This is a genomic window from Micromonospora sp. NPDC051543 (genome assembly GCF_044454415.1).
Taxonomy (GTDB): Bacteria; Actinomycetota; Actinomycetes; order Mycobacteriales; family Micromonosporaceae; genus Micromonospora.
Map to the genome: position 1 here is coordinate 332,520 of NZ_JBITDT010000002.1, position 113,411 is coordinate 445,930.

A 113,411-nucleotide genomic window follows, 5' to 3' on the forward strand; every position below is an offset into this window, starting at 1 on the left:
CGCCGGCCCCGGGGGCCCGGGGGCCCCCCCCCCGGGGGGGGGGCGGCGCCCGGCTCCCCCCCGGGGCGCCCGCCCCCCCCCGGGACCCCACGGGGTCCCGGCGCGGTTCTCGCCGTGACGCCGCCGACTCCGAGTCGCGCACGGGTGAGTCGGGGATCGGTGGCATCTCCGGCGCTCGGGCGTACACCCCGAGGGGGCGGACGGTCCGCGAGGAGCGCGGCACGCCCGCGCGCGGCGGGAACGCCGAGCAGCGGCGTACCCCTCGGGGCAGCACCCGGTCCGGCGACCCGTTCCGGCCGGCGTTGCAGGTGCTCGACGGCGGCCGGGCCGCCGCCCGCGCCGGCCGGCGGGACGCTCCGGCGGCTGGCCGCAGCGGCGTCGTGCGCACCGTCGCGCCCCGGACCCCGCGCGGCGCCCCCGGCGACGTCCCGCCGCCGCGTCGCCGCACCACGCCGCGCGCGCCCGGTCGCGGCGACCGTCCGACGGCCCGCCGGCCGTCCCGCAAGCCGCCCCGGCCGCCGAAGCTCGCCGACCCGCGGCTGCGGCTGCGCCTGGGCACCGTGCTCACCCTGGCGCTCTTCGTCGCCATCGGGGTGCGGTTGATCTTCCTGCAGGCGGTCGACACCCCCGCCTACGCCGGTGGTGGCGTCGCCGACCGGACGCGCACGGTCGAGCTGCCCGCGCCGCGCGGCGCGATCTACGACTTCCGGGGCGAGCCGCTGGCGCACAGCGTCGAGGCGCGGTACGTGTTCGCCGACCCGACGCTGATCGAAGACCGGTCCAGCCCCGGGTGGGTCGGCGCGGACGCCACCGCCAAGGCGCTCTCTCCGCTGCTCGGCATTCCCGCGTCGAAGCTGACCGAGCTGATGAAGCCCCGCAAGCTGGAGAACGGCAACGCGTCGCGTTTCGAGTACCTGGCCCGGGGGGTGGAGATCCCGACGGCCAAGCAGGTGCTGGCGCTGGACCTGCCCGGCATCGGCGTGCACCGCGACGAGCGCCGGGAGGTGCCCGGCGGCGACCTGGCGGCCAACCTCATCGGCTTCACCAGCCAGGACATGGACGGCCTGGAGGGACTGGAAGCCCGCTACGACGACCTGCTCTCCGGGCAGGATGGCCGGCGGGTGTACGAGGCCGGCCTCGGTGACCTGGCCGCGCCGATCCCCGGCGGGTACAGCAAGACGACTCCGGCCAAGCCGGGCAGCTCGATCGCGCTCACCATCGACCGGGACCTCCAGTTCCGTTGCCAGCAGATCCTCAGCGCGGGGATGGCGGGGCAGAAGGGCGCGACCGCCGCAGCCGTGATCATCGACGTCGCCACCGGCGAGGTGCGGGCGCAGGCCAGTGACCCCACCTACAACGCCGCCAAGCCGAACCCGAGCGACCCGGTCGCCCGGGAGGACGCCGCGACCAGCTTCGTGGTCGAGCCGGGCTCGGTGCACAAGGCCATCACCTACGCCGCCGCGCTCCAGGAGGGGGTGATCACCCCGGACACCACGCTGCCGATCGCGAACAGCATCAAGATGGGTGACACCTGGTTCTCGGACACCCACCCCGCCAACGGCAAGAAGATGAGCATTCCGGGGATGCTCGCCTTCTCGTCGAACGTCGGCGCCATCACCGTCGCCGACAAGCTCGGCAAGGACCGGCTGATCGACTACCAGAAGCGGTTCGGGCTGGGGCAGCCCACCCGCGAGGGCCTGCCCGGCGAGGCCAGCGGCCGGCTGCTGCCGGCCGACGAGTGGAGCGACTCGTCGTACGGCTCGGTGCCGATCGGGCACAGCGTCGACGCCACGCCGTTGCAGATGGCCGCCGCGTACGCCGCGATCGCCAACGACGGCACGTACGTGCAGCCGCACCTGGTCAAGGAGACGATCGGCCCGGACGGCAAGCGGACCCCCGCGCCCGCGCCGGTCACCCGCTCCGTGCTCAGTCCGCAGAACGCGGCGGCGCTGCGCACCATGCTGGAGGCGGTCACCACCGTCGAGGGCGCCACCGGCACCACGGCCGCGGTCTCCGGCTACCGGGTCGCCGGCAAGACCGGCACCGGGTGGCGTCGGGTCGACGGCAAGAGGCAGCCGGGCGAGGTGTCCTCGTTCATCGGCATGGCCCCCGCCGAGAAGCCCCGGTACGTGATCGCGGTGTTCGTGTACGCCCCCGGTGGTGGTGGCGCGGCGATCGCCAACCCGGCGTTCCGGGAGATGATGCAGTTCACGCTGCGTCACTACCGGGTGCCGCCGTCCCCGAGTGGTTCCGCACCGAAGTTCGTGGTCTATCCGCGCTGAGCGGCGTGGGCGCGACATCATCGGTGAGTGCCGACGAACCACCGGGGCGGCTGTGCGGCCGGAACCGGACGACCGGGTAGGGTCTGACGCCGTGCCCGGCAATCCACGTCCACGTACCGTGACCGGCGTCCGGCTCGGTGATCTCGCCGCCCGGCTCGCCGTCGACCTTCCGGCGGACGCCGCCGACGTGGTCGTCACGGGTGCCACCCACGCGAGCCAGGAGGTCCGCCCCGGCGACCTGTACGCGGCCCTGCCCGGTGCCCGCCGCCACGGCGCGGAGTTCGCCGTCGGCGCGGCCGAGGCCGGCGCGGTGGCCCTGCTGACCGACCCGGCCGGCGCGGAGCTGGCGGCGGCGAGCGGCCTGCCCGCCCTGGTGGTCCCCGACCCGCGCGCGGTACTCGGCGAACTCGCGTCGGCCGTGTACGGCGACCCGACCGCCGACCTGACCGTCATCGGCATCACCGGCACGGCCGGAAAGACGTCCACGGCCTATCTGGTGGAGTCGGGGCTGCGCGCCGCCGGACACACCACCGGACTGATCGGCACCGTGGAGACCCGCCTCGGCGATCTCGTGATCGACAGCGTGCGGACCACCCCGGAGGCGACCGACCTGCACGCGATGCTGGCCACCGCCCGCGAGCGTGGGGTCACCGCCGTCGTCATGGAGGTCTCCAGCCACGCGCTGGCCATGGGCCGGGTCGGTGGGGTGCGCTTCACCGTGGGTGGCTACACGAACTTCGGCTCCGACCACCTGGACTTCCACGCCGACAGCGCCGACTACTTCGCCGCCAAGGCGCAGCTCTTCGACGGCCGGTGCGCGGTCGAGGTGCTCAACCGCGACGATCCGGCCCTCGCGCCGCTCTACAAGCCGGCGACGGTCAGCTACTCGGCGGCCGGCGACCCCACCGCGACGTGGTGGGCCGACGGCGTCGACGGCGAGGGGTACGCGCAGCGGTTCACCGCCCACGGCCCGGACGGCGTGGTCGTGTCCGCCGGGGTGGCGCTGCCCGGCCGGCACAACGTGGCCAACGCGTTGCTGGCCATCGCCGCGCTGGTGGGCGCCGGGGTGGACCCGCGCACCGCCGCCGACGGGGTGGCCGCCTGCGGTGGCGTGCCCGGTCGCCTGCAACTCGTCGACGTCGCCGGGCCGGTGCGTGGGGTCGTCGACTACGCGCACAAGGCGGACGCGATCGTGGCGGCGCTGGCCGCGCTGCGGGAGCTGAGTGTCGGACGCCTGATCTGCGTGATCGGCGCCGGTGGGGACCGTGACCGGGGCAAGCGGCCGGTGATGGGCGCCGCGGCCGCCGAGGGGGCCGACGTGGTGCTGGTGACCGACGACAACCCGCGCACCGAGGACCCGGCCGAGATCCGCGCCGAGGTGCTCGCCGGGGCGTACCGGGCCGACACCGCCGCCCGGATCATCGAGGTGGCCGGTCGACGGGACGCGATCGACGAGGCGGTCCGACTGGCCGAGCCGGGCGACGTCATCGCTCTGCTCGGCAAGGGCCACGAGCGGGGCCAGGAGGTGGCGGGCGAGGTGTTCCCGTTCGACGACAGCACCGAGCTGGCCGACGCGCTGCGGGCCCGCTTCGCGGACCGGGCGGGTCAGCGGTGATCGCCCTGACCCTGGCCGAGGTGGCCACGGCCGTCGACGGGCGGCTCGTCGCCGCCGACCCGGCCGCCACCGTCACCGGCTCGGTCGAGTTCGACTCGCGCAAGGTCGGGCCCGGTTCGCTCTTCGTGGCGTTCCCGGGGGAGAAGGTCGACGGGCACGACTATGCGACGACGGCCATCGAGGCCGGCGCGGTGGCCGTGCTCGGCACCCGTGCGGTGCCCGGGGTGCCGATGGTGCTGGTCGACGACGCCCTGACCGCGATGGGTCGGCTGGCCCGCGCGGCGGTGGACCGGCTGCCCGAGCTGACCGTGGTCGGGGTGACCGGCTCGTCCGGCAAGACCACCACGAAGGACCTGATCGGTCAGCTCACCGCCCGGCTCGGCGCCACGGTCGCGCCGCCCGGCTCGTTCAACAACGAGCTGGGTCACCCGTACACGGCTCTGCTGGCCGGGCCGGACACCCGCTACCTGGTCATGGAGAAGGGTGCGCGGGGCATCGGGCACGTGCGCTACCTGTGTGAGCTGGTGCCGCCGCGGATCTCGGTGGTGCTCAACGTCGGCACGTCGCACATCGGTGAGTTCGGCTCACAGGAGGCGATCGCCCAGGCCAAGGGTGAGCTGGTCGAGGCGCTGCCGGCCGACGGTCTGGCCGTGCTGAACGCCGACGACCCCCGCGTGGACGCCATGGCGAGCCGTACGCGGGCCCGGGTTGTCCGCTACGGCGAGGCGCCGGACGCCGACCTGCGCGCCGAGGACGTCACGCTCGATGAGCGGGGGCACCCGTCGTACACCCTGGTCACGCCGGAGGGGCGCGCGGCCGTGCGGCTCGCGCTGACCGGCCGGCACCAGGTCGGCAACACGCTCGCCGCCGCCGCGGTCGCCCGGGAGCTGGGCATGCCGCTGGCCGAGCTGGCCACGGCGCTCGGCGAGCTGGGGCTGAAGTCCACCCGACGGATGGACGTCTTCGACCGGCCCGACGGGGTGACGGTCATCGACGACTCGTACAACGCCAACCCGGCCTCGATGGCGGTCGCGCTCCGGGCGCTTGGCAGCCTCGGACGTGAGAGGCGTACCGTCGCGGTGCTCGGTTACATGGCCGAGTTGGGCCCGTTCGAGCGCGACGGCCACGCCGAGGTCGGCCGGCTCGCGGCCGAGCTGGGTGTCGACCGGCTGCTCGTGGTGGGCGAGCCGGCCGCGCCGATCCACGAAGGCGCGACAACGGTAGCGAACTGGGGAGGAGAGTCGGTGCTGCTCACCGATCAGGCGGCGGCCGTCGAGGTGCTGCGGGGCGAGCTACGGCCGGGCGACGTCGTCCTGGTCAAGGGCTCCCGGTACCGGACCTGGGAGGTGGCCGACGCCCTGCGCGCCGACGCCGCCGAGGAGGCCAGTCGATGAGGGCCATCATCGTCGCCATCGGGGTGGCATTCGTCGTCTCGCTGTTCTGCACCCCGATCGCGATCAAGGTGTTCACCCGGCTCAAGGCCGGCCAGCCGATCCGGTCCGACGGCCCGGCCATGCACCAGGGCAAGAAGGGCACGCCGACGATGGGCGGCGTGGTCTTCATCCTGGCCACGGTGATCGCGTACGTGGCCGGCCACCTGGCCCTGACCACGCTGCCGGACGCGCAGATCGCGCAGGTGGAGCCGACCATCACGGCGCTGGTGTTGCTGGGGCTGATGGTGTTCTCCGGCGCGGTGGGCTTCCTCGACGACTTCCTCAAGGTGCGCAAGCGCAACAGCGCCGGCCTCAACAAGCGCGGCAAGCTGCTCGGTCAGATCCTGGTCGGCGCGGTCTTCGGCGTGATCGCGCTGTGGTTCCCGAGCACGATGACCGACGCGACGGGCAGGGCCACCAACACCCAGACCGTGGGCAGCACCACGCTGAGCTTCATCCGGGACATCGACTTCCTGGAGGTCAGCAAGGTCGGCGCGGTGATCATCTTCATCTTCGTGGTGATGGCCGCGACGAACGGCGTCAACCTCACGGACGGCCTGGACGGTCTGGCGACCGGCGCCTCGGTGATGGTGCTCGCCGCGTACGCGCTGATCGCGTTCTGGCAGTACCGCCACTGGTGTGCCGACCCGAGCTACACCCAGCCGTACTGCTACGAGGTCCGGGACCCGTTGGAGATCGCGCTGATAGCCGGGGCCGCCGCCGGGGCGTGTGTGGGCTTCCTGTGGTGGAACACGTCCCCGGCGCGGATCTTCATGGGTGACACCGGGGCGCTGGGGCTGGGCGGCCTGATCGCCGGTATGGCGATGTCCACCCGGACGATCCTGCTGCTGCCGATCATCGGCGGGCTCTTCGTGATCATCACGATGTCCGTGGTGATCCAGATCATCTCCTTCCGGACCACCGGTAAACGTGTGTTCCGGATGTCACCGCTGCAGCACCACTTCGAGTTGGCCGGCTGGAGCGAGGTCAACATCGTGGTCCGGTTCTGGATCATCGCCGGTATCGGCGTGGCCATCGCCCTGGGCCTGTTCTACAGCGAGTTCCTCGCCAACATGACCTGACGCCCCCGCCCCAGCCCCAGCCCAAGCTCCGCCCCGACCTCGCCCTGGCCCGCCCAGGCGCAGGCCGGGGCGGGCGCGTTGCTGGGCAGGGGTTGGGACAGGGGCTGGGTGGCCGAGTGGTCGGAACGTCCTTTGCTCTGCTTCAACGGAGGCGACACTCCGGCGACCGAACTGTTGCCTGGGTTGAAGCAGAGCAAAGGACGCGGTGGAGATGGCCGCCCCCCCGGGGCCCCCGGCTCCCGCACTGCCCGACACGCCCGGTGCGGCGTTGTGGGCCTGTCGGGCGCGCCGAGCGGTGATGATGTCCGAGTGGGGGAGGAACGAGAAACCGAGGACAGGACAGTCGGCCGGCCGCGCCGCCCGTCGAACGTGGGAGCGGGACGCGGCACGGAGGTAGGCAAGCAGCCGGACGAGACCCGCGGCGCGGAGCCGGGTGCGGTACGGCGGGACGTGGCAGCGGAGACGCCGGCGCCGCTGCGCGGGCTGGACGCGGCCGGTGGACTGGCCGCGCTGCGGGGCCTGCTGGACCGGCCGCTGGCCTCCTACTACCTACTACTGTCCAGCGCCGGACTGCTGCTGCTCATCGGGTTGACCATGGTCTTCTCGGCGACCAGCGTGAAGGACTACGCCGAGGACGGCAACGCGTCGGCCTCGTTGACCAAGCAGGCCATCTTCGCGGTGATCGGCATCGGGGCGTTCTGGGCGTGCCAGCGGCTGCCCGCCAGCACCTACCGCTCCCTCGGCCGGCCGCTGCTGTTCACCGCGGTGGCACTGCTGCTGGTGCTCAATGTGCTGGTCGCGTACGGCCGGCTCGCCAACCTGAAGTCGGTCACGTTCGGGCCGATCGAGGCGCGGCTGAACTGGCTGTTCGTCGGCGGGATCCAGCTCCAGCCATCCGAGTTGGCCAAGTTCGCGCTGGTCCTCTGGGGCGCGCACGTGATCGCCCGCAAAGGGGCCGCCCTGGGCTGGTTGCGGGAGCTGGCCACCCCGCTCTTCCCGGTGATGGGCCTGCTCTTCGTGCTGGTCGGCTACAACGACACCGGCACGATGCTCTGCCTGCTGGCCCTGGTGGTCGGCCTGCTCTGGGCCGCCGGCGTGCGGATGCGGATCTTCGGCGCGCTGACCGTGGCCGGTCTGCTCGGCGTCGGCCTGCTCATCGCGGTCGCCTCGCTGGGCGCCGGTTCCGGCGAGCGCGGCGCGGACAACTACCGGCTGGCGCGGCTGACGTCGTTCATCAACCCGCCCGACCCGCAGGAGTGCAAGCTCGACGGCTGCCTCCAGCTCTACCAGGGCCGGCTGGCCATCGAGCACGGTGGCTGGTTCGGAGTCGGGCTGGGCAAGGGCAGCGTCAAGTGGGACTGGCTGCCCGAGGCCCACAACGACTTCATCTTCGCGATCATCGCCGAGGAGTTGGGCGTGATCGGCTGTGCCGTGCTGCTCGCCCTGTTCGCCGTGCTCGCGTACACCGGTCTGCGGATCGCCCGGCGGGTCGACGACCCGTTCCGGAGGCTCGCCGCCGCCGCCGTCACGACCTGGCTGGTGAGCCAGGCGGTGATCAACATTGGCGGCGTGGTCGGGCTGCTGCCGATCACCGGTCTGCCGCTGCCGTTCATCTCCGACGGCGGAAGTGCCCTGGTCGTGACGTTGGCGGCGATCGGGATGCTGGCGTCCTTCGCCCGCGCCGAACCCGATGCGGCCAGAGCACTGCATGCCCGTCCGCCGGCCCGGTGGGTCCGACTACTCTGGGCCCCGTTGCCGCCGCTTCCCGGCCGGCGTCGCCGGCCGGCGACGCCACCGGCGGCCCGAGGGCCAGTGCCCCGGGCGCGGGAGCGGCGGAAGGACGATCAGGCCGCACCGCGCGGTGTCCGGCAGGGCCGGAGCCGCCAGGGTACGGCGAGCGAGAGGAGACGCTGATGGGTCCGCTGCGTTCGGTGGTGCTCGCGGGAGGTGGCACCGGGGGGCACATCTACCCGCTGCTCGCCTTCGCCGACTGCCTGCGCCGACACGACCCGGGCGTCCGGATCACCTGTCTCGGCACACCCAAGGGCATGGAGAACGAGCTGATCCCGCCGCAGGGCTACGACCTGCGGCAGATCCCGGCGTACCAGCTGCCCCGGTCGGTCAACATGAACCTGGTCCGTACCCCGGGCCGGATGTGGACCGCCGCCCGCGCGGCGGGCAAGGTGATCGACGAGGTGCGCGCCGACGCCGTGGTCGGCTTCGGCGGGTACGTCTCGGTGCCGGCCTACCTGGCCGCGTGGCGGCGCGAGCTGCCGATGGTGATCCACGAGGTGAACGTGCCGCCGGGCGTCGCCAACCGCCTCGGCATGAAGTTCACCAAGAACGTGGCGGTCGGTTTCCCGCACCAGCCGAGTCAGGCCGAGTCGCTGCGGGACGCCACCGTGGTCGGTGTGCCGCTGCGCCGCAGCATCGCCTCGCTGGACCGGTACGCGATGCGCAACGCCGCCCGCGCCCGGTTCGGCCTCCGCCCGGATCTGCCGGTGCTCTTCGTGGCCGGCGGTTCGTCCGGCGCCCGCTCGGTCAACCTGGCGGTCTCCGGCGCGGCCAAGGAGCTGGCCCGCAACGGCGTGCAGGTGCTGCACGTGATGGGCGCCCGCAACGAGCCGGTGCCGATCCCCACCGACCTGCCGGTACCGTACGTGACGCTGCCGTACCTGTCCGAGATGGAGCTGGGCTACGCCGCCGCCGACCTGATGCTGGCCCGGGGCGGGGCGATGACGGTCGCCGAGGTGGCCGCGATCGGCCTGCCCACGATCTTCGTGCCGTACCCGCACAGCAACCAGGAGCAGAGGCGCAACGCCCTGCCCGTGGTCGAGGCCGGCGGCGGTCTGCTCGTCGACGACGCGGAGCTGACCCCGGACTGGCTGGAGCGGGCGGTCATCCCGCTGATCCGTGACCCGCAGCGGCTGTACGCGATGGGCGCGGCGGCGTCCGCGTACGGGCGGCGCGACGGTGACGAGGCGCTGCGCTCGTTCGTCCTCGAGGCGGTGGCCCGATGACCGCGCAGTTCACCCCGGCCGGCACGCTGACCGCCGAGGACCTGGGCGCCGTGCACCTGATCGGCGTGGGCGGGGTGGGCATGCTCGGTGTGGCCCGGCTGCTGCTCACCCGGGGCATCCAGGTCTCCGGTAGCGACCTGCGCGAGTGGCCGTCGCTCGCGGGCCTGCGGGCGCTCGGCGGCACCATCTACCTCAGCCACGAGGCGTCCAACCTGGACGGGGTGGACACGGTCGTCTACTCCTCGGCCATTCCGAAGGACCACCTGGAACTGGTCGAGGCCCGTCGCCGTGGCCTGCGGGTGCTGCACCGCTCGGAGGCCCTCGCGGCGGCGATGACCGGCCGCCGGGCGATCGCGGTCGCCGGTACGCACGGCAAGACGAGCACCACGTCGATGGTGACGATGGTGCTCCAGCAGGCCGGTGTGGACCCGTCCTTCGTGATCGGTGGGGAGATCTCCGAGGTCGGCTCGGGCGCCCACCACGGCACCGGCGAGCACTTCGTGGTCGAGGCCGACGAGAGCGACCGCTCGTTCCTCATCTACCGCCCGTACGTCTCGATCGTCACCAACGTCGAGCCGGACCACCTGAACACCTACGGCGACCTCGCGACGCTGGAGGCGGCGTTCGCGGAGTTCGCGCGGCTCACCGACCCGAGCGGGTTCATCATCACCTGCGCCGACGACCCGGGCGGTCGGCGGCTGGCCGAGACCCTGCGCGCCGAGGGGCGGCGGGTGTTCACCTACGGCGCGGCCGAGGACGCCGACCTGCGGATGACCGACATCGCCTCGTCCGCGCGCGGTGTGCGCTACCTGGCCGCGATCGACGGACGGTCGCTGGGCGAGTTCCGGCTGCCGGTGCCGGGGCGGCACATGGGGCTCAACAGCGCCGCGGCGGTGCTGACGGCGTACCTGCTCGAACTGCCCCTGGAGGCGGCGGAGGCCGCGCTCGCGGTCTTCCCCGGCGTGCGGCGGCGCTTCGAGCGCAAGGGCGTCGCGGACGGTGTGCTGGTCTACGACGAGTACGCCTACCACCCGACCTCCATCATGCTGGCGTTGCAGACGCTGCGCGAGGTGGCCGGGGACGGACGGTTGATCGTCGTCTTCCAGCCGTACCGGCTGTACCGCACCCGCGACAACCAGGCGGAGATCGCCGAGGCGCTGGCCATCGCCGACGAGGTGGTGCTGCTGGAGGTCTTCGGGCCGGGCGAGCTGCGCCAACCCGGCGAGGGCTCCGCGGCGCTGATCGCGGCGGTGGACCTGCCGGCCGACCGTAAGGTGTTCGTCGACTCGTGGGAGGCCGTGCCGGGCGAGGTGGCCCGGCGGGCCCGTACGGGCGACGTCGTGGTCACCATGGGCGCTCCACCGATCTCGCTGATGGGTGACGAGCTGCTGGCGGCGTTGGGGGCGCGTACCGCCGGCTCCTCGGCGACCGCGGCCGTCGATCCGCTGGCGACGACCCCGGCGATCGGCCAGCCGGTGCCGGGCGGATCCACGGCGGGTGGCGACGGGGCGGCCCTCGGCGCCGCCGCACCGGACGGCTCGACGCCCGCGGCCGGATGAGCCCCGGCCCCGCCCGCGGGCGGACCAGCCCTCCCGACGGCGGCTCTGCGCGGCGCGGTCCGGTGCGGCGTTGGCAGCTGGTCCGGGCCAGCAGCGACGCGGTGCCGGCGTCGACCCGCCGGTTCATGGCCCGCGCCCGACAGCGCCGGATGCGGGCGGCGATGCCGTGGGCGGTGGCCGCCGGCGTGCTGGCGCTGCTCGGGCTGATCGCCTGGACGGTGCTCGGCACCGGACTGTTCGGTGTCCGGTCGGTCACCGTCAAGGGCGCCGAGCTGGTCACGGACGTGCAGGTACGCGACGCGGTGGGGGTTGCCGACGGGGTGCCGCTGGCGCGGGTGGACCTCGCGGCCGCCGCGCGTCGGGTCGGTGGGTTGGCGCCGGTGGAGCGGGCCACGGTGTCGCGGGACTGGCCGGGCACGCTGGTGGTGAAGGTGACCGAGCGGACGCCGGTGGCGGTGGTGCCGCAGGCGGACGCGTTCGCTGTGATCGACCGCAGCGGTGTGGCGTTCCAGACGGTGGTCCGCCGCCCGGCTGGGCTGCCGCTGGTGCGGGTGGTCCGACCCGCCGCCGCCGACCCGGACACCCGGGCCGCGCTGGAGGTGCTCGGCGCGCTCACCCCGCAGCTGCGTGCCGAGCTGGTGGACGTGAGCGTGGAGGGTCTGGCCCGGATCAGCCTGAAGTTGCGGGGGAACCGCACGGTGGTCTGGGGAGACGCCACGCGGAGCGCGGACAAGGCCCGGGTGGCCACCGCGCTGCTCGGGGAGGACAGCGAGCGGATCGACGTGAGCGCGCCGGACGTGGTGACCTTCCGCTGACCGACTGAGCGGGCCGTTGGACGTGACGAGTCGCGCTCCGGCCGGCGACACGCCGACCGGGTCCTTGGCTCATGGCGCGGCGGCGCTTACGTTGCCCCGAAGAGGATCAGTGGTTGACATAACTGTAAGCCTCTAGTAGAGGGTGAGGGTTCACCTCTGATCCTCGCTGGTGGCGCTGTCGTCGGCCGCTGGGCTGGCCACGCCGTACCCGGTCGGCCGAAGCCAATCTCGAAGGGAAAGGACCGGAGATGACACCTCCGCACAACTACCTGGCGGTCATCAAGGTCGTCGGCATCGGGGGTGGCGGCGTCAACGCCGTCAACCGGATGATCGAGGTTGGGCTCAAGGGCGTCGAGTTCATCGCGATCAACACCGATGCCCAGGCGCTGCTGATGAGTGACGCCGACGTCAAGCTCGACGTCGGCCGCGAGCTGACCCGCGGGCTGGGCGCGGGCGCCAACCCGGACGTCGGCAAGAACGCCGCCGAGGACCACCGCGACGAGATCGAGGAGGTGCTCAAGGGCGCCGACATGGTCTTCGTGACCTGCGGCGAGGGCGGCGGCACCGGCACCGGCGGCGCGCCCGTGGTGGCCAACATCGCCCGCAAGCTCGGCGCGCTGACCATCGGCGTGGTGACCCGGCCGTTCTCGTTCGAGGGCAAGCGCCGGCAGGTGCAGGCCGAGTCCGGAATAGACGAACTGCGTAACCAGTGCGACACCCTGATCGTCATCCCGAACGACCGGCTGCTGGCGCTCGGCGACCGCAACATCAGCATGATGGACGCGTTCCGCACCGCCGACCAGGTGCTGCTCTCCGGTGTGCAGGGCATCACCGACCTGATCACGACCCCGGGTCTGATCAACCTGGACTTCGCCGACGTCAAGAGCGTCATGAGCGGCGCGGGCAGCGCGTTGATGGGTATCGGCAGCGCCCGCGGGGAGAACCGCGCGGTCGAGGCGGCCGAGGCGGCCATCTCGAGCCCGCTGCTGGAGCAGAGCATGGACGGCGCGCGCGGCGTGCTGCTCTCCATCGCCGGCGGCTCCGACCTGGGCCTCTTCGAGATCAACGACGCGGCGCAGCTGGTCACCGACGCGGCCCACCCGGACGCCAACATCATCTTCGGCGCGGTCATCGACGACGCGCTCGGTGACGAGGTACGGGTGACGGTCATCGCGGCGGGCTTCGACGGCGGCACGCCGGCCTACAAGGCGGCCGAGCCGACCCGCAAGACCAACACCAACCAGCCGGCGCCGCAGACCACCCCGGTGCCGCCGCCGGCCACCCTGCCGGCCCCGACGCAGTCGCCCCGCCGGGTGCTCTTCGACGACGTGGACGTGCCCGACTTTCTCAAGAACGGTTCCTGAGCGCCGCCGATGACCGACAGCTCAGCCACGCTACGACCGGACCGCCGCGCCGAACTCGCGGCCGGTCTGGCGACGGTACGGGCCCGGATCGCCGATGCCTGCGCCCAGGCGGCCCGGGACCCCGCCGACATCACCATGATCGCCGTGACCAAGACGTACCCGGCCGGGGACGTGGTGGCGTTGGCCGGGCTCGGGGTGACCGACATGGGGGAGAACCGCGACCAGGAGGCCGCCGGCAAGGCAGCCGAGGTGGCCGCCGCCGGGGTACGTCCACGCTGGCACTTCATCGGGCAGTTGCAGCGCAACAAGGCCCGTTCGGTGGTCCGTTACGCCGACGTCGTGCACTCGGTGAACAGCGTACGGCTGGCGCGGGCTCTGGACGGCGCGGCGGCGCAGCGGGAACGGCCGCTGGACGCCCTGGTGCAGGTGAGCATCGACGGCGACCCGGCGCGGGGCGGCGCTCTGCCCGGGTCGGCCGACCCGGAGTCCGGCCTGGACAGGGTCGCCGCGGCGGTCGCCGAGTCGTCGGCGCTGCGCCTGGCCGGCCTCATGGCGGTCGCGCCGTTGGGCTGGCCGCCGGACCGCGCGTTCGCCCGGTTGGCCGAGATCGCCGAGGCGTTCCGATCGGTCCATCCGGGAGCGACAGCGTTGTCGGCCGGGATGAGCGGCGACCTGGAAATCGCGATCCGTTACGGCGCGACACATGTCCGCGTCGGTAGCGCGTTGCTCGGAATGCGTCCCACGCTGCGGTAGCCTGACCGCGAGACAGGCAAATTACATCAGTGTTGTTTCAGGGACGGCCGATCCTGTGGGGGTCGTGACACGCGACGCGAATCGCATGTCACGGGATTGCCGTCCTGGTCCGATGGGCATGGTTGTCCACTCGCGACGGGCGACATGGCACGGGGGCGAGTGCCGCACGGCGGACGGAAGGGCGCGGGATGGGTGCACTGCGCAAGGCGGGGGTCTGGCTCGGTCTCGTCGAGGAAGACGACGAGCGGGCCTACGACGACGGTGACTACGACAAGGGTGGTTACCGTGACTCGCGCTACCGGCAGAGCCGGTACGCCGAGGAGTTCGCCGACGAGGACGACGACGACACCGAGGAGCCGCCGGCTCCTCGGGCGCGCGTGGGTGAGCGGGGCCGGCTCTCCGAGCGGTCGGCCGGGCGGCTCGCCGACTCCGACCGCGGCGACTCCGACCGGGCTGAGCGGGCCGAGCGGGCTGAGCGCTCCGAGCGGGCCGAGCGGGCCGAGCGCTCCAGCGTACGGTCGATCACGCGGTCCTCGGCGAGCGAGACGTCGGGCGCGCTGACCTACCACACCCGCGACAATCTGGCCCTCGCGCCGCAGGCCGTGACGCGGGAGCGCGTGGTCGTGCCCGAGGAGGAGCAGCGCTACCAGATCACCACCCTGCACCCGACCACCTACCGGGAGGCGCGCACCATCGGTGAGCACTTCCGCGACGGCGTACCGGTGATCATCAACCTCACCGAGATGGACGAGGCCGACGCCCGCCGTCTGGTTGACTTCGCGGCCGGCCTGGCGTTCGGGCTGCGCGGTACGATCGAGCGCGTGACCAATCGGGTGTTCCTGCTCTCACCGGCCAATGTCCAGGTCACCGCTGAGGACAAGGCCAAGATCGCTGAGGGCGGTTTTTTCAGCCTGAGTTGACCCCGCCCGACCCGAGGGACGTCGCTGACCGTGTTGTCGATCTTGCTGCAAGTGTTGTACCTGGTCCTTTATGTCTTCCTGCTTCTTCTTCTGTCCCGGTTCGTGTTGAGCGCCGTCCTGCAGTACGGCCGCCGGTGGCAGCCGGGGCGTGGAGCGGCGGCAGGACTGGAATCCGTGTGGAGCGTCACTGATCCCCCTCTCAACGCGTTGAGGCGTGTGATCCCTCCGCTGCGAATTGGTACCGTGAGCATCGACCTGGCCTCCCTTGTGCTCCTGGTTATCCTGTTCGTGCTGATGGAGTTCGTGTTAGGGCCGTCGATCAGGGCATCTGCCTGATGACCGACGCGCTTTCGCGGCCGCAACTGACCCGAGGAGTTTCGATGCCGCTGACCCCGGCCGACGTACACAACGTCGCCTTCAAAAAGCCGCCGATCGGCAAGCGGGGGTATGACGAGGAGGAGGTCGACGCCTTCCTGGACGAGGTCGAGCGCGAGCTCGCCCGTCTCATCGAGGAGAACAACGAGCTGCGCGCCCAGGTGGAGCGCGGCGGCCGTGGCGGTGCCCCCGCCGGCCCCGGCGGCGACGCCCGACTGGCGGCGGAGCTCAACGACGTCAAGGCCCAGCTCGACCGGGTCCAGCGCGACAAGTCCGCCGCCGAGCAGGCCGCCCGCGCCATGCAGGCCGAGCTGGAGCAGGTCCGCGCGACCGGCGGCCCGGCCGGCGTCACCGGTGACGGTGAGCAGCAGGCGCTGCGGGTGCTGATGATGGCCCAGCGCACCGCCGACGACCACGTGTCCGACGCGCGCCGCGAGGCCGACTCGCTGCTGTCCGAGGCGCGGAGCAAGGCCGAGGAGGTGACCCGCGAGGCTCGCGCGAAGGCCGACGCCCTGGAGCGGGACGCCCGCCAGCGGCACCAGGAGGCCATGGGCGGCCTGGACGCCAAGCGCACGGCCCTGCAGAAGCACATCGAGGAGCTCAAGCAGTTCGAGCGCGAGTACCGCACCCGGCTCAAGGCGTACCTGGAGAGCCAGCTGCGGGACCTCGACGGTCGCGGCCAGGGCCTCGAAGCCGAGATGACCCGCTCCGAGGCAGGCCGGGTCGCCGGCGGCAACGGGCTGGCCGCGGCGGGCCTCGCCGGTTCGTACGGCGGCGGGCGCTCCGGCGCCCTCGAAGCCGGACGCTGAGCACCGGCCGGCGATCGTTCTCCGCAGATGGTGACGGTCGCCGGCCCCGCCTGGACGGTACGACGCGGCAGGGGTGAGCCGTGATAGTCGCGAGTCTCCTGCTCATTCTCGTCGCCGTGGTGCTGCTGGTGTTCGGCCTGGCCGGTGGCTCCAGCACTCTGTTGACCATCTCCATCGCGGCCAGCCTGCTGGCCGCCGTGGCGTTGGTGGTGGGCGCCCGCCAGGCAGCCGCCAACCGCGCCTCGGCGGACCCCGGCCGGGTCGGCCCGCGAGACCGCGGGGCATTCCGCACGGCCAGCCGGGCCGAGCCGGGTGCCGCGTACGGGCCACCGCTGGCCGAGCCGGATGTGCCGGTCCAGCACGTACCTTCGACGGTCGGCGACGGCGGCACCGGGTGGCGGCAACCACCCGAGCCGCCGTCCGACCCCGAGCCGGCGTACGACGTGGCCTCGCCGTACGAGCCCGCCCCGGCGGCCGACGGCGGTGCACGCACCTCGCCCGTCAGTCCGGCGTCACCGTTCGTGGCCCGTGTCGACGAGGCGTACCGGGCCGACACCGGGGCTGCCGACCCGCTGGCCGACGACCCGTTGGCCGATGAGCCCGCGGAGCAACCGGTCACCCCCGCCGAGGCGGCCCGGATCTCCCGGCTGCCCGACTCCGTCGAGGTGGTGGACGGACGGCCCCGCTACCACCTGGCCGCGTGCCCGCACCTGATCGGCCGGACCCCCGAGACGCTCCCCGTCGCCGAGGCCGTCGAGCTCGGCTTCACGCCGTGCGCGGCGTGCGCGCCGGCCACCGCCCTGCTCATCGACGCCCGGCCGTTCTGAAAGCGGTGCCGGTGCCCCCGCAGGACGCGCTCACCGTGGCGGTACGCGTGAAGCCGGGCGCCTCCCGCGACGCCGTCGGCGGTCGCTTCGACGGCCCGCACGGCCCCTCCCTGGTGATCGCCGTCCACGCCCCGGCGGTGGACGGTCGGGCGACCGAGGCGGCCCGCCGCGCCCTCGCCGCCGCGCTGGGCGTCCGGCCGGCGGCGGTGTCGCTGCGGACCGGCGCGACCAGCCGGGACAAGCTCTTCCTCGTCGACCGGCCCACCCCCGAGCTGCCCGACGTGCTGCGCCGACTGCGCGACGGAGCCGCGGGGTGAGGACCGCCCGGGCCCGGCGACCGTGACGCCCGGGCTGGACATCGCGCTGTTGCTGGGCGCGGCCGTGCTGCTGGTGGCGGTTGGCGCGGTCCGGCTCTCGACCCGCCTCGGGGTGCCCAGCCTGTTGGTCTACCTGGCGCTCGGCGTGGCCATCGGCGAGGCCGGGCTCGGTATCCGCTTCGACGACGTCGACCTGACCCGGACCCTCGGCTTCTGCGCGCTGATCGTGATCATCGCCGAGGGCGGCCTCACCGCGCGGTGGAGCACGCTGCGTCCGGTGCTCGCGTTGGCGTCGGCGCTCTCCACGGTCGGCGTGGTCGTGAGCATCGTGGTGGTCGGCGTCGCCGTACACCTGCTGTTGGGTCTGGACTGGCGGTTGGCGCTGCTCTACGGCGCGGTGCTCTCCTCCACCGACGCGGCGGCGGTGTTCGCCACCCTGCGGCGGCTGCGGTTGCCACCGCGGCTGGTGGCCACCCTGGAGGCCGAGTCGGGCATGAACGATGCCCCGGTGGTGCTGCTGGTGGTGCTGCTGTCGCACCGGGGCCTGTCGCATCCGTGGTGGTACGAGGTCGCGTTGCTCTGTTACGAGCTGGGCGTCGGCGCGGCGGTGGGCGTGGGTGTGGGCCTCGGCGGCACCTGGGCGCTGCGCCGGGCGGCGCTGCCCTCGGCCGGCCTGTACCCGATCGCGGCGGTGGGGATCACCGTCCTGGCGTACGCCGCCGGCGCCGTGCTGCACGCCTCGGGCTTCCTCGCCGTCTACGTGGCGGGGGTGCTGCTGGGCAACGCCCGCCTGCCGCACCGACAGGCGATCCTCGGCTTCGCCGACGGGCTGGCCTGGCTCGCGCAGATCGGCCTGTTCGTGCTGCTCGGCCTGCTGGCCGCGCCCGGCCGGTTGGACGCCGCGGTGCTGCCGGCGGTGGTCGCCGGTCTGGCGCTGGTGCTGCTGGCCCGGCCGCTGTCGGTGGCGGTCTCGGCGTTGCCGTTCCGGGTGGGCCTGCGGGAGCAGGCGTTCCTGTCCTGGGCCGGGCTGCGCGGGGCGGTGCCGATCGTGCTGGCCACCATCCCGCTCTCGCAACACGTGCCGGGCGCGGAACGCCTCTTCGACGCGGTCTTCGTGCTGGTGGTGATCTTCACGCTGGTGCAGACGAGCACGCTCGGTCCGTTCGCCCGTCGGCTGGGGACCACCGCGCCGGCGGAGGCCGCCGAGATCCACGTGGAGACGGCGCCGCTCGAGCGGATGCGCGCCGACCTGTTGCAACTGGAGGTGCCGCCGGGCTCCCGGCTGGCCGGCGTGCACGTCGACGAGCTGCGGCTGCCGCTGGGCGCCTCGGTGACCCTGGTGCTGCGCGACGGGGTGGGTTTCGTGCCCGGCCCGGACACCCGGCTGAAGACCGGCGACAGCCTGTTGATCGTTGCCACCGGTGGGGTACGCGACGCCGCCGAACGGCGGCTGCGGGCCGTCAGCCGACGGGGTCGGCTGGCCCGATGGTTTGGCGAGTACGGAGATGAAGCGGTCGGTTGATCTGCTAGCGTTCCCTTTGCCCCAGTTAGGCAGGGCTCGGGGCGGTTGAGCGGTGCGACGGTGCGCCACGTTGTCGGACGCCTGTACGTTCCGTATTCTTGCCAACCTCGGGAGTGCGCGGCCATTGTCGCCGTGCGCCCCTTTTCGTACTCAGGGGACGCCTTCGTCGGCGCCCCCTGACCAGGTGCCGCGACCGCGCGGCTCCCCGGCCGAGGGAGCGACCCATGGCGAAGCCAGCCGACACCAGGACCGCCGGCCGCAAGCCGGTGGCCAAGGCCACCCGCAGCGCGGCGGAGACCGAGAAGATCCGGGCGGCGCTGGCGGCGCGGCGGGACGAGCTTCGCGCCGAGTACGATCAGACGCTGAGCGAGATCACCGAGCTGCAGCGCGAGCGGTTGACGGACTCGGCCGGGGACGACCAGGCCGACACCGGCACCAAGACCTTCGAGCGGGAGCAGGAGATCTCTCTCGCCAACAGCATTCTGGAACGGATCACGCAGGTCGAGCGCGCCCTGGAGCGCCTCGACGAGGGTGGTTACGGCTGGTGCGAGCGGTGCGGCAACCCGATCCCGGTGGAGCGCCTCGCCGCCTTCCCGTCGGCCACCCTGTGTGTGACGTGCAAGCAGTTGGAGGAGCGGCGCTGAAGGCCCGGTCCCCGTCTGCGACGAGACGGTGAGCGATCACCGCCGAGACACCTCGATGGGGAGCGCATGACCGCAGCACCGCCCGCCGAACCCGGCCGCACCGACCCGGGCGGCGGCAAAGCCCGCCCCCGGGCTGTCGCGATCCTCGCCGGAGTGGCCCTGGTGGCCCTGCTGGCCGACCTGGTGACCAAGCACCTCGCACTGGCGGGCCTCACCGACCGCGAGCCGGTCCGGATCCTGGGCGGGCTGGTCTACCTGAGCCTGACCCGCAACAGCGGCGCCGCGTGGAGCATCGGGGCGAACTACACCTGGGTGTTCCCGCTGATCACCATCGGTGTGGTCGGCTGGATCGTCTGGATGGCGCTGCGGCTGCGCTCGCTGCCGTGGGCGATCTCCCTCGGCCTGGTGCTCGGCGGCGCGCTGGGCAACCTCATGGACCGGATCTTCCGGGCGCCCGCGCCCTTCCACGGGCACGTGGTCGACATGATCAGCGTCTTCGGGCCGTACGGCGAGTACTTCCCGGTGTTCAACCTGGCGGACAGCTCGCTCGTCTGTGGCGTGGTGCTGGCCGTACTGCTGGAGCTGACCGGTCGGCAGCGCGACGGCCGGCGGGCCGGTGGTGACGGCGCCAGCGGCGACGCGAACGCCACCGCCGACGCCGAACAGCGGGAGCGGGCATGACCTCCGCCTTCGCCGCCGGCGGCGACCACCGTTCCCTGCCCGTACCCGACGGTCTCGACGGCATGCGCCTGGACCAGGCGGTGTCCCGGCTGTTCGGTCTCTCCCGGACGGCCGCGGCCGCCCTCGTCGACGCGGGCGACGCCCTCGTGGACGGCGCCGCCCGCCCCAACTCCCACAAGGTCAAGGCCGGCTCCTGGCTGGACGTCACGCTGCCCGCGCCGGTCGCGCCGCCGACCGTGGTGCCGCAGGCGGTACCGGGCCTGCGCGTCGTCTACGCCGACGACGACATCGTCGTGGTGGACAAGCCCGTCGGGGTGGCCGCGCATCCCAGCCCGGGATGGACCGGCCCGACGGTGATCGGCGCGCTCGCCGCGATCGGCCACCGCATCTCCACCAGCGGCGCCGCCGAGCGTCAGGGCGTGGTGCACCGCCTCGACGTGGGCACCACCGGCATCATGGTGGTGGCCAAGAGCGAGCAGGCGTACACCGCGTTGAAGCGGGCCTTCAAGTACCGCGAGGTCGACAAGGGCTACCACGCCGTGGTGCAGGGCCACCTGGACCCGCTGCGCGGCACCGTCGACGCGCCGATCGACCGGCACCCGACCCACGACTACCGCTGGGCCGTGGTGTCCGGCGGCAAGCCGAGCATCACCCACTACGACACCCTCGAGGCGTTCCCGGCCGCCAGCCTGGTCGACGTCCGGTTGGAGACCGGCCGGACCCACCAGATCCGGGTGCACTTCTCCACCCTGCGACACCCCTGCGTCGGTGACCTCACGTACGGCGCCGACCCCACCCTCTCGGCCCGTCTCGGCCTGGCCCGTCAGTGGCTGCACGCCCGCGAACTGAGCTTCTTGCATCCCCGTTCGGGGGACGAGGTCCGGTTCGTCAGCGACTACCCTGACGATCTGGAACGTGCGCTTGAGATCCTGCGTGACTGAGCGGCGACCACCCGACATCGATCCGACGAGGGGATTTCGCCCGTGCGCGCCGGCGACCTGCTGCGGCAGCTGGACCAACGGCTGCTGCCGCCGTTGACCCGGGCGGTGGTCCGTCTCGGTGATCGTCCGACGCGGTCCGGCGTGCTCTCCTGGGTCGCCGTGCTCTCGGCGGCGGCGGTGCTGGGCACCGCGGTCTGGGCCGTCGACGACGCACCGGTCAGCGACCCGACGGTGGGCGAGGTGACCCGCGTCGGGGTGGCCGACGGCGACTCCGTGCCGGGCTACCTCAGCTCCGCCGCGGCCGACCTGGCCGCGTTGGGCCCGACCGCTCCGGCCGCCGTGGACGGCACGTACGCGCTGGTGACGCTCGACGCGTACGTGCCACCGCAGCGACTGGCGACGGTGCTCGGCGACGTCCCGGTCTCGACGGTCTTCGGGCGGGTGCCACTGCCGGGTCGGCAGACCGAGATCGTCCGGATGCCCGCCCTGCGGGTGCCCGACGACGTGGTCGCGCAGATGGAACGCGTGGCCGCCCGCAAGGACGGCGAGGCCGCCGACTACCGGGCACGGGCCGCTGCGGTGAGCGGCGACGGCGTCGCCGAGCGCGAGCTGCGCGAGCGGTACGTCGTCGGTGCCGACGTGGCGAGCGCCGAGGCGCGGGCGTACCGGGCCGGGTGCGCCTGCGTGTACGCGGCGGTGGTGCGCGCCGCGCCGGAGGCGCTGCGCCGGGTGGCCGCCCACCCGGACGTGCGGGCCGTCGATCCGGCACCCGAGGTGCACCGGCTCGACCGTACGGTCTTCACGCCGCCACTGCCGGAGCAGAGCGACGTGGTCCGGCCGCCGGTCGACACCGGGCCGAGTCCGACGCCGACGCCGCGCCCGAGCGACGGGTCGACGTCGAGCACGCCGAGGCCGCCGGTGCCGATGGGCGAATCGTCGGAACCCGCACCGCTCGTAACGATTGCGTCACCCGAGCCGACCCCGGCGCAGTCCACCGAGCCGGCCCCGCCGGCACTCACCACCTCCCCGGACGCGACGGATACCGGGTTGCTGGCAACCTCCCCGCCGTGATCTACGCCGGGCGGCGTGCGTCCGCAGGAGTGGTCCGAATAGGGTTTGGTTCGTAGCCTGTCAGGCAGAGATCGATGGCGCTGGGAGGGCGGGCCGTGGAGGGCAGTGAGACCGGCTGGGGCCGGCCGGCCGAACCAGCGCCGAGGTGGCGGGCGTTGCTCGACCGTGCCCGGCTGGGCGGTCGGGCGGCGGAGCAGCCCGAGCCCGAGCGCCGTGCCGACGAGGCGGCCCCGGACCCACTGCCGCGACGCGCGGCCCCCAACGGCTACGCGGGGCGCGCGTCGGCCATCGGGCATCCGGCCGATCTGTCGTACGGCCAGGAGCCCGGTTACCGGGCCGAGGGGACGTACCGGGTCGACCCCGCCTACCGTGCCGAACCGGGATACGGCTCGGAGCCGGACTACCGTGCCGAACCGGCGTACCGCTCGGAGCCGGACTACCGTGCCGAGCCGGCGTACCGGTCCGAGCCGGACTACCGTGCCGAGCCCGCGTACCGCGCGGAACCCGGGTACCGGTCCGAGCCGGACTACCGCGCCGAGCCGACGTACCGCTCCGAGCCGACGTACCGCGCCGAGCCCGGCTACCGGGCCGAGCCGACGTACCGGGCCGAGCCGGGTTACCCGGCCGAGCCCGAGCCGCCGCGCCGCGCCGAGCCGGAGTCGCGCTACGCCATCCTGGACAACGGCTACCGGCCGGGCAATCCCGTCGGCGAATCCCGGTACGCGCTGCTGGAGACCGGTTACCAGCCGGAGACCGGCTACCCGGCGCCCCCGCCGCCGGTGACACCCGCCCCTGCCATCGCGCCACCGCCGGTCGTTCCACCACCCGCCCCGCCGGTCGCGCCGCCACCGGTCGCGGTGGTCACCCCGCCCGGCTCGGCCCTCGCCGAGCGCGGCTACCCGGCCCGCGTCGAGTGGCGCCCGCAGGGCGTCGACCAGGAGACCGAGCGCGCCACCGGGGTGCTCCGCCGAGAACTGGGCACACCCCGGGTGTTCGCGTTCGCCAACCCCAAGGGCGGGGTGCACAAGACCACCGCCACCGTGCTCGCCGCCGCCACCGTCGGCAGCGTGCGGGGGCGGGGCGTACTGGCCTGGGACGACAACGAACTGCGGGGCACCCTCGGGTTGCGAGCCGGCAGCGCCCGGCACGCCCGCACCATCCGACACCTGGTCAGCGACCTCGCCCAGATCGAGATCCTGGAGGGCGCGACGCTGCTGGAGCGGCTGGACGACTACCTGCGGCACGCCTCCGACGGCTCGTACGACGTGCTGGCCGGCGAGGAGAGCCCCCGTTTCGCCCAGCGGCTCGACCAGTTCACCGTCAAGCGGGTGCTCGAGCTGCTACGGCGTACGCACGACGTGATCTGCGTGGACACCGGCAACAACGTGGAGAGCCCCAACTGGCGCACCGTGATGCACGCCGCCGACCAACTGGTGGTCACCACCGTGCCCCGCGAGGACGCGGCGTTCAGCGCCGACTGGATGCTCGACCTGTTGCACGAGGAGGGGATGGGCGAGCTGGCCGACAACGCGATCACCCTCATCTCCTGCCCTACTGCCGGCCGCTCGGCACTACAGGACGACCTGGAACGGCACTTCGCCACGCGTACCCGCGCGGTGGCCGTGGTGCCGTACGACCCGGCGTTGGAGACCGGCTCGTCGATCGAGTACCACCAGCTCCAGCCGGAGACCCGCCAGGCGTGGCTGCGCGCCGCCGCGGCCATGGCGGAGCCGTTCGCCCGGTGAGTTGGTTCGCCGCCACCGGCGCCCCGGTCCGTGGCGGGGCCTGAGAGGATCATCGGGTGAGCCCGGACAACCCCGACCCTGAGCGGCACGCGGACATCTCCGACGACCGCCCCGCGCCACCCCGACCGGCGGCCGTGCCGCCGCCGAGCGAGTCCGCCCCGCCCACCGGGTCGGCGGTGCCGCCGCCGTCCGCGACGAACGAGTCGACCGCGTCCGGCTCGGCCGCGCCGGCCGCGCCGAGTGCGTCGAGCGCGCCCGGGTGGACGGGTGCGCCCAGCGAGTCCGCCGGGCCGCCGTTCGGGTCGGTTCCCGACGGGAGTGCCGCCGTGACGGCGTACCCGAGCGGGGCGGAGCTGACCCCCGACGAGCCGCGCCGGCCGTTGCGGACGGTGGCGACGGTGCTCGGCGCGGCGCTCGCCCTGGCCGTGCTGGGCGCACCGCTCGGGCTGCTCTGGGCGGCGTTCGCGCCGGACACCCCGGTGCTCAAGACCGCCGAGGGGGCGATCTACGCCGAGCCCCAGCCGGAGCAGCCGATCGCCGCCGACGGCTGGTTCAGCCTGCTCGGGCTGGCGTTCGGCGTGCTCGCCGCGCTGGCCCTGTGGTTCCTGCTGCGTCGGCGACGCGGCCCCGTCGGACTGCTCGGCGCGGTGCTGGGCGCGCTCGCCGCGGCCCCGGTGGCCTGGCAGGTGGGGCGTCGGGTCGGGCTGGCGACGTTCGACCGGCTGTTGCAGAGCGCCCCGGCGGGGCAGGCCTTCACCAAACCCGCCGACCTGCGGGCCGGCGGGATCGACTGGCTCGGGCACGTGCTGCCGGTGCCGCACGGCAACCTGCTGCTGCCGGCCTTCGGTGCCGCCGTCACGTACACCCTGCTGGCCGGCTGGTCGCGGTGGCCGTCGCTGCGCCCGGAGCCCGACCCGGCGTCGTTCAGTTGGGTGTCGGCGGGGACGCCAGCTCCGACAACGGCACCGGAACCGCCCGCACCTGGCGCAGCAGAGCCGCCTCGCGGTTGAGCAGCCGCAGCTCGGCGCGCAGCCGGGCGGCGGTGTCGTCGATGGCGAGCAGCCGCTGCCGGTCGTCGACGGTCAGGGCGGCGGTGGCCGCCACCAGGTGCGACAACACCGTCGGATCCTCCGGAAGCTGCTCGGAGATCTCCTCCGGGTCGGGCCGGATCAGGCTCAGGTACTGCCGGAACACCGCGATCACGCGGGCGGCCAGCAGGTCGGCGACCTCGTCCGGCCCGCTGGCCTCGGGCAGCCACTCCACGGCGGCCGTCAGGTACGGCGCGGTGGCGTCGTCGACGTCGGCGATCCGGAATCGACGTCGGCCGACCGTGACGATGTCGAAGCCGCCGTCGGCCAGCTCGGTGACCTGGCGCAACTCGGCGGTGCAGCCCACCTCGTGCAGGGTGACGTCGCCGACCCCGTTGCCGGCGCGAGCGCCGGGCCCGGTGGGGGCCACCTCCCAGCCGGCCTGGATGGCGACCACGCCGAACTCGCGCGGCGCGCCCTCGGGCAGGTCGACGAGATGCCGGACCAGGGCCCGGTAGCGCTCCTCGAAGATGTGCAGTGGCAGCACCAACCCGGGAAAGAGCACCGTTGCGAGCGGGAACACCGGCAGCCGTGCGGTCACGCCGTCGAGCCTAACCAATCCCGTCCGCGACGGCGTGGCCCGGCTCACCGTCCCGCCGACCGGACGGCTCGGGTGGGCGACGGACGGGCCGCCTAGACTCGCAAGGGTGCTGAATCGGATCGACCTGCGCGACGGTCTCGGTGACCCGCGCCGCCTGCTGCCCCGTGCCCAGCTCGACGTGTCCGTTGCCGTCGAGCGGATCCGCCCGCTGGTGGAGGCGGTCCGCGAGCATGGGTACCCGGCGATCCGGGAGGCCAGCGAGCGGTTCGACGGCATCTCGCCGGAGGTGCTGCGGGTGCCCGTCGAGGCGATCGCCGAGGCCGAGGGGGTGCTCGACCCGGCGGTGCGCGAGGCGCTGCTGGAGTCGATCAGTCGGGCCCGCCGGGTGCACGCCGACCAGCGGCGTACCGACCACGTCACCCAGGTGGTGCCCGGCGGCACGGTCACCGAACGGTGGCTGCCCGTCGACCGCGTCGGCCTCTACGTCCCCGGCGGCCTGGCCATGTACCCGTCGACGGTGGTGATGAACGTGGTGCCGGCCCAGGCGGCCGGAGTGCGTTCGCTGGTGGTGGTCAGCCCGCCGCAGAAGGACAACGGCGGCCTGCCCGACGCCCGGGTTCTCGCCGCGTGCGCGCTGCTCGGCGTCGACGAGGTGTACGCGGTCGGCGGCGCCCAGGCGGTCGCGATGCTGGCGTACGGCTCCGCCGTCGACCCGGCCGGTGAGCTGCGCTGCGAGCCCGTCGACCTGGTCACCGGCCCGGGCAACATCTGGGTGACGGCCGCCAAGCGGCTGCTGCGCGGTGTGGTCGGCATCGACGCCGAGGCCGGTCCGACCGAGATCGCCATCCTGGCCGACGACACCGCCGACCCGGCGCACGTCGCCGCCGACCTGATCAGCCAGGCCGAGCACGACCCGCTCGCGGCGAGCGTGCTCGTCACCCCGTCGCTGGCGCTGGTCGACGCGGTCGAGGCCGAGCTGGCCCGGCAGGTGCCGGCCACCAAGCACGCCGAGCGGGTGACCACGGCGTTGACCGGCGAGCAGAGCGGCGTGGTCCTGGTCGACGACCTCGAGGCCGGGCTGCGGGTGGTCGACGCGTACGCGGCCGAGCACCTGGAGATCCAGACGGTCGACGCGCGGGAGTGGGCGCTACGCGTCCGCAACGCCGGGGCGATCTTCGTGGGCGCCTGGTCGCCGGTGTCGCTCGGCGACTACTGCGCCGGTTCCAACCACGTGCTGCCCACCGGCGGCTGCGCCCGGCACTCCTCGGGGCTGTCGGTGCAGTCCTTCCTGCGCGGGGTGCACCTGATCGAGTACACCGAGGCCGCGCTGCGTGACGTGGCGCCGCACGTGGTGACCCTGGCGACCGTGGAGGACCTGCCGGCGCACGGCCAGGCCGTCCAGGCCCGGTTTCTCAAGGAGTCGGCGTGAGCGGCCTCGACGATCTGCCGATCCGCGACGACCTGCGGGGCCTGTCGCCGTACGGGGCGCCCCAGCTCGACGTGGCGGTGCGGCTCAACACCAACGAGAACTCCTACCCGGTGCCCGAGTCGGTGGTGGACGCGATCGGCAAGGCGCTCGCCGCCGAGCTGCGGGACCTGAACCGCTACCCGGACCGGGACGCGGTGGCGCTTCGCGCCGACCTGGCCGCATATCTGGGGCACGGGCTCACCGTCGAGCAGGTCTGGGCGGCGAACGGCTCCAACGAGATCCAGCAGCAGCTCCTGCAGGCGTTCGGTGGGCCGGGGCGCAGCGCGCTGGGCTTCGTCCCGTCGTACTCGATGCACCCGCTGCTGGCCCTCGGCACCGGCACCCGGTGGGTGCCGGCGCGGCGCGGCGTCGACTTCGGGCTGACCGCCGACGAGGCGGTCGGCCAGATCCGCGAGCACCGACCCGACGTGGTCTTCCTCTGCTCACCCAACAACCCGACCGGCACCGCCCTCGACCCGGCGGTCGTCGCCGCCGTGCTCGACGTCGCCCCCGGCATGGTGGTCGTCGACGAGGCGTACGCCGAGTTCGCCCGGCCCGGCACGGTCAGCGCCCTCGCGGTGCTGCCCGGCCACCCGCGGCTCGTGGTGACCCGCACGATGAGCAAGGCCTTCGGCTTCGCCGGGGGCCGGCTGGGATACCTGGCCGCCGACCCGGCCGTGGTGGAGGCGGTGCAGCTCGTCCGCCTGCCCTACCACCTGTCCGCGCTGACCCAGGCCGCCGCCCGCGCGGCGCTGACCCACCGCGACGCGCTGCTCGGTACGGTGGCCGCCGTGATGGCACAGCGGGACCGGATCGTGGCGACGCTGCGCGCTCGCGGGCTGCGGGTGGCCGACAGTGACGCCAACTTCGTGCTGTTCGAGGTCGGCGGCGACCAGGCCACCGTCTGGCACGCCCTGCTGGAGCAGGGGGTGCTGGTCCGTGACGTCGGCCTGCCCGGCTGGCTACGGGTGACCGCCGGCACGCCCGCCGAGACTGACGCTTTTCTGACTGCTATGGAGACTGTGCAATGGGTGCGCGAGGAGTGAGCTTGCGAGCCCCGCAGTCGCGACCGAAAGGTAAGCAATGAGCCGGACCGCCCGGGTGGAGCGGATCACCAAGGAGACCAAGGTCCTCGTCGAGATCGACCTCGACGGCACCGGCGCCGCCGAGATCAGCACCGGCGTGGGCTTCTACGACCACATGCTCCACCAGATCGCCCGGCACGGCGGCTACGACCTGACCGTCCGCACGGTGGGTGACCTGGAGATCGACGCGCACCACACCATGGAGGACACGGCCCTCGCGCTGGGCGCCGCGTTCGACCAGGCGCTGGGCGACAAGGCCGGCATCCGGCGGTACGGGTCGGCGACCGTCCCGATGGACGAGGTGCTGGTCCGGGCCGCGGTGGACCTGTCCGGCCGCCCGTACGTGGTGCACGACGAGCCGCTGCTCGCGCCGTACATCGGGCCGGTCTACGCGACGAGCATGACCCGGCACATCTGGGAGTCGTTCGGCCAGGCGGCCCGGGTGACCCTGCACGTCGACGTGCTGCGGGCGGCGCGTCCCGGTGGGCACCCGGACGCGCACCACGTGGTGGAGGCCCAGTTCAAGGCGGTCTCCCGGGCGCTGCGCGAGGCCACGGCGATCGACCCGCGCGCGGCGGGCGCGATCCCGAGCACGAAGGGTGCTCTCTGATGGGTGCCGCGTTGCCGACTCTGTTGCTGATCCTCGCCGGGGTGCTGGTGGGTGGGGCGTGGTCGCTGCACCGGCAGGGCGCTCCGCGTGGCGCGGTCGTGGTGACCGCGCTGCTGGCGCTGCTCGCCACGGCCGCCGGGGTGCTGCGGCTGATCCCGGAGTCGGGGTCGTGACCGCCGACGTGGTGGTGCTCGACTACGGCTCGGGCAACCTGCGCTCGGCGGAGCGGGCCCTCGAAGCGGCCGGCGCGACCGTCCGGGTGACCGACGACCTGGTCGCGGCGGCCGCCGCGGACGGTCTCGTGGTGCCGGGCGTCGGGGCGTACGCCGCCTGCATGGCGGGTATCGAGGCGCTCGGCGCGGGCCCGGTGATCGCGGAGCGGGTGGCGGCGGGCCGGCCGGTGCTCGGCATCTGCGTGGGCATGCAGGTGCTCTTCGAGTACGGCGAGGAGCACGGGGTCGTGACGAAGGGCCTCGGGCTGCTGCCCGGCGGGGTGACCCGGTTGGCGGCGCACCGTCTGCCGCACATGGGCTGGAACACGGTCCGCGCGCCCCGGGGTTCGGTGCTGTTCGCCGGGTTGCCGGCCGAGAGCCGCTTCTACTTCGTGCACTCGTACGCGATGGGCGACCCGGCGGCGTTGGCGGGCGCGGGCGCGCTGGTGACCACGGCCCACCACGACACCGACTTCGTGGCGGCCGTGGAGCGTGGACCGCTGTCGGCGGCGCAGTTCCACCCGGAGAAGTCCGCCGACACCGGTGCCGCGCTGCTGCGCAACTGGCTCGCCACCCTGCCCTCCGGTGACTGAGCGTCGACACCGCCCGGCGTCCGCCCCACGGGCGTCGCGGTGAGTCGCGAACGGGCCCGCCGTCGGGCGGAACGTGAGGCGGAGTTGGCGCGGGAGCGGGCGGTCCGGCAGCGCCGGGTGGCCCGTCGGCAGCGCCGCCGTGCGGTTCTGCGTCGGTTGACGCCGCAGGTACGGCGGGGTCGTTCGGGCCGGCTGGCCCGACACTCGCGGGGCGAGCGCGCGGCGATCGTGCTGCTCACCGGCGCGGCGATGATCCTGATCTGGACGTTCGTCGACGATCTGGCGCTTCGTGTCGCGTTGATCGTGTTGTTGCTGCTCGTACTGCCGGCGATCGTGGTGATCGCCCTGGACCGTCGTACCTGATCGAGGAGAAGACGTTGAGCCTGACCCTTTTACCCGCCGTGGACGTCGCCGACGGCCGGGCCGTCCGGCTCGTGCAGGGCGCCGCCGGCAGCGAGAGCGTCTACGGCGACCCGCTGGACGCGGCGCTGGCGTGGCAGCGCGACGGCGCCCAGTGGATCCACCTGGTCGACCTGGACGCGGCATTCGGTCGGGGCACCAACGCGCACCTGCTCGCCGAGGTGGTGCGCCAGTTGGACGTGCAGGTGGAGTTGTCGGGTGGGATCCGCGACGACGAGTCGCTGCGCGCCGCGCTGGGCACCGGGGCGGCCCGGGTGAACATCGGTACCGCAGCCCTGGAGAACCCCCAGTGGTGCGACCGGGTGGTGGGTGAGTACGGCGACCGGGTCGCCATCGGGCTGGACGTCCGGGGTCAGACGCTGTCCGCGCGGGGGTGGACCCGCGACGGCGGTGACCTGTACGAGGTGCTGGAGCGCCTGGACAAGGCGGGGGCCACGCGGTACGTGGTCACCGACATCACCAAGGACGGCACGATGCGCGGGCCGAACCTGGATCTGCTGCGGGACGTGTGCGCCCGTACCGACCGGCCGGTGATCGCCTCCGGCGGCGTGTCCACCCTGGACGACCTGCGGGCGCTGGCCACGCTGGAGCCGCTGGGTGTGGAGGGCGTGATCGCCGGCAAGGCGCTGTACGCGGGCGCGTTCACGGTGGCCGAGGCGCTGCGCACCCTGGCCGAGGCGTGACGGTCACCCGGCTGGGCTCGGGCGGCCCGTGGGAACAGACCTACGGCTACTCGCGGGTGGTCCGCGCCGGTGACCTGGCCCTGACGGCCGGCTGCACGGCCACCGTGGACGGTCGGGTGGTGCACGTCGGGGACGCCGCCGCGCAGACCGCGCAGGCGTTGCGGATCGGGTTGGCCGCGCTCGCCGAGGTGGGCGCGGAGCCGGGTGACGTGATCCGGACCCGGATGTACGTGACCGACCGGCTGCACGCCGACGAGGTGGGTCGGGCGCACAACGCCGTCTTCGGCGCGGTGCGGCCGGTGGCGACGCTCGTGGTGGTGGCCGGTCTGCTCGATCCGGAGCACCTGGTCGAGGTGGAGTTGGAGGCGTACGTAGGGGACCGCTGACCGTTTCGGTGGCGGTCGTCACGGCCCCGCTCCGCACCTATCGGTTGTGCACAACTTAATTGCGGTCTACGGTTCAACGGTGACCGATGACCTGGTGCTGCGCCGGCAGGTGTGCTTCGCGCTCTACGCCGCGTCGCGCGCCCTCACCGACGTGTACCGGCCGATCCTCGACGAGGTCGGGCTGACCTACCCGCAGTACCTGGTGCTGCTGGTCCTCTGGGAACGCCCCGACGACCCGCCCGCCGTGTCCGAGCTGGGCGCCGAGCTGCGACTCGACTCCGGCACCCTCTCCCCGCTGCTCAAACGGCTGGAGAGCGCGGGCCTGGTGGTGCGCCGACGCGCGGCGCGCGACGAGCGGCGGGTCGAGGTCAGCCTCACCGAGCAGGGTCGGGCGTTGCGCGAGCGGCTCTCCGACGTTCCGCTGCGGATCGCCCAGGCCACCGGCCTGGGCATCGACGAGCTCGTCGCGTTGCGCGACACCCTCACCCGGGTCACCGAGACCGTCCATCGACAGAAGGAGCAGTGACCATCATGAAGGTTCTCTACACCGCATCAGCGACCGCCACCGGTGACGGCCGGGACGGCCACGTCGAGACCTCCGACGGCACCTTCGCCATGGACCTGGCGTCGCCGAAGGAGCTGGGTGGCGAGGGCGGCGCCACCAACCCCGAGCAGCTCTTCGCCGCCGGCTACGCCGCCTGCTTCCACAGCGCCCTGCGCATCGTCGGCCGCCGCGCCAAGGCCGACGTGACCGGCTCCGTCGTCTCCGCCGAGGTCGGCATCGGCCCGAACGGCAGCGGTGGCTTCGGGCTCACCGCCCAGCTCATCGTGGACCTGCCGGCCGTCCCCCGGGAGACCGCCGAGCAGCTCGTCGAGCAGGCCCACCAGGTCTGCCCGTACTCGAACGCCACCCGCGGCAACATCGACGTCGCGCTGACCGTCCGCGAGACCCTGACCGCCTGACCGTCGCGGCCCCGGACCCCACCCGCGTACGAGAGGACGCCCCCCTGATGACCAGCAACCGCGAGATCCATCTGGCCCGCCGCCCCGAGGGCTGGCCCACCGAGGACACCTTCCGGCTCGTCGAGACCGACGTCCCGACGCCCGGACCGGGCCAGATCGTGGTCCGCAACCAGTACGTCTCCGTCGACCCGTACATGCGGGGACGGATGAACGACGTCAAGTCGTACGTGCCGCCGTTCGCGCTCGATGCCCCGCTGGACGGGGCCGCCGTCGGCGAGGTGGTGGCCAGCGAGTCACCCGACATCGCCGTGGGCGAGACCGTCCTGCACGGGCTCGGCTGGCGGGAGTACGCGCTGCTCGACGCCGGTCGCGCCCGTACCGTCGACGCGAGCATCGCCCCGGCCAGCGCGTACCTGAGCGTGCTCGGCATGCCCGGGCTCACCGCGTACGCCGGTCTGTTGGAGGTCGCCGCCATGAAGCCCGGCGAGACGGTCTTCGTCTCCGCCGCGGCCGGCTCGGTCGGCAGCCTGGTGGGTCAGATCGCCAAGCTCAAGGGCGCGGGCCGGGTCATCGGCAGCGCCGGGTCGGCCGCCAAGGTCGAGCGGCTCCGGGCACTCGGGTTCGACGCCGCGTTCGACTACCACGACGGGCCGGTCCGCGACTCGTTGCGCGCCGCCGCCCCGGACGGCATCGACGTCTACTTCGACAACGTCGGTGGCGACCACCTGGAGGCGGCGATCTCGGCCCTGAACCTGCACGGCCGGGTCGCCATCTGCGGCATGATCGCCCAGTACAACGCCACCGAGCCGCCGGCCGCGCCGCGCAACCTGGCGCTGGTCATCGGCAAGCGGCTCACCCTGCGCGGGTTCCTGGTCAACGACCACAACAACGTGCGCGCGACGTTCGTCCAGGACGTCGCCGGCTGGCTGCGCGAGGGCAAACTCTCCTACGACGAGACCGTCGTCGACGGCATCGAGAACGCCCCGGCGGCGTTCCTGGGCCTGCTGCGCGGCGAGAACCTGGGCAAGATGCTCGTCCGGGTGTGACGTGCACGTCCGGCACGGCGGTCGGCCCCCTCGGGTCGGCCGCCGCGCCGTGCGCGGAGGATAGGCTGACGGCATGACGGTGGCGGTACGGGTGATCCCCTGTCTCGACGTGGACGCCGGGCGGGTGGTCAAGGGGGTCAACTTCCTCGACCTGCGCGACGCCGGCGACCCGGTGGAGCTGGCCGCCGCGTACGACCGGGCCGGCGCCGACGAGCTGACCTTCCTCGACGTCACCGCGTCGTCGAGTGACCGGGGCACCATGCTCGACGTGGTACGCCGCACCGCCGAGTCGGTCTTCATCCCGCTGACCGTCGGCGGCGGGGTCCGGCAGGTCGGCGACGTCGACACGCTGCTGCGCGCCGGGGCCGACAAGGTCGGCGTGAACACCGCCGCCATCGCGCGGCCGGAGCTGATCGCCGAGATCGCCGACCGGTTCGGCCGGCAGGTGCTCGTGCTCTCCCTCGACGTACGCCGCGCGCCCACGGGCGACACGCCCAGCGGGTTCGAGGTCACCACCCACGGTGGCCGGCGCGGCACCGGCATCGACGCGGTGGACTGGGCCCGGCGGGTCGCCGAGCTGGGCGCGGGGGAGATCCTGCTCAACTCGATGGACGCCGACGGCACCAAGGCGGGCTTCGACCTGGAACTGATCGGCGCGGTGCGGGCCGTGGTGGACGTGCCGGTCGTCGCCAGCGGAGGGGCCGGCGAGGTGGCGCACTTCCCGCCCGCGATCGGGGCCGGGGCCGACGCGGTCCTCGCGGCCAGTGTCTTCCACTTCGGCGAGCTGACGGTGGGCGAGGTCAAGGACGCCCTGCGCCGCAGCGGCCACCCGGTGCGCTAGCAGCTCATGCGAAGGAGGACCAGATGGACCGTGCCTTTTTGACCAGCGCCACCTGGCGCAAGAGCAGCCGTAGCCTGAACGAAAATGCGCAGTGCGTCGAAGTTGCTCTGGCGTCGCACGCGGTCGGCATCCGTGACTCCAAGGACCCGTGCGGCCCGTCCCTGGTCGTGACCGTGGCGGCGTGGACGGCATTCATCGACGAGGTCAAGCACGCCAGCCCGCGGCCCTGACCCACGCGACTCGAACACCGACGCCGCTGATCCGCTGCGGCTGCCCCGCGGTGTCGATGTGCTGTTGAGCGGTATGCCTCAGAGGCATCAAGATGACTCTCAGGTATCACGCTCGCGACCGTATCCGCCCCCACGGCGGTGACCGTCGGTCACCGCCGACCGTCGGCGCAGGGTGACGGCGGCCCCAGATGGTACGCGTCGTGCGCGACCAGATCCGCGAATGCTCCCGCCCATGCCCAGCACCGCGCACGGGTGCCGCAGACCGGGCATCGCCCGTGTCGCGGCTCGTGCTCGACCAGAATCCGCCACCAGCGGGCCAGTTGCTCGGCGGCGGGCGCTCTCACCGCGCTCCACTCATGTTCGCGCGGATCGCCGCGACCGAAATCCGTGCGTCAAAGCACCACCCGCCCGCACAGTCCGGTACGGGGCCAGCACACGTGTGTCCCCGCAGCCGCACCATGCCGCCGACCGGTTGGTTGTCTACCACCACCGTCCACACCAGTTCGTCGCGGTTAGTGGGATTGGGGCTGATTTCCCATGCCAGCAGGTGCAGCAGGGTGCCCGCAGGCACCTGAAAGCTTTCGTTCATGCTCGGCTCCGAGGGCAAGAGATGTGGGTACCACCCGAACGGCAGAGACAGTTCCGCCGCTCCCGCCGGAAGCGTCTCTGTCAGCGGGGGTGACACGTCGAGCCTGGCCGATAAGCTGCCCATACGGCAGGCGTGCGCGGTGTGCACACGCTCCTGCACATGCTGGGAGCCGACTATGGACGCTTTCGGAAAGTTGCTCAGGCAGCATCGAGAGAGCGCCGGACTGTCCCTGCGACAGCTCGGTGCCATCATCCATTTCCAGTACAGCCACATCTCCCAGGTGGAACGCGGTGCACGCCGCCCCACCGAAGTGCTGGCCACGGCCTGCGACCGGGCATTGGACGCCGACGGCGCGCTCGTCGAGGCGTACCGGAGGGAGCGGGCAGGTACCGCCGACCTGCACCGACGCACGATGCTGCGGGCCATGACGGCCTTGGCCGCCGCCCCAGCCGTCGCGCCCCTGGCGGGGTTGGAAGCTCTTCGCCACGGCCTCGGCGACGCGGTGACCCCCGAGCACGACGAGTGGGAGCAGATTGCGGTCGACTACGGCCACTGCTACTACCAGCAACCCGGCCCCGCGATGATGGCCCATCTGAGTGCTGACCTGACCGTGTTGCAGCACCAGATCGCCGCTGACGCCGGCGCGCGCCGCCCTGGTCTCCTGCGGGCTGCCGCGCGACTATCTGTCATCGTCGCTTTGAGCCTCGTCGCGTCGGGCCAGGTCGTAATGGGTCGTCGATGGTGGCAGACCGCCCATCGGGTTGCCGACGAATCCGGCGACGCCGATACCCAGGTGTTGGTACGGGCGTGGGATGTGGTGAACGGCTGCTACGACGGACGTCCACCGTCGACAGTCATCGCCCTCTCGGACGAGGTGGTGCCGCTGCTGGGCCGGCAAGCCACGTCAGCGGCTTGCGGGCTGCTCGCCGGCCGGGCGCAAGCCCTGTCGTTGGCGGGGCGGCATACGGAGGCGGTGGCAACGGTGCGGCAACTCGCCGACCTCACCCAGCGGTTGCCGGCCGCGACCGCGAGGGACGTGGAGTCGCTGTGGGGGTGGCCGGAACATCGGGTCCACCACACCGAGTCGTGGGTGTACACCCACGCCGGCCGGCTGGCCGACGCCGAGATCGCGCAGGATCTGGCCCTCCACCTGTATCCGGCATCGCAGGCGCGGCTACGTGCCCAGGTGCAACTGCATGAGGCTGCCCGGCTGATTCGGGGCGGGTACATTCCCGACGGGTTGCGGCACGCGGCAGAAACTCTTGACGCGCTCCCGGTCCACCTGCACAACAACTCGCTGCGCTCGGTGGCCGCTCAGGTCGCGGATGCGGTACCCGCAGTGGAACGATCCCGGACCGCGTTCACTGATCTCGCCGACCGGATCCGGGCCTAGGCTCTGCTGCCATGCCCGTCACATACACCATGCATGACAGCGAATCGGCCACGGCCGTGCTCCCGGCGCTCGTGGGTCTCTACGCGGTCGTCTACGCGGAGCCGCCGTACGTCGAGGGACCGGATCAGGTGGCCTCGTTCGCCGCCGCCCTGCCTGGTGAGACGAGGCGCCCTGGTTTCGCCCTCGTGGTGGCATACGACGCGGGCGAACTGGTCGGTGCGGCGTACGGGTCGACGATGGCCGCCGGGCGTTGGTGGACGCGTGCCGCCGCCGAGCCGCCCGCCGATCTCCGCGCCGTCGACAAGTTCGCGGTCATGGAATGGATCGTGCGTCCCGGCCGGCGGGGTGAGGGCATCGGCGCGCAACTCATGAACCGGATCCTCGACGGGCGGGTCGAGCGGTGGGCGACCCTCGCGTCCAACCCGGCCGCACCGGCCCGCGCCATCTACCAGCGCGCGGGTTGGCGGCAGGTCGGCGATTCGGCGATGCCCGACGGCACACCCACGCACCTGCTGGTCCTGCCGCTACCCGCTGTGCCGGTCCGCTGTCGTTGACCCCCGGCCACATCTGCCGCGCTGAACATCGCCACGACAGAGGTCAGTGGCCGCCGGAGTGGCCCTCGGGGGAGCGGCGGGGCGTGGGGATCGAGCGGACCGCGTACTCCTGCACGGCCGCCGCGTGGTCGGCCTCCTCCAGGATCCAGTCGGCGCTGCCGGGCGCGTGCCGGCGGCTCAGGACCCCCTGCACGGTGTCCACCATCGTGGCGACGCCGGCCCGGGGCCGGCTGCGCCAGAGCTGCTCACCCTCGGCGGTGATGCGGAACCACCCGTCGGCGACGGTGACCAGGCCCGCGCCGACCAGCCGCTGGACCGCGGCCTCCACCTCGTGTCGTTCGGGAATCGCGTGGTTGAGGTGGTCGGCGGTGGACAGCACGTCGGTCAGACGTACGCCCTCCGGGCGGCGGCTGGTCGCGGACCGTCGGTGCCGTCCGGCGCCGCTCGCGATGACCAACGACACGAAGATCCATGCGTCGCTCCAGCGCCAACCGTTCTCCCCCATGCAGTGATGATGACGGCGAGCGACGCGGAAGGGAACACCCACCCTCCAACGAGCCCACTTCCACCAGCGCGGCGTGCCGGTCCGTGAACGGTCGGTGAACGTTCAGGCGGCCGGGGCGCGCGACGGGTCACCGGCAGTGACCGCCGACTCGTCTTGAGCGTCGGCTGCGGCCGGGGGCACCGCGACGAGCGGGATGAAGAACTGCGCCAGCGGACCGATGGCCAGCGCGTACGCGACGGTACCCACGCCGACCGTGCCGCCGAGCAGCCAGCCCAGCGCGAGCACGGTGACCTCGATGGCGGTACGCACCAGTCGCACCGAGAAGCGGGGATGACGGGCGACGAAGCCGGTCATCAGCCCGTCGCGTGGGCCCGGACCCAGGCGGGCGCCGAGATAGAGCGCGGTGGCGGCGCCGTTGGCGACGATCCCGGTGATCAACAGGGCGATGCGGACGCCGAGGGGACCACCGGCGGGCAGCAGGGCCAGAGTGGCGTCCACCACGAGGCCGACCACCACCACGTTGCTGACGGTGCCGAGGCCGGGCCGCTGTCGCAGCGGAATCCACAGCAGCAGCACCAGGGCCCCGACAACGATGGTGACCGTGCCGAAGGAGAGCCCGGTCAGCTCGGACAGCCCCTGGTGGAAGACGTCCCAGGGGTCCAGGCCCAGGTGGGAGCGGACCATCAGGGCCATGCTGATTCCGTAGAGGGCGAGCCCGGCGTAGAGCTGGCTGAGCCGTCGTACCGGCCGCTCCCGGAGATTGCCAATCAGTGCCATGCATGCCACCCTAGGTGCCAATCCTCCCGGAGGAAGAGGCCAATATCCGAGGAGTGGTCATGACGGGTCAGGTGCGAGGGGTCCAATTAGCGCGGCTGCTGGGGCAGTGGCACGCCCTGCCGGGCCGTCGCCGCAGCCCCGACTACGCGGCGCTCGCCGGTGCGGTACGCGGGCTGCTCGCGGACGCGCGGCTTCCCCTGGGCGTGCGGCTGCCGGCGGAACGTGAGCTGGCCGAGGCGCTGCGGATCAGCCGTACCACGGTCACCGCCGCGTACCGGGAGCTGCGCGAGACCGGCCACCTCGCCAGCCGACGGGGCGCCGGCAGTTGGACGATGCTGCCGGGCAACCACCGGGTCGCCAGCACCGGCCTGTGGACCCCGCTGGACGACCGGGACATGATCGACCTCGGCGTCGCCGCGTTGGCGGCGCCGCCGCAACTGCTCGGGGCTTCCCGGGCCGCCGTCGAGGACCTGCCCCGCTACCTGGGCGGCGCCGGCTACCACCCGACCGGCATCGGTGAGCTGCGCGAGGCGGTGGCCGCCGGCTACACCGCGCGAGGGCTACCCACCTCGGCCGACCAGATCATGGTCACCAGCGGCACCCAGCACGCCCTGGACCTGGTGCTGCGCCTCGCCCTGGCCCCCGGCGGGAACGTGCTGGTCGAGTCACCGACCTACCCCAACGCGCTCGCCGCGCTGGCCGGCCGGCGGGCCCGGATCGCCACGCACGGTCTGTCCGCGGACGCCGGCGGCTGGGAGCCCGACCTGTTGCTGGGCAGCCTGCGGCAGACCCGCCCCAAGTTGGCGTACCTGATCCCGGAGTTCCAGAACCCGACCGGCCACCTGATGCCCGCCGCGTTGCGCGAGCGGGTGGTCGCCGCAGCCCATGCCGTGGGTACCGACCTCATCGTCGACGAGTCCTTCGTGGACCTCCCGCTGGACGGCGTCGAGCTGCCCCCGCCCACGGCCACGTTCGACCGGCACTCCCGGGTGGTCAGCATCGGAGGGATGAGCAAGCCGTACTGGGGTGGTCTGCGGATCGGCTGGGTCCGCGCCTCCGCGCCGCAGGTGCAGCGGCTGGCGGCGGTCCGGGTCGGCGTCGACATGTCCAGCCCGGTGCTCGACCAGTTGGTGGCGGTGCGCCTGCTCGCCGACGCGGCGGCCATCGTCGCCGACCGTCGGGCGCAGCTCGCCGCTCAGCGCGACGCGTTGCTCGGCGCGCTGGCGCACCGACTACCGGACTGGCGGGTGACCGTGCCGCGCGGCGGCGTGACCCTCTGGGCCGAGCTGGACGGCCCGGTCTCCAGCGCGCTCGCGCGGGCCGCCGAGGAGGTCGGCGTACGGCTCGCGCCCGGGCCACGGTTCGGTCTGGACGGCACCCTGGAACGCTTCCTGCGGTTGCCGTTCACCCTGCCGGCCGCCGAGCTGGTGGAGGCCGTCGAGCGGATCGCCACGGTCCGCTACGACCTGGACCGCAGCGGCCGGCAGCGGTGGCCGGAGCCGTCGGTCATCGCCTGAGCGGCCCCGGAAGACGCCGGTGGCCCCACACCCGGGCGGGTGCGGGGCCACGACGGTCCGTTGCTACAGCTCGGCGAGGGAGCCGGCGTACATCTTGTCGATCTCGGCGGCGAAGTTGCCCTCCACGCCCCGGCGCTTGATCTTCAACGACGGGGTGACCTCGCCGTCCTCGATGGTCAGGTCACGCGGCAGGATCGCTACCTTCTTGATCGTCTCCCAGCGGTTCAGCTTGGCGTTGAGCTGGGCGACGTACTCCTCGACCATCGCCTGCGCCTCCGGCGAGGCGACGATCTCGCTGTAGTCGCGACCCTCCAGCGGGCCGCCGGCCACCCAGCCCCGGATGGCGTCCGCGTCGAGCGTGACGAGCATCGTGCAGAAGTTGCGGGCCTGCCCGATCACGACCGCCTGCGAGGTGTACGGGCAGATGGCCTTGAACATGCCCTCGATGTGCGACGGCGCGATGTACTTGCCGCCCGAGGTCTTGACCAGGTCCTTCTTGCGGTCGGTGATCCGCAGGTAGCCCTGCTCGTCGAGCGTGCCGATGTCGCCGGTACGGAAGAAGCCGTCCTCGGTGAACGCGGCGGCGGTCTCCTCGGGCAGGTTGTGGTAGCCGCGCATCACCGGGCGACCCCGGACGAGGATCTCGCCGTCGGTGTCGATCCGGCACTCCAGGTCGCCCATCGCCCTGCCGACCGTGCCGATGCGGAGCCCGTCCGGTGGGTTGACGAAGTTGCCGGCGCTGGTCTCGGTGAGGCCGTAGCCCTCCGAGATCGGCAGGTTGGCCGCGGCGAAGAAGGTGGCGATCTCCGGGCTGAGCGGCGCGGCGCCGGAGACCAGCACCCGCATCCGGCCGCCCAGGCGGGCCTGGAGCTTGCTGAACACCAGCTTCTCGGCCAGCCCGTAGCGCAGCTTGAGCCCGGCCGGCACCGGCTCGCCGGCCTGCTCCAGCGCGATCTTCTCCTTACCGACCTGGACACCCCAGGCGAAGATCTTCGCCTTCGCGCCGCCGGCGCCCTGCGCGGTGGTCACCGCCCGGTTGTAGACCTTCTCGAAGACCCGGGGAGCGCCACACATCAGCGTCGGGCGGATCACCGCGAGCAGGTCGACCAGCTTCTCCACCCGCCCATCCACGTACGTTGGCAGGCCGACGTGGATCGCGCCGCAGAGCAGCGTCTTGCCGAACGAGTGCGCCAGCGGCAGCCACAGGTACTGCAGGTCGTCGTCGCGCAGCAGCCCGACGTCGGCCTGGGCCACCGCCTCCCAGCACCACCCACCGTGCAAAAGTTCGACACCCTTGGGTTGGCCCGTGGTGCCGGAGGTGTAGATCAGGGTGGCCAGGTGGTCGGGGCCGATGCCGGCCACGAGCATGTCGATCAGATCGGGCTCGGCGGCCAACGCCCGGCTGCCCCGCTCTTCCAGCTCGGTGAGGGTGAGCTGGGGGATCGTGGCGTCCGGGTCGGGGGTTCCGTCGAAGAGCACCACGTGGGTCAGCGCCGGCAGCTCCGCTCCGGCGATCTTGGCCGCCTGCGCCGGGTTCTCCGCGAAGAGGACCCGCGAGCCGGAGTCGGCGATGATGTACGTCGCGTCCGCCGGCTCGGTGGTCGGGTAGACGGTGGTGGTCGCCCCGCCGGCGCACATGATGCCCAGGTCGGCGACCACCCAGTCCAGCCGCGTGTTGGCGAGGATCGCGACCGGATTCTCCGGGCCGACGCCGAGCGCGTGCAGGCCGGCGGCGACGGCCTTTGCGCGCTGGCCGACCTGCTCCCAGGTCAACCAGGCGGGCCCCGAGTCGTCAGGGGTCGGGGACGCGAACGCGTGCCGGTCGGGGGTGGCCGCCACGCGCTTGAGGAACATGTCCGGGATGGAACGGTACGGTACATCGAGAGCCATCGCTGTAGCCGCCTTCGGGGGTGGCGACGTGACGGTCGTCACGTCATAGTGGTTACCGAAGAGTATTGCCTGATACCGGGCATCGGCTAGTGCCGGTGATCGCCCGGCGACCCTGCCGCGCCGACCGGTGCCCTCAATCAGGCGTAGCGGGCAGCCACGACCGACCAGTCGTAGGTGGCCCGGACCCAGTTGCGCCGCGCGGCCAACGGCGAGTGGAACCCCTCGACGCCGCTGGCCAGCAATCCCTCCTCCTTCGCCTGGTACGCCGCCAACCCCCGGTTGAAGCGGTCCGCGGCGGCCCGTAACGCGCCCGCCTCGTCGAGGCCGCTCTCCTGGGCGATGACCGTCACCAGGTTGTGCGCGTCCGGGTCGGACCGGCTCTCCTTGCCGTACGAGAAGAGGTCGTTGCACCAGCACACCAGGTCCACCGCCAGCAGGTCCAGGGCGGTCAGCGCCGCGTCGGCACGCCCGACCGGCCCGAGTGGCTGCTCCGACGCGAGGTCGGTCAGGGTGAGGCAGGGGTGTACGCCGCCGATGTGCCGACGCAGTTGGACGTACTCCGTGACACCCGGCACCCGACGGCGCTCCCGGTTGCTGGCCTCCCACAGGAGCGCCAGCAGGTACTGGCGGACCTGGCTGACGAACCGCAGCAGCATCGGCGCCCGGCCCTCGGCCCGGGTCCGGCGGCAGAGGTCGTGCAGCGCGGCGCCCAGCGGGCCGGTCTCCGGCGGTGGCGCGGCGCCCGGGTCGCCGGCCCGGTCCAGCACGTTGAGCAGGGCGGCGATGACCGGTGCCAGCCGGCTCGGATCGGCCCCGAGGCCGTCCTCGTCGCAGGTGTCGTCCATGACGAACAGCCAGGAGATCAGATCGGTGAGGAGGCGCAGCCCCCGCACCGGTCCGTCCGGGCAGGCTCGGCCCGCCAGACCGGCGGCGTCCGCCCGTTGCAGTCGATGAATTTGACCGGAGTTGACCAGGCCGAAAGCGCGCGCCCACTCGACGCTCTCGTTGGCCACCCGATCTGTGGACTTGTGGCGCCCCGCCGTGAAGGAGGGTTCCCGTAGCGCCGAGATTGCGAAACTTCGCATCGTGTGCCCCCACATCGTGCCGCCCTGGCGCGGAACGGCGCGGTGAAGCGTACGGGAGGAGGTATCGGTACGCATCGTTGGGACTGCGGCATTCGTCCGACGTTGCTGTGACCGATTAGGCGCAGAAAGTCACATGCCCAGGCTGGCGTTGCGCAGTTGCCGCGCGGACGACGCCGGGCCGTCCAACTGGACCCGGGCCACCCGCTGTCGTCCGGACAGGAACAGGGCCAACTCGGCCGGGGCGCCCACCAGACGCAGTCGTTCGCCGCCCCGGCCGACGGAGACCTCGCCGTACCCGGGCGCCTGCACGTAGAGGTCCGCCGGAAAGCGCCGCAGCGTCAGCCGGGCCATCGGTGCGGCCCGCTTCCACAGCGTGGCCTGCAGGCCACGCGGCAACTCACGCGGCTGCCATCCCCCGACGGCCCGCCGTACGTCCTCGTGGTGGATGAAGAACTCCATGGTGTTGACCAGCTCGTCGGTCAGCGGGTTGCTGACCGGGCTCCACACCGGTGGCCGGCGTACCTTCGCCACCAGCTCCGGGTAGGACCCGGCGGCGAGCTGGCGGCGGACCCGTTCGGCGTACCCCCGCAGTGGCGGCAGCAGGATCCCGCCGGCCGCGTCCAGACGGCGCTCGCGCAGCACCAGGTGCGCGGCGAGGTCGCGCGTCGCCCAGCCCTCGTTGATCGTCGGCGCGTCGGGCCCGAGGGCCAGGAGGAGATCGGCCAGCGTCTCGCGCTCGGCTCGGGCGTACCGCGACATGGGCCGATCGTAGGCCCGGACCCGGGCGGCCGCGCGGCGAGCGGGGCCTGGTCGTACCGCCGGCGAGGGCGTGGGGTACGTGACGGTCGACATATCCCGTCCGGGTCGGCGGCGCAGGCCCGCACCGGTAAGGATGAGGTAGATAATTGTGGCTTACGGCGGGGGAGAGTGTGGCGAGCAGGACAAGCCGGGACGTGCTCGGCAGAGGGCTGGGGGTTCTGCGGCAGGCGATTCGGGAGCAGCCGCGGATCTTCACGGTCGCCGTGGTCGGCAGCGTGCTGTTCGGCTCGATGGTCATCGTCAGCGCGTACGTGGTGGGCGCGGTGGTCGGCGACGTGGTGGTGCCGGCGATCGCCCGGGGCGAGGTCGGCGTCGGCGCGCTGACGCTGGCGGCGGTGGCCCTCTTCGGGATCAGCGTGCTGCGGGTGGTCGGCATCTTCGGCCGTCGGCTCGGCGCCGGTTACATGCAGTACCGACTCCAGGCCGCCTACCGCCGCCGGGTCACCCGCCGCTACCTGGACCTGCCGCTGTCCTGGCACCACCGCAACGCCACCGGCACGTTGCTGTCCAACGCCAACTCCGACGTGGAGGCGGCCTGGTATCCCATCGCTCCGCTGCCCTTCGCGGTGGGCACGCTGGTGATGCTGGTCGGCGCGATCGTCTCGCTGTTCGCCACCGACTGGGCCCTGGCCCTGGTCGGCCTCGCGGTGTTTCCCGCGCTGTTCGCGCTCAACGTGGTCTACTCCCGGCGGATGGCGCCCCGCCAGGCCCGCGCGCAGCGGTTGCGCGCCGAGGTCAGCGGCATCGCGCACGAGAGCTTCGACGGCGCGCTGGTGGTCAAGACCATGGGCCGCGAGGCGCAGGAGACCGCCCGGTTCGCCGGCCGCGCCGGTGAGCTGCGCGACGCCCTCATCGCGGTCGGCCGGCTGCGGGGCGTCTTCGACCCGCTGCTGGAGACCCTGCCCAGCCTCGGCACCCTGGCCGTCCTGGTGGTCGGGGCGTTCCGGCTGCGCCAGGGCGCGATCAGCGTCACCGAGCTGGTCAGCGTCGCCTTCCTCTTCACCGTGCTGGCCTTCCCGGTACGGGCCATCGGCTGGGTGCTGGCCGAGCTGCCGCGCAGCGTCGCGGGCTGGGACCGGGTGCGCCGGGTCCTCGACGCCACCGGCGAGATGCCGTACGGAGAGCGGGTGCTCGACCCGGCCACCCCGGGCCCGGCCAGCCTCACCTTCACCGACGTGCACTTCTCCTACCCGCCGGCCGAGGCTCACCAGCCCGGCGCGCAGGTGCTCGGCGAGGTTGGCTTCACCGTTCCGGCCGGCCGCACGGTCGCCCTGGTCGGGCCGACCGGCGCGGGCAAGTCCACCATCGCGTCGTTGGCCGTACGCCTGGTCGACCCGGACTCGGGCACCGTCGCCCTGGACGACGTGGACACGCGCGACCTGACCGCCGCGTCGCTGGCCAGCACGGTCGCGCTCGTGGCGCAGGTGCCGTTCGTCTTCGACGACACCGTACGGGCCAACATCGCCCTGGACCGGCCGGGCATCGACGACGAGGTCGTGTGGGCGGCGCTGCGACTGGCCGAGGCGGACGGTTTCGTCGCGGCGCTGCCCGACGGGCTGGACACGATGGTCGGCGAGCGGGGCACCTCGCTCTCCGGCGGGCAGCGGCAGCGGCTCACGCTGGCCCGCGCCCTCGCCGGGCGGCCACGCCTGCTGGTGCTCGACGACGCGACGAGCGCAGTCGACCCGCGCGTGGAGGCGGCCATCCTCGCCGGCCTGCGCTCCGCGGCCGGCGAGCCGGGGGTTCCCGCCGCGTCGATCCTCGTCGTGGCGTACCGCCGGGCCACCATCGCCCTCGCTGACGAGGTCATCTACGTCGAGCAGGGGCGGGTGATCGCGCGGGGCACGCACATCGAGTTGCTGGCCACCGTGCCCGGGTACGTGGACCTGGTCACCGCCTACGAGCAGGCGGAGGTCGACCGCGCGCAGGAGCGCGCGTACGACGACGAGGTGGCGCCGTTGCCGTCGGGCCTGGAGATCGAGGTGGACCATTGAGTACGACGTCGACGACGGTGACGACCGAGCAGCGGGACGAGCGGCCGGAGACGACCTGGCGGACGCTGCGGCGGGGGCTGGCCCTCTCGCCCGAGCTGCGGACCGGGCTGGCCGCCACCCTGGCCCTGGCGCTGGTCTACATGGTGGGCCGGGTGGCCGTTCCGGTGGCGGTGCAGCAGGGCATCGACCGGGGCATCGTCGGCGGTCTGCGGCTGGACGTCGTCTGGTCGGTGGTGGCGGTCACCGCGGCGATCCTCGTGGTCACCACGGCCTGCGGCTACCTGATGATGCGCCGGCTGTTCACGGTCAGCGAGACCGCGTTGGCGAACGTGCGGACGCGGGCGTTCCGGCACGTGCACGACCTGTCGATGCTGCACCAGCAGTCGGAGCGCCGCGGCTCGCTGGTCTCGCGGGTGACCAGCGACGTCGACCAGATCACCCAGTTCCTCCAGTGGGGCGGGGTGATCCTGCTGGTCAACCTGGGTCAGCTCGTGGTGACGACGGCCGTCATGCTGGCGTACTCCTGGCAGTTGACCCTGGTGGTGCTGGCGGCGTTCCTGCCGGCGGTGCTCGTCATCCGGCAGTTGCAGCGCCGGCTCGGCGCGGCGTACGCGACGGTGCGTCAGCGCACCGGCGCGCTGCTGGGCGCGATCGGCGAGAGCGTCGTGGGCGCGCCGGTGATCCGGGCGTACGGCATCGCGGGGCGTACCGAGCGGCGGCTGGACGAGGCAATCGACTCGCAGCGCATGGCGCAGCAGCGGGCCATCCGGATCAGCATCGTGGGCAGCTCGGTCGGCGAGTTGGCGGCCGGGTTGGCGCTGGCCGGCGTGGTGGTGCTCGGTGTGACGCTGGGCGTGGACGGCACGCTGTCGATCGGCCAGCTGACCGCGTTCCTCTTCCTGGTGACGCTGTTCATCCAGCCGGTGCAGATCGCCACCGAGGTGCTCAACGAGGCGCAGAACGCGATCGCCGGCTGGCGGCGCGTGCTGGACGTGCTCGACGTCGCCCCGGACGTCGCGGACCCCGGGGAGCAGGGCCGGAACCTGCCGATCGGTCCGTTGGACATTCGGTTCTCGGGGGTGCGGTTCGCCTATCCCGGCGGGCCGCCGGTGCTGCACGACATCGACCTGGAGATCCCGGCGAAGAGCCGGGTGGCGGTGGTCGGCGAGACGGGCAGCGGCAAGACGACCTTCGCGAAGCTGCTGACCCGACTGATGGATCCGTCGGCGGGGGCGGTGCTGCTGTCCGGGGTGCCGCTGGCGCAGGTGCGCTTCGACTCGCTGCGCTCGCGGGTGGTGATGGTGCCGCAGGACGGGTTCCTCTTCGACGCGACGGTCGGCGACAATGTGCGGTTCGCCCGGCCCGAGCTGACCGACGAGGAGCTGGGGGCCGCCTTCACGGAGTTGGGCCTGGCCGACTGGTTGGACGGTCTGCCCGCTGGCCTCGACACCCCGGTCGGGGAGCGCGGCGAGGCGCTGAGCGTGGGGGAGCGGCAGCTCGTCGCGCTGGCCCGGGCGTACGTGGCCGACCCCGATCTGCTGGTGCTGGACGAGGCGACCAGCGCGGTGGATCCGGCGACCGAGGTGCGTCTGCAGCGCACGCTGGACGCCGTCACGCGGGGGCGCACGACCCTCGCCATCGCGCACCGGCTCTCCACCGCCCAGGCCGCCGACGAGGTCATCGTGGTGGACCGGGGGCGCATCGTGCAGCGTGGCCCGCACGACGAGTTGGTGCGCGACGCCGACTCGGTCTACGGGCTGCTGTACGCCTCCTGGCTGGAGCAGACCAGGTAACGGGTCGGTGTTCCCTGGCGTCGGCTGGTGGACGCGGTGGTGCTGGTGCTCTACGCTCCGGTTAGGTAAGGCTAACCTTTTAAGGAGTTGCGCCATGCGGCCCAGCCCCGCCGAGATCGTCCGCACCCTCGTCGCCGGTCGCCTGCCCGGCCTCGTCCACCTGGCTCGCCGCCCGGGTCCGCACCACGCCCGGCACGTGACCGACCCCGACGGCCGGGTGTTGCTGCTGGTGCCGGTGGCCAGCCACCTGGGCGCCGCGCTCCAGCCCGTCGCCGGGGGCGACGACGTCGCGGTGGTCCTGGACGTCCTCGACCTGCCGCCGGCGGCCGGCGCTCCCGGGCTCGGGCGGGCCTGGGTCTCCGGCTGGGCCGCCGAACTGCACGACGACGAGGCACGCCGCGCCGCGGTCGACTTCGCGGCCGTCGAGCCGACCGGCGACCTGCTCGACGTCGGCGTCCGGTTCCGGCTGTTCCGCTTCGAGGTGGCCGAGGTCCGCTGGGAGCGGGCCGGCGTCGTGCACCGGATCGACCCGGGGGAGTACGCCGAGGCGGAGCCGGATCCGGTGCACCCCTTCGAGGCCCTGCTGCTCGCCGACTTCGCCCAGCGCGAGCCCGCCGCCGTCACCGACTACCTGCGGCGGCAGCTCGGGCTGACCGAGGAGGCCCCGGACGGCCCGCCGCGCGTGGTGCGTGTCGACCGCTACGGGCTGGTGGTCGCTCTCGGACGGCCCGGCGCACGACGGCGCGTCCGGCTGGCGTTCCCGTGCCCGCTCACCGGCCCCGACGAGCTGGGCCGGCTGCTTCCGCCGCTGCGCCGCCCCGCCGACGTGCACCCGCCCCGCTGACCGCGCCGCACGTCTGCCGCTGACCGTGCCCGGCGTCTGCCGCTGACCGCGCCCCGCGTCTGCCGCTAGATCGGCAGCGACCCGGTGAGGTACCGCTGGACGCTGGGGCCGATGGTGGCGACCAGAAGCTCCGGATCGGCCGACGCGACCGGCTCCAGCCGTACCACGTGCCGGATCATGGCGAGGCCGATGAGCTGGGTGGCGACCAACGAGCCGCGCATCGGCACCTCGGCCGGGTCGACGTCGAGCTGGTCGAGCACCCGGCGCAGCACCTGCGTGGTGACGAACTCCCGCAGCAGGCGCGCGGTCCACTCGCTGCTGAGCACCGAGCGCACCAGCGCCACCCCGGCGCTGCCGGCCGGTGAGTCCCAGATGCCGATGAAGGTCCGGACCAGCCGCTCGCCGACGCCGTCCTGGTCACCGGCCAGCACCGCCGGCAGCAGCTCGGCCGGGTCCACGGGGAAGTTCATCGCGGCCCGGAAGAGCTGGTCCTTCGTACCGAAGTAGTGGTGCACCAGAGCCGGGTCCACCCCGGCGGTGGCGGCGATGGCGCGGATCGGCGCGGCGTCGAAACCCCGTTCGGCGAACGTCGCCCGCGCCGCGTCGAGGATCGCCTCCCGGGTGTCCGGGTTGCCAGGTCGTCGGCCGGTACGCCGCGTCATCGCCGCCCCTCGTTCGTCCGCTGACGCCACCGGTCTCCCGGCGGCGGGTGGCGACCCGCCCCGCGCGGGTCGCCGCCGGTCGGTCAGCCGGTGCGCCGACGCAGGGTCGCCGCCGCGAGCACCAGCGCCAACACCACCGCGCCGAACACCACAGCAACGTCCCGCCACATGGTCGCGGTCGGGTCGGCGTGGGCGCCGACCTCCTGCAACGCCTCGATGGCGTACGTCAGAGGCAGGGCGTCACTGAGCCCCTGGAGCCAGCCGGCCATCTCGTCCCGGGCCACGAACAGCCCACACAGCAGGAGCTGCGGGATCACCACGACCGGGAGGAACTGTACTGCCTGGAACTCGGTGCGGGCGAAGGCGCTGCACAGCAGGCCGAGGGCGACCCCGAGCACCGCGTCGAGCACCGCGATCCCGATCACGAGACCGCTGCTGCCGAGAGTTCGCAGGTCGAAGACCCAGTACGCCAGGCCGGCCGCCAACGCGGCCTGCACGGCGGCGGCCAGCCCGAACGCGATGCCGTACCCGAAGAGCAGGTCGAGCTTGCCCAGCGGGGTGGTGAGCAGCCGTTCGAGGGTGCCGGACGTGCGCTCGCGCAGCATCGCGATGCTGGTCACCAGAAACATGATCACGAAGGGGAAGGTTCCCAGCATCACCAGCGCGACCCGGTCGAACACCGACTGCTGTCCCGGCGGTGTCGGCTTGTCGGCGTACATGTAGTAGACCAGCGTGAGCAGGACGGTCGGCACCACCACGAGCAGTGCGATCGTCCGCCGGTCGTGCCGGAGCTGGCGCAGGACGCGGCCGATGGTGGCCGCCAGGATCCGCACGTTCATGAGTTCTCCCGTCCGGCTGACGCCTTCGTCTCGCCGGCCCGGATGAGCCGCAGGAACGCCTCGTCGAGGTCGTCCACGCCGGCGGCGGCGCGGATCGCGTCCGGGCTGTCGTCGGCGATCAGCCGGCCCTCGCGGATCAGCAGCAGCCGGTCGCAGCGGGCCGCCTCGTCCATCACGTGACTGGACACCAGCAGGGTGGTGCCGGCGGCGGCCATGGCGTGGAACCGGGCCCACAGGTCGGCCCGCAGCACCGGGTCCTGACCGACGGTCGGCTCGTCGAGGATGACCAGCTCCGGGTCACCGACCAGGGCGCAGGCCAGCGAGGCCCGACTGCGCTGGCCGCCGGAGAGGGTGGCGACCAGCTGACCGGCCGCCTGGGCCAGCCCGACGGCGCTCACCGCCTCGTCCGCCTCGGCCCGACCGCGCCCGTACAGGGCCGCGAAGTAGCGGGCGTTCTCCCGCACGGTCAGGTCGGCGTAGACGCTCGGCGCCTGCGTGAGGTAGCCCACCCGGTGCCGCAGCGCCGGGGCGCCCGCCGGCTGGCCCAGCACGGTCACCGTCCCCGAGGTGACCACCTGCACGCCGACCACGGCGCGCATGAACGTGGTCTTGCCGCTGCCACTGGGCCCCAGCAGTCCGGTGACGGCGCCCCGCGGAACGGCGCAGGTGATGCCGTCCAGCACCCGCCGCCCGCCTCGATCGACCACCAGGTCGTGGACGCCTATCGCGTCGTCCATCGCGCACCTCCAAGAAACTCATCGTTCGTTGAATTCCACGCTAGAGGGGAGTGCACGGCCCGCCTGTCCTCTGATGCCCGCCCTCGCGCCCAGCGTGACAACGGGCAGTAGGCTCCGGACCGGACAGCAGGTCCGGCAACGGGCATTGCGCGCCGATCGGACGTACGGCACGATGGCGCCGTGGGTCACGCTCCGTTACCGCACAGCGGATTTCTCGAGGACTGGGCCGCGCGGTTGCGGGACGCCGCCGAACGGCCGGTCGTCGGCATCCTGCTGCGCGGCAGTCACGCCCGGCGGGCGGCCACCGCGCACAGCGACGTCGACCTCGACGTGCTGGTCGGTGGCTCGCCGTACGCCGCCCGCCGCGCGTACCTGGCCGAAAGCGCCGGCCGGGTCACCCACGTCTCGGTGGCGGCACGGGACGTCCGCTCCTGGGTGCACCGGCTCGGCGAGCCGGCCGACTGGGCGTTCGGACTACCGGTCACCGCGCCGGCCCGGCTGCTCTGGGCGGACCCGCACTGGCGGCGCCGGATCGACCTGCCGGTGCTCTGCCAGCCCGCCGAGCCGCCCCGGCTGGAGGAGCTGATCGCCCTGCTCGGCAAGGCCGCTGCCGCCCGCGCCGCCGCCGACCGTCTCGGGGTCCGGCTCGCCGTGGCGGACCTGGCCCGGCTCTGCCCGTCGGTGCTGCGCCCGGCGAACCCGTCGGTGCGGGTGTCGTCCCGCCGCGCGGCGTTCGCGGCGGCCCTGGAGCTGCCGGTCGCGCCGGTCGGCTACCGCGAGGACATGCTCCTCTGCCTCGGCCTGCGCCCGGGCGCCACCGGCCAGCTCTGGGCCGCCGCCGTGCGGCTGGTCGCCGGCACCGTGGCGCTGATCCGCCCGTACGCCGGGGAGATCGCCGAATCCTGCGGTACCGACCTGGCCGAGGCCCTGGTCGACGGCCGCCTCGACCGTTACGTGGCCCAGCTCGCGCGGCCCGTGGTCGACCGGCCGAATCCTCGGCGGGAGCCGTCGCCGGTGCCCACGCCACGTGCGGGACAATGGGAAACTGTGCCCGTACCTGACGCGCCGGTGACCGGCGTACCCAGCGAACCGAACGGCCCGGTGGCCTCGACGCCGGTCCGTCCGTCCCGGCTCGATCCGGCCATCGCGGCCCAGCTGCGCCGCAACGCCGACGGCCTGGTCGCCGCCGTGGTACGCGCACACGACTCCGGCGAGGTGCTGATGGTCGCCTGGATGGACGACGAGGCGTTGCACCGCACCCTCACCACCGGCCGGGCCACCTACTGGTCGCGCAGCCGGCGCGAATACTGGGTCAAGGGCGCCACTTCCGGGCACCACCAGTACGTGCGCTCGGTGGCCCTGGACTGTGACGGCGACGCCCTTCTGGTCAGCGTCGACCAGGTCGGGGCGGCCTGCCACACCGGGCACCGGACGTGCTTCTACACCGAGCTGCCGGTCACCGCGCCGGACGCCCGGTGAGCACGGTTCGGCGGAGCCCCGCCGTGAACGAGAGGCGGGTCGGCGCATGACCGACGGCGCGGTGAGCCCCGACGTGGCCACCTTCACCGAGCTGGCCGCCCGCTGGCGTGTCGTACCGGTCACCCGACGGCTGCTGGCCGACGCCGAGACTCCGGTGGGGGTCTACCGCAAGCTCGCCGGCGGGCCCGGCACCTTCCTGCTCGAATCGGCCGAGCAGGGGGTCGGCTCGGCGGGCACGGCCTGGTCGCGGTACTCGTTCATCGGCGTACGGAGCAGCGCGACCCTCGTCGAGCGCGACGGCGTGGCGACCTGGCTCGGGCAACCCCCGGCCGGGCTGCCCACCGACGGCGACCCGGTGCGGGTTCTGCGGGACACCGTGGCGGCGCTCGCCGGGCCGCCGCCCGGCCCGGGCGACGGCCTGCCACCGCTGACCGGGGGCATGGTCGGCTACCTCGGGTACGACCTCGTCCGCCGCTTCGAGCGGCTGCCCGAGCTGACCGAGTCCGACCTCGGCGTGCCGGAGCTGGGCATGATGCTCGCGACCGACCTGGTGGTGCTCGACCATTACGACGGCTCCGCGATCCTGGTCGCCAACGCGGTACTGCCACCGGTGGACGCGGCGGACCGCGACGCGCACGTCACCGCCGCGTACCACCACGCGGTGGGTCGCCTCGACGCGATGACCACCGCGCTGTCCCGACCCATCCCGCCGATGATCTCGACGGTCGCGCGCCCACCGGCCGGCGAGGTCGTCTGTCGTACGCCCGAGGGCGGCTACGTCAAGGCCGTGGAGGCGGCCAAGGAGGCGATCCGGGCCGGCGAGTGCTTCCAGATCGTGCTGTCCCAGCGGTTCGAGCGGGCCACGCACGCCGACCCGCTGGACGTCTACCGGGTGCTGCGCACCAGCAACCCCAGCCCGTACATGTACCTGCTGCGCTTCGACGGGTTCGACATCGTCGGCTCGTCGCCGGAGGCGCACCTGAAGGTCACCGCCGGCGCGGACGGGCGGCGGCGGGCGCTGCTGCACCCGATCGCCGGCACCCGCCCGCGCGGCGGCACCCCGGCTGCCGACGCGGGCCTCGCCGCCGAGCTGCTCGCCGATCCCAAGGAGCGCGCCGAGCACGTCATGCTGGTCGACCTGGGCCGCAACGACCTGGGCCGGGTCTGCGAGCCGGGCAGCGTCCAGGTGCCCGAGTTCGCGACCATCGAGCGGTACAGCCACGTGATGCACATCGTCTCCACCGTGACCGGCACGCTGCGTGACGACCGCTCGGCGTTCGACGCGCTCGCCGCGACCTTCCCGGCCGGGACGCTCTCCGGCGCGCCGAAGGTGCGCGCCATGGAGATCATCGAGGAGCTGGAGCCGGTACGCCGTGGCGTCTACGGAGGCACGGTCGGCTACTTCGGCTTCGGCGGCGATCTGGACATGGCGATCGCCATCCGGACCGCGCTGATCCGTGCCGGCCGCGCCTACGTGCAGGCCGGGGCCGGAGTGGTCGCCGACTCGGATCCGGCCGCCGAGGAGCAGGAGACCCGCGACAAGGCCGCCGCCGTGCTGGCCGCGATCGCCGCCGCCGAAACGCTGCGGGCGGCCCGATGACGCACCAGGGCCGCCCGGCCGCGACCGGTCGGCGCGAGCTGACGTACGCGGTGCTGCTCTGTCTCGCCGGCGCGGGCCTGGCGCTGTGGATGGCGACCCGGGGTTGGTCGGTCGAGCTGACCGCGCGGCCGGCGCCGCTGCCGCCGGTGCGCGAGGCCCGCAGCGGGGCCGCCCTGCTGCCGTGGCTGCCGGCGCTGGCCGTGGTGGCGTTGGCCGGTGGTGGCGCGGTGCTGGCCACCCGGGGTCGGGTACGTCGGCTGCTGGGCGTGCTGCTCGGCGCGCTGGGCCTGGCGGTCTCGGCCGGTGCCGGTTACGGACTGGTCGCCGACCTCGACGGTGTGGTGAGTCGGCAGTGGCCGGCGCTCTGCCTGGTCGGCGGTCTGCTCGTCGCCGTGGGTGGGGGGTGGACGGCGGTGCGGGGCGGCGGGTGGCCGGCGATGGGCGCCCGGTACGAGCGGCCGAAGCGGACCGTCACGGAGAGTAATCCGACGACGGCTGCCACCCCGGGCCCGATGGCCGGTCGGCGGACCACCGAGGCGTGGGACGCGTTGGACCGGGGCGAGGACCCCACGGCCGGCTGATCAGCCGACCGGCTGACGGTCCCGCTCCCGGACGACCGGCTGACGCTCCCGCTGCGGGCGGGCGGCGGCGCGGGTGGCGGTCAGCTCGGCCACCAGGCGGTCCAGCTCGGCGCGCCGGTCGGCGCGGGCCCGGTCGGCGCAGACCGCCTCCCAGGCGTTACCGCGGGCCGTGCGCATCCGGCCCTCGCCGACGACGGCCCGCTCCAGGGTGTGCACCACCCCGACGGCGAACGACGCCATGGTCCGCGAGATGGTGGTCAGTCCGATGCTGGGATTCGACTCGGCAGTGTTCATGGCTCACTCCACACGAGGAGTCGGCGACGGTCGGGCAGGCGCGTCATCGAGTCTGCCCGAGGACGATGCTCACCGGCCGACGTTTCGTCCGGGTGACCACCCCGTCAACTGTCCCGCCACGCCCGCGACCTGGGAGGGGCCGTTCGGCCTTGAGCTTGCTCACAACATCGACTGCGGTCGCTGTCGCCGGGCGGCGATCGGCGGTGGATGGCATGATCGATGGGTCGGCCCGGTTCGACCGGAGCCGCCGGGCTCTCGTCGTGTGACGGTGGTCGATACGGAGGTGGCGCTGCGTGACATCCCCTTCACGGCAAGTCGGCCATTATGCCGCAGGCCTTTTCGTGAGCAGCGCCATACCCCCGGCTCCCGGCCTCGGTCGGGTGCCCCTAGCATCGGCCCATGACACCCGGAGAGGGGAGTCCGTTGGTGACTGCTGAGCATGCGCACGCGGAGGGGGACGAGGCCGGTCAGGCAGCGTCCGTAAGCGTGCTCGACGAGATTCTGGCTGGCGTGCGCGAGGACGTCGCCCGTCGCCAGGAGCAGGTTCCGTTGGAACGGATCCGCGAACTGGCCGCGGCGGCGCCGCCGCCGCTGGACGCGTACGCCGCGCTGCGCAAGCCCGGTGTGGCGGTCATCGCCGAGGTCAAGCGCTCCTCGCCGTCCAAGGGCCGGCTGGCCGAGATCGCCGATCCGGCCGACCTCGCCGTCGACTACGCGGCGGGCGGCGCGCGGGCCATCAGCGTGCTGACCGAGGGGCGCTGGTTCGGCGGTTCGCTGGACGACCTCGCCGCCGTCCGGGCCGCGGTCACCGTCCCGGTGCTGCGCAAGGACTTCGTGGTCTCCAGCTACCAGGTGCACGAGGCGCGCGCGCACGGCGCCGACCTGGTGCTGCTGATCGTGGCCGCCCTCGAGCAGAACGTGCTGATGGGCCTGCTGGAGCGGATCGAGTCGCTGGGCATGACCGCGCTCGTCGAGGTCCATGACGAGGAGGAGGCCGACCGGGCCCTGGAGGCCGGCGCGCAGGTGATCGGGGTCAACGCCCGTGACCTGCGTACCCTTCAGGTGGACCGCTCGGTGTTCGAGCGGATCGCGCCGGGCCTGCCGAGCAGCGTGGTCAAGATCGCCGAGTCCGGCGTCCGCGGCCCGCACGACCTGATCCGGTACGCCTCCGCCGGCGCCGACGCGGTCCTGGTCGGCGAAGGCCTGGTCACCCAGAAGAGCCCACGCGAGGCGGTGGCCGAGTTGGTCAACGCCGGCAACCACCCGGCGACGCCCCGGCCGGTGCGCTGACCGCGCCGGTGTGCCGCCCCACCGAGAGGATTGTCCGATGAGCGCCGACGCGCTGGCCCCGGTGGCCGGTTCGCAGCCCGACTCCGCCGGTCACTTCGGTCGCTTCGGCGGTCGGTTCGTGCCCGAGGCCCTGGTGGCCGCGCTGGACGAGCTCGACGGGGCGTGGCGTACGGCGATCGCGGACGAGTCCTTCCGGGCCGAGTTCGGCGCGCTGCTGCGCGACTACGCCGGCACACCGTCGCTGCTCTACGAGGCCCGCCGGTTCTCCGCGAAGGTCGGCGCCCGGGTGCTGCTCAAGCGCGAGGACCTCAACCACACCGGCGCGCACAAGGTCCGCAACGTGCTCGGCCAGGCGCTGCTCACCAAGCGGATGGGCAAGACCCGGGTGATCGCCGAGACCGGGGCGGGCCAGCACGGCGTCGCCACCGCGACCGCCGCCGCCCTGTTCGACCTCGAATGCGTGGTCTACATGGGCGAGGTCGACACCGAGCGGCAGGCGCTCAACGTGGCCCGGATGCGAATGCTCGGCGCCACCGTCGTACCGGTCACCACCGGCTCGCGCACCCTCAAGGACGCGATGAACGAGGCGATGCGCGACTGGGTGGCGAACGTCGACGAGACCCATTACCTGATCGGCACCGCCGCCGGGCCGCACCCGTTCCCGGCCATGGTGCGTGATTTCGTCCGGGGGATCGGTGACGAGGCCCGGCAGCAGTGCCTCGACCTGACCGGCGCGCTGCCGGACGCGGTCACCGCCTGCGTCGGCGGTGGTTCCAACGCGCTGGGCATCTTCCACGCCTTCGTGGGCGACGAGACCGTCCGGCTGTACGGCTTCGAGGCCGGCGGGGACGGGGTGGCCACCGGCCGGCACGCGGCCAGCATCACCGGCGGGTCGGCGGGTGTGCTGCACGGCACCCGCACGTACGTCCTGCAGGACGCCGACGGGCAGACGTTGGAGTCGCACTCGATCTCCGCCGGCCTGGACTACCCGGGCGTCGGGCCCGAGCACGCCTGGCTGCACGACACCGGCCGGGCCAGCTACCTGCCCGTCACCGACGAGGAGGCGATGGCCGCCTTCGAGCTGCTCTGCCGCACCGAGGGCATCATCCCGGCGATCGAGAGCTCGCACGCGCTCGCCGGCACCGTGACGCTGGCCCCGAAGCTCGCCGCCGAGCTGGGCCGGGAGCCCACCATCGTGGTGAACCTCTCCGGCCGGGGTGACAAGGACGTGCACACCGCCGGGGACTACTTCGGCATCCTCGACAAGGAGCGCTGAGGTGAGTCGCATCGGGGTGGCCTTCGACAAGGCCCGGGCCGACGGACGGGCCCTGCTGGTGGGCTGTATGCCGGCCGGATTCCCGACCGTCGAGGGCAGCATCGCGGCCATGACGGCGATGGTCGAGGCCGGCGTCGACGTCATCGAGGTGGAGATCCCGTACTCCGATCCGGTGATGGACGGGCCGGTCATCCAGAAGGCCAGCGACATCGCGCTGGCCGGCGGGGTCCGGACGGCCGACACGATGCGCATCATCGAGGCCGTCGCGGCGACCGGCGCGCCGGTCGTCACGATGACCTACTGGAACCCGGTCGAGCGGTACGGCGTGGACGTGTTCGCCCGTGACCTGGCCGCCGCCGGTGGCACCGGCCTGATCACGCCGGACCTGATTCCCGACGAGGCGGCGGAGTGGCTGGCCGCCTCGGAGGCCCACGGGCTGGACCGCACCTTCCTGGTGTCGCCGTCGTCCACCGACGCGCGGCTCGCGATGACCGTCGATCACTGCCGGGGCTTCGTCTACGCCACGGCGGTTATGGGGGTGACCGGCGCGCGGGCGCGTACCTCCGACGCCGCTCCGACGCTCGTCTCCCGGGTGCGCGGGGTCACCGACCTGCCCGTCGGGGTCGGCCTGGGTGTGGGCACGGGCGCGCAGGCCAGCACGGTCGCCGGGTACGCCGACGGGGTGATCGTGGGCAGCGCGCTGGTGCGGTGCGTCCTGGACGCCTCCTCCAAGGCCGAAGGGCTGGCCGCGCTGCGTGCCCTGAGCGCCGAACTCGCCGAGGGCGTCCGCAACCCGGCCCGCTGAGCGCCGCTGCGGGCCGACCCGGTCCGCGTCCCTCGCTCGCCGCTCTCGCGGTACGGGTGCGACACCTCTGATGCCTGTGCGTCATCGTGATGACGCACAGGCATCACGCTCGAACGGGTGCTGCCCGGCCTTCCAGGCGGCCCCGGCGGCACGAACCAGACGTCATTCCGACCGCGGTGCGGCGGCCCGGGGTGCCGCTGCGGGGGTGCGCAGCGGTAGCGTGTGCACCCGTGACCATCGCCTCGCTATCCCCCCAGGCGGCCCTGCCCAGCCCCAGCACCGCCGTCTGGCAGCTCGGGCCGTTCCCGCTGCGGGCGTACGCGCTGTGCATCATCGCCGGCATCGTGCTGGCCTGCTGGGTGACCGAGCGCCGACTGCGCCAGCGGGGCGTCGCGCCCGGGGCGGTGCTCGACATCGCCGTCTGGGCGGTGCCCGCCGGCATCATCGGCGCCCGGATCTACCACGTGATCACCTCGCCGGAGAAGTACTTCGGCGCCGGCGGCGAGCCGCTGAAGGCGTTCTACATCTGGGAGGGCGGCCTCGGCATCTGGGGCGCCGTCGCGGGCGGCGCGGTCGGCGCCTGGATCGCGGCCCGGCAGCTCGGCATCCCGTTCGGTGTGGTGGCCGACGCGCTGGCCCCCGGTCTGCCGCTGGCCCAGGCGGTCGGCCGGTTGGGCAACTGGTTCAACAACGAGCTGTTCGGCGGCCGGACGACCCTGCCGTGGGGTCTGGAGATCCACCGGATGGATCCGGACAGCCCGGGGCACGCCCTGCGCGACGACGCCGGCCAGCCGATTCTCGAGCCGGGTCTCTACCACCCGACGTTCCTCTACGAGCTGGTCTGGAACCTCGGGGTGGCGGGGTTGGTCCTCGTCCTGGACCGGCGGTTGAAGCTCGGGCGGGGCCGGGCGTTCGCGCTGTACGTCATGGGTTACACCGCCGGCCGGTTCTGGATCGAGCTGATGCGCACCGACGAGGCGAACCAGATCTTCGGCGTACGACTCAACGTGTGGACCGCGGCCCTGGTCTTCCTCGGCGCGTTGGCCTACTTCGTGCGGGTCCGTGGCCCCCGGGAGTTCCTGATCCCGATCGGCGCGGCGGCCACCCCCACGCCGCCCACGGATTCCGACCTGTCGCAGGTCGACATCTCCGCACGCGAGACCGGCGCGCGCGCCGCCGCCCCCGAGGGTTACCGGGTGGTCAGCGAGGAGCAGTACGACACCTGGCGGGACACCGGTGTAGCGCCACCGGAGCCGGCCGACGACGCGCTCCCGGAGGGCGCCGAGTCATCCGCAGACGAGGTGGCCGACCGGAACCGCGCCGCCGAGTCGACGGACGGGACGCCCGAGGGGCGCGACGGGGCCCGGGCCGACGCCACCGGGGTACGCCCCGCCGACCGGGACAGCTGAGCGGGGGCGGTCCGATGCGAAGCGCGGTGGTGGTCGGCGCCGGGGTCGGGGGCCTCGCGGTCGCCGGCGCGCTGGCCCGGTCCGGGTGGCAGGTCACCCTGCTGGACCGTGCCGAGCGGGTCCGACCCGAGCCGACCGCCGTGGTGCTCTGGCCCAACGGTGTGCGCGCCCTGCAGGCCCTCGGCCTGGGCGCCGGCCTGGCCGCCATCGCCACCCCGCTGCCCGATGGCGGGGTACGCCGTCCGGACGGGCACTGGCTCGTGCAGCCCCGGCCGACGCCGGCCGACCGGATGCCGGTGGTGGTGCACCGCGAGGACCTGCACGACGCCCTGATCGCCGGCCTCGGCGACCGGGTCGAGCTGCGAACCGGCGTGACCGTACGCCACGTCCGTGTCGATCCGGGCGAACGACCGGGTGTGAACGACGGACGGCACACCATCGAAGCCGACCTGGTGGTCGCGGCGGACGGCACGGACAGCGTCATCCGCCGCCAACTGGCCCCCGAGTCCCGGGTGGTCAGCTCCGGCTGCGCCGCCTGGCGTGCCGTCATCCCCTGGTACCGGGCGCCCCGGCTGCCCGCCGACCAGCCGATCGCCGGCGAGGTGCTGGGCGCGGGCTACCGCTTCGTGGCCGCCTCGCTGGGCGAGCGGGGCTCCTCGGGTGGCTCCACGCGCGGTGGCATCTACTGGGTGGCCACGGCGGCCGGCGCTCCCCGCCCGGAGCCGCCGGAGACCCAGCTCGCTCTCCTGCGCCGCTGGTACGCCGGCTGGCCCGCACCGATCGGCGCGCTGCTCGACGCCACCGACCCGAGCGACCTCGTCCAGCAGGAGGTGCGCGAGCTCCGTCCGCTGCCGCGCGCGTACGGCTTCGGGGCCGGGCCGGGCGGGGTGGTGCTGCTCGGCGACGCGGCGCACGCCATGCCGCCGCACCTCGGGCAGGGCGCCTGCCTCGCGTTCGAGGACGCCGCCACCCTCGCCTCCCTGCTGCGCGAGGCCCGGCTACCCGATGCCGTGCAGACGTACGACCGGGTGCGCCGTCCCCGGGCGGCGACCGTGGTCCGGCAGACCCGGCGGATGTCCGCGGTGCTGCAGACCCGGGGCCGGTTGGCGCTGCGTGCCCGGGACGCCGCGCTCGGCACGATCAACTCGCGGCTGCTCTCCAGCGCCGCCGCCTCCGCGGCCCAGTGGCGTCCGCCGGCCTGACCGATTCGCGCTGGCTTGACCGACTCGCGCTGGCGCGGCCGGTTTGGCGCCGGCCGGGCGGCTCAGGGAATCAGGGCGGCGGGTTCGGCGATGCAGGCGGTGCCGATGCGGCGGAACCCGACCCGCAGGTAGACCCGGGCGATCTCCTCGCTGCCGGCGGAGAGGAAGACGAGCCCGGTCCCGGCGGCGAGCAGTTCCCGGGCGAGGGTGGCGGTCAGCGCCGCGCCCATCCCGCGCCGGCGGGCGGCCGGCAGGGTGGCCACTCCGGCGATCTCGGCGACGTCGTCCACGCGCATCGCCATGCCGCTGGCCAGCGCGCCCTCGGTCGGCGTGCCGGCCAGCGCGGAGATCCGTCGACCGTCGGCGATGCGAGCCCGCTCCTCGTCGAGCGCGGCCACCTCCAGCTCGGTGACGGCCGCGTCCCGCTCCGCCGGTCCGGCCCCGCCGGGTGCGGTGCCGGGGACGCCGAACGCCACGGCCGCCACGGCCCGCCGGGCCGCCACGTCCGCGGCGAAGTCGGGCGAGTCCGCCGCCAGCACCCGCACGGGTACGTCGGAGAGCGTCGCCGGGTCGGGCAGGGCGGCCGGGTCGAGGACCATCAGCGGGGCCTCCAGCACGGACAGCCCGGCCGAGCGGGCCACCGCGAGGAGCTCCGGGGTCGTCTCGTGCACCCACTCGAACGCCTCTGGCAGGCCCAGCTCGCGCTGGCGTGCCCGGACAGCTGTCACGTCGGCCAGCGAGGGCGTCTCGGTGGCGTCGATCCGGGGGCGGGCGTAGAACGGCCATCCGGCGGCACCACGGACGAACAGCACCAGAGCGCCGTGCTCCTCGACACCGGCGACGTCCCGGGGCACCGCGTCGTAGAAACGTTCCAACCGGTCGAAGATGTCCTTGCGCACCGAATCCACCGCGCGAGACTACACGTCCCAGACTCTGGACGGTGTGATCAATCTTGAGTGGCCTTGTGCCCCCAGCCCTAACGTAGACTCAATAGACCCACGGGCCGACGTCGTCCCCACCATGATCCAACCTGAGTGACGACAGGAGGCCCGGTGGCTCAGCCGTACGCGGATTCGACACAGCCGCACCCGCACAGCCCGCAGGCGTCCCCGACGCCCGGCCCCCGCCCCGAGGCCCAGGGCCTCTACGACCCGGCGCAGGAGCACGACGCCTGCGGGGTGGCCTTCGTGGCGGACCTGTACGGCCGACGGTCCCATTCCGTCGTCGCCAACGGGCTGGTCGCGCTCTGCCGCCTGGACCACCGGGGTGCCCGGGGCGCGGAGCCCAACACCGGCGACGGCGCCGGCATCATGATCCAGGTGCCGGACGCGTTCCTGCGCGCCGTCGCCGAAGTACCGCTGCCGCCGGCCGGCGAGTACGCCACCGGCCTGGTCTTCCTGCCCGACGACGACGCCGCCGAGGCGCGCGCCCGTCGGGTGGTCGAGAAGTACGCGCTGGTCGAGGGCGCGGACCTGCTCGGCTGGCGGGATGTGCCGATCGAGCCGGACGGGCTCGGCGACACCGCCCTGGCGGCCATGCCCCGGGTCCGGCAGGTCTTCGTGGCCGCGCACCGCCTCACCGACTCGCCCGCCGGACCGGCCGGCTCCCCGCTGCGCGGCATCGAGCTGGACCGGGTGGCGTTCTGCCTCCGTAAGCAGGCTGAGCGCGAGACCGCCGAGCGGGGCGTGCCGGCGTACTTCCCGTCGCTGTCCAGCCGCACCATGGTCTACAAGGGCATGCTCACGCCCGACCAGCTGCCGGCGTTCTATCCGGATCTGCGCGACGAGAGGGTCGACAGCGCGATCGCGCTGGTGCACTCCCGCTTCTCCACGAACACGTTCCCCTCGTGGCCGCTGGCGCACCCGTACCGGTTCATCGCCCACAACGGCGAGATCAACACGATCCGTGGCAACCGGAACTGGATGCAGGCCCGCGAGGCGCTGCTGCGCTCGCCGAACGTGCCGGGCAACATCCGGCGCGTCTTCCCGGTCTGCACTCCCGCCGCCTCGGACTCGGCGAACTTCGACGAGGTGCTGGAGCTGCTGCACCTGGCCGGTCGGAGCCTGCCGCACGCGGTGCTGATGATGATCCCGGAGGCGTGGGAGAACGACCCCGGCATGCAGCCGGACAAGCGGGCGTTCTACCGCTTCCACGCGAGCCTCATGGAGCCGTGGGACGGCCCGGCGTCGGTCGCCTTCACCGACGGCGAGATCGTCGGCGCGGTGCTGGACCGCAACGGGCTGCGCCCGGGGCGCTGGTGGCAGACCGACGACGGTCTCGTGGTGCTGGGCTCCGAGGCGGGCGTGCTCGACCTCGACCCCGCCCACGTGGTGGCCAAGGGTCGGCTCCAGCCGGGCCGGATGTTCCTGGTCGACACCGTGGCCGGCCGGATCGTGCACGACGACGAGATCAAGTCCGAGTTGGCCGCCGCCGAGCCGTACGCCGAGTGGCTGCACGCCGGGCTGATCGAGCTGGACGACCTGCCGGCCCGCGAGCACACCGTCTACACCCACGACTCGGTGCGTCGCCGCCAGCAGACCTTCGGCTACACGCAGGAGGAGCTGAAGGTCCTGCTCGCGCCCATGGCGCGTACCGGGGCGGAGCCGCTGGGCTCGATGGGCACGGACACCCCGATCGCGCCGCTGTCGACGCGGCCGCGACTGCTCTACGACTACTTCCACCAGCTCTTCGCGCAGGTCACCAACCCGCCGCTGGACGCCATCCGCGAGGAGCTGGTGACCAGCCTGGCGTCGACCATCGGGCCGGAGGGCAACCTGCTCGACCCGAACGCGGCGAGCTGCCGGCAGATCGTGCTGCCGCACCCGATCATCGACAACGACGAGCTGGCGAAGATCCTCTCCATCGACGAGGACGGTGACCTGCCCGGCTTCAAGGCGGTTCGGGTCTCCGGCCTGTACCGCCTGCGCGACGGCGCGGCCGGGATCAAGGCGCGGCTGATCGAGATCTGCCGGCACGTCTCCGAGGCCATCGAGGACGGCGTGCGCATCCTGGTGCTCTCCGACCGGGACTCCAACGCCGACCTCGCGCCGATCCCGTCGCTGCTGCTCACCGCCGCCGTGCACCAGCACCTGGTCCGCGAGCAGACGCGTACGCAGGCGGCGCTGATCGTGGAGTCCGGCGACTGCCGCGAGGTGCACCACGCGGCGGTCCTGATCGGGTACGGCGCGGCGGCGGTCAACCCGTACCTGGCGTTCGAGTCCGTGGAGGACATGATCACCACGGGCGCGCTCGCCGGGGTCGAGCCCGCAGCGGCAGTGCGCAACTACGCCAAGGCGCTCGGCAAGGGCGTCCTCAAGATCATGTCCAAGATGGGCATCTCGACGGTCTCGTCGTACTGCGGCGCGCAGGTCTTCGAGGCGGTCGGCCTGGACAGCCGGCTCATCGACAGGTACTTCCGGGGCACCCCGAGCCGGATCGGCGGCGTCGGGCTGGCCGGTGTGCACGCCGAGGTGGCCGCCCGGCACGCGCTGGCCTGGCCGCCGGCGGGCACCGCCGACTCGGACCGGCTGGAGGTCGGTGGCGAGTACCAGTGGCGTCGCGAGGGTGAGCTGCACCTGTTCAACCCGGAGACGGTCTTCCTGCTGCAACACGCCACGCGCAGCCGGCAGTACGACGTCTTCCGCCAGTACACGTCCAAGGTGGACGCGCTCGCCGCGCAGGCCGGCTCGCTGCGGGGCCTGTTCACCCTGCGCACCGGGGTCCGTCCGCCGGTGCCGATCGAGGAGGTCGAGCCGGCCACCGAGATCGTCAAGCGGTTCGCCACCGGCGCCATGTCGTACGGCTCGATCTCGGCCGAGGCCCACGAGACGCTCGCCATCGCGATGAACCGCCTCGGCGGCAAGTCCAACACCGGTGAGGGCGGCGAGGACGTCGACCGGCTGCACGACCCGCTGCGCCGCTCCTCGGTCAAGCAGATCGCCAGCGGCCGGTTCGGCGTGACCAGCGAATACCTGGTCAACGCCGACGACCTGCAGATCAAGATGGCCCAGGGCGCGAAGCCCGGTGAGGGCGGCCAGCTCCCCGGCAACAAGGTCTGGCCGTGGATCGCCCGTACCCGGCACGCCACCCCCGGCGTCGGCCTCATCTCGCCGCCGCCGCACCACGACATCTACTCGATCGAGGACCTGGCGCAGCTCGTGCACGACCTCAAGTGCGTCAACCCGGCGGCCCGGGTGCACGTCAAGCTGGTCAGCGAGGTGGGTGTCGGCACCGTCGCCGCGGGCGTGGCCAAGCTCAAGGCCGACGTCATCCTGATCTCCGGTCACGACGGTGGCACGGGCGCGTCGCCGATGAACTCGCTCAAGCACGCCGGCACCCCGTGGGAGCTGGGCCTGGCCGAGGCGCAGCAGACGCTGCTGCTCAACAAGCTGCGTGACCGGGTCACCGTGCAGGTCGACGGCCAGCTCAAGACCGGCCGGGACGTCCTGGTCGCGGCGCTGCTCGGGGCCGAGGAGTTCGGCTTCGCGACCGCGCCGCTGATCGTCTCGGGCTGCGTGATGATGCGGGTCTGTCACCTGGACACCTGCCCGGTCGGCATCGCCACCCAGAACCCGGTGTTGCGCGAGCGGTACACGGGCACCCCGGAGTTCGTCGAGAACTTCTTCCTGTTCCTCGCCGAGGAGGTCCGGGGATACCTGGCCGAGCTGGGCCTGCGGTCCATCGAGGAGGCGATCGGGCAGAGCGAGCTGCTCGACGTGGCCCCGGCGCTGTCGCACTGGAAGGCCCACGGGCTCGACCTGGCCCCCGTCCTGCACCTGCCGGAGCTGCCCGCCGACACCGTCCGACGCGGGATCCGCGCCCAGGACCACGGCCTGGAGCACGCCCTGGACAACGAGTTGATCGCGCTGGCCGCCCCGGCGTTCTCCGAGGGCGCGCCGGTGCGGGTCGAGGTGGCGGTGCGCAACGAGCACCGCAGCGTCGGCGCGATGCTCGGCGGCGAGGTGACCCGCCGCTTCGGCGGCGACGGCCTGCCCGAGGACACCATCGAGTTCGTGCTGCACGGCACCGCCGGCCAGTCGTTCGGCGCCTTCCTGCCGAGGGGCGTCACGCTGCGGCTGCACGGCGACGCCAACGACTACGTGGGCAAGGGTCTCTCCGGCGGACGCATCGTCGTCCGTCCGGACGCCGCCGCGCCGTTCCTCGACCCCGACGCCGAGCCCGGGCAGCGCGCGGAGGACCAGATCATCGCCGGCAACACCATCCTGTACGGCGCGACGGCGGGCGAGGTCTTCCTGCGCGGCCGGGTAGGGGAGCGGTTCGCGGTGCGCAACTCCGGCGCGGTCGCCGTCGTCGAGGGCGTCGGCGACCACGGCTGTGAGTACATGACCGGCGGCACGGTGGTGGTGCTCGGCGCGACCGGCCGCAACTTCGCCGCCGGCATGTCGGGCGGAACCGCGTTCGTGCACCGGTTGGACCGGTCCCGGGTCAACGCGGAGCTGGTCGACCTGGCGCCGCTGCGCGAGCAGGAGCAGACGCTGCTGCACGAGCTGGTCCAGCGGCACGTCGCCGAGACCGGTTCGGGGGTCGCCGAGGAGCTGCTCAAGCGCTGGCCGGAGGCGGTGGCCGAGTTCACCGCCGTGGTGCCCCGCGACTACCGCCGGGTGCTGGAGATCATGAAGGCCGCCGAAGCTGCCGGCCACGACGTCGACGACGCGGTGATGAGCGCGCTCAGCGCGCCGGCCGCGTCCGTGCCGCCCGCGCCGCGGGCGGCCACCCCGGAGGTGGCCCGTGCCTGACCCGAACGGTTTCCTGCGTTACGACCGGCGTCTGCCGGCCCGCCGTCCGGTGCCGGTGCGGATCAGCGACTGGCGGGAGGTCTACCCGCCGGCCGGTGAGGAGCTGGTCCGCGAGCAGGCCACCCGGTGCATGGACTGCGGCATCCCGTTCTGCCACGACGGCTGCCCGCTGGGCAACCGCATCCCGGACTGGAACGACCTGGTGCGGACCGGTAACTGGGACGCCGCCGTGGAGTCGCTGCACGCCACCAACAACTTCCCGGAGTTCACCGGGCGGCTCTGCCCGGCGCCCTGCGAGGCGGCGTGCGTGCTCGGCATCGCCGGCGGCCAGCCGGTGACGATCAAGCAGGTCGAGGTGGAGATCGCCGACGCGGCGGCCGCCCGCGGGTTCACCCCGCGCCCGATCCCGACGCCGTCGGGCCGCTCGGTGGCCGTGGTCGGCTCCGGGCCCGCCGGTCTCGCCGCCGCCCAGCAGCTCGCCCGCGCCGGTCACGCCGTGACGGTGTACGAGCGCGACGACGCGATCGGTGGCCTGCTCCGGTACGGCATCCCCGACTTCAAGTTGGAGAAGCGGCACATCGACGCCCGGTTGGCCCAGCTCACCGCCGAGGGGGTGCGCTTTCGCACCGGCGTGCACGTCGGCGTCGACGTCACCGCCGAGCAGTTGCGCGCCGAGCACGACGCCGTACTGCTGGCCTGCGGGGCGTTGCAGGGCCGGGACACTCCGGAGACGCCGGGTCGGGCGCTTCGGGGCGTACACCAGGCGATGGCGCACCTGGTCGCGGCGAACCGGGCGGTCGCGACCGCGACCACCGAGGAGGCCGCCGAGCGTCGGTTGGCGCCGGCGGTGCTGCCCGACGGCACCCCGATCGACGCGGCCGGCAAGCACGTGGTGATCATCGGTGGCGGTGACACGGCGGCGGACTGCCTCGGCGTCGCGCACCGGCAGGGCGCCGCCGGTGTGCACCAGCTCGACCTGTACCCGCAGCCGCCGACCGAGCGCGACGAGGCCCGGGACCCGTGGCCGACCTGGCCGTGGCTCCTGCGCAACTACCCGGCGCACGAGGAGGGCGGAGAGCGGGTCTTCGCCGTGGCGGTGCAGGAGTTCGTGGACGACGGCACCGGTCAGGTGCGGGCGGTACGGATCGCCGAGGTGACGGTCGAGAAGGTGGACGGTCGGCGGGTGCTGACCGTGGTGCCGGGCTCCGAGCGGGAGTTGCCCGCCGACCTGGTGCTGCTGGCGATCGGGTTCGAGGGCACCGAGCAGCAGCCGCTGTTGGAGCAGTTCGGGGTGACCCGCAACGTCCGGGGCGCCATCGACGCCCGGGACGACTGGCAGACCGAGTCGGACGGCGTGTTCGTGGCCGGGGACATGCACCGGGGTGCCTCGCTGATCGTCTGGGCCATCGCGGAGGGGCGTGCGGCGGCCGCCGCGATCCATGGTTACCTCGGTGGTGTCGGCGCGCTGCCCGCGCCGGTCGGGCCGGCCGCGCAGCCGCTGGCCGCCCGTTGAGCTGAGGGGGGTCCGGTCGGCGCGGCGGCGAGTCGCCGTGCCGGCCGGACATTCCCCGAGGTGAGACCCTTCACAAATCTGGGCAAGAAGGTTTAGGTCGGCAAGACTTGTCGGCTGCCGAACCGCGCCGCGATCGGCTCGCCGTCATGTCGTCGATCGCTGGAGGTTCGTCGTGGCCACGGGTGCCACCTTCGCCGCGCTGCGCCACCGTAACTACCGGATCTGGGCGCTCGCCGGTTTCGTCTCCGTCATCGGAACCTGGATGCAGGTGCTCGGAGTCAACTGGTACGTGCTGAAGGAGACCGGCTCGGCGACCTCGATGGGCATCGCCGTGCTGCTCCAGGCGGCCCCCACGCTGCTGTTGAGCGTCTGGGGCGGGGTGCTGGCCGATCGACTTCCCGCCCGTCCGCTGCTGATCGCCGCCCAGGTGGCCCACGCCGCGTTCGCCGCGGGCCTCGCGGCGGTCGCCCTGACCGGGGTCGGCGGCCTCCCGCTGATCTTCGCGATCTCGCTGGCGAGCGGCGCTGTCTCGGCGATCGAGGGGCCGGTCATGGGTCGCTGGTCCTCGACGCTTGTGGATCGCGAGACGTTGGGCAACGCGCTGGCGCTCGGTTCGCTCACCAACTCCGCCGGACGCATCCTCGGCATGAGCCTCGGGGCCGTCGGCGTCGCCGTCGTCGGCCCGGCGCTGCTCTTCGGCATCAACGCGGCGAGCTTCGCCGCCGTGGTGGTGGCGCTGTTCGCCGTACGGCCGGGGGCGGTGGCCGGCGCGGTGGCTGCCGGTGGCCCGACCCGCCACGGTGTCCGCGCCGGGTTCTCCTACCTGCGTGGACAACCGGTCCTGCTGCTCGCGCTCGCCCTGTCGTTCGTGCTGGGCAGCCTCGGTCGCAACTACCAGGTGACGATGGCGGCGATGAGCGACGGACCGCTGGCCGCCGGCGCCTCCGGCTACGGCCTGCTGTCCACGGTGTTCGCGGTCGGGACGGTGGTGGGCGCGCTCGCCGCCGCACGCCGGCGGTCGCTGAGCTACGGGACCCTGGTCGGTGCCGGCCTGCTGGCCAGCGGTCTGCAGATCGTCGCGGGTCTCGTCCCGGGCGTCTGGAGCTTCGCCGCGGTGATCCTCCCGATCGCCGCCGCCGCGGTCGTCATCGACACCACCGTGGGCACCCGCGCCCAACTCGACACCGATGGCGCGATGCGCGGCCGGGTGCTCGCGGCGCTCGCGGTCACCGGCTCGGTCTCCGCCGCGGTCGGCGCCCCGCTGCTGGGCTGGCTGGCCGAGCACGCCGGTCCACGGCAGACGCTCGTCCTGGCCGGCTCGGTCGCCGCGATCGCCACCACGGCGGCGGCGGTCGCCCTGGACCGGCAACACGGCCGCGCCGCCCCCCTCACGCTGGTCGTGCCACGGCCGCGCCATCCGGTACGTCGAGCGGCGTGGCGGGCGGCCCGCGTCGTACGGCCCGCTGGCGCGGTGTGCGTCGTCGCCACCGGTGGCACCGCCCCGCGTCCGCTCCGACTGGGCGAGCTGGCCCTCGCGGGCGAGACCGCGCGGCACTGAGACAGCCGTCACCGCTTCCGGGACCGGGCGACACGAAGATCATCGTTACGCTGCGATCATGGACAACGAGGAGCGGTTGCGGCGTACCCGCCGGTGGCTGTGGATCGTGCTGATCGGCCTCTTCCTGAGCGGGGCCACCGCGTTTCCACTGGAGATCGAGGTGCGCTGGCTGCTGCGCGCGCTGGACCCGCTCGCCGGGCAGTTCCCCGCGCTCGTCGCCTGGATCGAACGGGTCCACACCGGTCTGGTGACGGCGGACCGGGACTACCCGTTCCTGCTCTACGGCACCGACTGGCTGGCCTTCGCCCACCTGGTGCTGGCGGTGGCGTTCTGGGGGCCGCTGCGTGACCCGGTGCGCAACGTCTGGGTGGTGCAGGTCGGCATGATCGCCTGCGCGGGGATCATCCCGTTGGCGCTGATCTGCGGCCCGATCCGGGACATCCCGTGGTTCTGGACGCTCGTCGACCTGTCCTTCGCGGTCGGGGCGTTCCCACCGCTCTGGTTCGCCTACCGACACATCCGCGCCGTCGAGGCGAATCCTGTCGAGGCGACAGGCGTGCCAGCGACCGTGTGATCGGTCGCCCACGGACGCCGCCGGGCAGGTGAGCACTACCTGTGCGGTGCCTGTCGAGCTGCCCCGAATGTGGGGCAGTGGGCCGGGACGGCTGCTCTCCGCACGGCGGTCGGGCTGTGCCCGTGCCCGTGCCCGTGCCCGTGCGGTGCGTGTCGAGCTGCCCCGAATGTGGGGCAATGGCCGGGACGGCTGCTCTCCGCACGGCGGTCGCGCTGTGTCCGTGCCCGTGCCCGTGCCCGTCCCCGTACCCGCGCCTGTGCCTTTGCCTTTGCCTCTGCCCGTGCGGGTGGGGTCGAGCTGTGCGCTGCGGTCGTTCCATGCGCGCTCGTGGTGTCGGTGCCGCCGTCTGCCCCACAAACGGGGCAGCTCGACAGGCACTCAGCACACCCCGCCCGACCGCGAGAGGCCGGGAGGCCCGCCACACGACGGGCCTCCCGGCCCCAGACCCTAGTGCGACAGCAGCTCGTGGGACTCGCGGATCTTGGCCCAGGACTTCGGCTCAGCCGGCGGCGTGGCCTTGCGCGCGGCACTGGCCACGTCGGGACGGCCGGCGGTGAACAGCCAGGTGGTGAAGAAATTGTCCAGGTCCAGACCGGAGATCCGTTCGGCCAGGGCCTGGAACTGCTCGATGGTGCCGTTGCCGTACCGGTGTTCGGCCGTCCACGCCGGCAGGATCGCGAAGAACGCGTCGTCGCCGACGGCCAGCCGGAGCTGGTGCAGCGTCATCGCGCCCCGGTCGTAGACCGCGTCGTCGAAGATCCGGTCGGCGCCCGGGTCACCGGGCAGCACCTGCCAGAACTCGTCGTCGGCGGGGTAGCTCTCGTAGACGAAGTCGAAGACCTCCTGCGCGGTGCCCTCGCCCTGCTCCTCCGACCAGAGCCACTCGGCGTACGAGGCGAAGCCCTCGTTGAGCCAGATGTTGCGCCACTCGGCCACCGAGACCGAGTCGCCGAACCACTGGTGGGCGTTCTCGTGGGCCACCACGTACGTGTTGGCGCCGCGCCGCCAGAAGCCCGGCCCGTACACCGGGCGGGTCTGCGTCTCGAGGGCGAAGCCGATGCCGTCCACCGGCCCGGCCACGCCACCCTGCGCCTCGAACGGGTACGGGCCGAAGATCCCGCTCTCCCAGTCGACGATCTCACCGGTGCGCTCGATGCTGGCCCGGGCGGCTGGCCCGAGCGCCCCCAGCGACGTGCTGTACGCGTTGATCACCGGCTGGCCGCTCGGGGTGGTGTCGGTGACGATGTCGTACTGGCCGATGGCCATGAACGCCAGGTACGTGGCGGTGGGGGAGGTGGTCCGCCAGATCCAGCGGGTGCGGTTGCCGGCCTCGGCCGCGGGCGGCCTCGGCTGCACGCCGTTGCTGATCACCTCGACGCCGGTGGGCACCGACACGGAGATGTCGAAGGTCGCCTTGTCCAGCGGGTGGTCGTTGCTCGGGAACCACCACCAGGCCGACTCGGGCTCGTTGACCGCGAGCGCCCCGTCGTCGGTGCGTGTCCAGCCGGTGTAGCCGCCGACCAGGGTCTCCGACGGCACACCGCCGTAGCGCACCACGATGGTGAGCTGCTGCCCCCGGCTGATGGTGCGGGCCGGGGTGACGACCAGCTCGTGCGTGCCCGCGGTGCTGGCGTCGGCCTCCCAGCCGTTGACCCTCACCGACTCGACGTCGAGCAGGAAGTCCAGGTTGAACGTCGAGAGGTCCTGCGTCGCGGTGGCGAGGATCGTGGTGGTGCCGGTGAGTCGGTCGGTGGCCGGCTCGTAGCGCAGCCGGACGTCGTAGTGCGAGACGTCGTAGCCACCGTTGCCGTAGTCGGGGTAGTAGGTGTCGCCCAGGCCGGCCGCTCCGGGTTGCGGCGCGGCGGTGACGACCGGTCGGCCCCAGGCCGTCGGGGCGGCGGCGGCGGGCGCGCCGGTGAGCATGGTGCCGGCGGTGGTGAGGGTCAGGGCGGCGGTGGCCGCCGTGAGGACTCGACGCACGAGGTGCACTCCCTCCATCGGGTTTACGCATCGCCAACCTAATCGACAACTGTGAACGTCGCTGGCCTGCCGCGCGGGGGAGGCCTCGTCGCCACGATCCGAAAGCGGGGGTCGGTTACTGTCCCGGCGTCACCGCTGTCCGTTAGGGTTTGCGCGAACCGGACGGCCGTGGCGTGGGAGGCGATGCGTGGGCAGGCTCGCGTCGGCGTACGGGCAGGCGGTCACCGCCCACCGGGCGGCCCGTACCCATCTGGACGCGGCCCGGGCCGTGCTCGGCGCGGCGCCGCCGCCGACGCCCCGCGCCGGTGGGGCCGACCTCGTCGCCCGGCTCGCGCGCCTCGGCGGCGCGCTGGCCACACCGACTCCCGGCGTCGCCACCCTGACCGACGACCCGGTCGCGGTGCGCGTCGGCGAGGCGTCCACCGAGGACGGCGGCTTCGCGGTGCTCGTGCCACTCGGCGGCGGCCACCACCTGGCACTGGACACCGACGCCCGCGACGGGCGGGTCGCCGCGCTGCTGCGGGCGTTGGTGCTGCGGCTCGTGGCCACCGCGCCGCCCGGTCGGGTCCGGGTCGTCGGCATCGACACCGCCGCGCTGGGCGCGACCTTCGGCCCGCTGCGCCCGCTGCTCGACGCCGGGGTGCTCGACCCGCCGGCCACCAGCGAGGCCGAGGTGACCGCCCTGCTGGATGCCGCCGAACGGCACGCCCGCGCCGCCCAGCACGCCGACGCCGCCACCCGGCAGCTGCTGCTGGTGGTCGCCACCGCCGCCCCCGCGCCACGGGAGCTGGCCCGACTCGCCGCGCTCACCCACGCCGGCCCGGCCGCCGCCGTCTGCGTGCTCCTCGCCGGCCATCCGTCCCGGCTGCCCGGCGAGACGTCGCCGCCGCTGGGCAGCACCACCACCATCCGGCTCAGCGACGGGTACGCGCACGTCGGCGACCCGCCCGGCACCCCGTTTAGCGCCGACGGCAGCGGACTCGCCGCCCCCGTGCTGCTCGACGGCGACCCGCCGCCGGCCTCGGTCCGCGCGCTCGCCGAGCACGTCGGCGCCGCCGCCCGCCGCGCCGACGCGCTGCCCTTCGCCGCGCTGCTGCCCGAGCGGCGCTGGGCCGAGTCCTCGGCCAACGGCCTGCGCACCGTCGTCGGCCGGACCGGCGACACGCCGCTGACCGTCGCCTTCGATGACGTCACCCCGCACTGGCTGGTCGGCGGGCGGACCGGCGCGGGCAAGACGGTCTTCCTCCTCGACGTCCTGTACGGGCTGGCCGCGCGGTACCCGCCCGCCGAGTTGCAGCTCTACCTGCTCGACTTCAAGGAGGGCGTGAGCTTCAGCGAGTTCGTACCCAGCGGTCGCGACCCGTCCTGGCTGCCGCACGCCCGCGCGGTCGGCATCGAGTCCGATCGCGAGTACGGCCTGGCGGTGCTGCGGGAGTTGCGCCGCGAGGCACAGCGGCGGGCCACCGCGTTGAAGCGGCACGGCGTCACCAAGCTCGCCGACCTGCCACGAGACAGCCCGTTGCCGCGCATCGTGGCCGTCATCGACGAGTTCCACGTGCTCCTGGCCGGCAACGACGCCCTGGCCCGCGAATCGGTCGACCTGCTGGAGGAGCTGGCCCGCAAGGGCCGCTCGTACGGCATCCACCTGGTGCTGGCCAGCCAGAGCATGACCGGGATCGAGGCGCTCTACGGTCGGGCCGAAGCGATCTTCGGGCAGTTCGCCCTGCGGGTGGCGTTGCCCGGCGGTGGCGGCGTCCTCGACCAGCTCAACGATGCCGCCGCGGCCCTGCCCATCGGCGCCGCCGTCATCAACACCGCCGCCGGCGCCGTCGGCGCGGACACCGTGCTGCGCTTCCCGGACGCGCACGCCGCCGCCGGGGACCTCGCCGCGCTGCGCCACGAGCTGTGGCAGGCCCGCCCGCCGGGCTCGCGGGCGCCGGCGGTCTTCAAGGGGTACGAGGCGGCCCGGGTCGAGGACGATCCCACCTTCGCCGGGCTGCGTCCCGGTGGCCGACGCCCCATGGCGCTGGTCGGCCGGACCGTCGACGTGCACGGCACCACCGCGCTGTTCCTCATGGACACCACCCCCGGCCGGCACCTCGCCGTCGTCGGAACCGCACCCGCCGGCGCGGACGTGCTGCGCGCCGCCGCACTGAGCCTGGCCCGTCAACACAACCCCGGCGACGTCCGGTTCCAGGTGGCCTCCCTGGTCACCGCCGCCGACCCGGTCGCCGCCGAGACCGAGGCCACGCTGCGGGCCGCCGGTCATCCCGTGCACCGCCTCGACGTGGCCGGGCTGCGCGACCGGATCGCCGCGCTGGCCGCCGAGCCGGCCGGGCGGGAATACCTGGTGGTGTTCGGGATGGACGCCGCCGCGCCGGTACTCGGCGCGGCCGACCCGGTGACGTTCCGCTCCGGCCTGGACGACCTACGTGCCGTGCTGCGCCAGGGGCCCGCCCAGGGTGTGCACCTGCTGGGCTGGTGGCGTGGCCTGCGCCGGCTCTCCGACGACCTCGGCGGCACCCAGAACCGCGACGACGTCGCCTGCCTCGTCGCGCTCAACGTGCCGGGCGCGGAGCTGGCCCTGCACCTCGGGGTGCACGACCTCGCGTACACGCCCCGCGCCGACCGGGCGCTGCTGGTCGACCGGCACGACCAGCGGACCAGGCTGATCGTGCCGTTCGCCCGCGACGGGCACGAGCTGGACGGGGAGCGCTGACGGTGTCCTTCGAGGAGTACGCGGCGCTGGCCCGACAGCTCGCCGAGCACCGCCGCGCCGGTGAGCGGGACGCCGCCGCCGAGTCCGCGCGCCGCCGCGACCTGCACGCCGCCGCCGACTACCTGCACCAGCGGCTGACCGCCCAGGGGCAGCGTCTCGACCAGCTCGGTCGCGCGATCGGCGTCGACCAGCCGCCGACGCCCGAGCCCTCCGCTGCCCCATCCAGCCCGTCGGTCCTGCCAGGCCCGCCGACCCCGCCGAGCAGCCCTTGGGCTCCGCCCGGCCCATCGGCTCCGCCCGGCCCGTCGGCCCCGTCGAGCCCGTGGGCCGCGACCGGCTCGTCGGCTGCGACCGGCTCGTCGGCTGCGACCGGCTCGTCGGCCGCGCCCGGATCGGGGGACGGGGATTCCGCCGGCGCAGCCGGCGTGCCGGGGCGGTCGGGTGTCGGGGCGTACCCCGAACTGCCGGCGGGTCAGGCGCGGCTGGCGCTGCCGACGGCCATGAGCCCGGCGGGCGGCGGGGTGCCGACGCAGCGCGCGGCGGCGGTCGATCCGGTGGTGGAGCTGGAGTTGGCCCGGCGGATGGCCGACGAGGCCGACCGGCACGGGCAGCAGGCCGAGCTGCTGGCCCAGCGGCCGGCGCTGCTGCCGACGTGGTCGCCGCTCGCGCGGGCCGTCGCCGTCTACGCGGCCTGCGGGGCGGCGGCCGGGGTGTTCGTGTTGACGCTGGTGCTCGCGTCCGGGATCGGCCTGGTCGACGGCTTCACCCTCGGCGCGTGGATCTGCGCGGGCCTGCCGGCGCTGGCGTTCTTCGCGGGCTATCTGGTGTTGGGGCGGTGGGGGAGGCCCGCCATGGTCGCCGGCACGCCGCCGCGTTACCTGCCGCTCGGGTTCGCGATCTGCTTCCTGCTGGTGCCGCTGGGCTACTGCGCCTACCTGGTGCTGTTCCGCGCCCTGCGCTGAACCCCGTCCCGCCGCAGCTCGGTCAGCTCGTGGTCCAGCAGGTCGGCCAGTCGCGCGAACCGGTCCGGCCGATTCTGGCGGGTGATTCCCCGGCTGGGCATCTCGACCGTCATCAACAGGTACAGGTGCAGGCGGTAGAGGCTGAGCCGACGCAGCGCGGCCTCGTCGAAGACCACCGGATCGGTAGCGGCGGCCCGGTAGCCCCGCAGGAACGGGTTGTCCGGTTCGTCCTCCACCCGCCGGAAGATCAGGGGCGACACCAGGTCCATCAGCGGGTCGCCGAAGAGGAACCGTTCACCGTCGACGATCCCGCGCAGGCGCAGGGCTGGTGGTCCGGCATCACGGCCGGTTTCGGGCTCGGCCCCCGGTTCGGCGAGCACGTTGCCGTCCCAGCCGTCGAAGTGCAGCAGCGCCGGCCGGCGTACCTCGTCCAGAATCGACGCGTACCGCTCGGGAAGCTCCCGGATCTCCTCCGGCGAGGTGGGCAGCGGGACGTCCCAGTCCGCCGCGTCGGCCAGCAGCCCGTCGAGCATGGCGGTGAACGCCTCGCGCCACGTCGCGCCGCTCGCCCGGCCTCCGTCGTACCCGTAGCGGTCGCCGCCGACCCGGTGCAGCGCGGCGATCGCGGCTCCGAACTCGTACCGGGCCGGAGCGTCGTCGAGGTGCTGTTCCGACTCTGCCCACTCCCGCAGCGAACGGCCGGGAACGCGGCCACTGACCAGCCACTCGCCGAGTTCCGGATCGTCGCCGTGGTGCAGCAAGGGCGGCACGGGCACCTGCGGCGCGCGCGTGGACACGAGGCGGAAGTACCGCGCCTCGGCCGCGCACAGGCCCCGCTCGTAGCGCAGCAGCGGTACGTCGGGCCGGGGCGCCACCTTCAGCACCACCTCGCGCCCGTCGTCGAGCGCCACCCACCACACCGTCGCGAAGCCGCCACCCGTGATCGGCCCACAGTCCGCCATCGCGTGGCCCGCGCCGAAGGACGCCTGCACGTAGCGACGCACCTGATCGTGGTCCAGTGGCCGCTGCGTGCGACTCAGCGCTTCCACCCCGGCGTACCTTCCTCCCCGTCGTACCTTTCTCGCCGTCGTGACGCCCGCCAGAGTGCCAGATTCGTTGGATAGTCACCGTCCTGGTGCGCCGCTGTCGTCCCCGCCCTGCGCGGCGTTGTCGGCGAGCTGTGCCGCCGCCGCGAGGACGCCGTCCCGTTCCTGCTCGGTGCACCCCTCGTCCTCCAGCAGCCCGAGCAGCAACACCGTTCGGGCCACGATCGCCGAAGCGTCGTCGGGCACCGGAGGCCGTTCGCCGAGCGCCGCCCACACCAACCCCTCGGCCAGCGCCGGATCGACGTCCGACCCGGTGACGTCGTAACGTTCCCGCGCCGACGCCACGAACCGGATCACCGGGGCCCGGTCCTGCCCGGCGGCGAACCGCCGTCGCACGGCCACCAGCAGCGCCCCGGCGAGCAGGTCCGCGTACCGCCGCCAGTCCGTCTCGCTGAACCGGCGCAGCCGCCGCTCGTGCCCGCGCAGTCGTCCGGCCAGCAGGCCGCGCAGCGCAGCGTGCGGGTCGGTCACCATCGTCTCCTCCTGATCATGGTGGCTGGCTTCCTTCGGGCCGCTAGGCTCACCGCCACCCGACAGCCATGCGCGATCTCTTCGCTGCTGGCGGTGCTTCTCGGCACGGACGGCGCGAGGTCCGCGCCCACGCCGGTCAGCACCGCCACCGAGCGGTCGATGCGGCAACCGCCGACCGCGAGCCGCGTGCCGACGATGTCCAACCGGGTGATGGCCGCCGCGAACCGCCGGGCCGCGACGATGTCCGCCGCGACGTGGGTACGCCGCAACCGGTCCTCGGTCGCACCCAACCGCCATCGGGTACGGGCGGCCAGCGCGGCAGCCCGGTCGGCGTCGACCCGAGCTGTCCGCAGCCCGGCGAGCAGCTCACCCGCCGTCGCGGTCACCGGCGATGTGCGATCGGCGGCCAGCCCGGCGTAGACCAGACTGAGCGCCCGCAAGCACTCGGTGACCGCGCCCTGCCAGGGCAATCGTCGGCCGGGTGGCCCCGCACCATGCAGGTGCGCGCCGGCCCGGTCGGCGGCGGCGATCGTGGCCAGCCACGCGTCGCGCAGGTCGTCCACCGCGTCGTCGTGGGGCGTCCGCGCGGCCCGCTGCTTGTCGCACGGGTTCGGTGGTTCCCCCTTCACTGTTCCGCCTCGGCGGTGGCCTTGACCAGGCGGGCGAAGAGGACGTCGCTGCATGGATAGTCCATGCCGCACTCGCAGACCCACCTGCGGACCACGCGCGGCGGATGGGCGAAAAGGGTGTCGTCGGCGTCCTCGACGTCCTGCTCGGACACGAGCCGCCGGGCTGGCGGGGGTGCGGAGTGTGGTGGGTCGGTGGGCTGGTCGTCGGGTCGATCGGGCATCGGGTGCTCCCGTCCGGTCGTCTTCTCGCTGGTCGCGCCCGGCCGGACGGGGGGACCGGCCGACCGGGCGCTCCACCTGTGCGGTGGGGAAGAACCGTCTCCGGGTGTGCAGACCAAGGAGCCGGCAGCACCGAACTTTGCCACACTAGTATGTACAAGTCAATGACAGGACTAGTCCGTTCTTGTCCTGCCTAGTGGGGTGTGATCAAATGGCGGTGCAGACCAGGGAGACAAGATGCCCGCCAAGCCCAAGTGGGCGCAGCTCGCGGACCACATCCGAGAGCAGATCGCGTCCGGTCAACTCGCCCCAGGGGACAAGCTTCCGTCCACCGCCCAGCTTCGTGCTGAACATGGAGTTTCGGCTGGGGTGGTGCGGCAAGCGATTCTTGTCCTGCAAACCCAAGGCCTTGTAGAAGGCGTGCACGGCCTCGGCGTGTTCGTTGCCGAGCGCTGACCGCTCGACGCCTCCAGTCCTGGCGAATACTTCGAGTTCTTGGACAGTTTCGTCCTGAGCTAACAGGAAGTGTCCAAGGTCTGGTTAAGCCGGCCGGATTCTCTTGATCACTTGATGCGTGCCAGTTGTCAAGGCTCTGCTCTGAATGGTCAGCATCAAGTGATCTTCGCGAACGGTGTCCCGCAGGTCACGACTGGGCGATCGAGCGGTCGCGCTCCGTGCGCGGATCTCGTACGCTCCCTTGTGGTCTCCGCCGGTGCGGTGGTGGAGGCGATGGTCGACCATGGGGAGGGTGCGCGTGAGCGCAGCACAGATCATCGCGAGGTTGGCGGCGGCGTCGCAGAAGCTCGACGAGGCGAAGGCCAAGACGGCAGCGGCGGCCCAGGACGCGGCCGAGGCGCGGAGCCTCGTGGCCGGTGCGCTGGAGGGCGTCGCGGCCGGGCCATTGGTCGGCATGATCGACGCCTACCGCCAGGCGTTGGCGCAGGCGTCCCAGGGCGGCGAGCCGGCCAAGCAGCACGTCCAGGAGACGATCGCCAAGGTCCGTGCGCTGGGAAACTGAGCACGGGTGGTAGCACGACCCACCGCGAGCACACCGGTAACCGTCAGCGGGTGACGCGGACCTCGCCCTCGAAGCGCGGCGAGTAGTCGCAGTCGACCGGGGTGCACAGCGACACATTCCCGGTGGCGAGCGCGATGCCCCGGTTGAAGGCGAAGCCACCGCTCTCCGCGTAGACCCGGCCGATCACGGCCTGCGGGACGCCGGTGCAGGTGAACATCGTCCCGCCGCTGCCGTACGCGACGTTGTCGCCCGAGCGTTGACGCAGACTGAATTCCGCACCGCCGTCTCGACCGGACTCGCAGGTCACGGTGAGGGTGATGTCGACGGCGACGCCGCGTGCGACCAGTTTCGCCGAGGTGACCTCGACGGTGGTGGCCGCGCTCGCCGGGGTCGGTACGAGCAGCGCGCACAGGGACAGTCCGAGTAGGGCGGCGGCGGTGGTGGTGACACGGCGCACGGCGGGCCTCCTCAATGGAGTGGCTGCGTTTCCACGGTCACGGTAGCCATCGTCGGCAATCGCCACCATCGATTGATCGTGCGGGTGTGAGGTGGCCGTGGGGTGGGGGCGGTTGGCCGGGTGAGCGTGATGCCTGTGAGTCATCTTGATGACTCACAGGCATCAGAGACTCAGGGAACATCGCTCCCCGGGAGCCGCGCAACGGCCCGGCAGCGCTCAGGCCCGACAGCGGTCAGGCCCGACAGCGGTCAGGCGCGCGAGCGGGGCAGGCAGCACTTCTTGTACTTGGTGCCCGATCCGCACCAGCAGGCGTCGTTGCGGCCCGGCGGCCACGAGGTGATGCCCGCGTCGTCGAGGCTGTCGGCGTACTCGTCGAGGGTCTCCTCGTCGATGGGGTCGGCGCCGGCGAAGGTCGCCAGACCCTCGACGCTGCCCGCCACGATGCCCAGGTCGCCGCCGCCGAGCCCGGACGCGTCGACGAGGGCGCGCTCGATCTGGGCGCGGTGCTCGTCCCAGGTGCTCGGATAGCTGTCGGCCAGGGCCGGCCAGCGCGCCAGCAGCGCGTCGAACTCCGGCTTCGGCCAGAACAGCAGCGTCGCCGGACCGTCGTCGAGCGCGTCGGCGGCGTGGCTGGCCGCGTCGCGCAGCCGGTCGGCCAGGACGTCGTGCTCGTCGTGCGGCAGGCCCAACTCCTCGCGCAGGTCGTGCCGCCGCTGGGCCAACCCGAAGATCATGGCGGCGGCCGTGTCCTGGGCGTCCTCGGACTCGTGCTGGTGGGTGCGGCTGCGGTCCACCAACGCGTCGAGCGCCGCGGTGAGCCACTCGACCGCCGTCTCGGCGTGGCCGGTTTCGATCAGCTTGTCGACCAGGTGGATGGCGTCGGGGTCGGTCTCCAGCAGCGGACGCAACTCGGACAGCTCCGCCAGGCCCTCGTCAACTCGGCCGAGTCTTCCGGGTCCCGGGGAGCCGATCTCATCGAACCGCTCGGTGGTCAACATCTCGGGCATGGGCACATCCTGAGCGACGACGGGTGACGACCGGCCAGCGTACTCCGACACACAGCGCAGCCCGGGCGGCGAACCGCCCGGGCTGCGACGCGGACCTTCAGCGGGTGGCCGGCATGGTGGCGAACTCGCCGGCTAGCTCGGACTCGACGATCGTCGTGGCGGACGGCCGGCGACCGGCCGACGCCCGCCGGGCGGACGGGACGGCGAGGGCCGCGAGCGCGGCGGCGAGGGCGATCGCGGTGAGGAGGAGAAACCCCGCCGTGAAGCCGGCCTCCCGGGGCAGGCCGCTGGCCTGCGGGTGGGCGGTGATCACGCCGCTGACCACGGCCGCGCCGATCGCGCCGCCGATGGTACGGATGTTGGCGTTCATGCCGGTCGCCACGCCGGTCTGGCTGGCGGGCACGCTGGCGACGATGAGGTTGGCCATCGACGCGAAGGCCAGGCCGATGCCGAGGCCGACCAGGCCACCGGCGACGGCGACCTCCCAGCGGGTGGCGTGCGCGGCGGCGAGCATGCCGGACGCCGCCACGTTGAACGCCGCGCCGGTGGCGAGCTGCGCCTTGGCGCTGAACACGGCCTGCAGCCGGCCGGCGAGGATGCCCGCGACGAACATCGCGACCAGCATCGGCAGCATGAGCAGACCGGCCTGGCTGATGCTGGCGCCGAAGCCGTAGCCGGCCGCGGTCGGGGTCTGCACGAACTGGGGCAGGAACGCGTACACGGAGAACATCGATCCGCCGTAGAGCAGGGCGACCAGGTTGGTGGTCCAGACGCCGGGCAGGCGCATCATCCGCATGTCGATCAGTGGGTTGGCCGAGCGCAGTTCGGCGGTCAGCCAGCCGGCCAGCAGCACCACGGCGAGGGCGAGCAGGCCGAGCACGCGGGTGCTGGTCCAGCCCCAGGCCGCGCCCTGGCTGATCGGCAGGAGCAGCGCGACCAACCAGCCGGAGAGCAGCAGGGTGGCCCGCCAGTCGATCCGGCCCGGGGTACGCACCGGGGACTCGGGGATGAACAGGTACGCGGCGACGGCGGTCAGCCCCACCACGACCAGCGGGATCCAGAACAGCCACCGGTAGTCCAGCGCGGTGACGATCGGGCCGGCCAGTACGACGCCCAGTCCACCGCCGGCGGCGACGATCGCCGAGATGGCGGCAACCGCGCCGGAGACCCGCGCGGCGGGGAACTCGTCGCGGATGATGCCGAACGACAGCGGGAAGACCGCGCCGCCGATGCCCTGCACGACCCGGGCGACGATGAGCACGCCGATGTTCGGTGCGATGGCGGCCACCAGGCAGCCGAGGGCGAGGGCGGCGAGCGAGACGACGAGCATCCGCTCCTTGCCGACCATGTCGCCGACCCGTCCGAGGATCGGCGTGAAGATCGAGGCGGAGAGCAGGTAGGCGGTCAGGACCCAGGTCACGGTGTTCTGGGAGGTGTGCAGGTCCTGCTGGATGGTCGGCAGCACCGGGGTGATCAGCGACTGGAGCATCGCGAAGAATCCGGCGCCGGCCGCGAGCACGGTGAAGGTGAGCCGACGCGAGCCGCGTCGGGATGTCACTGCCACGAGAGATAACTCCTGAAATGGTACGGAAGGAGGCGTCTGTCACCCGTCGTCGGCGGCGGGCGTGTTGTCGGGTCCGGGCGATCGGGTGGCCAGGCGGATCGGGCGGGTCCCGAGGTAAGCTATCCGGAGGCAGGCCTCCGGGAGTTCCGGAGGGGTGCCTCCACTAAGCTAGCGGAGGGTTGCCTCCGGATGCAACCAGGACGAGGTGACGCACGTCATGACCAGCGCGGGGGTGCCCGAGGTTTTCGCGCAGCGGCCCAAGCGGGCCGATGCGCGGCGTAACTACGACGCCCTGATCGCCGCTGCGCGCGACGCGTTCGCCGAGAACGGCGCGGCCGCCTCCCTGGAGGACGTGGCCCGCCGGGCCGGGGTGGGCATCGGCACCCTCTATCGCAACTTCCCGACCCGGCGGCACCTCTTCGAGGCCGTCTACGTCGAGGAGGTCCGGGCGCTCAGCCGGTCGGCGGAGGACCTGGCCGAGCTGCCCCCGTGGGACGCCCTCGTCGCGTGGCTGCACCGCTTCGTCGCGTACGTCGCCACCAAGCGGGCGCTCGCCGAGCAGTTGCTGCACGACTCGGAGATCTTCGGGACCTGCCGGACGGAGATCTACGCCGCCGGCGAGCCGCTGATGCGTCGCGCCCAGGCGGCCGGCGTGGTTCGCGACGACATCGGTTTCGACGACGTGGTGCGACTGATCAGTGGGCTCACGATGGCCCAGTTCCCGTCGCCCGAGCAGCGCGACCGCGTCCTCGGTGTGGCCCTCGACGGGTTGCGCCCGGCGGCCGCCACGCGCTGACGGGGCTCACTCGTCGACGAGCACCAGCCACTCGTCGTCCAGGCGTTTGACCACCGTCCCCGCCGGCCACCGGTGACCCGGATCGACGACCGCCCGGGCCTGTTCCACCTGGGGTCGCCGGCTGAACTGCGCGTCGCGGAAGCTGGCCATGCGGTGGAACCGGGCCCGGCCGAAGTTCGCGGCGTCGGTGAAGCGGGCCCGATCGAACAGCGCCTCCTCGCCGAAGATCGTCCAGCGGAACAGCGCCATGTTCGCGAAGCGGACGGAGTCGAAGGTGACCGACCCGCCGAACACGGTGTGCTCCATCGACAGTGCGCCGTCGAAGACCGCCTCCTGGAACGTGGTGGCGTCCTCGAAGCAGGTCGCGTCGAAGCTGGTCGGCTGACCGAACGTCACCCGACGGAACGAGGTCAGCCCGGCGAAGTGGGACCGCCGGCAGGACAGACCGTCGCTGAACGTGGCTCCGTCGAAGCTCGCGAGGCCGTGGACGCGGATGTCGTCCAACACGATCTCGCCGCCGGTCGTGACGTTGTCGAACACCACGTCGCCGAAGCGCGCCGCGCCGAGCAGCAGCCGCCCTCGCGTCGTCGCGCCCGCGAAGCTGGTCGTGCCGGTGAACGCCGCCCCGGTGAAGGTCGCGTCGACGAGCGTGCAGCCCGCGGCGTCGAAGTCCACGAGCGCCGCGCCGCCCAGATCCAGCACGACGCCCGGCCAGTGCGCCGTCTCGTCGTGCTCGCGCAGGTGCCGGGTCAGGACCCGCTGCGCGGTGCGCCGGACCTCCGTCTCGCGCGGTTCGTCGTCCGGCGGCGACATCCGCAGGTACGCGCAGAGCACCGCCACGATCGTCGTCCGCTGTGACGGATTGTCCTGCCCGAGGCGCTCCAGCGCGTGCAGTCCGCCGAGGCGTACCGCCGCGCTGTCGTTGCCGAGGAGTTCGACCGCCCGGGTGTAGAGCTCGGTCAACCGACGTTCGGCCGCGTCGTGTTCGGCGGCCGTCGACTGCCGGTCCTGCTGGCGCTGGGCGGCCTCGGCCACCGACTCGGCGTGTGCCTGTACCCGGTCCCGGTGGGCCTGGTCGCGGGCGGCGACGGCCTCCTGGTGGCGCTGGGCCCGCTCCGCGATCCACTGCCGGCGCGCGGCCAGCAGCAGGGCCAGCCCACCGCCGGTGCCCGCGATCACGGTCAGGCCGGTGCGGATCGCGTCGATGCGCAGCGTGGCCCGGGTGTCCGGCTGGACGGCCCGGTCGGCCTCGGTGAGTAGCAGGCCGAGCACCAGCCAGCCCAGGGCGGCGGCGAGCAGCAGGCCGACCAGGACCAGCCACCAGGGCATCACCCGTAACTGGCGCTCGGGAGGTTCGTCGGCGGCCACGGCCACAGCATGCCACCGGTCGTCGAGGGGCGGGGGTGTGCGGGTGCCGTCGGTGTCCGGTGTGGAGCCTGGCCGATTTGCCGGTTTGCGCCGTCAACGGGACAACGGGTTACCGGCGCGTAACAAGTCATTGACGTTGCCGAATTGTTGCGGGCATCATCGTCGCACGGTCGACCGGACACCCCCACCCACCTGCCCGGATCGTCGGGCGCCTCCCCCCGGAGGTGCAGCCATGCTGCTCCGAAAGACCGTCCTCGTCGTGTCCCTGGCCACCGCCGCCCTCCTCGCCTCGGCGGGAACCGCGACCGCCGCCCCCGCCCCCGTCGCTCCGGCCGCCACCACCGCTGCCGCCGCGGCCAATCCCGTCATCGTGGTCGGCGGGCTCAGCGGCGTCGCCGTCGCGTACGAGCCGATCGCCGCCCGGCTGCGCGCCGACGGCTACCGGACCTTCATCTACCAGCTACCCGGGTTGGGCCTCGGTGACATACCCGCCTCGGCCCGCGCGTTCGCCGGGTACGTCGAGCAGGTGCGTGCCAGCACCGGCGCGGCGACCGTCGACGTCGTCGCCCACTCCGAGGGTGGCCTGGTCGGTCGCTACTACCTCAAGCGGCTCGGCGGCACCGCCACCGTCGGCCGGTACGTCAGCCTGGGCACACCCCAGTACGGCACGTACGTGGCCAACATCGTGGCGTTCCTCGGCCTCGGTAGCTGCGCGGGCATCGTCGCCTGCCAACAGATGACCATCGGTTCGGCATTCCTCGCCGACCTCAACTCCGGCGACGACACCCCCGGTTCGGTGCGCTACACCACCGTCCGCACGCTCCAGGACGAGTTGGTCCGCCCGACCGGCAACGCCGCCGTCAACGACGGCGCGACGAACGTGCTCATCCAGGCGTACTGCCCGCTGCGGGTGGTGGGGCACCTGGGCCTGGTGCTCGATGGCACGGCGTACACCATCGTGCGCGGCGCCCTGGTCGACGGCCCGGTGCGACCCAACTGCCTCGCGGTCTGAGCGCTTCGGTGCGGCGGTCCTTGAGGGACCGCCGCACCGTGCCCGCGACGACGAGTGTCGGTTGCGTGACGATCCTGGGAAACGGTGTGGCAGACATCAGACGTCCTCGATAACCTGCTCCGGCCGTCCACTCCCGACAGTGGACGCCACCGTCGAGAGGGAGCAGTGGGCATGACCGAGCCGCAGCGTGTGCCGCCGGAGAGCACACCGCCGACAGTGCCGCAGCTCGACGTCCGGGCCGCCGAACCCCCGGCCGCCGACACCCCGCCGCCCACCGGCGGGTTCGCCGACCGGCCACCGGGTTACCCGAACGCCCTGGTCTGGCTGCGCGCCGGAATCCTGCGGGACTGGCGGGGCGTGCTGGGCGCGTTCGTCGCCACCTGGTTCTACCTGCCGATCGCGCTGCTCCTGGCGTTCTGGGGCGGTCTCAGCTTCGCCGCCGTCGGCCTCTTCGCCGGCGGCGCCGGCGCGGACGACCAGATCCCCACGGCGCTGCGGGACGCGCCACTGATCGGCTCGCTGCTGGAGGCGTTCCTCAGCCGCTCCGGCGGAATGCTGGGCGGCGTGGCCGGCTTCGCGGTCGGTTTCCTCGCCGGTTTCCTCGCCGTGCTGGTGCTGCCCTGGCTGACCGTCGCGGACGAGCCACTCGCGCTGCTCACCGGCCTGATCGGCACGGTCGTCGCGGCGGCGTTGATCGGCGTCGTCTACACGCTGTACCGGGTGCTGTTCGAGCCGAGTCTGCTGGTGGTGTCCGGCGCGCGCCAGCCCAGCCGCCGCGAGACCGCACGACTGCGTCCGATCCTGGACGACTGCGCGCGACGACTCGGCCTACCCAACGTGCCGCGGCTGCTCATGGAGGACGACCCGGTCCTGAGCAACGCCCGCACGTACGCCCGACACGTGGTGGTCACCACCGCCGTGCTCGGCGAGCCGGACGACGAGGTCGCGGCGCTGCTCAGCCACGAGCTGGTGCACTGGCGCACCGGGGACGAGATCACCAGCGCCTTCGTGCGCGGCGTCGGCCTGCCGCTCACCCTCGCCCACGCCCTGCCGACCTGGCTGATGCGGACGTTCCCGCACCCGGCCACCAACTTCGTGGTGTTCCTGTTCTTCTGGCCGGTGCTGCTCACCATGCGGTACGTGGTGCTGCCCCTGCACGCCCGCGACGTGCGGGCCGCCGAGTACCGGGCGGACCTGGGCGCGGTGCTGACCGGGCACGTCGACGGGTTGCGGCGCATCCTGGAGCGGCGGCTCTCCTTCGAGAGCGGGCGCAGCGGCTGGGACGAGGCGGTCTGCGCCACCCACCCGCCGCACGAGCTGCGGCTCGACGCGTTGGAGCGGGCGACGGTCATCGGTGCGCCCGCCCCGGCCGGCGTACCCGCCGACGTCGCCGCGTCGGTCACCGTCGAGCGGCTGTTCGGCCACAGCGGCCCGGTCGGCACCCGCCGCACCTGGCTGCTGGTCGGCGTCCTCGCCCTCGTCGCCTGCCTCGGCGCCAGCGGGCTGAGCGTGGTGCAGTGGGCGTTCTTCCGTCCCCAGGCGGCGGTGGACGGATTCTTCTCCGCCCTCGCCGACCGCGACAGCGAGGCCGCGCTCGACCACCTCGCCGACTCCGGCGACGGCACCGACCACAAGCTGCTCGCCCAACTGCTGCGCGGCAAGGGCTACCAGCCGCCGACCGACGTCGAGATCACCTCCATGGAGCGTGACGACGAGACGGCCACCGCCACGGTGGCGTACCGGCTCGCCGACGCGCGGCAGACGGCCACCCTCACCCTGCGCCGCGAGGAGGAGACCACCGCCGGTCTGTTCCACGGCTGGCGGCTGGCCGGCGGGCCGATCCCGCTCAACTCGTCGATCGCCGAGCCGGGCGTACGCCTCAACGGGGTGGAGCTGCCGGTCGCCACCGAGGGGCCACCGCTGGTGTTGCTGCCCGGCCTCTACACGGCGACCGGCCCGTCCAGCGCGCTGAGCGAGACGCCCGCCGAGACCCTGCTGGTCGGTCCGGGGGAGGGCCCGGCGATCCTGGAACTTGCCCCGGTGCTCAAGCCGACGGCGGTCGAGGCCGTCCAAAACCGGGTACGCGCCTGGTTGGACGGGTGCGCCAAGCAGACGGTCGCCGCGCCGCCGGGCTGCCCGTTCCGCTACTACGGCGGGTCGGCGCAGAAGGTCACCTGGAAGATCCTGGAGTACCCGAAGGTCGCCGTCGAACTGAACGGGCCGAGCACCGCCCGGGTGTCCACGCCCGTGGAGGGTCAGGGCCGGGTTCAGGTCAGCGGCACCACCACGTACTTCGGCACCAGCTCACCGTTCAGCGACGACAGCGCGCTGACCGTCGCGGGTCTCGCCACCGCCGACGGGGACGCCGTCACCTTCCAACCCGCCTCCGACTCCGACTGACCGGGAGACCTACCGTGACCGACAGCGACGCCGCCGCGCGGCTGCCCGTCCGGCTGACCATCAACCCCCGACAACGCCAGCCCGCGGCCGTCGACCTGCTGACCTGGATCCACCGCCGTCCGGAGTACCGGCCGGTGGTCCGGGCCGCCGGTGGTGGCGGGGGACGGCCCGGCTTCAGCGACGCCGTGATCATCGCGGTGCTGGCCCAGGGGTTGCTGCCGGGGCTGTTCAACCTGTTGCAGTCCTGGGTGGACCAGCAGCGTACGGAGGCGAGCATCCGGATCCAGTCCGGGGACACCGAGGTCGAGTTGCAGGTCAGCGGGCGCACCGACTCGGCCCGCCTGCTGGCCCAGGCCACCGAGGCGCTGCGCGCCGACCAGGCCACCGAGGCGCTGCGCGCCGCCCGCGAGATCGGCCCGGACGCCGCCGAGTAGACCGGCGGCGTCCGGACGGTTGGCGTTTGGGCCTTGGGACGCTCAGCTCGCCTTGGCCAACGCCTCGAACTCGTCGTCGGTGAGCCGTACGTCGGCGGCGCCCACGTTCTCCTCCAGGTGCGCCACCGACGACGTGCCCGGGATCGGCAGCATCACCGGCGACCGACGCAGCAACCAGGCCAACGCGAGCTGCACGGGCGACGCGCCGTGCGCGTTGGAGATCGCGTCCAGCGGGCCGCCCGGCCGGGCCAGCTCCCCGGTGGCGATCGGGTACCACGGGATGAACGCCAGATCGTTGCGCTCGCAGTAGTCCAGCACGTCCTCGGCGCTGCGGTTGGCGAGGTTGTACAGGTTCTGCACGGAGGCGATCTCGGTGATCGCCCGCGATTGCTCGATCTGCTCCACGCTGACCTCGGACAGCCCGATGTGCTGGATCTTGCCTTCCTGCTTCAGCAGCGCCAGCTCGCCGAGCTGGTCGGCGAGCGGGACCTGCGGGTCGATCCGGTGCAGCTGGTACAGCGGGATGCTGTCCAGGCCCAGGTGCCGCAGGCTCAGCTCGCACTGCTGACGCAGGTACTCCGGGCGGCCCACCACCCGCCAGTCGCCCGGTCCGGCCCGGGTGAACCCGCCCTTGGTCGCGATGACCAGGTCGTCGGCGTACGGGTGCAGCGCCTCGCGGATCAGCATCTCGGACACGAACGGCCCGTACGAGTCGGCGGTGTCGATGAACGTCACGCCCAGCTCGATCGCCCGACGCAGCACCCGTACCGCCTCGGCCGGGTCCTTCGGATCGCCCCACACGCCCGGGCCGGTGATCTGCATCGCCCCGTAGCCGAGGCGGTTGACCGTGATGTCACCCCCGATCCGGTACGTGCCGGACGCCTTCGCGGGTTGCTTACTGATGTCGGTCGCCATACGCACATCCTTCATCGTCTTTCGCCGTGGCGGGGACAGGACGACACTCCGCCACGTGGTGATCGTCCCCCGGGGCGCGCCCGCCATGCCGCGGCCCGCCCGATTGTGTGCCGGGACACGGTGACGGCTAGCGCTCTCCGTGTCCGGTCTGCTACGCCTGATCCGAGTCGGCGCGGCCGGCGCGGGGGAGGCGCGATGTGGCGACGGTTCAGACCCGACCCGATCGGGCGGCTACGGGAGCGGCTGGACCGTTTCGGGGCCACCGGCGATCGGCGGGCGGTCCTCGACTCCGGCGCGATCCGCGACGCGGAAGCCGTCGTCGACCTGGTGACCGCCACACCCACCGACGGGCCGCTGCCCGAGCGGGTCGCCGAGGGTATGTCCCTCCTGGCCGGCCTGCACTGGTACCGCTATCAGCTACTGCCGTCGGGCGAGGACGCCGACGACCTCGACCAGGCGTTGCGGCTCACCGAGTTTCTGCTGCGCTTCGCGCCGGAACGGGTGCCGCCGCCGCTGCTGGAGCTGCTGCGCTCCCGGCGCGCTCCCGGAGAGGCGGGCCGGCCGCCGCGTCCCCGGCCCGCCCGAGCGGACACCACCCGCTCGGGCGACGGCGCTGCCAACGCCCGGTACGTCGAGGCCGTCCTCCTGATGGCCGCCGCCGAGACCAGCCGCGACTACCGGGCCGCCGACCAGGCCGAGGCGCTGCTGCGGCAGGCGCTGGCAGGTACGCCGGCCGGAGCGCCCGAGCGCCTGCACTACCTGTCCGCCCTCGGCAAGGTCCACCGCGACCAGTTCCAGCATCTCGGCCGGCGGCGGGCCCTGGCGGCGGCCGTCGAGGCGCACCGGGAGAGCCTGGAGGCGACCGGCGTCGGCGACCCGGAACGTCCCGTGCGGCTGTTCAACCTCGGCAACGTGCTGGGCGACACGTACGAGGTCGACCGCGACCCGCTCGCCCTGGACGAGGCGATCACCGCGTTGCGGGACGCGGTCCGGGTTGCCGCGCCGGGCACGCCGGTGCGCGCGATGGCGCGGATGAACCTCGGTCAACGGCTGCGCGACCGGTGGCGGCTGCACCGGCGGCCGGGTGACCTCGACGAGGCCGTCGACTCCCTCGCCGCGGCCCGGGACAGCGCCGACCCCCGGGCCGCCGCGCTGCACGGCGCCGCGCTCGCCGAGCGGTTCGCGCGCGACCGGACGCCCGTCGACCGGGACACCGCCATCGAGGCGTACCGGTCGGCGTTGACCGGGTTCGGCGGCCTCGCCCCGGATCTCGCCGGCACCGCCCAGTTCGGGCTCGCCACCCTGCTCGCCGAGCGGCACCACTCCACCGCCGACCCGGCCGACCTCGACGCGGCGATCGACGCGTACCGGGCCGCCACCGCGTCCGGGTCGACGCCCGACGGGACGGACGGCGACGATCTGCGGCACGTCGCGGGTGGTCTGCTGGTGACCCGGTACGAGCGGCGGAGGCGCGCCGACGACATCACCGAGGCGGTACGGGTGCTGCGCGCCAGCGTGGCCGCCGCCCGGGACCCCGTCCAGCGGGCGCGTCGCCTCGCCGATCTCGGCCACGCGCTCGCCCTGGGCCACGCCGACCTCGGCGGGGTGAGCGCGCTGCGCGCCGGCCGTGACGCGCTGACCGAGGCGGAACGACTGCTGCCGCGCACCGACCCGCTGCTCCCGCACGTACTCAACAACCTCGGCAACACCCTGCGCGAACTCTCCGACCTGGCCGGCGAGCCAACGCTGCTGGAGCCGGCCGCGGTCGCGCTGCGATCGGCCGTGGCCGCCGCCGCGTCGGACACCGCGTCGTTGCCCCGGTACCGCTCGAACCTGGGGCTCGTGCTCCAGGCGCTCTTCGCCTCGACGCAGGACCTGGCGACCCTGACCGAGGCGATCCAGGTGCTGGCGCAGGTGGTCGAATCGACGCCAACCGGGCATCCGGACCGTCTGCCGGCGCTGACCAACTACGGCTCGGCCCTGAACCGCCGGGTCGAACTCTTCCTCGACGGCGCGCTGCCCACGAGCGGCGGACCCGCAGACGAGGTCGCGGCCGGCATCGCCCGGGACTCCGACACCGCCGTGGCCGCGCTGCGCGAGGCCGCCGAGCTGGCCGAACAGGAGGCCGACCCCACCGAGTACGCCCAGACGGTCGGCACCCACGCGCTGGCCCACCTGCTGCGGCATCGCCTCGACGATGACCTGCCGGTGCTGGACGAGGCGGTTCGGCTGCTCGATCGGCTGAGCCAGCGGCCGTCGGCCGGCGGGGACCGGCACCGGATCCTCACGAACCTCGGCAACGCTCTCCTGCTGCGTCACCAGGCCGGCCCCGCCGACGCCGACGCCAGCGCCATGCTGACCGCCTACCGGGCGGCGGTCGACGCGCTGACCCCCGAGCATCCCGCCCGCGCCATGTGTCTGAGCAATTTGGCCACCGCTCTGGAGCGGGTCGCCGAGGTCGACGCGGACGGTTCCCGCGCTCTGGTCGAGGCGACCGCCGCGCTGCGCGCCGCCGCCCACGTCGAGTCCGCGCCGTCGCTGCTGCGGGCGACGGCCGCCAGCCGGTACGCGGCACACGCCGCCCAGGCGGGCGACCTGTCGGCCGCGCTCGACGGGTACACCACCGCCATCGAGTTGATCGACCTGGTGGCCTGGCACGGGATGGACCCCGACGACCAGACCCGCCTGCTCGCACGCTTCCCCGGACTGGCCAGCGACGCGGCGGCGGTCGCCATCGCCCTGGACCGCCCGGAGCGCGCGGTCGAGCTGCTCGAATACGGCCGGGGAGTCCTGCTCACCCGCGCCCACGACGCGGGCGCGGACCTGGCGGCGCTCCGCGCACGGGCGCCCCGCCTCGCCGACCGCCTCGCCGACCTCCAAGCCGCCCTCGACGGCTTCGGGTCGCGGCCGCCGGCCCAGGCGGTGTCGCCGGCGGCGTGGGGACCTGGCGGGTCGGTCGACGCGACCGGAGCGACGCCGGAGCAGCGGTACGACCTCGCCACCCGCCGCCGTCACCTGCTGGCCGAGATCCGCGACCGGCCCGGCTTCGCCGACTTCCTCCGCCCGCCGCCCTTCGACGAGCTGGCCGGGGCCGCCACGAACGGACCGGTGGTGCTGGTGAACGTCGCCGACCGGCGCTGCGACGCGCTGGTCGTCGCCGACGGCCGGGTCACCGTCGTGCCGCTGCCCGAGCTGACCCTGGCCGAGCTGATCGTCCGTACGGCGAGCTTCCTGGGCGCGATCGCGGTGCTCACCGGGCCCTCGGCGGCGGACGTCCCCCCGCCGCAGGTACGACGTCGGCACGCGGTGGCCCGCGCCGAGGTCGCCCAGACCCTGGACTGGCTGTGGCGCGTCATCGCCGTACCCGTCCTGGAGGTGGCCCTGCCCACCCCGCCGGCCGCCGACGCCGAGCCGACGGACGGCGGCTGGCCCCGGCTGTGGTGGTGCCCCACCGGCGTGCTCACCCTCCTACCGCTGCACGCGGCCGGCCCGTCCGACGGCGGCGACGGGCTGCTCGACCGGGTGGTGCCGTCCTACACGGCCTCGCTCCGGGCGCTGACGCACGCCCGCCGGGGCGGACCGACACCTCCCGGACCGGTCGACGCGGCGCTCTTCGTCGGCATGCCACAGACGCCCGGCCTGGCCGACCTGCCCGGCGTGGCGCGCGAGGAGGAGGTCGTCCGACGGCACCTCGGCCGGGTGCGTTCGCTCATCGGCCCCGTGGCCAGCCCGGCGACGGTGCTCGACGCCCTGCCCGAGCAGCCCGTCGCGCACCTGTCCTGCCACGGCACGCAGGACCTGCGCTTCCCGACCCGGGGACGCCTCGAGCTGGCGGGCGGCGCGCTCAGCGTCCGCGACCTGTGGCGGCCGGCGGGCCGTCCGGCCGCGCTGGCCGTCCTCTCCGCCTGCGAGACGGTACGCGGCGGGGCGGCCCTGCCGGACGAGGCGCTCACCCTCGGCACGGCCTTTCAACTGGCCGGTTTCCGGCACGTCATCGGCGCGTTGTGGTCCATCTCGGACGCGCTGACGGTGCGGCTCTGCGTCGACCTGTACGACGGGTTGGCGGTCAGCGGAGGGATCGCTCCGGACCGTGCTGCCGTGGCCCTGCACGCGGCGGTCCGCCGCCTGCGCGCCGCCCTACCCGACCACCCGGACACCTGGGCCGGCTACGCGCACCTGGGCCCCTGAGCGCCGCTGACCGTAGGGGGATCAGCGGCCGGGGGCGTACCAGGTCACGCCGACGGCCGCGACCAGCAGCGTGGTGCACAGCAGCACCAGCCCCACCCCGATGCGCAGGGACCGGACCGCCGCCACCGCCTCCCGGTGGTCACCGAGCGGGGCCGGCGGGAGAGCCGCCACCGGGGTCACCGTCAGCGGCCCGTGTGCCGCGCGGAGCAACGCGAGCGCTCCGGCCACGCCCGCGGCCAACGCGGCGAGCAGCAGCAACCCGACCAGCGCGCCCCAACCCGCGGCGAGGGTGGTCACGTCGGAGCGGCCCCGGATTAGGCTGAACCCGACCAGCGCCACCAGCAGGCCACCCAGGCCGTTGCGCCAGGCCAGCGCCGCCGCGCGTACCCGTTCCAGCTCCCCGCGCAGCAGTCCGGCGAGCTGCTGTGCGCCGCGCAGGTCGGCCACGGTCGCGGGCGGGCCGGGACGGAGACGGATCATGCCTCGACCTCCAGCCACAGCGTCCAGTACGCCCCGCAGCCCCGCAGCCCGGCCGGGCACCCCGGGTGCTCGACCTCGCACTCGCACAGCAGCGTCCGGTAGCCCGGGTCGGGCGTCGCGGCGTCCTTGCGGTAGACCTCGTCGACGAGCGTGGTGGCGCTCGCGTGGCCGCACCGGGGACATCGCCCGCTGAGCACCACCGCGAACTCGAACTCCTGGGCCCGGAAGTCCGCCGCGGCCCGCGTGGCGTACGCCTCGTCGGTCACCTCGGCGTACGACAGAGGGCTCGGCGTCGGCCCGTCGTCACTCATCCCGACCTCCCGCCACCGACACCTGGACCGTCCACCGTAGCCGGTGATCACGCCGGGTGCGCCCACGTGCCCGTGTCCGGATGCCGTCCGTCCCGGGGACCGACCTGGGGGAGTTGCGCGGAGCGACGGGTACCGCCCCTCGCGGCGTGCGAGGCTGGGCGCGTGCCGGTGACGCCGGCTCGGGCGGTCGGCGTCGGACCGGGCCGGCGCGACGGCGGAGGGAGGGCCATGCCGCAGGTGCCGCAGGTCGACTTCGCGCTCGACACGTACGAGTGCATCGTGATCTATCCCGGCGCGGCCGGACGGGCCCTGCCCCCGGAGACCGTGCAGCGGTTGCAGGCCGAGCACGCCGAGCACATCCAGGCGCTGCAGCGCCGGGGCATCATCCTGGTCTCCGGCTCGGTGGACGGTCCGGCCCGCACCCCGGAACCGCCGATCGGCTTCGGGCTGGCCCGCACCGGCAGCGTCGAGGACGTGCGCAGCGTGTTGGAGGCCGACCCGGCGGTGCAGGCCGGCCTCTACCGGGTGGACGTGTTGACCTTCCTCTGCCCGGCCGGCTCGCTGGAGTTCCCGCTGGTCAAGGCCGGTAACTGACCGTCCGGCCAGAGACGGGTGTCAGGCCGGTGACGGCGTCGGGGCCGGCGCCGGTGTTACCGTCGCGCGTACGGCGTGGACCGGCCGTCCCCGGCTGTCCAGGCGGCGCACGACCCGCGTGACCTGCTCACCGCCGTGCCCGCTCGGGGCGTCGGGGAGGGCCGTGGCCGGGAGCGGCCCGACACCGGCTCCGCGCGGAGGCGTACGATTCCCGGCGCGCGGTCGCCGTTGCCCGTCGCCACAACGTTCCGGTGCGCTTGCGCCCGCCGGCCCGACGCGTGCCACGCGTCGTTGGACACCTGTTCCGCTGCCTGCAAGGGGTCGGCCCCGAGTCCGACCTGAAGGAGAGACTAGCCTGATGGGCGTGACACGCCGCGCGAAGATCGTCTGCACTCTTGGACCCGCCACCTCGTCCCCGGAGCGCATCCGGGGTCTCGTCGAGGCCGGCATGAACGTGGCGAGGCTCAACTTCAGCCACGGCAGCCACGCCGACCACGAGGCGGTCTACCGCCTGGTCCGGGAGGCGTCGGAGGCAGCGGGTAAGCCCGTCGCCGTCCTCGCCGACCTGCAAGGCCCCAAGATCCGGCTCGGCAGGTTCGCCGACGGCCCGCACGAGTGGCGCACCGGGGACTCGGTCGTGATCACCGGCGACGACATCCTCGGCACCAAGGAGCGGGTCTCCTGCACCTACACCAAGCTGCCGCACGAGGTGAAGCCCGGCGACCGGCTGCTGATCGACGACGGTCGGGTCGCCGTCGAGGTCACCGACGTCACCGGCAACGACATCCGCTGCCTCGTCACCGAGGGCGGCCCGGTCTCCAACAACAAGGGCGTCTCGCTGCCGAACGTGGCGGTCAGCGTGCCCGCCATGTCGGACAAGGACGCCGAGGACCTGCGCTTCTCCCTCGGCCTCGGTGTCGACCTGGTGGCGCTCTCCTTCGTGCGCTCGGCCGAGGACATCAAGCTCGTGCACAACATCATGGCCGAGGAGGGTGTCTTCCGCCCGGTGCTCGCCAAGGTCGAGAAGCCGGAGGCCGTGGAGCACCTCGAGGCCATCGTGCTGGCCTTCGACGGCGTGATGGTCGCCCGTGGCGACCTCGGTGTCGAGATGCCGCTGGACGAGGTCCCGCTGGTGCAGAAGCGCGCCGTGCAGTTGTGCCGGGAGAACGCCAAGCCGGTCATCGTGGCCACCCAGATGCTCGACTCCATGATCGAGAACTCCCGCCCCACCCGGGCGGAGGCCTCGGACGTGGCCAACGCGGTGCTCGACGGCGCGGACGCGGTCATGCTCTCCGGCGAGACCAGCGTGGGCAAGTATCCGGTGCTCACCGTCAGCACCATGGCCAAGATCGTGACGACCACCGAAGCCGGCTCGATCGGGGTGCCGCGTCTGCAGCACGACCCGCGTACGCACGGCGGCGCGCTCACCGTGGCCGCCTCGTCGATCGCCCGGGCCATCAACGCCAAGGCGCTCGTCGCGTTCTCGCAGACCGGCGACACCGTGCGACGGCTGTCCCGCCTGCACTGCGACCTGCCGCTGCTGGCCTTCACGCCGGTCCCCGAGGTGCGCGACCAGCTCGCCCTCACCTGGGGCGTGGAGACCTTCCTGATGCCGTTCGTGCAGCACACCGACGACATGTTCCGCCAGGTCGACCAGGCGCTGCTCGGCCTCGACCGGGCCAACCCCGGTGACTACGTGGTGATCGTGGCGGGCAGCCCGCCCGGCACCCCCGGCTCGACCAACACGCTGCGCGTGCACCAGCTCGGCTCGCTGGTCGACGCGGCGTCGGCGCGGGCGCTGCAGTGAGCGACGGTCGGGTCGCGGTCGGCCAGGCGGCTGTCGACCAGCTGCTGGAGGTGCTGGACCTCGACCCGACCGGTGAGATGACCTTCCGGGGGATGAGCCCTCCGGTCGGTCCACAGCGGGTGTACGGCGGCCAGGTTGCCGGTCAGGCCCTGGTCGCCGCCGGCCGCACGGTGGACCCGGAGCGCTTCGTACACTCGCTGCACGGCTACTTCGTCCGACCCGGCGATCCGGCCGAGCCGATCGAGTACCAGGTGGAGAACATCCGCGACGGCCGGTCGTTCTCGGTGCGCCGCGCGGTCGCCCTCCAGCACGACAAGCCGATCTTCTTCATGTCGGCGTCGTTCCAGCGGGCCGAGGAGGGGTTGGACCACCAGGCCCCCGCTCCCCTGGACGTGCCGCCGCCGCAGGACGTGCCGACGATGTCCGACCGGCTCTCCCGCTACCCCGAGCGCCTGGGCATCTGGGGGCAGATCCCCCGCCCGATCGACGTGCGCTACGTGGGGGAGCCCGGCTGGGTCCGTCCCGGGGACCGCCCGGCCGACCCGCACCAGCGGGTCTGGATGCGCATCGACGGCAAGTTGCCCGACGACCCGCTGCTGCACGCGTGCGCGCTCACGTACGCCTCCGACCTGACCCTGCTGGACTCGGTGCTCTCCGTGCACGGCGAGGTGTGGGGGCCGGGCGGCCTGGTCGGCGCGAGCCTGGACCACGCGCTGTGGTTCCACCGGCCGTTCCGCGCCGACGAGTGGTTCCTCTACGACTGCTGGAGCCCGTCGGCGTCCGGCGCGCGAGGGCTGGCGACCGGCCGGATGTTCACCACGGACGGCCGGCAGATCGCCAGCGCCGTCCAGGAGGGTCTGCTGCGCCGCGTCGGCGCCTGACCCGACCGGTCACGCCTGGTGGATGGCCTCACCGGCGATCTCGATCTGCACGGTCTTGCCGACGAGGACGCCGCCGCTCTCCAGGGCGACGTTCCAGAGCAGGCCGTAGTCCTCACGGTTGATCTCGGCGGTGGCGCTGAATCCGAAGATGTTCTGCCCGTACGGATCACGCCGCGCGCCGCCGAAATTCACCTGTAGGTTCACCGCGCGGGTGATTCCCTTGACCGTCAACTCACCGGCGAGCACGAAACGATTGGGCTCGGACTGCGGCGGAGGATTGTGACTTCTGCCTCGTCCGCCGAGCCGGTGGTTGCGTAGGCGCGCCCAGTAGAAAATCGGGTCGTCGTTGTTCTGCCACGTGATGCCCGTGCTTCGATATTCGAGAGTGGGATAACGCTCCACGTCGAGGAAGTCGGCACTTTTCAGGTGGGTGTCCCGGTCGGCGCTTCCGGTGGAGATGCTCGCCGACGCGATCGTGGCGGTCACCCCGGAGCGCAGCGGATCCTCCCCGACCGTGATCTCCGCGGTCGCCTCGGCGAACTCGCCGCGCACGGGGCTCACCATCATGTGACGGGACAGAAAACCGATCCGCTTGTGCGCCTGATCGAGGCGGTAGGTGCCGGCAATCGGGATGGTCATGCCATCCCAGGTGCGTGTGGCGACATCGGTCATCGTGTTGCCTTCCCCCGGGGTTAATCAACGTCCGGCCCGAACTCCACCAACCAGCCGGACAGGCGTACTGCCCGCCCAGCATAGGGACGTTCGGAATCGGCCTTTCGGGCCCCACCGGTTAATGGATCACGGTGCGCGGCGTAATTGGTTGTCGGTCGATGCGTGGCCGATCGGTTGAGGGCCGCCGGTACCGGCGGATGACCTGCGGGCTAACCTTGCCGGCATGCGTCTCTCCGCCCGGGTCGACTACGCCCTCCGTGCGGCCGCCGAGCTGGCCGCGACGGCCAGCGGCCCCGGGCGGGGCCGGCCGGTCACCGCCGACCAGATCGCCCGCGCGCAGGAGATCCCGCCGAAGTTCCTGGAGAGCATCCTGTTGCAGCTGCGCCGGGGTGGCATCGTGCACGCCCAGCGCGGTCCGGAGGGTGGCTACTGGCTGGCCCGCCCGGCTGAGGAGATCTCTCTCGCTGAGGTGATCCGGGTGATCGACGGGCCGCTCGCACACGTGCGGGGGCAGCGCCCCGAACAGCTCGGCTACCACGGTCCGGCCCGTGCCCTCCAGGAAGTCTGGATCGCGCTGCGCGCCAGCGAGCGCGAGATCCTGGAGCTGGTCAGCGTCGCCGACGTGGCCGCGGGGGCGCTGCCCGCGCGGGTCACCGAGCTGGCCGCCGACCCGCGCGCCTGGATCTGACGCCTCCCCGGGGCTGACTCGTCGACGCCGACCTGTTGGCGTCCCATCCACCGATCAGACACTTGACCCCGGCTCCGCCGTACCGCATTGTCGACCAAGTCGATAGGAGATACCGAAAAGTCAGGGGGCGCTCGTGCGCAAGCTACTGGTCCTCGCTCTGGTCGGGCTCGTCGCGCAGTTGATCGATGGTTCGCTCGGCATGGCGTACGGGTTGACCTCGTCCACCCTGCTGCTGGTCGTCGGGGTCGCACCCGCCGCCGCCTCGGCGTCGGTGCACCTGGCCGAGATCGGCACCACGCTCGCGGCCGGGGTCGCGCACTGGCGGTTCGGCAACGTCGACTGGCGGGTGGTCACCCGCATCGCCCTGCCCGGCGCGATCGGCGCGTTCGCCGGGGCCACGCTGCTCAGCTCGATCTCCACCGAGTCGGCCGCGCCGTGGATGGCCGCCATCCTCTTCACCCTGGGCGCGTACCTGCTGGTGCGCTTCTCCCGACCACTGCGTACCGGTCGGGTCGGCGGACGGCTACGCGGACGCTTCCTCGGCCCCCTGGGCCTGGTCGCCGGCTTCGTCGACGCGACCGGCGGCGGCGGGTGGGGTCCGGTCGCCACCCCCGCGCTGCTGGTCTCCGGTCGCCTGGAGCCCCGCAAGGTGATCGGCTCGGTCGACACCGCCGAGTTCGTGGTGGCCGGCGCCGCCAGCGTCGGCTTCCTGATCGGGCTGGGAACGGAGGGGTTCCTCCTCCCCACCGTCGTCGCCCTGCTGATCGGCGGGCTCATCGCCGCCCCGCTGGCCGCCTGGCTGGTGCGTATCGTGCCCGCCCAACTGCTGGGCGCGGCGGTCGGTGGCGTCATCGTGCTGACCAACGCCCGCACCCTGATCCGATCGGCCGAGCTGGGCGGCCCGCTCCGCCCCACCCTCTACGTCCTGCTGGCCGCCGGTTGGCTGACCGCGCTGGTCTTCGCCGTACGCGCCCTGCGCCGCACCCGTCGAGCCCACGCGACCGTCGCGGCCGCCGCCGCCACGGCACCCGCCGCTGGATTGCCGGTGCTTCCTGAGTCGGCCTCCGTCACCCCCGGCGCTGCCGACGGCAGCGCACCGGCCGATCTCAGCGTGGCGGGAACGCCGGGAGCGCGCTGACCGGCGCGTAGCGTGCAGCCGCTGAACAGCTCACCTTCGCGGCGGGGTGTCTTCCCCGGTGAGCGTGATGCCTGCGAGTCATCAAGATGACTCACCGGCATCACGCTCATTCAAGTCCCCGCCCCCGCAGGGACGAGGTGCGGTGCTGCCGCCCGTCATCAGACCCGCCGACGGCCCGTCGATCGGTGGCGATCGGGCCGGCGGTAGCGCCCGGGCCGTCAGCGGGCCAGCAGTTTGTCCGCCGCCTCGGCGAGCAGCGTCCACGTCTCGTCGATGTGCGCTTCGGTGGTCTGCGGTGAGCCGACGGCCAGCCGCAGGATGTACCGGCCGGCCACCCGGGTGTGGGTCAGGTGCGCCCGGCCGGTGGCGTTGACCGAGGCGAGCAGTTCGGCGTTCGCGTCGTCGTCGGCCCGCAGTCGGAAGCAGACCAGCGAGAACGGGTGCGCCGCGGCCAGCTCGAACCGGTCGTCGGCGCGGAGGTGATCGGCGAACCGGGCGGCCAGGGCCACGCCCGAGCGGATGTGCGCCCGCAGCCCCTCGACGCCGTACCAGCGCAGCACGAACCACAGCTTCAGCGCCCGGAACCGACGACCCAGCGGGACCTGCCAGTCCCGGTAGTCGAGCACCGCTCCCGACTCCGAGGCGGCGTTGCGCATGTACTCGGGGAGCACGGTCAGCGCCTCGACCAGTTCGCCGCGGTCGGCGACCCAGAACGCGTCGCAGTCGAAGCCGGTGAGCAGCCACTTGTGCGGGTCGAAACAGTACGAATCGGCGTACTCCAGACCGGTGTGCGACCAGCGCAGCTCGGGGCAGACGGCGGCGGAGCCCGCGTACGCCGCGTCGACGTGCAGCCAGATGCCGTACTCGGCGCAGATCGCGCCGATCTCCGCCACCGGATCGATGGCGGTGGTGGAGGTCGTGCCGATGGTCGCGACCACGATGGCGGGTACGTCCCCGACGGCCAGATCCGCCTCGATCGCCGCGCGCAGCGCGTCCGGGCGCAGCGCCTGGGTGTCCGGGTCCACCTCGAGCGCCCGGACCCCGTCCGCGCCCAGTCCGGCGATCCGCGCGGCCTTCTCGATCGAGGAGTGCCCGTGCACCGACGTGTACGCGCGGTAGCGCCGGTCGATGCCGGTCGCGCGCCAACGACCCCCGCTGGCGCGGTGCAGCGCGGCGAGGGTGGCCACCAGTGTCGCCGAGGACGCCGAGTCCTGGATGACGCCGCCACCGGGCCCGGTCGAGCAGAAGCGCGGCGGCAGGTCGAGCAGCTCGGCCAGCCAGTCCATCATGACCGTCTCGAGTTCGGTGCAGGCCGGGCTCGTCGCCCACATCATGCCCTGCACCCCGAGCCCGGAGCTGACCAGGTCACCGAGCAGGCTCGGACCGGAGGTGTTCGCCGGGAAGTAGCCGAAGAAGCCGGGGTGCTGCCAGTGCGTCAGCCCCGGCAGGACGATGGTGTCCAGGTCGGCGAGGAGCGCCTCGACCGGTTCGCCGCCCGTGGTGGGCGGCGAACCCGGTAGGGCCTCGGCCACCGTGCCCGGTGGGTCGGCGGAGGTGACCGGTCGCTGGTGCAGCGTCGTCCAGTAGTCGGCGATCCAGTCGACAACGGCGTGGCCGGCGCGGCGGAACTCGTCCGGATCCATGTGCGGGGCGCTCATCCGGTCGAGTCGATCAGGCGGTGTGGGGCAGGGTCAAGAGCCGTACGGGGTGACGGTCGTCGATATTGCGGACCGGAAAGCGCTTGCCCTACGATGCGGCTGAGCCGGATCCGAGTTCCAGGGCGTCAACACCCCGACCAGATCGCCGTTCCGTCGCCGCCGCGGCGGAGCGTCCACCGTGCTTCCCGGGCAGGGCAGGTGGGCCAAGAGCGGTCACCACCGGATCCCCCGGAGGCAGTTCATGCACCCGTCAAGACAACGGCTGACCCTGCTTGCCGCCTCGACGGCGGCAGTCGTCGTGGCCGGCACCGTCGGCACGGTCGTCGCCTCGGCCGCCGCCGTCGGCTGTCGCGTCGACTACCAGGTCACCAACCAGTGGCAGGGCGGCTTCGGCGCCAACGTCACCATCACCAACCTCGGCGACCCGGTCAACGGCTGGACCCTCGCCTGGTCCTACGCCGCCGGCCAGGAGGTCTCCCAGGCGTGGAACGCCACCGTCAGCCAGTCCGGCGCGCAGGTGAGCGCGCGCAACGTCGACTACAACGGCGCGCTCGCCACCAACGGCACCGCCTCGTTCGGGTTCAACGCCTCCTGGACGAGCAGTAACCCGGCACCGGCCAGCTTCACGCTCAACGGCGTCACCTGCACCGGAGCGCCCCCCACCGGCGACCCGACCACGCCGGCCCCGACCACCCCACCACCCACCACCCCGCCGCCGACCACCCCGCCGCCCACGACGCCGCCACCGACCACCCCGCCGGCCGGGGCGAAACAGTTGGAGAACCTGGACCGGGGGCTGGTCAGCGTCCGCTCCGGCAACGGCAACCTGGTCTCCTGGCGTCTGCTCGGCACCGAGACCTCCGGCGTGTCGTTCAACCTCTACCGCGGCTCGACCAGGGTCAACGCCAACCCCATCACCGGCGCCACCAACTACCTCGACAGCGGCGCGGCGGCCGGCTCGACGTACACCGTGCGGGCCGTGGTGGGCGGCGCCGAGCAGGCGGCGTCCGCGCCGGCCCTGCAGTTCGCCAACGGCTACCTGGACGTGCCCCTCCAGGTGCCGGCGGGCGGCACCACACCCAGCGGGGAGAGCTACACCTACAGCGCCAACGACGCCTCCGTCGGCGACCTCAACGGTGACGGCAGCTACGAGATCGTCCTCAAGTGGGACCCGTCGAACGCCAAGGACAACTCCCAGTCCGGCTACACCGGCAACGTCTACGTCGACGCGTACACCCTGACCGGCACGCGGCTGTGGCGCATCGACCTCGGTCGCAACATCCGGGCCGGCGCGCACTACACCCAGTTCCAGGTGTACGACTACGACGGCGACGGCCGCGCCGAGGTGGCCATGAAGACCGCCGACGGCGCCCGCTCCGGCACCGGCCAGCTCATCGGCTCGTCGTCGGCGGACTACCGCAACTCCAGCGGTTACGTGCTGTCCGGCCCCGAGTACCTGACCATGTTCAACGGCCAGACCGGCGCGATCGCGTCCACCGTCAACTACGACCCGCCGCGCGGCACCGTGTCGTCCTGGGGTGACTCGTACGGCAACCGGGTGGACCGGTTCCTCGCCGGCACCGCGTACCTGGACGGCCAGCGCCCGTCACTGATCATGGCGAGGGGCTACTACACCCGCGCGGTGATCGCGGCCTGGGACTTCCGCAACGGCGCGCTGACCAAGCGCTGGACGTTCGACTCGAACTCCTCCGGCAACGGCGCGGCGGCCGGCCAGGGCAACCACCAGCTCTCCGTGGCCGACGTCGACGGCGACGGCCGCCAGGAGATCGTCTACGGCGCCGCCACCATCGACGACAACGGTCGGCTGCTCTACTCGACGGGCAACGGGCACGGCGACGCGATGCACGTCGGGGATCTCGACCCGGGCCGCGCCGGCCTGGAGGTGTTCAAGGTCGACGAGGACGCCAGCAAGCCCAGCTCGTGGTTCGCGGACGCCCGTACCGGTCAGATCCTGTGGTCCACGCCGGCCTCGGGCGACAACGGCCGGGGCGTCTCGGCGGACATCTGGGCCGGCAGCCCCGGCGCGGAGTCCTGGTCCGCGGCGGTCTCCGGCCTCGCCAACACCCGAGGGCAGAACGTCGGGCGCAAGCCGTCGTCGACGAACTTCCTCGCCTGGTGGGACGGTGACCCCGTCCGGGAGTTGCTGGACGCCACGAGGATCGACAAGTACGGCACCGGCGGCGAGACCCGACTGCTCGACGGCAGCGGGGTCGCGTCCAACAACGGCACCAAGTCCACGCCGTCGCTCTCCGGTGACATCCTGGGCGACTGGCGCGAGGAGGTGATCTGGCGGACCACCGACAGTCGGGCGTTGCGCATCTACAGCACACCCACTCCGACCAGCACCCGGATCTACACCCTGATGCACGACCCGCAGTACCGGGTGGCGATCGCGTGGCAGAACACCGCCTACAACCAGCCGCCGCACCCGGGGTTCTTCATCGGCGATCAGATGGCGGGCCCACCCACCCCGAACATCTACCTACGCTGATCTGGCGGTACTGATCCAGTTCGCCTAAGGTGGCAGGCACCGGGCCGCAGCCGCGGAATCCGCACAGCTGCAGCCCGGTGCTCCACACCGCGGCATCCCCGACCCGTCCCGACCGGGAATGCCGTACCACCACCGGAACCAACATTAGGCACCGTCCGGGTCGCGGGAGTGACGCTGACGTGAAGATCGTGTTTCACGCGTCCCGGCGCAGGCCCCCGGCCACCTTCTCGGCGATCAACTCGTACGACCGCACCCGGTCGGCCACGTCGTACACCAGCGTGGTGAGCATCAGCTCGTCCGCGCCGGTGCGCTCCTGCAACTCGGTGAGCTGCCGCCGCACCGTCTCCGGTGAGCCCATCGCCTGACCGTCGCGCCGTTGCAGCACGAACTCCCGCTCCATCTCGGTGTACGGGTACGCCGCCGCCTCGTCCGGCGTCGACAACGGTTCCGGCCGACCGGAGCGCAGCTTCAGGAACGACAGCGCGCTCGGCCCGGCCAGCCACTCGGCCCGCTCGTCGGTGTCGGCGCAGACCGCGTTGACGGCCACCATCGCGTACGGCTTGTCCAGCCACTGCGACGGCCGGAAGTTCTGCCGGTACAGCGCCAGCGCCGGCAGGGTGTTCGCCGAGCTGAAGTGGTGCGCGAACGAGAACGGCAGACCCAACAGGCCGGCCAGTTGGGCGCTGAAGCCGCTCGACCCCAGCAGCCACACGGCCGGCTGCTCACCGCGACCCGGGGTGGCGATGATCTGCCCCGGCTGCTCGCCGCTGAAATAGTTCATCAGGTCGGCCAGCTCACGCGGGAAACCCTCCGCCGACAGGCCCTCCATGGTGCGCCGCAACGCCAGCGCGGTCACCTGGTCGGTGCCCGGGGCCCGGCCGATGCCCAGGTCGATCCGGCCCGGGTGCAGCGCCTCCAGGGTGCCGAACTGCTCGGCCACCACCAGCGGCGCGTGGTTCGGCAGCATCACCCCACCGGAACCCAGCCGGATGGTCGACGTGTTCGCCGCCAGGTGCGCCAGCAGGACCGCCGGCGCGGAGCTGGCGATCGCCGGCATGTTGTGGTGCTCGGCCACCCAGAAGCGGTGATAGCCCAGCTCCTCGGTGCGTCGGGCCAGCTCGGTGGTGGCCTGCAACGCCGCGCCGGCGGTGGCGCCCTTGGCAACCGGGGCAAGATCAAGAACAGACAACGGTACGGTGATCACACGCAGTGCCAACTCCCCGGCCTGCCCGTTCATTCCGACGGCCGCTCAGCCCACCCCACGTGCCTGCTCGAAGATCAGGCTGGTCTGCGTGTGCTGCACCACCGGATCGACCGCCAGATGGTCCAGCACGAAGTCCCGCAACGCGTCACCCGACGCCGCCCGCACGTGCAGCACGTAGTCCTCCGCGCCCGCCACATGGAACACCGACACCACCCCGGGCAGCCGTACCGACCGCGCCCGGAACGCGTCCACCGCCGCCCGCTCGTGCGCCGTCAACCGCACCGACACCAGCGCCTGCAACGGCAGGCCCAACGCCGCCGGATCCACCTCCGCGTGGAAACCCCGGATCGCCCCACGCTCGCGCAACGCCCGGGTACGCGTCAGACACGTCGACGGCGCCACCCCCACCCGCTCGGCGAGCGCGTTGTTCGGCAACCGGCCGTCCGCCACCAACTCGGCGAGGATCGCGCGGTCCACCTCGTCCAGGGCCGGATACGGCCGCACATCGTTCGACTCAGAGGGCATCCGAGCATCGTCCTCCGAACCACCGGCCAAAACCAGGGCCCTGAACAGAATCATCCACCAAACTGTTGCCCCCACGCTGGCAGATGTTCGACCCTACCCGCATGACGACGGTGGACACCCGAGCCGTACACGCCGGCCGCGACGACCTGCGCACGCTCGGCGTGCACGTACCACCGATCGACCTCTCCACCACCAACCCACTGCCGTCGGTCGACGACGGCGGCAACGCCTACGAACACCTCGCGACCGGCGGCACCCTGCCCGCCGACGCCAGCGCCGTCTACCAACGGCTCTGGAACCCCACCGTCGCCCGCTTCGAAACCGCCCTCGCCACCCTCGAAGGCACCGAACAGGCCGTCGCCTTCGCCAGCGGCATGGCCGCCCTCACCGCCACCCTGCTCGCCGCCACCCGCCACGGCCACCGCCACATCGTCGCCGTCCGCCCCCTCTACGGCGGCACCGACCACGTCCTCGCCACCGGTCTGCTCGGCACCACCGTCACCTGGGCGCACCCCGACGAGGTCGCCACCGCCATCCGCCCCGACACCGCGCTGGTCGTCATCGAGACACCGGCCAACCCCACCCTCGACCTCGTCGACATCGCCGCCCTCGCCGCCACGGCCGGCGACGTGCCCCTGCTCGTCGACAACACCGTCGCCACCCCCGTCCTGCAACAACCCGCCCGCCACGGCGCCGCCCTCGTCCTGCACAGCGCCACCAAGAGCATCGGCGGGCACGGCGACGTCCTCGCCGGCGTCGTCGCCTGCGACGAGGCCTGGGCGGTGCGCCTGCGCCAGGTCCGCGCCGTCACCGGCGCGATCCTGCACCCCCTCGGCGGCTACCTCCTGCACCGTGGCCTACAGACACTTCCGCTGCGGGTCCGCGCCCAACAGGCCAGCGCCGAGAAGCTCGCCGGCTGGCTCGCCGACCACCCCGCCGTACAGCGGGTGCACCACCCCTCGGTGTACGACCCGGCGGCGCTCGTCGGCCGGCAGATGTCCGGACCCGGCAGCCTCCTCGCCTTCGAGGTACGCGGCGGCGCGCCCGCCGCCGCCACCGCCGCCGCCACCGTCGCCGCCTCCTGCCGGCTCATCACCCACGCCGTGTCCCTCGGCGGCGTCGACACCCTCATCCAGCACCCCGCGTCACTCACCCACCGCCCCGTCGAGGGTGACGCGAAGCCCACCGGCGCGCTGCTGCGCCTCTCCGTCGGCCTCGAAGACCCCGAGGACCTGCGCGCCGACCTCGCCCAGGCCCTCGACGCGATCGTCTGATCAGCGCAGCTCGCGGTTGCCCAACACCCGGGTCGGCGAGCCCTCCCGGGCCACCCGCACCATCGCCCGGCCGATCCCGTCGGTGGTCGTCACGTGGTTCGGCAGCAGCCGCCGCAACACCGGGAACAGCGGACGGGTCACCGCGTACCCGATCCGGTAGGCCCGCGTCCGCGACACCGCCCCGTACGTCGGCTGGATGAACCCCGGCCGCGCCGCGTACCCGTTGGGCAGCAGATCCATGACCGCGTTCTCGGTGCGGCCCTTCACCCGCGCCCACATCACCCGACCCTGCCCGGTCGGGTCGGTGCCGACGCCGGAGACGTAGACGAACGTGACCCGCGGGCTCACCTCGGCCAACAGTCGGGCGGCGGCGAGCGGGTAGTCGTAGCTGACCCGGGTGTACGCCGCCTCGTCCAGACCCAGCGACGACACGCCGAGGCAGTAGAAGCAGGCGTCGACGCCGGTCAGCTCCGCCCGTACCGACTCCAGGTCACCGACGTCGGCGACGGTCGACTCCCGCAGCTTCGGATCCCGCTGACCGGTCGGCCGGCGACCGATGGTGAGCACCTCCCGCACGTCCTCGGCGAGCAGGCACTCCCGCAACACGCCCTGACCGACCATGCCGGTCGCACCGAAGATGACCACCCGCATCAGATCCACCCCTGTCATCGGTCCCGCCACAGGCTCCCACGATCGGCATGACCGTCAAGGCCCGGGGAAAGCCACGCCGGCCGACAACGCCGAACCGACTCGAGGGGGACGAACATGCCGTTCATCACCGTGGGCACCGAAAACAACACCGCCATCGACATCTACTACGAGGACCACGGCTCCGGCCAACCCGTCGTGCTCATCCACGGCTTCCCCTTCAACGGCGCGACCATGGAGAAGCTCGCCAACCCCCTGCTCAAGGCCGGCTACCGGGTCATCACCTACGACCGTCGCGGATTCGGGGCCTCCAGCCAACCGGACACCGGGTACGACTACGACACCTTCGCGGCCGACCTCGACACCCTCATGACCGAGCTGGACCTGCGCGACACCATCCTCGCCGGCCACTCCATGGGCACCGGCGAGGTGACCCGCTACCTCAGCAGGTACGGCTCCGACCGGGTCAGCCGGGGAATCCTGCTCTCCCCTCTCGCGCCGTTCCTGCGCAAGACCGCGGACAACCCCGACGGCGTCGACGGCAGCGTCTTCGACGGCTTCAAGCAGGCCATCGCGGCCGACCGGTTCGCCTACCTCACCGCCTTCTGCACCAGCTTCTTCAACTACGAGCAGACCAAGGGCAAGCAGGTCAGCGAGGAAGCGTTCAGGGCGCACTGGGCCATCGGCCGACTCGCCTCCGCCCGCGCCTCGTACCAGTGCATCGACGCCATCACCACCGACTTCCGCCCCGACGTGCCCCGGATCACCGTGCCGATCCTCATCGTCCAGGGCGACCAGGACGCCGTGCTGCCCTATCCGCTGACCGGCCAACGGCTCGCCCCGATGCTGCCCGACGGCAGGCTCGTCACCCTCAAGGGCGCCCCGCACGGCATCCCGTGGACCCACGCCGACGAGGTCAACAAGGCGATCATGGACTTCATCGGCGCGCCGGCCATGGCCCGCGCCTGACCGTGGTCAGGACTTCGGGCCGACGTGTCGATCCAGCGCGACGACGGCGTCGCGCCGCGCCACCGACAGGCAGTTGCGCCGGTTCATCCGCCAGGCGATGCCGAGCAGGTCCAGACTCCACTGGCAGAGCCCCATGATGTCGGCCGACTCGTTGACGAACATGTAGCGCGGGTAGACGTACTCCCTGCCCCGCACCGTCACCCGGTTGGCGACGCGGCAGCCGTCGGAGTGGAACAGCCCGCGCGCGAAGTCGCCCGGGTGGCTCTCGACGAGCGACCGTTGCCAGTCGGCCAGGACGATCGGTCGCTCGTGCTTCTTGCCGGGACCGTGCTGCGGAAACAGGCACGGCCAGTGCATGCCGTAGCTCTGCACGCTGACGCAGCCGGCCTGCTGAACGCGCTGCACCTTCGCGGCCAGCACGTGCCGCATAGCGGTGTCGCAGGCCTCGATCAGACCCGGCCAGGTGTCGCTACAGGAGATTCGAAGTACAGGAACCCGAGCGGACGTGACCAGGTGTCCATCGCCCAGGTAGAGGCCGAGCAGGTAGAGGTACGCGGTGGGATCTGTCTGAATGTCGACGTCGGGCCGGCAGCGGAAGCAGCGCAGCGCCGTGCCGTGCTGGCTCTGTGCCGCCCCTTTGCACCAACCGCGGACTGTCGGATACGGGAGACTGAGGCTTCGAGCGACCTCGGCCACCGTGCTGCCGGCCAGGTGTTGCTGCCGTGCTCGTAGGCGTAACTCGGGTGGGTGCACAACTGGACTTTGGAACAGCCGTACGACAATTTGGTGCCCCCGGTGGGATTCGAACCCACACTGTCGGAGGTTTGAGCTCCGTTTCTCTGCCAGTTGGAATACGGGGACGCTTCCCTGATTCGGCCCTGACAGGATACCCACTACGCTGAGGGCGGTGACACCCGGCTGGGCGGGTGTCGGGTTCGAACTGGTGGGGGTAGGGCTGGTGGCTGAGACGCCGACGGATGCCGAGCGCAGGCGCGTGCTGATCGCCGAGGACGAGGCGCTGATCCGGCTGGACCTCGCCGAGATGCTGGTCGAAGAGGGCTACGAGGTGGTGGGGGAGGCCGGCGACGGTGAGACCGCCGTACGCCTCGCCGAGGAGCTGAAGCCCGACCTCGTCATCCTCGACATCAAGATGCCGATCATGGACGGGCTGGCCGCCGCCGAGCGCATCGCGGGCGCGCGGATCGCTCCGGTGATCATCCTCACCGCGTTCAGCCAGCGGGATCTGGTGGAGCGGGCGCGGGCGGCGGGCGCGATGGCGTACCTCGTGAAGCCTTTCCAGAAGAGTGACCTGGTCCCGGCGGTGGAGATCGCGTTGTCGCGGTATTCGGAGGTCGCGGCCCTGGAGGCCGAGGTCGCGAGCCTGACCGACCGCCTGGAGATCCGCAAGACGGTGGAGCGCGCCAAGGGCGCGCTGATGACGACGTACGGGATGACCGAGCCGCAGGCGTTCAAGTGGATCCAGCGCACGGCGATGGACCACCGGATGACCATGAAGGAGGTCGCCGAGCGGATCCTCGCGGAGACCGCCGGCGGCGAGGTGGCGCAGCAACCGTCCGTCTGAGCGCCGGTCGATCCTCGGCAGCGGGTGATCGGATCGATAGCATCAGTCGCGTGTCGGTCCGGCGTGCGGTCGCGGTGGTCGGGGTTGTCGTCACGCTGCTCGCCGGCTGCCGGGCCGCCGACGACGGGCGGCTTCCCGAACCGGTGCGTCCACGGTGGGAGATGGCGGATCTGCCGGTGCCCCCGGGTGCGCCGGGTCGGCTGATCGCGCGTGATGTGACCGCCTGCGCGGGTCGGTGGTACGTCGTGGGCGCGGTGGGTGCGCCCGATGGTGGAACCCGGCCGGCCGCCTGGCGGAGTGTGGACGGTCGCGTGTGGACCTCGCTGCCGTTGCGACCGATCAGCTACTACGGCGAGCGCGCGATCCTGTACGCGGTTGGCTGTCACGAGGGTCGGATCGCCGTCATCGGGGCGCGCTCGGGTGGCGCGCACGGCAATCCGCGGGTGCGGACGTGGCGGCCGGATGCCGACGGTGGTCTGTCCGAGGTGCCGGCGGAGTTCGAGTTGTACGGCGGGCCGGAGGCGGTCAGCGCGAGCCGTATCGCGGGTGGCGCTGGTGGGTGGCTGATCGCGGGCGCCCGCACGGGTGGGGCGGCGGTGTGGCGTTCCGCGGACGCGACGGGCTTCGCGCTGGTGGACGACGCTCCGGGGTTGGCCAGTGACGCGGGATTGACGACGATCGCCACGGATGTGGTGGCGATGCCCGATGGTTGGTTGGTCGCGGGCGGGGGTCGGCCGGCGGGTCGGGCCGATCGTGATCCGTACGTCTGGTCGTCGGCCGACGGCCGGGCGTGGACGCGGACGGCGTTGCCGGCGACGGGTGCGGACGAGGTCGTGCAGCGTCTCGTCCGGGTGGGGCCCGTGGTGTACGCGCTGGGGGTGCGGGGGAGCGCATTCCACGCCTGGAAATGGTCGCCTGGGGCGACGGTCGGCGCCGAAGAATGGCGGGCCGTCGCGGATTTCGGGGCGACGGGCGCGGGCGCGGTGGCGGGGGTCGAGGCGGTTGCCGGCGACGCTGGCGTGGTGCTGGCGATGACGGTGGCGAGCGACGGGCATCGGCTCTGGCGGTCCGCCGGAGATGCCCAGTCGTGGGTGCCGGTGACCCTGCCAGGTCACGTTTCCGCTGGTGGGGACACGTCGGCGGCGATCGCGGCAGCGGACGGTCGGATGGTGGTCACCGTCGACGACGGGGTGGCGGCACGGGTGTGGTTCGCGCCTTCTGGGCCCGTTTGACGAGTTGACGACAGGCGCCGATGTGACATCTAAACGCGAGGTTCTCCGCCTCTGGTAACGGTTGAGTCAATGCCGCCTACGACACCTTACGGGGAGTAGTGGTTGTGGGATAACGTCCCGCCCCAGACCGGGTGAACGGTCCGGTCCGTTGTGGCTTTGGCGTTCTGCCAGGCGTCAGCGGGCTTCTGGACGGAGGAGGGTTCCAGCCTTGAGGCAAAACTTCGTGCGCGTCCTCGGCAGCGTCGCCATCGTGGCGCTTGTTGCCGGCGGCGCCAGCGCATGTAAGAAGGACGAGGGCACGTCGGGTGGTTCCGCCAGCAAGGCGTGCGACCTCAAGATCGGTTTCTTCGGTGCCCTCTCGGGCGCCGACGCCGGCCTGGTCACCCCGATGAAGCAGGGTGCCGACCTGGCCGTGGAGAAGTACAACGCGGCGAACGCGGACTGCAAGGTCAGCGTTCAGGCGTTCGACTCGCAGGGCAAGGCCGACCTCGCCGGTGGTCTGGCGACCAGCGCGGTCGCCGACTCGAAGATCGTCGGCATGGTGGGTCCGGCGTTCTCCGGTGAGAGCGAGGTCGCGCTGCCGATCTTCGACACCGCGACCCTTCCCAGCATCAGCCCGTCGGCCACCCGGCCGAGCCTCTCCGAGAAGGGCTGGAAGGTCTTCCACCGGGGCGTCGGCAACGACTTCTCCCAGGGCCCGGCCGTCGCCAGCTACATCAAGAACGTGCTGAAGGCCGACAAGGCGTTCGTCATCGACGACCAGTCGGCGTACGGCGCGGGTCTGGCCGACGAGGTCAAGAAGGGCCTCGGCTCGGTGGTCATCGGCACCGACAAGGTGGTCGACAACGCGCAGGAGTTCGGCGCGCAGATCTCCAAGGTCAAGACCAGCGGTGCCGCTGTTCTCTTCTACGGCGGTTACACCGAGGAGGCGGCGCCGTTCCTGAAGCAGCTGCGGGCTGCGGGCTGGACCGGCACGTTCATCGGTGGTGACGGCATCAACGACGCCAACATGCTGTCGGTGGCTGGTCAGAAGGACGTCGAGGGCACCATCGCGACCTGCCCGTGTGGTCCGGCGACCGCCGCCAAGGGCACCTTCGTGACCGACTTCAAGGCCAAGTACAACGTCGACCCGGGCGTGTACGCGGACGTGGCGTTCGACCTGGCCAACATCTACCTCGAGGCGATCAAGGCCGGTAAGACCACCCGTACCGACATCCAGGCCTTCCTCTCCACCTACAACAAGGCCGGTTCCGCCTCTGGCGTGACCTACAAGTGGGAGCCGAACGGCGAGCTGGACCCGGCCCAGGTCAAGGTGTGGGCCTTCAAGGCGAAGGCCGGCGCGTGGGCTCCGGACGTGGAGATCCCGAAGGCCTGATCCCGCCAGGGTCACAGGTTTGAGGGCGTGACGAACAGAGTTGTTTCGATGCGGTCGGGGTGCCTAACCCCGGCCGCATCGGCTCAACGCAACACCCTTCGGAGCATCGGTGGACTTTGCAGAACTCGTCCGGGGCTTCCCGGAACTGACCACAACCGGGTTGGTGCAGGGTGCGATCTACGCGCTCATCGCCCTCGGCTACACCCTCGTTTACGGCGTACTCCGCCTGATCAACTTCGCGCACTCCGAGGTCTTCATGATCGGCACGTTCGGTGCCATCTGGACCTGGGCGGCCTTCGGGCTCGACAGCAACAGCGGCGCTCCGTCGGTCGGTCGCTCACTGCTGCTGATCGCTCTGGCGATCATTGTGGCGGCGCTGCTCTCCGGCAGTGTCGCCCTGCTCATCGAGGTTACCGCATATCGGCCGCTGCGACGCCGTAACGCGCCGCCGCTGGCCTTCCTGATCACGGCCATCGGCGCCTCGTACGCGCTGATGGAGCTGATGGGAACGCTGACCCAGCGGCGTCAGATCGGCGCCCCGGCCCTGCTGCCCGCCGACACGCTCTTCAAGATCGGTGGCTGGAGCGTCACGCCGGTGCAGATGCTGACGCTGAGCGTGGCCATCATCATGATGGTGGGGCTGGACTGGTTCGTTAACAAGACCCGGTTCGGCAAGGGCATCCGCGCGGTGGCGCAGGACGCCAACACGGCCGCGCTGATGGGTGTCAACAAGAGCCGAGTGATCGCGCTGGTCTTCGTGCTGGGCGGCCTGATGGCCGGTGTCGCCGCCGTCTTCAGTGACATGAAGAGCGGAAACACCCGCTACAACATCGGCTTCCTGCTCGGGCTCAAGGCGTTCTCCGCCGCGGTGCTGGGCGGTATCGGCAACCTGCGGGGTGCGGCGATCGGCGGCATCCTGCTGGGTCTGGTCGAGAACTACGGGTCGGCGCTCTTCGGCTCGCAGTGGCGGGATCTCATCGCGTTCGTGGTGCTGATCGTCCTGCTGATGTTCCGGCCGACCGGCCTGCTGGGCGAGTCGTTGGGGAGGGCGCGGGCATGACCGCTCTGCGAGAGCGCTGGCACTCCGCTTCGAGTGCCATCGGTCGGCGGGTCGACGGGCTGCCGAAGTCCGCCCGGATCACCGGGTTGCTGGCCTTCCTCGCCTTCCTCTACATCCTGCCGAACAAGTGGTTCTACGAGTACCTGAACATCCCGGGTCTGTGGATTCCCCTGTACACCACACGCAACGACATGGCGGCGGTGCTGTTCTACTGCGCGTGGATCGTGCTGCTGTCGCTCGGTCTCAACGTCGTGGTGGGCTACGCGGGTCTGTTGGACCT

105 protein-coding genes, 1 tRNA gene and 1 pseudogene (1 of these 107 only partly in view) are annotated in these 113,411 nt (G+C 72.9%); 76 read left to right on the plus strand and 31 right to left on the minus strand.

The genetic code is table 11. The features are described from left to right. The first annotated feature begins 308 nt into the window (after positions 1-308). The 22 genes from ACIA3K_RS04585 to ACIA3K_RS04690 all read left to right on the plus strand — a co-directional run bounded on the left by ACIA3K_RS04585 (position 309) and on the right by ACIA3K_RS04690 (position 24,785). Positions 309-2,282: a peptidoglycan D,D-transpeptidase FtsI family protein gene (locus ACIA3K_RS04585; protein ID WP_396799187.1), complete on the plus strand. Its 1,974-nt coding sequence runs from the start codon at positions 309-311 to the stop codon at positions 2,280-2,282. Positions 2,283-2,334: 52 nt separating this feature from the next. After that, positions 2,335-3,897: a UDP-N-acetylmuramoyl-L-alanyl-D-glutamate--2,6-diaminopimelate ligase gene (locus ACIA3K_RS04590; RefSeq protein WP_396799188.1), complete on the plus strand. Its 1,563-nt coding sequence runs from the start codon at positions 2,335-2,337 to the stop codon at positions 3,895-3,897. Then, positions 3,894-5,291 carry a UDP-N-acetylmuramoyl-tripeptide--D-alanyl-D-alanine ligase gene (murF, locus tag ACIA3K_RS04595; protein WP_396799189.1) on the plus strand — a complete coding sequence of 466 codons (1,398 nt, stop codon included), beginning with the start codon at positions 3,894-3,896 and terminating at the stop codon, positions 5,289-5,291. Before ACIA3K_RS04590 ends, murF begins: the two co-directional genes overlap by 4 nt. After that, positions 5,288-6,412: a phospho-N-acetylmuramoyl-pentapeptide-transferase gene (mraY, locus tag ACIA3K_RS04600; RefSeq protein WP_396799190.1), complete on the plus strand. Its 1,125-nt coding sequence runs from the start codon at positions 5,288-5,290 to the stop codon at positions 6,410-6,412. The genes murF and mraY overlap by 4 nt, the downstream gene beginning before the upstream one ends. A 501-nt stretch (positions 6,413-6,913) precedes the next feature. After that, the gene (locus ACIA3K_RS04605) at positions 6,914-8,326 is read left to right on the plus strand and encodes an FtsW/RodA/SpoVE family cell cycle protein (RefSeq protein ID WP_396799366.1); all 1,413 of its coding nucleotides are present in this window, start codon (positions 6,914-6,916) and stop codon (positions 8,324-8,326) included. After that, positions 8,326-9,432: an undecaprenyldiphospho-muramoylpentapeptide beta-N-acetylglucosaminyltransferase gene (gene murG, locus ACIA3K_RS04610; protein ID WP_396799191.1), complete on the plus strand. Its 1,107-nt coding sequence runs from the start codon at positions 8,326-8,328 to the stop codon at positions 9,430-9,432. The genes ACIA3K_RS04605 and murG overlap by 1 nt, the downstream gene beginning before the upstream one ends. Then, a complete protein-coding gene (gene murC, locus ACIA3K_RS04615) occupies positions 9,429-10,991 on the plus strand; it encodes a UDP-N-acetylmuramate--L-alanine ligase (protein WP_396799192.1) in 1,563 nt (520 codons plus the stop codon). Before murG ends, murC begins: the two co-directional genes overlap by 4 nt. Continuing rightward, a complete protein-coding gene (locus tag ACIA3K_RS04620) occupies positions 10,988-11,806 on the plus strand; it encodes a cell division protein FtsQ/DivIB (protein WP_396799193.1) in 819 nt (272 codons plus the stop codon). Before murC ends, ACIA3K_RS04620 begins: the two co-directional genes overlap by 4 nt. Before the next feature lie 248 nt (positions 11,807-12,054). Beyond that, entirely contained in the window at positions 12,055-13,170 is a 1,116-nt protein-coding gene (gene ftsZ, locus ACIA3K_RS04625; RefSeq protein WP_355049468.1) for a cell division protein FtsZ, read from the plus strand. 9 nt (positions 13,171-13,179) lie between these two features. Then, positions 13,180-13,923: a YggS family pyridoxal phosphate-dependent enzyme gene (locus ACIA3K_RS04630; RefSeq protein WP_396799195.1), complete on the plus strand. Its 744-nt coding sequence runs from the start codon at positions 13,180-13,182 to the stop codon at positions 13,921-13,923. Positions 13,924-14,111: 188 nt separating this feature from the next. Beyond that, a complete protein-coding gene (locus ACIA3K_RS04635) occupies positions 14,112-14,843 on the plus strand; it encodes a cell division protein SepF (protein ID WP_396799197.1) in 732 nt (243 codons plus the stop codon). A 30-nt stretch (positions 14,844-14,873) separates the two neighbouring features. Continuing rightward, positions 14,874-15,179: a YggT family protein gene (locus tag ACIA3K_RS04640; RefSeq protein ID WP_355049471.1), complete on the plus strand. Its 306-nt coding sequence runs from the start codon at positions 14,874-14,876 to the stop codon at positions 15,177-15,179. A gap of 44 nt (positions 15,180-15,223) precedes the next feature. Next, on the plus strand, positions 15,224-16,027 hold the full coding sequence (locus tag ACIA3K_RS04645) for a DivIVA domain-containing protein (protein WP_355049472.1): 804 nt from the start codon (positions 15,224-15,226) through the stop codon (positions 16,025-16,027). An 80-nt stretch (positions 16,028-16,107) separates the two neighbouring features. Next, positions 16,108-16,854, plus strand: coding sequence for a hypothetical protein (locus ACIA3K_RS04650; protein WP_396799198.1), 747 nt, complete (start codon positions 16,108-16,110; stop codon positions 16,852-16,854). 5 nt (positions 16,855-16,859) lie between these two features. Then, positions 16,860-17,171 (plus strand): DUF167 domain-containing protein, encoded by a 312-nt coding sequence (locus ACIA3K_RS04655; RefSeq protein ID WP_357126977.1) that lies wholly within the window; start codon positions 16,860-16,862, stop codon positions 17,169-17,171. 22 nt (positions 17,172-17,193) lie between these two features. Next, the gene (locus ACIA3K_RS04660; RefSeq protein ID WP_396799199.1) at positions 17,194-18,693 is read left to right on the plus strand and encodes a potassium/proton antiporter; all 1,500 of its coding nucleotides are present in this window, start codon (positions 17,194-17,196) and stop codon (positions 18,691-18,693) included. A 224-nt stretch (positions 18,694-18,917) separates the two neighbouring features. Next, positions 18,918-19,337, plus strand: coding sequence for a TraR/DksA C4-type zinc finger protein (locus ACIA3K_RS04665; RefSeq protein ID WP_355049476.1), 420 nt, complete (start codon positions 18,918-18,920; stop codon positions 19,335-19,337). A 66-nt stretch (positions 19,338-19,403) separates the two neighbouring features. Continuing rightward, a complete protein-coding gene (gene lspA, locus ACIA3K_RS04670) occupies positions 19,404-20,018 on the plus strand; it encodes a signal peptidase II (RefSeq protein WP_396799200.1) in 615 nt (204 codons plus the stop codon). After that, positions 20,015-20,959 carry an RluA family pseudouridine synthase gene (locus ACIA3K_RS04675; RefSeq protein WP_355049478.1) on the plus strand — a complete coding sequence of 315 codons (945 nt, stop codon included), beginning with the start codon at positions 20,015-20,017 and terminating at the stop codon, positions 20,957-20,959. Before lspA ends, ACIA3K_RS04675 begins: the two co-directional genes overlap by 4 nt. A gap of 42 nt (positions 20,960-21,001) precedes the next feature. Beyond that, on the plus strand, positions 21,002-22,030 hold the full coding sequence (locus ACIA3K_RS04680; protein ID WP_396799201.1) for a hypothetical protein: 1,029 nt from the start codon (positions 21,002-21,004) through the stop codon (positions 22,028-22,030). A gap of 74 nt (positions 22,031-22,104) precedes the next feature. Then, positions 22,105-23,775: an AAA family ATPase gene (locus ACIA3K_RS04685; RefSeq protein WP_396799202.1), complete on the plus strand. Its 1,671-nt coding sequence runs from the start codon at positions 22,105-22,107 to the stop codon at positions 23,773-23,775. Between the two features lie 56 nt (positions 23,776-23,831). Next, complete coding sequence (locus ACIA3K_RS04690) at positions 23,832-24,785, plus strand: DUF2567 domain-containing protein (protein ID WP_396799203.1); 954 nt, start codon at positions 23,832-23,834, stop codon at positions 24,783-24,785. Here ACIA3K_RS04690 and ACIA3K_RS04695 read toward each other — a convergent pair. After that, positions 24,700-25,404: an LON peptidase substrate-binding domain-containing protein gene (locus ACIA3K_RS04695; protein WP_396799204.1), complete on the minus strand. Its 705-nt coding sequence runs from the start codon at positions 25,402-25,404 to the stop codon at positions 24,700-24,702. The genes ACIA3K_RS04690 and ACIA3K_RS04695 overlap by 86 nt on opposite strands. A gap of 106 nt (positions 25,405-25,510) precedes the next feature. Here ACIA3K_RS04695 and hisD point away from each other — a divergent pair, with 106 nt between their 5' ends. From hisD to ACIA3K_RS04760, 13 genes are all read left to right on the plus strand, one after another. Further along, positions 25,511-26,833, plus strand: coding sequence for a histidinol dehydrogenase (gene hisD, locus ACIA3K_RS04700; RefSeq protein ID WP_396799206.1), 1,323 nt, complete (start codon positions 25,511-25,513; stop codon positions 26,831-26,833). Next, entirely contained in the window at positions 26,830-27,918 is a 1,089-nt protein-coding gene (locus ACIA3K_RS04705) for a histidinol-phosphate transaminase (RefSeq protein ID WP_396799207.1), read from the plus strand. The genes hisD and ACIA3K_RS04705 overlap by 4 nt, the downstream gene beginning before the upstream one ends. A 37-nt stretch (positions 27,919-27,955) precedes the next feature. Then, complete coding sequence (hisB, locus tag ACIA3K_RS04710; protein ID WP_355049484.1) at positions 27,956-28,567, plus strand: imidazoleglycerol-phosphate dehydratase HisB; 612 nt, start codon at positions 27,956-27,958, stop codon at positions 28,565-28,567. Beyond that, positions 28,567-28,740 (plus strand): hypothetical protein, encoded by a 174-nt coding sequence (locus ACIA3K_RS04715; RefSeq protein ID WP_266244462.1) that lies wholly within the window; start codon positions 28,567-28,569, stop codon positions 28,738-28,740. Before hisB ends, ACIA3K_RS04715 begins: the two co-directional genes overlap by 1 nt. Beyond that, positions 28,737-29,372, plus strand: coding sequence for an imidazole glycerol phosphate synthase subunit HisH (gene hisH, locus ACIA3K_RS04720; RefSeq protein ID WP_396799208.1), 636 nt, complete (start codon positions 28,737-28,739; stop codon positions 29,370-29,372). The genes ACIA3K_RS04715 and hisH overlap by 4 nt, the downstream gene beginning before the upstream one ends. Before the next feature lie 39 nt (positions 29,373-29,411). After that, a complete protein-coding gene (locus ACIA3K_RS04725; RefSeq protein ID WP_355049486.1) occupies positions 29,412-29,735 on the plus strand; it encodes a hypothetical protein in 324 nt (107 codons plus the stop codon). Positions 29,736-29,749: 14 nt separating this feature from the next. After that, the gene (gene priA / locus ACIA3K_RS04730; protein ID WP_396799209.1) at positions 29,750-30,475 is read left to right on the plus strand and encodes a bifunctional 1-(5-phosphoribosyl)-5-((5-phosphoribosylamino)methylideneamino)imidazole-4-carboxamide isomerase/phosphoribosylanthranilate isomerase PriA; all 726 of its coding nucleotides are present in this window, start codon (positions 29,750-29,752) and stop codon (positions 30,473-30,475) included. Next, the gene (locus ACIA3K_RS04735; RefSeq protein WP_396799210.1) at positions 30,472-30,861 is read left to right on the plus strand and encodes a RidA family protein; all 390 of its coding nucleotides are present in this window, start codon (positions 30,472-30,474) and stop codon (positions 30,859-30,861) included. Before priA ends, ACIA3K_RS04735 begins: the two co-directional genes overlap by 4 nt. A gap of 79 nt (positions 30,862-30,940) precedes the next feature. Next, complete coding sequence (locus ACIA3K_RS04740) at positions 30,941-31,387, plus strand: MarR family winged helix-turn-helix transcriptional regulator (RefSeq protein WP_396799211.1); 447 nt, start codon at positions 30,941-30,943, stop codon at positions 31,385-31,387. 5 nt (positions 31,388-31,392) lie between these two features. Beyond that, positions 31,393-31,824, plus strand: coding sequence for an organic hydroperoxide resistance protein (locus tag ACIA3K_RS04745; protein ID WP_396799212.1), 432 nt, complete (start codon positions 31,393-31,395; stop codon positions 31,822-31,824). 47 nt (positions 31,825-31,871) lie between these two features. Continuing rightward, a complete protein-coding gene (locus ACIA3K_RS04750; protein ID WP_396799213.1) occupies positions 31,872-32,870 on the plus strand; it encodes an NADP-dependent oxidoreductase in 999 nt (332 codons plus the stop codon). A 73-nt stretch (positions 32,871-32,943) separates the two neighbouring features. Further along, the gene (gene hisF / locus ACIA3K_RS04755; protein ID WP_396799214.1) at positions 32,944-33,711 is read left to right on the plus strand and encodes an imidazole glycerol phosphate synthase subunit HisF; all 768 of its coding nucleotides are present in this window, start codon (positions 32,944-32,946) and stop codon (positions 33,709-33,711) included. Between the two features lie 23 nt (positions 33,712-33,734). Continuing rightward, positions 33,735-33,941 carry a DUF397 domain-containing protein gene (locus ACIA3K_RS04760; protein ID WP_396799215.1) on the plus strand — a complete coding sequence of 69 codons (207 nt, stop codon included), beginning with the start codon at positions 33,735-33,737 and terminating at the stop codon, positions 33,939-33,941. Positions 33,942-34,281: 340 nt separating this feature from the next. On the opposite strand, the gene ACIA3K_RS04765 is transcribed toward ACIA3K_RS04760, so the two are convergent. Continuing rightward, the gene (locus ACIA3K_RS04765) at positions 34,282-34,530 is read right to left on the minus strand and encodes a hypothetical protein (RefSeq protein ID WP_396799216.1); all 249 of its coding nucleotides are present in this window, start codon (positions 34,528-34,530) and stop codon (positions 34,282-34,284) included. A 175-nt stretch (positions 34,531-34,705) separates the two neighbouring features. On the opposite strand from ACIA3K_RS04765, the gene ACIA3K_RS04770 reads away from it, so the two are divergent. Further along, the gene (locus ACIA3K_RS04770) at positions 34,706-35,923 is read left to right on the plus strand and encodes a multiprotein-bridging factor 1 family protein (protein ID WP_396799217.1); all 1,218 of its coding nucleotides are present in this window, start codon (positions 34,706-34,708) and stop codon (positions 35,921-35,923) included. 11 nt (positions 35,924-35,934) lie between these two features. Then, positions 35,935-36,477, plus strand: coding sequence for a GNAT family N-acetyltransferase (locus ACIA3K_RS04775; RefSeq protein WP_396799218.1), 543 nt, complete (start codon positions 35,935-35,937; stop codon positions 36,475-36,477). A 43-nt stretch (positions 36,478-36,520) separates the two neighbouring features. Here ACIA3K_RS04775 and ACIA3K_RS04780 read toward each other — a convergent pair whose 3' ends face one another. Continuing rightward, complete coding sequence (locus ACIA3K_RS04780) at positions 36,521-36,982, minus strand: hypothetical protein (protein ID WP_355049493.1); 462 nt, start codon at positions 36,980-36,982, stop codon at positions 36,521-36,523. A gap of 102 nt (positions 36,983-37,084) precedes the next feature. Then, a complete protein-coding gene (locus tag ACIA3K_RS04785; RefSeq protein WP_396799219.1) occupies positions 37,085-37,759 on the minus strand; it encodes a YitT family protein in 675 nt (224 codons plus the stop codon). A 59-nt stretch (positions 37,760-37,818) separates the two neighbouring features. Between ACIA3K_RS04785 and ACIA3K_RS04790 the strand changes: the two genes are divergently transcribed. After that, on the plus strand, positions 37,819-39,276 hold the full coding sequence (locus tag ACIA3K_RS04790) for a PLP-dependent aminotransferase family protein (protein ID WP_355049495.1): 1,458 nt from the start codon (positions 37,819-37,821) through the stop codon (positions 39,274-39,276). Positions 39,277-39,339: 63 nt separating this feature from the next. Here the strand turns inward: ACIA3K_RS04790 and ACIA3K_RS04795 are convergent, their stop codons facing one another. The 3 genes from ACIA3K_RS04795 to ACIA3K_RS04805 form a co-directional block, all read right to left on the minus strand. Next, positions 39,340-41,166: an AMP-dependent synthetase/ligase gene (locus ACIA3K_RS04795; RefSeq protein ID WP_396799220.1), complete on the minus strand. Its 1,827-nt coding sequence runs from the start codon at positions 41,164-41,166 to the stop codon at positions 39,340-39,342. Positions 41,167-41,303: 137 nt separating this feature from the next. Further along, positions 41,304-42,179: a terpene synthase gene (locus ACIA3K_RS04800; RefSeq protein ID WP_396799221.1), complete on the minus strand. Its 876-nt coding sequence runs from the start codon at positions 42,177-42,179 to the stop codon at positions 41,304-41,306. Positions 42,180-42,380: 201 nt separating this feature from the next. Next, positions 42,381-43,010, minus strand: coding sequence for a TIGR03085 family metal-binding protein (locus tag ACIA3K_RS04805; protein ID WP_396799222.1), 630 nt, complete (start codon positions 43,008-43,010; stop codon positions 42,381-42,383). A gap of 170 nt (positions 43,011-43,180) precedes the next feature. Between ACIA3K_RS04805 and ACIA3K_RS04810 the strand changes: the two genes are divergently transcribed. The 3 genes from ACIA3K_RS04810 (at position 43,181) to ACIA3K_RS04820 (ending at position 47,701) form a co-directional block, all read left to right on the plus strand. After that, positions 43,181-45,064, plus strand: coding sequence for an ABC transporter ATP-binding protein (locus ACIA3K_RS04810; protein ID WP_396799223.1), 1,884 nt, complete (start codon positions 43,181-43,183; stop codon positions 45,062-45,064). Between the two features lie 17 nt (positions 45,065-45,081). Next, positions 45,082-46,857 carry an ABC transporter ATP-binding protein gene (locus tag ACIA3K_RS04815; protein ID WP_396799367.1) on the plus strand — a complete coding sequence of 592 codons (1,776 nt, stop codon included), beginning with the start codon at positions 45,082-45,084 and terminating at the stop codon, positions 46,855-46,857. 94 nt (positions 46,858-46,951) lie between these two features. Beyond that, positions 46,952-47,701 (plus strand): DUF2470 domain-containing protein, encoded by a 750-nt coding sequence (locus ACIA3K_RS04820; RefSeq protein WP_396799224.1) that lies wholly within the window; start codon positions 46,952-46,954, stop codon positions 47,699-47,701. 65 nt (positions 47,702-47,766) lie between these two features. On the opposite strand, the gene ACIA3K_RS04825 is transcribed toward ACIA3K_RS04820, so the two are convergent. The 3 genes from ACIA3K_RS04825 to ACIA3K_RS04835 form a co-directional block, all read right to left on the minus strand. Then, entirely contained in the window at positions 47,767-48,363 is a 597-nt protein-coding gene (locus ACIA3K_RS04825; protein ID WP_396799225.1) for a TetR family transcriptional regulator, read from the minus strand. A gap of 83 nt (positions 48,364-48,446) precedes the next feature. Next, positions 48,447-49,202, minus strand: a complete 756-nt coding sequence (locus ACIA3K_RS04830) for an ABC transporter permease (protein WP_396799226.1) — start codon at positions 49,200-49,202, stop codon at positions 48,447-48,449. Continuing rightward, complete coding sequence (locus tag ACIA3K_RS04835) at positions 49,199-49,939, minus strand: ABC transporter ATP-binding protein (RefSeq protein ID WP_357127070.1); 741 nt, start codon at positions 49,937-49,939, stop codon at positions 49,199-49,201. The genes ACIA3K_RS04830 and ACIA3K_RS04835 overlap by 4 nt, the downstream gene beginning before the upstream one ends. A 543-nt stretch (positions 49,940-50,482) precedes the next feature. Here ACIA3K_RS04835 and ACIA3K_RS04840 point away from each other — a divergent pair. From ACIA3K_RS04840 to ACIA3K_RS04855, 4 genes and pseudogenes are all read left to right on the plus strand, one after another. Next, positions 50,483-50,806 (plus strand): annotated as a pseudogene (locus ACIA3K_RS04840) (phosphoribosyl-AMP cyclohydrolase); the annotation flags it as partial. A 180-nt stretch (positions 50,807-50,986) separates the two neighbouring features. Continuing rightward, positions 50,987-51,418, plus strand: coding sequence for a phosphoribosyl-AMP cyclohydrolase (gene hisI, locus ACIA3K_RS04845; RefSeq protein ID WP_396799368.1), 432 nt, complete (start codon positions 50,987-50,989; stop codon positions 51,416-51,418). 46 nt (positions 51,419-51,464) lie between these two features. After that, positions 51,465-53,018 carry an anthranilate synthase component I gene (locus ACIA3K_RS04850; protein WP_396799227.1) on the plus strand — a complete coding sequence of 518 codons (1,554 nt, stop codon included), beginning with the start codon at positions 51,465-51,467 and terminating at the stop codon, positions 53,016-53,018. After that, positions 53,015-53,599, plus strand: a complete 585-nt coding sequence (locus ACIA3K_RS04855; protein ID WP_396799228.1) for a Trp biosynthesis-associated membrane protein — start codon at positions 53,015-53,017, stop codon at positions 53,597-53,599. Before ACIA3K_RS04850 ends, ACIA3K_RS04855 begins: the two co-directional genes overlap by 4 nt. Here ACIA3K_RS04855 and ACIA3K_RS04860 read toward each other — a convergent pair whose 3' ends face one another. Next, positions 53,600-53,893 (minus strand): hypothetical protein, encoded by a 294-nt coding sequence (locus tag ACIA3K_RS04860; protein WP_396799229.1) that lies wholly within the window; start codon positions 53,891-53,893, stop codon positions 53,600-53,602. Between the two features lie 486 nt (positions 53,894-54,379). Between ACIA3K_RS04860 and trpC the strand changes: the two genes are divergently transcribed. The 5 genes from trpC to ACIA3K_RS04885 all read left to right on the plus strand — a co-directional run bounded on the left by trpC (position 54,380) and on the right by ACIA3K_RS04885 (position 59,875). Then, a complete protein-coding gene (gene trpC, locus ACIA3K_RS04865; RefSeq protein WP_039906616.1) occupies positions 54,380-55,183 on the plus strand; it encodes an indole-3-glycerol phosphate synthase TrpC in 804 nt (267 codons plus the stop codon). A gap of 37 nt (positions 55,184-55,220) precedes the next feature. Beyond that, positions 55,221-56,459, plus strand: a complete 1,239-nt coding sequence (trpB, locus tag ACIA3K_RS04870) for a tryptophan synthase subunit beta (RefSeq protein WP_396799230.1) — start codon at positions 55,221-55,223, stop codon at positions 56,457-56,459. A gap of 1 nt (position 56,460) precedes the next feature. Beyond that, on the plus strand, positions 56,461-57,264 hold the full coding sequence (gene trpA / locus ACIA3K_RS04875) for a tryptophan synthase subunit alpha (RefSeq protein WP_396799231.1): 804 nt from the start codon (positions 56,461-56,463) through the stop codon (positions 57,262-57,264). A 230-nt stretch (positions 57,265-57,494) separates the two neighbouring features. Then, on the plus strand, positions 57,495-58,673 hold the full coding sequence (gene lgt, locus ACIA3K_RS04880) for a prolipoprotein diacylglyceryl transferase (protein ID WP_396799232.1): 1,179 nt from the start codon (positions 57,495-57,497) through the stop codon (positions 58,671-58,673). Between the two features lie 14 nt (positions 58,674-58,687). Continuing rightward, positions 58,688-59,875 carry an FAD-dependent monooxygenase gene (locus tag ACIA3K_RS04885; RefSeq protein WP_355049510.1) on the plus strand — a complete coding sequence of 396 codons (1,188 nt, stop codon included), beginning with the start codon at positions 58,688-58,690 and terminating at the stop codon, positions 59,873-59,875. A 62-nt stretch (positions 59,876-59,937) separates the two neighbouring features. On the opposite strand, the gene ACIA3K_RS04890 is transcribed toward ACIA3K_RS04885, so the two are convergent. Then, positions 59,938-60,774 carry a GNAT family N-acetyltransferase gene (locus tag ACIA3K_RS04890; RefSeq protein ID WP_396799369.1) on the minus strand — a complete coding sequence of 279 codons (837 nt, stop codon included), beginning with the start codon at positions 60,772-60,774 and terminating at the stop codon, positions 59,938-59,940. Between the two features lie 153 nt (positions 60,775-60,927). Between ACIA3K_RS04890 and gltB the strand changes: the two genes are divergently transcribed. The 4 genes from gltB to ACIA3K_RS04910 all read left to right on the plus strand — a co-directional run bounded on the left by gltB (position 60,928) and on the right by ACIA3K_RS04910 (position 69,276). Beyond that, positions 60,928-65,631: a glutamate synthase large subunit gene (gltB, locus tag ACIA3K_RS04895; RefSeq protein WP_396799233.1), complete on the plus strand. Its 4,704-nt coding sequence runs from the start codon at positions 60,928-60,930 to the stop codon at positions 65,629-65,631. Beyond that, positions 65,624-67,144, plus strand: coding sequence for a glutamate synthase subunit beta (locus ACIA3K_RS04900; RefSeq protein ID WP_396799234.1), 1,521 nt, complete (start codon positions 65,624-65,626; stop codon positions 67,142-67,144). The genes gltB and ACIA3K_RS04900 overlap by 8 nt, the downstream gene beginning before the upstream one ends. 172 nt (positions 67,145-67,316) lie before the next feature. Beyond that, positions 67,317-68,702, plus strand: a complete 1,386-nt coding sequence (locus ACIA3K_RS04905) for an MFS transporter (protein ID WP_396799235.1) — start codon at positions 67,317-67,319, stop codon at positions 68,700-68,702. Positions 68,703-68,760: 58 nt separating this feature from the next. After that, entirely contained in the window at positions 68,761-69,276 is a 516-nt protein-coding gene (locus ACIA3K_RS04910) for a hypothetical protein (protein WP_396799236.1), read from the plus strand. Between the two features lie 447 nt (positions 69,277-69,723). Here ACIA3K_RS04910 and ACIA3K_RS04915 read toward each other — a convergent pair whose 3' ends face one another. Further along, entirely contained in the window at positions 69,724-71,256 is a 1,533-nt protein-coding gene (locus tag ACIA3K_RS04915; protein ID WP_396799237.1) for a M1 family metallopeptidase, read from the minus strand. Positions 71,257-71,443: 187 nt separating this feature from the next. Between ACIA3K_RS04915 and ACIA3K_RS04920 the strand changes: the two genes are divergently transcribed. Together ACIA3K_RS04920 and ACIA3K_RS04925 are read left to right on the plus strand one after the other, a co-directional pair. Then, a complete protein-coding gene (locus ACIA3K_RS04920) occupies positions 71,444-73,975 on the plus strand; it encodes an FtsK/SpoIIIE domain-containing protein (RefSeq protein WP_396799238.1) in 2,532 nt (843 codons plus the stop codon). A 2-nt stretch (positions 73,976-73,977) separates the two neighbouring features. Further along, entirely contained in the window at positions 73,978-74,937 is a 960-nt protein-coding gene (locus ACIA3K_RS04925; RefSeq protein WP_396799239.1) for a hypothetical protein, read from the plus strand. On the opposite strand, the gene ACIA3K_RS04930 is transcribed toward ACIA3K_RS04925, so the two are convergent. The 4 genes from ACIA3K_RS04930 to ACIA3K_RS04945 all read right to left on the minus strand — a co-directional run bounded on the left by ACIA3K_RS04930 (position 74,907) and on the right by ACIA3K_RS04945 (position 77,364). Continuing rightward, complete coding sequence (locus ACIA3K_RS04930; RefSeq protein WP_396799240.1) at positions 74,907-75,986, minus strand: phosphotransferase family protein; 1,080 nt, start codon at positions 75,984-75,986, stop codon at positions 74,907-74,909. The genes ACIA3K_RS04925 and ACIA3K_RS04930 overlap by 31 nt on opposite strands. 75 nt (positions 75,987-76,061) lie before the next feature. Beyond that, entirely contained in the window at positions 76,062-76,514 is a 453-nt protein-coding gene (locus ACIA3K_RS04935; protein ID WP_396799241.1) for a hypothetical protein, read from the minus strand. Then, entirely contained in the window at positions 76,511-77,143 is a 633-nt protein-coding gene (locus tag ACIA3K_RS04940; protein ID WP_396799242.1) for a hypothetical protein, read from the minus strand. Before ACIA3K_RS04940 ends, ACIA3K_RS04935 begins: the two co-directional genes overlap by 4 nt. After that, positions 77,140-77,364 carry a hypothetical protein gene (locus ACIA3K_RS04945; RefSeq protein WP_396799243.1) on the minus strand — a complete coding sequence of 75 codons (225 nt, stop codon included), beginning with the start codon at positions 77,362-77,364 and terminating at the stop codon, positions 77,140-77,142. Before ACIA3K_RS04945 ends, ACIA3K_RS04940 begins: the two co-directional genes overlap by 4 nt. A gap of 235 nt (positions 77,365-77,599) precedes the next feature. On the opposite strand from ACIA3K_RS04945, the gene ACIA3K_RS04950 reads away from it, so the two are divergent. Both ACIA3K_RS04950 and ACIA3K_RS04955 read left to right on the plus strand, forming a co-directional pair. Continuing rightward, positions 77,600-77,818, plus strand: a complete 219-nt coding sequence (locus tag ACIA3K_RS04950; protein WP_396799244.1) for a winged helix-turn-helix domain-containing protein — start codon at positions 77,600-77,602, stop codon at positions 77,816-77,818. A 298-nt stretch (positions 77,819-78,116) separates the two neighbouring features. Then, on the plus strand, positions 78,117-78,380 hold the full coding sequence (locus ACIA3K_RS04955; RefSeq protein ID WP_007462863.1) for a DUF6244 family protein: 264 nt from the start codon (positions 78,117-78,119) through the stop codon (positions 78,378-78,380). 43 nt (positions 78,381-78,423) lie between these two features. Here ACIA3K_RS04955 and ACIA3K_RS04960 read toward each other — a convergent pair whose 3' ends face one another. From ACIA3K_RS04960 to ACIA3K_RS04970, 3 genes are all read right to left on the minus strand, one after another. Then, a complete protein-coding gene (locus ACIA3K_RS04960) occupies positions 78,424-78,837 on the minus strand; it encodes a hypothetical protein (protein ID WP_396799245.1) in 414 nt (137 codons plus the stop codon). A gap of 248 nt (positions 78,838-79,085) precedes the next feature. After that, entirely contained in the window at positions 79,086-79,844 is a 759-nt protein-coding gene (locus ACIA3K_RS04965) for an SEC-C domain-containing protein (protein ID WP_396799246.1), read from the minus strand. 97 nt (positions 79,845-79,941) lie between these two features. Then, complete coding sequence (locus ACIA3K_RS04970) at positions 79,942-81,408, minus strand: MFS transporter (protein WP_396799247.1); 1,467 nt, start codon at positions 81,406-81,408, stop codon at positions 79,942-79,944. Between the two features lie 217 nt (positions 81,409-81,625). On the opposite strand from ACIA3K_RS04970, the gene ACIA3K_RS04975 reads away from it, so the two are divergent. Then, positions 81,626-82,204: a TetR/AcrR family transcriptional regulator gene (locus ACIA3K_RS04975; protein ID WP_396799248.1), complete on the plus strand. Its 579-nt coding sequence runs from the start codon at positions 81,626-81,628 to the stop codon at positions 82,202-82,204. Between the two features lie 6 nt (positions 82,205-82,210). Here the strand turns inward: ACIA3K_RS04975 and ACIA3K_RS04980 are convergent, their stop codons facing one another. Continuing rightward, positions 82,211-83,572, minus strand: coding sequence for a pentapeptide repeat-containing protein (locus tag ACIA3K_RS04980; protein WP_396799249.1), 1,362 nt, complete (start codon positions 83,570-83,572; stop codon positions 82,211-82,213). 232 nt (positions 83,573-83,804) lie between these two features. Between ACIA3K_RS04980 and ACIA3K_RS04985 the strand changes: the two genes are divergently transcribed. The 3 genes from ACIA3K_RS04985 (at position 83,805) to ACIA3K_RS04995 (ending at position 87,418) form a co-directional block, all read left to right on the plus strand. Next, positions 83,805-84,584 carry an esterase/lipase family protein gene (locus ACIA3K_RS04985; RefSeq protein ID WP_396799250.1) on the plus strand — a complete coding sequence of 260 codons (780 nt, stop codon included), beginning with the start codon at positions 83,805-83,807 and terminating at the stop codon, positions 84,582-84,584. A 171-nt stretch (positions 84,585-84,755) separates the two neighbouring features. Next, a complete protein-coding gene (locus ACIA3K_RS04990; protein ID WP_396799251.1) occupies positions 84,756-86,984 on the plus strand; it encodes a M48 family metalloprotease in 2,229 nt (742 codons plus the stop codon). 14 nt (positions 86,985-86,998) lie between these two features. Further along, entirely contained in the window at positions 86,999-87,418 is a 420-nt protein-coding gene (locus ACIA3K_RS04995; RefSeq protein WP_396799252.1) for a hypothetical protein, read from the plus strand. Positions 87,419-87,460: 42 nt separating this feature from the next. Here the strand turns inward: ACIA3K_RS04995 and ACIA3K_RS05000 are convergent, their stop codons facing one another. Continuing rightward, on the minus strand, positions 87,461-88,333 hold the full coding sequence (locus ACIA3K_RS05000; protein WP_396799253.1) for an aldo/keto reductase: 873 nt from the start codon (positions 88,331-88,333) through the stop codon (positions 87,461-87,463). Positions 88,334-88,528: 195 nt separating this feature from the next. On the opposite strand from ACIA3K_RS05000, the gene ACIA3K_RS05005 reads away from it, so the two are divergent. Next, positions 88,529-92,521 carry a CHAT domain-containing protein gene (locus ACIA3K_RS05005; RefSeq protein ID WP_396799254.1) on the plus strand — a complete coding sequence of 1,331 codons (3,993 nt, stop codon included), beginning with the start codon at positions 88,529-88,531 and terminating at the stop codon, positions 92,519-92,521. A 21-nt stretch (positions 92,522-92,542) separates the two neighbouring features. Here the strand turns inward: ACIA3K_RS05005 and ACIA3K_RS05010 are convergent, their stop codons facing one another. Together ACIA3K_RS05010 and ACIA3K_RS05015 are read right to left on the minus strand one after the other, a co-directional pair. Beyond that, positions 92,543-93,001: a hypothetical protein gene (locus tag ACIA3K_RS05010; protein ID WP_396799255.1), complete on the minus strand. Its 459-nt coding sequence runs from the start codon at positions 92,999-93,001 to the stop codon at positions 92,543-92,545. Further along, on the minus strand, positions 92,998-93,312 hold the full coding sequence (locus ACIA3K_RS05015; RefSeq protein ID WP_355049532.1) for a hypothetical protein: 315 nt from the start codon (positions 93,310-93,312) through the stop codon (positions 92,998-93,000). Before ACIA3K_RS05015 ends, ACIA3K_RS05010 begins: the two co-directional genes overlap by 4 nt. Positions 93,313-93,540: 228 nt before the next feature. Between ACIA3K_RS05015 and ACIA3K_RS05020 the strand changes: the two genes are divergently transcribed. The 3 genes from ACIA3K_RS05020 (at position 93,541) to ACIA3K_RS05030 (ending at position 96,594) form a co-directional block, all read left to right on the plus strand. Continuing rightward, a complete protein-coding gene (locus ACIA3K_RS05020) occupies positions 93,541-93,906 on the plus strand; it encodes a YciI family protein (RefSeq protein WP_396799256.1) in 366 nt (121 codons plus the stop codon). A gap of 358 nt (positions 93,907-94,264) precedes the next feature. After that, positions 94,265-95,713 carry a pyruvate kinase gene (gene pyk / locus ACIA3K_RS05025; protein ID WP_396799257.1) on the plus strand — a complete coding sequence of 483 codons (1,449 nt, stop codon included), beginning with the start codon at positions 94,265-94,267 and terminating at the stop codon, positions 95,711-95,713. Next, complete coding sequence (locus tag ACIA3K_RS05030) at positions 95,710-96,594, plus strand: acyl-CoA thioesterase (RefSeq protein ID WP_396799258.1); 885 nt, start codon at positions 95,710-95,712, stop codon at positions 96,592-96,594. Before pyk ends, ACIA3K_RS05030 begins: the two co-directional genes overlap by 4 nt. Positions 96,595-96,603: 9 nt before the next feature. Here the strand turns inward: ACIA3K_RS05030 and ACIA3K_RS05035 are convergent, their stop codons facing one another. Continuing rightward, positions 96,604-97,233 (minus strand): YceI family protein, encoded by a 630-nt coding sequence (locus tag ACIA3K_RS05035; protein WP_396799259.1) that lies wholly within the window; start codon positions 97,231-97,233, stop codon positions 96,604-96,606. A 256-nt stretch (positions 97,234-97,489) separates the two neighbouring features. Between ACIA3K_RS05035 and ACIA3K_RS05040 the strand changes: the two genes are divergently transcribed. Beyond that, positions 97,490-97,954: an Rrf2 family transcriptional regulator gene (locus ACIA3K_RS05040; RefSeq protein WP_030334362.1), complete on the plus strand. Its 465-nt coding sequence runs from the start codon at positions 97,490-97,492 to the stop codon at positions 97,952-97,954. A gap of 133 nt (positions 97,955-98,087) precedes the next feature. Then, complete coding sequence (locus tag ACIA3K_RS05045; RefSeq protein WP_396799260.1) at positions 98,088-99,092, plus strand: sulfite exporter TauE/SafE family protein; 1,005 nt, start codon at positions 98,088-98,090, stop codon at positions 99,090-99,092. 218 nt (positions 99,093-99,310) lie between these two features. On the opposite strand, the gene ACIA3K_RS05050 is transcribed toward ACIA3K_RS05045, so the two are convergent. Beyond that, the gene (locus ACIA3K_RS05050) at positions 99,311-100,750 is read right to left on the minus strand and encodes a pyridoxal-dependent decarboxylase (protein ID WP_396799261.1); all 1,440 of its coding nucleotides are present in this window, start codon (positions 100,748-100,750) and stop codon (positions 99,311-99,313) included. A gap of 241 nt (positions 100,751-100,991) precedes the next feature. Here ACIA3K_RS05050 and ACIA3K_RS05055 point away from each other — a divergent pair, with 241 nt between their 5' ends. Further along, positions 100,992-103,262, plus strand: a complete 2,271-nt coding sequence (locus ACIA3K_RS05055) for a cellulose binding domain-containing protein (RefSeq protein ID WP_396799262.1) — start codon at positions 100,992-100,994, stop codon at positions 103,260-103,262. A 193-nt stretch (positions 103,263-103,455) separates the two neighbouring features. Here ACIA3K_RS05055 and ACIA3K_RS05060 read toward each other — a convergent pair whose 3' ends face one another. After that, complete coding sequence (locus ACIA3K_RS05060) at positions 103,456-104,478, minus strand: LLM class flavin-dependent oxidoreductase (RefSeq protein WP_396799263.1); 1,023 nt, start codon at positions 104,476-104,478, stop codon at positions 103,456-103,458. Positions 104,479-104,511: 33 nt separating this feature from the next. Further along, positions 104,512-104,991 carry an Lrp/AsnC family transcriptional regulator gene (locus tag ACIA3K_RS05065; protein ID WP_355049541.1) on the minus strand — a complete coding sequence of 160 codons (480 nt, stop codon included), beginning with the start codon at positions 104,989-104,991 and terminating at the stop codon, positions 104,512-104,514. An 83-nt stretch (positions 104,992-105,074) separates the two neighbouring features. Here ACIA3K_RS05065 and ACIA3K_RS05070 point away from each other — a divergent pair, with 83 nt between their 5' ends. Next, the gene (locus tag ACIA3K_RS05070; protein ID WP_396799264.1) at positions 105,075-106,265 is read left to right on the plus strand and encodes a trans-sulfuration enzyme family protein; all 1,191 of its coding nucleotides are present in this window, start codon (positions 105,075-105,077) and stop codon (positions 106,263-106,265) included. Here ACIA3K_RS05070 and ACIA3K_RS05075 read toward each other — a convergent pair whose 3' ends face one another. Continuing rightward, positions 106,266-106,934, minus strand: a complete 669-nt coding sequence (locus ACIA3K_RS05075) for an NAD-dependent epimerase/dehydratase family protein (protein WP_396799265.1) — start codon at positions 106,932-106,934, stop codon at positions 106,266-106,268. It abuts the gene before it with no gap. Positions 106,935-107,030: 96 nt separating this feature from the next. On the opposite strand from ACIA3K_RS05075, the gene ACIA3K_RS05080 reads away from it, so the two are divergent. Beyond that, a complete protein-coding gene (locus tag ACIA3K_RS05080; RefSeq protein ID WP_396799266.1) occupies positions 107,031-107,882 on the plus strand; it encodes an alpha/beta fold hydrolase in 852 nt (283 codons plus the stop codon). Positions 107,883-107,888: 6 nt separating this feature from the next. Here ACIA3K_RS05080 and ACIA3K_RS05085 read toward each other — a convergent pair whose 3' ends face one another. Together ACIA3K_RS05085 and ACIA3K_RS05090 are read right to left on the minus strand one after the other, a co-directional pair. After that, positions 107,889-108,635: a transcriptional regulator gene (locus ACIA3K_RS05085; RefSeq protein WP_396799267.1), complete on the minus strand. Its 747-nt coding sequence runs from the start codon at positions 108,633-108,635 to the stop codon at positions 107,889-107,891. A 31-nt stretch (positions 108,636-108,666) separates the two neighbouring features. Beyond that, positions 108,667-108,743, minus strand: a tRNA-Leu gene (locus tag ACIA3K_RS05090). Positions 108,744-108,840: 97 nt separating this feature from the next. Between ACIA3K_RS05090 and ACIA3K_RS05095 the strand changes: the two genes are divergently transcribed. The 5 genes from ACIA3K_RS05095 to ACIA3K_RS05115 all read left to right on the plus strand — a co-directional run. Continuing rightward, positions 108,841-109,464: a response regulator gene (locus tag ACIA3K_RS05095; protein WP_355049623.1), complete on the plus strand. Its 624-nt coding sequence runs from the start codon at positions 108,841-108,843 to the stop codon at positions 109,462-109,464. A gap of 50 nt (positions 109,465-109,514) precedes the next feature. Continuing rightward, positions 109,515-110,696, plus strand: coding sequence for a hypothetical protein (locus ACIA3K_RS05100; protein ID WP_396799268.1), 1,182 nt, complete (start codon positions 109,515-109,517; stop codon positions 110,694-110,696). A 208-nt stretch (positions 110,697-110,904) separates the two neighbouring features. Next, complete coding sequence (locus ACIA3K_RS05105; RefSeq protein ID WP_396799269.1) at positions 110,905-112,071, plus strand: branched-chain amino acid ABC transporter substrate-binding protein; 1,167 nt, start codon at positions 110,905-110,907, stop codon at positions 112,069-112,071. A gap of 109 nt (positions 112,072-112,180) precedes the next feature. Continuing rightward, positions 112,181-113,131: a branched-chain amino acid ABC transporter permease gene (locus tag ACIA3K_RS05110; RefSeq protein ID WP_396799270.1), complete on the plus strand. Its 951-nt coding sequence runs from the start codon at positions 112,181-112,183 to the stop codon at positions 113,129-113,131. After that, a protein-coding gene (locus ACIA3K_RS05115; RefSeq protein WP_357127198.1) for a branched-chain amino acid ABC transporter permease crosses the window boundary here: on the plus strand, positions 113,128-113,411 show its 5' portion. Its footprint extends 907 nt past the window's final position; only the first 284 of its 1,191 coding nucleotides appear in the window; it begins with the start codon at positions 113,128-113,130; the stop codon falls past the right edge of the window. The genes ACIA3K_RS05110 and ACIA3K_RS05115 overlap by 4 nt, the downstream gene beginning before the upstream one ends.

What these genes read in the sequence shown, in the direction of transcription:
- ftsZ (WP_355049468.1), top strand. Translation starts at nt 12,055, where the DNA reads ATGACACCTCCGCACAACTACCTGGCGGTCATCAAGGTCGTCGGCATC.
- ACIA3K_RS04910 (WP_396799236.1), top strand. Translation starts at nt 68,761, where the DNA reads ATGGACAACGAGGAGCGGTTGCGGCGTACCCGCCGGTGGCTGTGGATC.
- mraY (WP_396799190.1), top strand. Translation starts at nt 5,288, where the DNA reads ATGAGGGCCATCATCGTCGCCATCGGGGTGGCATTCGTCGTCTCGCTG.
- ACIA3K_RS05040 (WP_030334362.1), top strand. Translation starts at nt 97,490, where the DNA reads ATGCGTCTCTCCGCCCGGGTCGACTACGCCCTCCGTGCGGCCGCCGAG.
- ACIA3K_RS05015 (WP_355049532.1), bottom strand. Translation starts at nt 93,312, where the DNA reads ATGAGTGACGACGGGCCGACGCCGAGCCCTCTGTCGTACGCCGAGGTG.
- ACIA3K_RS04790 (WP_355049495.1), top strand. Translation starts at nt 37,819, where the DNA reads ATGACGGGTCAGGTGCGAGGGGTCCAATTAGCGCGGCTGCTGGGGCAG.
- ACIA3K_RS04775 (WP_396799218.1), top strand. Translation starts at nt 35,935, where the DNA reads ATGCCCGTCACATACACCATGCATGACAGCGAATCGGCCACGGCCGTG.
- murC (WP_396799192.1), top strand. Translation starts at nt 9,429, where the DNA reads ATGACCGCGCAGTTCACCCCGGCCGGCACGCTGACCGCCGAGGACCTG.
- ACIA3K_RS04985 (WP_396799250.1), top strand. Translation starts at nt 83,805, where the DNA reads ATGCTGCTCCGAAAGACCGTCCTCGTCGTGTCCCTGGCCACCGCCGCC.
- trpB (WP_396799230.1), top strand. Translation starts at nt 55,221, where the DNA reads ATGAGCGCCGACGCGCTGGCCCCGGTGGCCGGTTCGCAGCCCGACTCC.
- ACIA3K_RS04760 (WP_396799215.1), top strand. Translation starts at nt 33,735, where the DNA reads ATGGACCGTGCCTTTTTGACCAGCGCCACCTGGCGCAAGAGCAGCCGT.
- hisF (WP_396799214.1), top strand. Translation starts at nt 32,944, where the DNA reads ATGACGGTGGCGGTACGGGTGATCCCCTGTCTCGACGTGGACGCCGGG.
- ACIA3K_RS05005 (WP_396799254.1), top strand. Translation starts at nt 88,529, where the DNA reads ATGTGGCGACGGTTCAGACCCGACCCGATCGGGCGGCTACGGGAGCGG.
- ACIA3K_RS04635 (WP_396799197.1), top strand. Translation starts at nt 14,112, where the DNA reads ATGGGTGCACTGCGCAAGGCGGGGGTCTGGCTCGGTCTCGTCGAGGAA.
- ACIA3K_RS04630 (WP_396799195.1), top strand. Translation starts at nt 13,180, where the DNA reads ATGACCGACAGCTCAGCCACGCTACGACCGGACCGCCGCGCCGAACTC.
- ACIA3K_RS04950 (WP_396799244.1), top strand. Translation starts at nt 77,600, where the DNA reads ATGCCCGCCAAGCCCAAGTGGGCGCAGCTCGCGGACCACATCCGAGAG.
- ACIA3K_RS05050 (WP_396799261.1), bottom strand. Translation starts at nt 100,750, where the DNA reads ATGAGCGCCCCGCACATGGATCCGGACGAGTTCCGCCGCGCCGGCCAC.
- ACIA3K_RS04765 (WP_396799216.1), bottom strand. Translation starts at nt 34,530, where the DNA reads ATGAACGAAAGCTTTCAGGTGCCTGCGGGCACCCTGCTGCACCTGCTG.
- ACIA3K_RS04620 (WP_396799193.1), top strand. Translation starts at nt 10,988, where the DNA reads ATGAGCCCCGGCCCCGCCCGCGGGCGGACCAGCCCTCCCGACGGCGGC.
- ACIA3K_RS05035 (WP_396799259.1), bottom strand. Translation starts at nt 97,233, where the DNA reads ATGACCATCCCGATTGCCGGCACCTACCGCCTCGATCAGGCGCACAAG.
- ACIA3K_RS04945 (WP_396799243.1), bottom strand. Translation starts at nt 77,364, where the DNA reads ATGCCCGATCGACCCGACGACCAGCCCACCGACCCACCACACTCCGCA.
- ACIA3K_RS04685 (WP_396799202.1), top strand. Translation starts at nt 22,105, where the DNA reads ATGGCGCTGGGAGGGCGGGCCGTGGAGGGCAGTGAGACCGGCTGGGGC.
- ACIA3K_RS04975 (WP_396799248.1), top strand. Translation starts at nt 81,626, where the DNA reads ATGACCAGCGCGGGGGTGCCCGAGGTTTTCGCGCAGCGGCCCAAGCGG.
- ACIA3K_RS04820 (WP_396799224.1), top strand. Translation starts at nt 46,952, where the DNA reads ATGCGGCCCAGCCCCGCCGAGATCGTCCGCACCCTCGTCGCCGGTCGC.
- pyk (WP_396799257.1), top strand. Translation starts at nt 94,265, where the DNA reads ATGGGCGTGACACGCCGCGCGAAGATCGTCTGCACTCTTGGACCCGCC.
- ACIA3K_RS04770 (WP_396799217.1), top strand. Translation starts at nt 34,706, where the DNA reads ATGGACGCTTTCGGAAAGTTGCTCAGGCAGCATCGAGAGAGCGCCGGA.
- ACIA3K_RS04990 (WP_396799251.1), top strand. Translation starts at nt 84,756, where the DNA reads ATGACCGAGCCGCAGCGTGTGCCGCCGGAGAGCACACCGCCGACAGTG.
- ACIA3K_RS04795 (WP_396799220.1), bottom strand. Translation starts at nt 41,166, where the DNA reads ATGGCTCTCGATGTACCGTACCGTTCCATCCCGGACATGTTCCTCAAG.
- ACIA3K_RS04645 (WP_355049472.1), top strand. Translation starts at nt 15,224, where the DNA reads ATGCCGCTGACCCCGGCCGACGTACACAACGTCGCCTTCAAAAAGCCG.
- ACIA3K_RS05055 (WP_396799262.1), top strand. Translation starts at nt 100,992, where the DNA reads ATGCACCCGTCAAGACAACGGCTGACCCTGCTTGCCGCCTCGACGGCG.
- ACIA3K_RS04850 (WP_396799227.1), top strand. Translation starts at nt 51,465, where the DNA reads ATGACCGACGGCGCGGTGAGCCCCGACGTGGCCACCTTCACCGAGCTG.
- ACIA3K_RS05070 (WP_396799264.1), top strand. Translation starts at nt 105,075, where the DNA reads ATGTTCGACCCTACCCGCATGACGACGGTGGACACCCGAGCCGTACAC.
- ACIA3K_RS04745 (WP_396799212.1), top strand. Translation starts at nt 31,393, where the DNA reads ATGAAGGTTCTCTACACCGCATCAGCGACCGCCACCGGTGACGGCCGG.
- ACIA3K_RS04830 (WP_396799226.1), bottom strand. Translation starts at nt 49,202, where the DNA reads ATGAACGTGCGGATCCTGGCGGCCACCATCGGCCGCGTCCTGCGCCAG.
- ACIA3K_RS05065 (WP_355049541.1), bottom strand. Translation starts at nt 104,991, where the DNA reads ATGCCCTCTGAGTCGAACGATGTGCGGCCGTATCCGGCCCTGGACGAG.
- ACIA3K_RS05080 (WP_396799266.1), top strand. Translation starts at nt 107,031, where the DNA reads ATGCCGTTCATCACCGTGGGCACCGAAAACAACACCGCCATCGACATC.
- ACIA3K_RS04785 (WP_396799219.1), bottom strand. Translation starts at nt 37,759, where the DNA reads ATGGCACTGATTGGCAATCTCCGGGAGCGGCCGGTACGACGGCTCAGC.
- ACIA3K_RS04805 (WP_396799222.1), bottom strand. Translation starts at nt 43,010, where the DNA reads ATGTCGCGGTACGCCCGAGCCGAGCGCGAGACGCTGGCCGATCTCCTC.
- ACIA3K_RS05010 (WP_396799255.1), bottom strand. Translation starts at nt 93,001, where the DNA reads ATGATCCGTCTCCGTCCCGGCCCGCCCGCGACCGTGGCCGACCTGCGC.
- ACIA3K_RS05020 (WP_396799256.1), top strand. Translation starts at nt 93,541, where the DNA reads ATGCCGCAGGTGCCGCAGGTCGACTTCGCGCTCGACACGTACGAGTGC.
- ACIA3K_RS04885 (WP_355049510.1), top strand. Translation starts at nt 58,688, where the DNA reads ATGCGAAGCGCGGTGGTGGTCGGCGCCGGGGTCGGGGGCCTCGCGGTC.
- ACIA3K_RS04675 (WP_355049478.1), top strand. Translation starts at nt 20,015, where the DNA reads ATGACCTCCGCCTTCGCCGCCGGCGGCGACCACCGTTCCCTGCCCGTA.
- ACIA3K_RS04965 (WP_396799246.1), bottom strand. Translation starts at nt 79,844, where the DNA reads ATGCCCGAGATGTTGACCACCGAGCGGTTCGATGAGATCGGCTCCCCG.
- ACIA3K_RS04855 (WP_396799228.1), top strand. Translation starts at nt 53,015, where the DNA reads ATGACGCACCAGGGCCGCCCGGCCGCGACCGGTCGGCGCGAGCTGACG.
- murG (WP_396799191.1), top strand. Translation starts at nt 8,326, where the DNA reads ATGGGTCCGCTGCGTTCGGTGGTGCTCGCGGGAGGTGGCACCGGGGGG.
- ACIA3K_RS04750 (WP_396799213.1), top strand. Translation starts at nt 31,872, where the DNA reads ATGACCAGCAACCGCGAGATCCATCTGGCCCGCCGCCCCGAGGGCTGG.
- ACIA3K_RS05000 (WP_396799253.1), bottom strand. Translation starts at nt 88,333, where the DNA reads ATGGCGACCGACATCAGTAAGCAACCCGCGAAGGCGTCCGGCACGTAC.
- ACIA3K_RS04835 (WP_357127070.1), bottom strand. Translation starts at nt 49,939, where the DNA reads ATGGACGACGCGATAGGCGTCCACGACCTGGTGGTCGATCGAGGCGGG.
- ACIA3K_RS04780 (WP_355049493.1), bottom strand. Translation starts at nt 36,982, where the DNA reads ATGGGGGAGAACGGTTGGCGCTGGAGCGACGCATGGATCTTCGTGTCG.
- ACIA3K_RS04665 (WP_355049476.1), top strand. Translation starts at nt 18,918, where the DNA reads ATGGCGAAGCCAGCCGACACCAGGACCGCCGGCCGCAAGCCGGTGGCC.
- ACIA3K_RS04825 (WP_396799225.1), bottom strand. Translation starts at nt 48,363, where the DNA reads ATGACGCGGCGTACCGGCCGACGACCTGGCAACCCGGACACCCGGGAG.
- lspA (WP_396799200.1), top strand. Translation starts at nt 19,404, where the DNA reads ATGACCGCAGCACCGCCCGCCGAACCCGGCCGCACCGACCCGGGCGGC.
- hisB (WP_355049484.1), top strand. Translation starts at nt 27,956, where the DNA reads ATGAGCCGGACCGCCCGGGTGGAGCGGATCACCAAGGAGACCAAGGTC.
- ACIA3K_RS04860 (WP_396799229.1), bottom strand. Translation starts at nt 53,893, where the DNA reads ATGAACACTGCCGAGTCGAATCCCAGCATCGGACTGACCACCATCTCG.
- ACIA3K_RS04715 (WP_266244462.1), top strand. Translation starts at nt 28,567, where the DNA reads ATGGGTGCCGCGTTGCCGACTCTGTTGCTGATCCTCGCCGGGGTGCTG.
- ACIA3K_RS05075 (WP_396799265.1), bottom strand. Translation starts at nt 106,934, where the DNA reads ATGACAGGGGTGGATCTGATGCGGGTGGTCATCTTCGGTGCGACCGGC.